Genomic DNA, 115,343 nt, shown 5'->3' on the forward strand with positions numbered 1-115,343 from the left:
GGATGGGAGTAGGCCAGAGCCAGAGTTCGGGAATTGTCAGGTTCTGCCGGAAGTTCCCATTCCCGTACCCGGCGCAAATATGAACGCAAAACACCGTTAACTAAGCCTGAAATGCCCTTGTGTCCCCGCGATTTGGCTTGTCCCACCGTTTCGTGTACAGCCGCCCGGGAGGGGATCTTATCCAGAAAACGGAGTTGATAGAGTCCCATCCGAAGGAGTTGATGGACCCAAGGGTCCAGAGAGTGACCCCCTTTGCGTACCAGGGAATCGATGATCCAATCCAGCGTATTCCGCCGCTGGATGGTCCCGTAGACCAATTCCGTCACCAATCCCCTGTCCCGGGGGTCAGTGAGGCGGCTTTTTTCCAGTGCATCATTGAGGAGCAAGTTGCTGTAGGCCCCCCGTTCATCGGCGGCAATCAAGATATCCAGCGCTATGTCTCGAGCAGTCCTTTTATTGTTCATCATCCATCCCCCAAACGTTCCCCCGGCTCCATATTGCGACCCCGCAAGAATTCTTCCACCGACATCGCCTTTTTACCTGCCGGTTGCAATTCCGTCAGAACGAGTGCTCCTTCCCCGGTAGCCACGACGATACCCGCTGAATCCACCCGGATCACCGTGCCGGGTTCGGCCATTACCGAAGCCTCTAATGGGTGTGCCCGCCAAATCTTGAGTGGCTTCCCCTTCCAGGAGGTGAAAGCGACAGGCCATGGCCGAAGTCCCCGAACCTGGTTGAAGAGTGCACGGCCACCCTTCGTCCAATCGATTTTCTCATCTTCCCGTTTGATGTTAGGAGCATAAGTTACCTGCTCCGGGTCCTGAGGGCGAGCCTGGGCCTTTCCCGACAGGATATCGGGCAGCACCTCAGTCAAGAGCTCTGCCCCGAGAACGGATAGCCTGTCGTGAAGGGTACCGACGTCGTCAGATTCGGTGACGGGGATGGCTCTCTGCAGGAGCATGTCCCCCGCATCCAAGGCTTCCACCATATACATGATCGTGACTCCGACTTCCTTCTCCCCCCGGATGAGGGCATGGTGGATAGGGGCCCCTCCCCGGTATTTGGGAAGAAGCGAAGCATGAACATTGATGCAGCCAAAGCGGGGAGCCTCCAGGAGCTCCCGGGGCAGGATCTGACCGTAGGCAGCCGTCACCACCAAGTCCGGCTCCACTGTCAGTATCTTCCCCAGAGCGGTCGACTGCCACAGTTTTTCCGGCTGAAGCACATCCATTCCCATTTCCAGAGCGGCCCGCTTCACTGGTGGAGGTGTGAGTTCCCGTTTCCGTCCACGGGGACGGTCCGGTTGCGTGACGACAGCGGCTACATCAAGCCCTGCATCGACAAGGGCCCGCAAAGAAGGCACCGCGAAATCCGGGGTGCCCATGAAGACGACTCGGGTTTTGGAAGCCATTCGTTCACTCCCCTTCTTCCGTCGGTTTAAAAACACGGTCAGCAATATCGGTAAACAGAACACCATCCAGGTGATCCACTTCATGCTGGAAGATGCGAGCGAGGTAACCTTCTGCCTCGATCTCAAAGGGGTTTCCGTTTCGATCCAGCGCTTTCACGCGGACTCTCCTCGCCCGCCTCACATCCCCCAACAGGCCGGGGATACTGAGACAACCCTCCGGTGGAGAAATCTCCTCACCCTCTCTATCAGACAGTTCCGGGTTGACGGCTTCTATCAGGCCGTTTCCATCATCTAAAACAATCACTCGCTTAGAAATACCCACTTGGGGTGCAGCCAGTCCCACACCCGGGGCGTCATACATCGTTTCCGCCATATCGTCCAGCAGCTTGTGAAGTCGTTCATTAAACTTGGTTACCTTTTTCGCTTTCTCTTTCAGGATCGGGTCTGGGACTTTCACGATCTTTCGGATCGCCACGGCGTACCCTCCTTTTCTGTCCTTCTCTGTTTAGCAAACGGTATCCGTCAAAACCCTTCTCGGTCCACGCTCACCCGGAGGTTTGGGTCAGTATGACCCGTGCGTAACCGGCGTAGGGCGTCCACCCATTCGCTCTCTTCATCTATATGGTTGTCGTATTTGATCATGATCTGAATCCGGTACCGGTCCTTGATACGAGGGATCGGCGCCGGCACGGGGCCGAGAAGCTCCGTGCCGCTAGGCAAGAGAGGCGTAATGCTCCGTGCCGTCTGGTGGGCCGCCTGCATCAGGGCTCCTCGGTCCGGGTGACTCATCAACACCTTGAACATTCCGCAGAAAGGAGGGTAACGGTGCCGTTTCCGGGTACGGCACTCTTCCCTGTAAAAAGGCTCCCCTTCGTAGGCTGCCGCCATCCGGATGCTGTAGTGCTCCGGCGTATAAGCCTGAACAACCACCTTTCCCGCCATCTCGTGGCGGCCAGCACGTCCGCTGACTTGGGTAAGGAGCTGAAAGGTGCGTTCTGCCGCCCGGTAGTCCGGCAGATGAAGCATTGTATCTGCGGCAATCACCCCGACAAGGGTGACCCGAGGGAAATCGAGTCCCTTAGCGATCATTTGCGTACCGAGCAATACATCGGCTTTCCCTTCGCCAAAGGCTGTTAGAAGCTTTTCATGGGCACCCTTTCGATTGGTGGTATCCACATCCATCCGGATCACCCTGAGGCCAGGCAGGCGCTTTGCCAATTCCTCCTCCACTCGCTGGGTACCCGTTCCGAAATAACGGATATGGATGCTCCCGCAAGTGGGACAGCTTTTCGGAACTCCCTCGGCATGCCCACAGTAGTGACAACGAAGGGTTCCGTTCGTTCGATGATACGTAAGGGAAATATCGCAGCGGGGACATTCCACCGTTCCTCCGCATTCCCGGCACATAACAAAAGTGGAATAACCACGTCGGTTGAGGAGAAGAACCGCCTGCTCCCCTCTGTTGACACAGGCGGTCAGCCCATCAGAGAGCGGCCTGCTGAAAATGGACCGGTTGCCTGCACGGAGTTCTTCCCGCATATCCACCACCTCGATCTGGGGAAAAGGCCGACCGTGAACACGCTCAGTCAGGGTGACCCATTGATACCCTCCCGTCCGGGCCCGGAAATATGTCTCTACAGAGGGTGTGGCCGTTCCCATCACCAGCACCGCCCCATGGTCGGCACACCGCCGCCGAGCTACTTCACGGGCATGATAGCGAGGGGTTTCTTCTTGTTTATAGGAGCCTTCGTGCTCCTCATCGATAATGATAAGACCGATATCCGTAAACGGAGCAAACACTGCCGAACGGGCCCCGATCGCCACTGTCGCTTCCCCAGACTGAATCCGGCGCCACTCGTCAAACCGCTCGCCGCCGGAAAGGCCGCTGTGCAGAACCGCTACCTGACTGCCGAACCGCCCCTTAAAGCGCTCCACCATCTGAGGAGTAAGAGAAATTTCCGGTACCAGTACAATCGCCTGACGCCCCATCTCCAATGTCTCGGAAATAGCTTGCAAGTAAACTTCTGTCTTGCCGCTCCCTGTCACCCCCTGAAGGAGGATGGCATGATCTTTTCGTTGCCGCAACGGAACCAAGATGGCATCAAAGGCTTGTTGCTGTTCCGACGTGAGAGGAAGGGGGCGGGATCGGTTGAAAGAGCGATCAACGTAGGGATCGCGATATTCTTCCCTTTCCTCCCGCCGAAGGAGCCCCTTCTCCGTTAGCCGATCAACAGTGGAGCGGGAGATCCCGAGTGCGGCCAGCAGATGAGATAGAAGGATGTCCTCCGGATGTTTAAGGAAAAAATTCAGCACCTCCCGCTGACGAAAAGCCTGGGAGGGGAGCTCTTCCGCCGCTTCCCGCAATACCTCGGCGTCCATTGCTGGGCCGATCCATGTACGCCTCCGGCTGGTAATGCCATCCCCGACCCGTTCCTCTACGGACAGCCGACCCTCTTCCACCAGCCTGCGGAGAAGGGGCCTAGTTACCCCTGGTAGAGCGAGGGCCTCTTCTTGAAGAAGTTCCCCTTTTTCCCGGAGCAGAGAAAAGAGGTGGGACTCCCCTTCACTGAGAAGGACACTCGTCTCCCCATCAGGAGGAATGGACAGCACCCGTTGATAGCGTCCCTTCAAGACAGCGGGAACCATGGCGTGAAGCACATGGATCACCGGGCAGAGCCAAGTGCGGGCAACCCACTCGGATAGTCTAACCAGCTCAGGGGTCAGCGGCGGCACTAGATCCATCAAACCCAGAATCGGTTTCAACCGGGGAGCTGTTGTGGACTCAGGAAAGCCCGCCACGTATCCCATCCGTTTGCGCGAGCCGAAGGAAACCTGCACCCGACTTCCTATGCGCACCTCACCAACCAGATCATCCGGTACTTCGTAATCAAAGAGCTTGTCGGTTCCTTCGGCTGCTACATCGACGTAAACAGCGGCGATTTTTCTCGTTTTAGTTCCGTTCATCGAGCTCTTTCCCGTTCAGGCGCTCCGCTAACAGCCCCACCAACCTGCGGGCCACTTCCCGTTTGGCAGTAACAGGAAGGCGAAGCACCTCCCCCGCTGCATCAAAGACCGTCACCGCGTTGGTTTCCCCATCAAAACCCGCCCCGGGCAGGGAGACGTCGTTAGCGACAATCAGATCCATTCCCTTTCGAGCGAGTTTCTCCCGGGCATTCTGTTCCACCTGTTCTGTTTCCGCGGCGAAACCGATAAAGAACCGCCCTTCCTTCCGCCTACCGATTTCCGCAGCGATATCTTTCGTTTTAACCAGGTGAAGTGTCATTGCGTCCCTACTTTTTTTCATCTTCTGCTCCGCTGTTTCCACTGGCCGGTAGTCCGCCACTGCCGCGGATTTGACGATGACATCCGCTTGGGGAAGTTCTTCCATCACGGTACGGAACATTTCCTCTGCTGTGGTTACGTCCACCCGGCGCACTCCCCACGGAACAGGAAGGGTAGTGGGACCACTTACCAGCGTCACCTCTGCTCCAGCCTCTGCCGCAACTTCTGCCACGGCGTATCCCATCTTACCCGAGGAGCGATTTGTCAGATAGCGGACTGGATCGATCGCCTCCCAAGTCGGCCCCGCTGTGACTAGGATGCGTTTTCCCGCCAGAGAAGGGAGTTCCCCCTGTTCCCGGAAAAACTTCTCCACCGCCTCCAGAATGTTTTCCGGTTCCTCCATGCGACCTTGCCCTACATACCCGCAAGCCAGTTGGCCGGAACCCGGTTCGATGAACCGGAAGCCCAACCGGGAAAGTTTATCCAAATTCTCTCTGACAATGGGGTTTTCAAACATGTGTACATTCATCGCCGGAGCAATCATGACAGGAGCCTGCGTGGCCAGCAGCGTTGTGGTTAACATATCATCCCCGATGCCGTGAGCGATTTTTCCGATTAGATTGGCTGTAGCCGGTGCAATTAAGAATAAATCGGCGTGATCGGCCAGATCGATGTGAGAGACCACGGATGGGTCTTTCTCATCAAAGGTGTCGACGGCCACATGGTTGCGGGACAAGGTCTGAAACGTAAGCGGCGTGACAAAACGAGCGGCGGACCGGGTCAAAATCACTCGGACGTCCGCATCCGTCTGAGCCAACTTACTGACGAGAGCCGCCGCTTTGAAGACGGCGATCCCCCCGCTCACCCCTACGACGATGCGTTTCCCTTTCATGGGCCTCCCTCCTCTCCGATAAAAAATAACAACCCCTTCAGGTTGTTATTTTTTCGCGTTAGATGCCGGCGGAGCCAGGATATCTGCTGCGATCTCTTCCAGTGCGACACCCACGTATTTGTTGGAGCGGGTGTGCTCGATCTCGCTCGTCGATCCATCCAGCAGCTGGCGTGCCCGCTTGGCGGCCAGAATGACCAAGGTATATTTACTATCCGCCTTGGCCATCAGTTTATCGATCGATGGGTAAAGCATCTACATTCCCTCCAACCAATCAGGTTGTTCTTGAAAAAGCCGGTCCTTCCGGCAATGTTCGGCGATCAAAATCGACCGAACACGGTCACAGGCCGCTTCGACCCGATCATTGAGAACCGCATAGTCGTAATGCTCCACTTCTCGAAGTTCCTTAGCAGCGGCTTTCAATCGATTCACCACTGCCTCTTCCGTTTCAGTTCCCCGCCCCCGAATGCGGGAGGCCAATTCGTCCAGGGAAGGCGGGAGCAGGAAGATGAAAATTCCTTCCGGAAAACGCTCCTTTACCTGCTTGGCTCCCTGAACTTCAATCTCCAGCAGAACATCTCTGCCAGCATCCAGCTGCTCCTCCACGAAACGTCGGGGAGTTCCATAGTAGTTGTTTACGTACTGGGCCCACTCCAGAAGTTCACCTTCTTCAATCATCCCTTCGAACTCTTTCTTGGATTTGAAGAAGTAGTTGACCCCATCCACTTCCCCTTCCCGGGGCTTACGGGTGGTAGCCGATACGGAGTAGACCAATTCCGGCGCATGTGTGCGAAGGGCGGAACAGACGGTTCCTTTCCCCGCCCCCGACGGGCCGGACAGTACGATTAACAGTCCTCTTCCCTTGGAATCGATGCCCATAACGCTCCCTTTCTAGTCTACCATTTCCTCCGTGTTGTCCTTACTCGCCAAACGGTGAGCCACCGTTTCCGGCTGGACAGCGGACAAGATCACGTGGTCGCTGTCGGTAATGATGACAGCGCGGGTCCGTCGACCGTACGTGGCGTCGATTAGGACACCCCGATCCCGTGCCTCTTGGATAATCCGTTTAATCGGCGCGGAGTCCGGACTGACGATAGAGATGATTCGGTTGGCCGACACGATGTTGCCAAAACCGATGTTAATCAATTTGATACTCAATCGGGAGTACCCCCTCGTTCCGCATAAGTCTGATACGATCCGCATTCATCTCATTATAACCTGTTTACTCGATGTTTTGCACTTGTTCTCTCATTTTTTCTAGTTCACTCTTGCATTCGACGACAAGAGAACCGATTTTGGCGTCATTGGCTTTTGAACCGATCGTATTCACTTCCCGGTTCATCTCCTGCAAGAGAAAATCTAGCCTCCTGCCCACTGGCTCGGTGGAATGAAGGGCTTGCAGGAACTGGCTGGCATGGCTTTCGATGCGAGTCAGTTCCTCCTGAATATCCGCCTTTTCAGCGAAAAGGGCAGCCTCCGCCAACAAACGGTCCTCCAAGTTCTCACGGGAAAACCATTCCTCCATCCGGGCCCGCAGACGCTCCCGATGCTGAGAGACCGACTCAGGAGCCTGGTGGCGAACCTCCTCCACATGCCGAAGAATCGCTTCCGTACGACCGACTAAATCCCTGGCGAGTGTCTGGCCCTCCCGGCGGCGCATGTCCGAAAGTCCCTCACATGCCTTAGCAACTGCCTCCAAAAGGGGGCGTTCCAGCGAATGGGGATCCGGTTTCGCCTCCTCCACCTTTAGCACGTCGGGAACCCGAAACAGGTCTCCGAGGGAGAGTGAATCACTGAGCCCCAACCGCCCCTTCAACTCCTCAGAGGCTTGGAAAATCGACTCCGCCAACTCCCGGTCCAGGGTGAGCTTCCGGGGGACCGTTCCCTCCCCTTCTACCATGACGTAAATATCCGCCCGCCCTCTTCTGACGACAGGGCGCACTACCTTTTTCACGGGCTCCTCCATCACCATCCACCCCTGGGGTAGACGGACGACCAATTCCTGAAAGCGATGGTTGATCGATTTGATCTCTACGATGAAGCGAACACCGTCCATAGCCGCTTCTCCACGTCCGTAGCCTGTCATGCTCTGAATGTGGTCCATTTCCATCATGACCCCATTCTAATGGAAACAAACGCCGGCCACAAGAGAAGGCTGGAAAATGCTGTTCCGAGGTGCTAACAAACCCGGCGTGGGGACGTGGAGCCGGATTTCCGACTCCGTGCGTCCCTCCTGTAGATGTCGGGTCTGTCCGCTCCGCGTCCTCCGGACACTCCGCTGAGTTGTCGGTCCAACAGACACTCCACCGGAAACCAATCCACCTTTATAGTACGGAAGGGCTAGCAGCCGATGCCGAGAGCCCTTCGGATGATTTTACCTTTGTTGCAATATAATCCCTTCAATGGTAGCATTAACGGCATCCTCCAGATTCACCATACATAGAAGGAGTCGGTGTAATCGATGTCTAAAGGCAGCTCGCTCATCAAAGGAACCCTCATCCTCAGTGGAGCCACGCTGCTCACTAAGGCACTGGGTACCCTATTCTGGCTTCCTTTCCAAAACATCGCCGGTGATGCGGCCATGGGAATTTACCGGCAGTCCTTTCCTTTTTACTCCATTCTGCTGATGATCGCAACCGCCGGCGTCCCCATCACCGTATCCAAACTGATCTCCCAACGCCTTCCCGCCGGGGATCACGCGGGTGCAAATCGGGTGATGCGAGTCTCTGCCTCTATGCTTTCCCTTACGGGGTTGGGCGGCTTTTTCCTCCTCTTTTTCGGTTCTGGGGTGATCGCTCGGTTTGTATTGGATAATCCCCGAACGGAACCCTCCCTGCGGGTCCTCTCCTTCGCTCTTCTGATCGTGCCCATCATGGCCGTTCTGCGCGGCTACTTCCAGGGACACCAGAAAATGATGCCGACTGCCCTGTCCCAAGTGATGGAGCAATCCGTCCGGGTGTTGACCATGGTAGCCGTCACATGGTGGATGGTGGATCAAGGCAACGGCCCGGAGACGGTAGCTGCCGGTGCCACACTAGGGGCCGTCACTGGAGCGGCAGGAGGGCTGTTGATCGTCCTCTTATACCGCCGGGGAGAGCGGGTCCGCCATCCCATATCGGCGGAGGCCATGTACCAGGCAACCGTAGCTGAACCCTTCACAGGGCTTTCCCGCCGTATCCTCCGCTTCGCCGTACCGATTTCCCTCGGCAGCCTAGTACTCCCGCTGATTAACATCCTGGATTCCGTCACCGTCCCCCGAATCCTGCTGAAGTCTTTCGACATGTCCATCGGACAGGCAGAGATCCTTTTCGGCGTTTACGGTCGGGGGGAACCCCTTATCAATCTCGTTGCCACCTTCTCTTCTGCACTAACGCTGGCACTTATCCCCGCCCTCTCTTTCCACCTTTCCCGGGGAGAAAATGAAGCGATCCGCCGGAAAATACCCCGGGCGTGGCTACTGACCGTGGTGGTTAGTTTTCCGTCAGCCATTGGACTGGCAATACTCGCCCAACCTCTCAATCTCATGCTTTATCATAATCGGAGCGAAGCCATTCTGACGACCGCAACCATGATCGTCACCGTACAGGCATTCTCATCTTTTTTCAGCACGCTCGCGATCACCAATTCCGGCATTCTCCAGGGGCTCGGTTACAATCGGCTACCCGTCCGCCACCTTGGGGTTGGAGCCATTGTCAAAGTAATAGGGAATATGGTATTTATCCCCTTTCTCGGCATCACGGGTTCCGCCTTGGCTATGCTGTTAGCCTATATGTTGGTTTGCACGCTCCATTTCCGATCCGTCACCCGAAACACGGGATTGCGAATCAATTACCGCAGCCTGTTTGTAAAACCGGCGTTTTGTACCGGTGTGATGGCTACATTCCTCCTAGCGGTCCTCACAGCCATCAACCATTTTGCCGGACCAGGTATGGATCGGTTGGCCAACACCTGGCTTACCCTTCTACTCTCGGGCTTTGGTTTTCTTATCTATACGACCGCCTTGTTGCTGACCGGCACCATCGGAGAGGAGGAAATCCGACTCCTCCCCATGGGAGCTCTCCTGTGCCGTCTGCTCACCCGCTACAAACTCCTTCGTCCTACCGGGGGCAGCTTTTCCTGAGAAAAAGAAAAACCGTGCCCCGCAGCAAAAAACCGTTGACCTTGTTGGTCAACGGCTTTTTTCATTTAGCTTACCTTCTGGGGCTGGGGATGGGTTCGTTCCATCTCCGCCTCCACTTTACGGCGGTGAGCTTCTTTTGTATCCGCATCCCAGCCGTAGATTTCCTCCATCCAATCAAGCACCGGAGCGAGGAGTGCCTCCGCTCGCTTCCGATGAAAATAGAGATCACCGGTACGGCGGATCAGGAAGTCGGCGGGGCTAACAGCCATCTCCTCTTCCACTGCAAAAGCCAATTGACCGCGGTCGAGGGTGGACGGACTCTCGCCAGCCCGTTTCCATACCTCTTCGATGTGACGCCCATAAAGGTGGACCAGTTCATCTGCCCGTCGGGGTTCCAACCCACCCTCGGTCAGTTTCTCCACCCACTCCTTCCTGAACCGATGGAAACCGTCGGCACCCATGTCCCCACCGCCGGTCAAGGGGAGACGGTCTGTTTTGCAGGGGGTGAAGGAGGTGATCCCCGCCTTTTCCAGGCGACGGTAGACCAAATCTACCACTCGTTCTGCCATTTTGCGAAATCCTGTCAACTTCCCTCCGGCGATGGTAATCAGGCCGGAGGAGGACTCAAAAATCTCATCTTTGCGGGAAAGTTCGGAGGGTCCTTTCCCCTCTTCGTGGATCAGGGGACGCAAACCGGCCCATCCAGACTCTACATCTTCCGGCGTCAAGTTGGCATCCGGGAATACATGGTTGACTCCTTCGAGGAGATAATCGCGATCTTCCACGGTGATATCCGGTTTATCGATGGGGCCCTGATAGTCCGTGTCCGTGGTACCGATATAGGTCGTTCTCCCTCTCGGAATGGCGAAAACCATCCGCCCGTCGGGTACGTCGAAATAGATCGGTTGGTTCAGAGGAAAACGTTCAAAGGGGACAACCAGATGGACCCCTTTGGTCAGATGGAGACGTTTTCCGGAGAGCGAGCCGTCTTTTTTGCGCAGTTCATCCACCCATGGGCCGCCGGCGTTCACTACTTCACGGGCTCTCACCTCGTACGTTTCCTTGCCCACCCGGTCATGGATGCGTGCGCCGACGATTTGTTCCCCTTCGTAAAGGAAGGATTCCGCTTCGGCATAGTTAACCGCCCGTGCGCCAAGAGAGACCGCTGATTTCATCACTTCCAGTGTAAGACGGGCATCATCGGTCCGATATTCGACATAGACTCCGGAACCCTTTAGCCCTTTCTCCGTCAACAAGGGTTCTTGCTCCATCGTCTGATCCTTGGAAAGCATCTTGCGCCGTTCGTCTTTTTTCACCCCGGCCAGCCGATCATAGACAGCCAAGCCGATGGCGGAAGCCAGCTTTCCGTAAGTCCCGCCTTCATAGATAGGGAGCATCATCGGCTTCGGCAACACCAGATGGGGTGCACGCTCGTGAAGGAGGGCCCGCTCCCGTCCCACTTCCTTCACCAGATTGATTTCAAATTGCTTCAGGTAACGCAGCCCTCCGTGAATCAACTTGGTGGAACGACTGCTGGTGCCGCTCGCAAAATCCTGCTTTTCCACTAGTCCCACATTCAGCCCCCTGGAAGCGGCGTCCCAGGCTATCCCCGCCCCGGTGATTCCTCCGCCGATCACTAAGAGATCCAGTTTTTCCCCTTGCATCTCTTCCAGAAACCGCCTTCGGTTTTTTGCAGAAAAACGCATGGTTTCAAACCTCCCCTAATTCACTTATCTCTCTCAAAATCCCACAGCTCCCGACCACTGACGGAAACCGCACTGGCTCCATTATCAAGGGCTGTCGCGACGTCTTCTCTCCTCCGGAGAAGGCCCCCGGCAACAATTGGAATCCCATTTTTCTTCCGCAAGGATTGGAAAACCCAGGAAGGAACAACACCCGGCATGACTTCGACGGCGTCCGCCTTGGACTGTTTCAACAGGTTCCGGCCCGTATCCACGGACATCCCGTCAGGAATGAAGAGGCGTTGAATTGCAAACAGTCCTTCCTCCCGAGCAAAACGAATCAGATGCGTCCGGGTGGAAAGAATTCCGTCCGGATGGATCTCTTTTTTGATGTATTGCAGTGCGGCTCGGTCATTACCCAGCCCTTGAGCAAGATCCAAATGGAGGTAAACGAGTTTGCCCATACTCCGAATCCGGTTCACCGTCCGTTTCAGGGTGTTGATCTCCCCACAAAGTAAGAAAACAACCCGTGGATGGGAGCCCTCCAACGCCTGTAATTCCTCTTCATTTCGAACGGCAGCAATCACAGGATGCTGCCGGATCCCCTGTTGAAAATCCTCCATCATCAACGGTCCCCTTCCTTGAAAAATGCAAAAAGAGTCCCCACCGACGGCGCAATAATCCACCCGGGTGAGGGACTCTCTTATTATCTCCGGTCCCAGCATCTCAGTTGCAGTTTTTCAGCATTTTGTTCTTCACATTCTATTGTATACCCTTTCCCAGTGAAAGGAAACCTTAAATTTTCACTTCCGAGCGGGACATGGTGCGGGAGACAGCATCCTTCCACCCTTGATAAAGAACATGACGCTCTTTCTCCTCCATCGTTGGTGTGAACTCGGCATCGATAGCCCAATTCTCCCGGATCTTCTCCTTAGAATCCCAGTAGCCAACAGCCAAGCCGGCCAAATAGGCGGCTCCGAGTGCCGTGGTTTCATTGACGACCGGCCGTTTCACATCCACATCCAAAATATCCGCCTGGAATTGCATCAAAAACCGGTTCATCGCCGCCCCGCCATCTACATTAAGCTGCTGTAGGTGAATGCCAGAATCCTGCTCCATCGCCGTCAGCACATCTTTTGTCTGATAGGCGAGGGACTCCAGAGCAGCGCGGGCAAAATGGTCACGACCGGTTCCCCGGGTGAGGCCAAAGATGGCGCCCCGAGCTTCCTGATCCCAGTATGGAGCACCTAAGCCGACAAAGGCGGGAACCAGATAGACGCCTTCATTGGAGGAGAGACGTTGGGCGTAGGCTTCGGAGTCGGATGCCTTCTCCAGGATCTGAAGTCCGTCCCGCAGCCATTGAATGGCCGCTCCAGCGATGAAAATACTGCCCTCCAGGGCATATTCTACCTTACCGTCCACTCCCCAGGCGATGGTGGTCAACAGACCGTGGGAGGAAGGGACAGCCCGCTCACCCGTGTTCATCAACATAAAGCAACCGGTACCGTAGGTATTTTTGGCCATCCCGGAATCGAAACAAGCCTGGCCGAAGAGAGCGGATTGCTGATCCCCCGCCGCACCGGCGATCGGGACACTCAGCCCGTAGAAGACTTCTTTCTCCGTATGCCCATACACTTTGCTGGAAGGAGCCACCTCCGGCAGCATACTCCTCGGAACATGGAGAGCTTCCAGAAGCTCCTTATCCCAGTCCAATTCGTGAATATTGTACATCAGGGTACGAGAGGCATTGGTATAATCCGTCACATGGACTTTTCCGCCTGTCAGTTTCCAGATCAGCCACGTATCGATGGTCCCAAATAGGAGGTCGCCTTTTTCCGCTTTCTCCCGCGCCCCGTTCACATGATCGAGGATCCATTTCACTTTCGTTCCAGAGAAGTAAGCATCTACGACAAGGCCGGTCTTTTGGCGGAAGGCCGACTCCAGACCCCGGCTCTTTAAATCTTCACAGATGTCCGCTGTCTGTCGGCTCTGCCAGACAATGGCGTTGTGGATGGGCTTTCCAGTATCCTTGTCCCAGACCACCGTTGTTTCCCGCTGGTTGGTGATCCCGATCCCGGCTACCTGGTCTGGTTGAATGCCGTTCTGCTTGAAAACCCCTTCTAACACATCGAGTACACTTTGCCAAATTTCTTCTGCATCGTGCTCCACCCAACCCGGTTTCGGAAACAGTTGGGTGAACTCCCGTTGGAAGACACCCTTGACCTCTCCCTTCCGGTCGAAGAGTATCGCCCGAGTGCTGGTCGTCCCCTGGTCAATCGCCAACATGAACATTTCTTTACTCATATCGGTTCCCCCTTCGTCTATCCGCTTTCTCCCTGTTCCTTCTCCGTTCACCTTAACACGGATCGGATCCTTTTTTAAACGCTTTCATTCCTGACCATCGTTTAACCGGAGATGTCACTTCCACTGCCTTTGGCCGGACCTGAAGGTACGCGCTGGGAAGCAGCCAGATAGCGACGGACCATGAGGTCGTAGATGAGGGCGCCGGCTAGGCCGCCCAGGATTGGGGCGACCACGGGTACCCAGGCGTAGCCCGCCGGCCCCGGCAGGCCGATAGAATCCCACCCTGCAACCCATGCAAACAGCTTCGGTCCGAAGTCACGTGCTGGATTAAGGGCAAATCCCGTCAGGTTACCGAATGAACCACCGATCATGGCCACTGTCAGACCGATAATGAAGGGGCCGACATTTTGCAGCGGCACGAACAATGGGTTCCGATCATCCGTCACGGCTAGAATGACGATCAACAGCAGCGCAGTAATACAAAATTCGACGAAAAAAGCATCCAGATTGGTAAGGAAAGGAGCCGGATAAGTGGAAAAGATTCCCGCTGTTTTCACGCTCTCCGCCGCACCGCGAACGATGTTCCCCGCTTGCTCGAATTGTTCAAACGCTTTCCGGTAAAGGCCGTAGACCAAAGCTGCTCCCGCAAAAGCCCCTACGACCTGAGCAAGGATGTATGGAACCACTTTTCTCGCTGGGAATCCGCGAAACACCGCCAACGTGATGGTAACTGCCGGGTTGATGTGGGTTCCGGAAACAGCGCCTGTTACAAAGATGGCCATCGTCACTGCCAGACCCCAAATGAGAGAGAGTTCCCACTGGCCCAAGTCCACCTTGTTGAGGACCAGCCCAGCCACGGTGCCACAGCCGACAAAGATCAGAATAAAAGTACCGAGAAATTCCGACAAGCATTCTCCCCGCAATTTCTTGTCCACGATTATCACTCCCTTATATTGGAATTCCATACCTGGATGCTGCCAAAGGAGACACAAAAAGGTCGCACTACACCTGACATCACAGTAAGTGGAGTCTGGGTGCAGCACGACCTCTCCTTTTCTCCGGTCGTTTGGCAGCGTTTTCTTTTTACGCTTTCATTATATTTAACCTCGAACCTTTGCACAAGTACTTAATCATTCCAGAAGTTGAGATCTCCACCATAGGTTCTCTGATGGACCCGCTTTTCTCCAAGCAGACCAAAAAGGATCTGTTCCTTTTCCTGTTCAGGGAAGGAGTGGACGATCTCTTTCCAGAAAAAGAAAAGATACCAAGACATTTCTCTCAAAACCACTCAGTAAAAATCATGAAACCGGCAACCCGGAACAGGAGGATGGCAGATGAACTCCATCTACCAACGGTGGCTCCAGTTTCAACAGTTGGACCCCGGCTTAAAAAAAGAACTCCGCTCTTTAACAACCGTGGAAATCGAAGATGCCTTCTACCGCCGGCTGGAATTTGGCACCGCAGGTATGCGTGGGCTTCTCGGCCCTGGAACGAACCGCATGAACCGCTATACGGTTCGTCGAACCACCACAGGTCTGGCGCGGAATTTAGCGTCCCTAGGGGAACAGATTCGGGAGAAAGGCGTCGTCATCGCCTATGACTCGCGGCGTTTTTCCCGGGAATTCGCCGAAGAAGCGGCTGGGGTGTTGGCCCATCATCAGATCCGAACCTATCTTTTTCCCGAGCTGCGACCCACGCCGATCCTCTCCTTCGCTGTCCGTTATCTGAAGGCTTCTGCTGGGATTATGATCACCGCCAGTCACAACCCGGCGGAATACAACGGTTACAAGCTTTACGGAGAGGACGGCGCCCAGCTGCCTCCCCATAAGGTAGAGGCCATCCTCCGGGAGATGGAAGCCATTCAGGACGAGCTGACATTGGCTACCCTTCCGCTGCATGAAGGGATTGAAACCGGCTGGATTCAAATCATCGGAGACGAAGTGGATCAAGCCTATACCCAATGTGTCCTCTCCCTTTCCCTACAGGGAAAGACGGAAGCCAACAGCGAACTGAAAATCGTCTTTACCCCCCTTCACGGGACCGGAAATCTCCCTGTCAGGAGGGTTCTAGGTGAACTGGGCTTCACTAGCCTTCACACTGTACCGGAACAAGAAGCTCCCGACCCCGGGTTTTCCACAGTCTCCTCTCCCAACCCGGAAGAACACCAAGCATTTTCCCTTGCCCTGGAACAAGCACGGAAACAGGATGCCGACCTTGTCATCGGTACGGACCCCGATGCGGATCGCCTCGGCCTGTATGCTAAAAATGCAGAAGGGGAGTTCACCACCTTTAATGGCAACCAGATCGGTGCTCTTCTACTCCATTATGTGTTGGAACAGCGAAAAGCCAAAGGAATTCTGCCGGAAAAGGGACGTGTTCTCAAATCCATCGTCACCTCGGACCTGGGGCGGGCCATTGCTACCTCCTACGGAGTGGAGACCGAAGACACCTTAACCGGGTTCAAATATATCGCCGAGAGGATCGAAGCCTTTGGACAGGAAGGTCCATCCTTCCTGTTCGGATACGAAGAGAGTTACGGTTATCTCTTAGGAGGCTTTGTTCGGGATAAAGATGCCGTCCAGGCGGCGATGATGTGCTGCGAGATGGCTGCTTTCTACAAAAGGCAAGGACAGACCCTGGATCGGGTGTTGGAGGAGCTTTTCAGCATCCACGGCGCTTATGAGGAGTCTCTTCTTTCCTTTACCTTCCAGGGGAAAGAAGGTCTTTCTCGGATGATGGCCATTATGGACGACCTCCGTCATCGCCCCTTTGATGAGATCGGCGGTCTCGCTGTTCGGGAATTGAAGGATTACAGCCAAGGCATCGACGGCCTTCCCGCCGCCAATGTACTGAAATATCGATGTAAAGACGGCAGCTGGATCGCTGTCCGTCCGTCGGGGACAGAGCCGAAGATCAAATTCTATTTCAGTACCGTTGCCGACAACCGGAAAGCTGCCCAGGATAAAATGGACCGAATGAAGAATTTCCTCCATATACGAATGAACCTCTCCCACTTACGCTAAGAAGCGGGAGTTTCTTACCATCAGAACCAAGAAGCTCTCACGCATCGAAGGGTTTGCCTCCCATACTCGATCGAAGGGATCGGAAAGCCCTCTTGGCCTCCTAAGTAAGCAACAGGTACGAATCGTACCAGGGTCGGAACAGACCATCTACTACTTCTCGCTTAGGCGATCCGTAGATACGTTTGCTTCGTAGAAACATCGAGATGCTGAATTTCTCCATGGAGCGATTTGGCTAAAATATTTCTCGCTCCATGGATATCTCGATGTTCTTGATATCCACAGGAACAGCGGTAGTTTCTAGAAGAGATTTTCTTTCTCTTCTTGCAGACAGGACATGTCTGACTGGTATAGGATTCATCGGCTTCGTGTAATCGGATGCCCATCATGGCTAATTTGTCTTGCAGGTACTGTTTCACTTTTCCAAAGGACCAGTTGGATAGCCGTTGTGCTTGTTTGCGAGTGGCCTTCTTTTTCTTTCTCGTCTTCCTCTGCACTCCTTCAGGATCGCCTATGTAGACATCGGATACAGACTGCTTCACGCACCAATCGACGAACTGCTTCGTCGTCTTATGTAGGGCATCTTGCACTTGTTTTTCTGATTGAGACAGCGCATACCGTTTCGCCCTTTGATATTTCTTCCACTGACGTGAACCCTTTTTACATTTGGATTGGAGACGCTGAATTTCTGCGATTTTCTTGTTGCGGAGGCGGTGAATCGAGCGTACTTTACGACCGGTGATGATCAACGCCTCTCCGCTTTCAGCGAAAGCGGCAAGGGTGTGGATTTCGCCCGGATCGACCCCAGCGGATCGTTTCTTCTCATAGGGTTGATTCTCTTTTCCATCATCAAAGGCGATGGATAGATAAAGTCTTTGATCGTAGCAAAGCTCTATTTCTTTGATTTTCCCTTGTGGAAGGATCTTGGTGTAGATAACAATTGGCTTTTCACGCTTTCCCTCATGGATTCCCATAGATAGCTCGATTTTCCCATTCGCATGAATTCTGAAGCCGTCTTTTGCCCACTTGGTATTGTAATGCGTCTTGTTTTTGAGGGATAGCGGGCGGTTTTGATTCCTTTTCGGATCGCTTGGTGTGCAGCATCTCTGGCAAATAGGTACTTGTGGCAAACGGCTTGAATGGATTGGCTATGGAGATGGAATCGTCCTTTGGTCGCTTTTTGTAATTCAGACTTGGTTATCCATTTCCCATGGTCGAGATAGCATTGTCTCGATAATTGCAGGCATTGGTTCCAAACCAATGCAGATTCACGGTTACAGGCAAAGAGACGATCGATCTCGGACGGGGATGCAGAGAAATCGACTTTCTTCGCTCGAAGCATGGTTTCACCTCGCTTTCTCTCCTTGTGATTCGATGTTTTTCCTGCTTTATAGGAAGCACTTTTATAGGTATTGATAAACTTCGATTATCGCGTGATTCGGACTTCCTTTGAACGATAGGAAGAATGAATGATTTCCCATCCAATTTCCTCCCATATATGCCATTTCATCACCTAATACTGATTATAGAGAAATAAAATGATATAGGCAACAACGATTATAAAAAAATGGTCAGAATTGCAAGAGGGGTAAAAAGAACCCCTCCCTCGTCTGACGTGCCATTCATCTCACCGCTTGTAGAAGCGGGAGACTTCTTGCGCAATTATGTTAAAGGAAAACACGACTTGAACTCCCCGATGCCTAAATGCAGGGGATGCTTGAGAACGTCCATCTAAAGATAAAGATATCTTCCAAGCGTAGCCCTTTTTTGCAAGTTGTTGCGGGCTCCTTTGTCAGCCACTTCAAGCCGATCAGTGATCGGTTTTTTGTATTGAAATTTTTGGGTAATCGAATCTATTCGGGAACCTATTCGAAAGCAGAAATACAAGCATACAGTATGGTGATGAAAGGAAGGGAAAGGTGATCTGATTGCTTTCCATGACCATAGGCCAATTAGCTCGGGTCACAGGTGCACAAATCTTGCGGGGTAACAAGAATGCCCGTATTCATCACGTTGTGTTCCGAAGTATTCGTGATGCAAGCCCTCACTCCGCTTTTTTTGTCATCGGCTCCCGCGGCCAACAAAACATTCTCCCCGCTTTACAAGGAATTGGGAGTGCCTGCGTAATCGTTCCGCCCTGGATGCGTCAATGGGTTCCTACCCATCATGCTTTATTGATCATCCACAATCCCAAAATCGCCTTATGGAGATTGGTACGATGGCAACGGAATCAATCCCGAGCTGTTTTCGTCGCAATTACGGGAAGTGCGGGTAAAACGACCACCAAAGAGATGATCGCATCGATCGCCCAGCAGAAGTACCCAACGCTGAAGACCTATAAAAACAATAACTTAGTGGGATCGCTCCCTGACCACGTTTTTCGGCTGAATCCAGCCACCCGGGTTGCAGTACTGGAGATGAGCCCGCCCCATATCAACTTCCATTGTGCTTATGCCCGCCCCAAGATCGGTATCGTCACGACTATCGGGGAAGCTCATATCGGAAAGCATGGTTCGCTAGCCAATTTAGTCCGGGCCAAACAACAACTGATCGACGGAATCCAACCGGGAGGGTATGTCCTACTGAATGTCGATGATCCGGGCTCCAGGCGATTGTCAACAAAAGGCTTCCGCGGCAAGGTGATCCGCTACGGATTCCATCCCTCCGCCGACTTCCGGGCGACCCGTGTACGTTTCACCGATCGCGGTATGCATTTCCATGTCCGTCATACCCCGTATTTCATCCCAACGTGGGGGCAACATAATGTCTCCAATGCCTTGGCGGCCATCGCCGCAGGCCATCTTTTAAAAATCCCAGTCCCGTTGATCCAACAGGGTTTGAGAAACTTCCAGGTTCCCTCGATGCGATTGCAACGCCTAGCGGGGATCCGAAACTACACGTTGATCAACGACGCCTACAATGCCAACCCTACAGCTGCCATCGCCGGGTTGAAGGTGTTAAAACAAATGGCCCGTAACCGTCCTTCCGTGGCCGTGATTGGCGATATGTTGGAATTGGGGAGCCACACCATTTCAGGCCACACGAGAGTGGGGGCAGCCGTGGCTAAATATAAGCTAACCCACCTAATCACCGTGGGACGAAAGGCCTCCATCGTCGCTCGGGTCGCTGCCCGGCGTGGAATGCCCTCCTCCCGCATCCATCTCTTTATGCACCCTCATTCCGTCGCTTCACACATTCCCAGACTGATCCCCCCTGGTGCCTATATTTATTTTAAAGCTTCCCGGGGAATGAAATTTGAAGGGATTGTCCGGCAATTGCGAAGCCCCAGCGGATGAAGCAAGTTCCGTAACCCCCGGCTAGAACGTCGACAACCGGTTGGAGATGAAACAGTTTTCCGCCCAGGTGTTATAGCCTGGGATTTTTACATACATCCGGATCATATCGAAACATCCCCACAAGCTCTCTCAATTGGGAAAAATGTAGCGTTGACAATCTGAGGAATCGGGGTTATGTTTGTCCTCGTTCACCCCTCTGCAAAGGCGAAGGACCTTTGGACAAAGCCCTCCTTTTTTTACGACAACACACGTGCGCTCAATAATAAAATCAATAAACCAACAGGGAATGTAAAATACTGCAATATAACGCTGTTATTATTTTCTCTTTTTCGCTTATCCATCTTGGAGGTGACCTTGATTGACTGAAAAACATATCACTCGCACATTAATCGTTCAAATTCCCTCCACCCCGGGAAACCTGGGGAAATTGGCGACCGCTATCGGTTTGGCCGGTGGGGACATCGGGGAAATCGAAACCACACAGATCGGTCCTACCTGGACGATCCGTCACATTACTATCCACTGTGACAGTGAAGAGCAGTTCGATACCGTGCAGGATGCGATTCGCCAATTGCCCGGATTCCAGCTTCAAGCAGTCTCCGATGATGTCCTTCAGGCACATGAAGGCGGTAAAATTCATATGAAAAGCCGTATTGACGTTCGCTCCCTCGGCGATCTCCGACGGGTCTATACGCCAGGCGTAGCGAATGTCTGCCGCCTCATCCAGAAGGAACCGGAAAAAGCCCGTATTTACACTGGGATATCCAATACCGTAGCCATTGTCACGGATGGGACAGCCATTCTCGGCCTGGGCGACATTGGTCCAGTGGCAGGTATGCCGGTCATGGAGGGAAAAGCCGCTCTGTTCGACCAATTTGTTGATATTAGCGGAGTCCCCATTCTGCTGGATTCCCAGGATCCCGATGAGATCGTCAGGACAGTAAAGAATATCGCCCCCGGTTTCGGTGCCATTTTGTTGGAGGATATCGGCTCCCCCCATTGCTTTGAGGTGGAGGAACGGCTGAAGGCAGAACTGGACATTCCCGTCATGCATGATGACCAACACGGAACAGCTGTGGTAACCTTGGCAGCCGTCATTTCCGCTTGTAAGAGCAGCCGTGTCGACCTGAAGGATTCTGTGGTCGGCCAAATCGGCCTCGGAGCGGCAGGGTTGGCCATATGCCGTATGTTTAAGGCTTATGGGGTCAATGAGGTGAAAGGAACAGACCTATCGCCCGAAGCCAAAGCCCGACTGCAACAATACGGTGGTACCCCTGTCGACTCTCTGGAAGAATTAATGAACACCTGCGATATCATTATCGCTACCACAGGTGTTCCTGGGTTGATCAAGCCGGAAATGGTCCGGAAAGATCAAGTCATCCTGTCCCTTTCCAACCCGAACCCGGAAATCGATCCGGAGGAGGCGATGAAGGCCGGAGCTGCCTATGCAGCCGATGGCCGCTCGGTCAACAATGTTCTCGGATTTCCCGGCATCTTCCGCGGAGCGCTCAACGCCCGTGCCAACCGGATTACCCACGAGATGTTAACCGCAGCGGCGGAAGCAATCGCCGACAGCACCAAACCGGGAGACTTGGTCCCCCATCCCCTGGACCCCCGGGTACATGAAAAGGTGATCCAGGCCGTGGAAGCGGTCGCCGTAGAGAAATAACCATGATAAAAAAGGCCCCTGTCCCCAGTTTCGGGGATAGAGGCTTTTTTAGATACCGATCAGGACTGAACCGTCTGCCTCTCACGGACACCAATCATCCTCCGCTTCTTCCTTTTTTAGCAACAGTTCATGGCAAATCTCGCAAATCGAGTTGTCGGACTCTCGGATAAACAGCTTACCACAGACCCGGCAGGTGCCCCAGATTTGTTCAATCAAGATCGCATCCTCCCCTTCAAAACCCCTGCTTTGAGCATTTATCATTCTCTACCAATCGTTTCCCGCTAGCAAAATCTTAAACCTTATTCTTGATGTAAGCTCAGAGGTATCTGATGGGACAAACGGACATTTTTGCTATGAATAGGGTATTTACCCTTTCAATTTACGACAACGAAACGTAAGATATGGTGATCACGATAATAGGAGGATGCTCATGGGACTCTTTGGTTGTGGTAACGGCGGCGGTTACGGCGTCTATGGTTGCGGCGGCGGCGGAGGTGTCGGTTACGGATTCGGACTGCGCCGTCTTCTCATCTTCCTGCTAGTCATTGCGACGATCTTCGCTCTGGTCTGCTAGAAAAACCCAGTTCCATCCACAAAAAAAGCGGGAGAACCCAATCGGTTCTCCCGCTTTTTTTAATCTTCCAGCCGCTGAAGGAGTCTGCGCTGTTCTTCCTCGAATCCGGGTTTACCCAGAAGAGCAAACATGTTTTTCTTGTAAGCTTCCACGCCGGGCTGGTCAAAGGGGTTAACCCCGTTTAAGTAACCGCTGACGGCACAGGCCTTCTCAAAGAAATAGACCAGTTCCCCGAAAGCCTCGGGGCTTGCAGAAGGCGTCGTAATAACCAGGTTGGGTACTCCCCCATCGTTATGAGCCAGAAGCGTTCCCAGGAAAGCCTTGTGATTCACCTCATCCATGGTACGTTCGGCCAGATAATTGAGTCCATCCAGGTCGTCGGTATTCTCTTTGATCGTGATGGATGCGGCAGGTTTCTCTACCAAGAGAACCGTTTCAAAGAGATCACGCCGCCCCTCTTGAATGTACTGACCCATCGAGTGAAGGTCGGTGGTGAAATTGACCGATGCCGGATAAATTCCCTTCTGATCTTTTCCTTCCGACTCCCCGAAGAGCTGTTTCCACCACTCAGAGAAGATTTGTAGGGAGGGTTCATAATTGACCAGGAGTTCGATCGTTTTCCCTTTGCGGTAGAGGATGTTCCGCACGGCAGCGTACTGGTAGGCGGCATTTTCCGTCAGGGTGGGAGCGCCAAATCGTTCACGGGCTTCAGCTGCTCCCGCCATCATCGCATCGACATCGACTCCTGCCGCTGCGATCGGCAGCAGACCGACCGCGGTCAGCACCGAATAGCGACCTCCCACATCGTCGGGAATGACAAAGGTTTCGTATCCCTCATTATCGGCAAGTTGCTTCAGTGCTCCCTTTTCCCTATCTGTGGTAGCATATATCCTTTGCCTGGCTTCTTCTTTGCCGACTTGTTTTTCCAGCCAGTCCTTGAAAACACGGAAAGCGATTGCGGGCTCTGTTGTCGTCCCCGATTTGGAGATGACGTTCAGGCTGACACGTTTCCCTTCCAGATGTTCCAATAGATGAGCGACGGCTGTAGAGCTGATATGATTCCCTGCGAAGTAAATTTCCGGCCCCTGCCGCTTGTCACTGGAGAGCAGGTTATGATAGCTGTGGGTAAGCATCTCCAGTGCCGCCCGAGCGCCCAAATAGGAGCCGCCGATCCCGATCACGACCAGGGCGTCGGAATGGGAACGGATCTTTTCCGCCGCTTTCTTGATACGGCGGAATTCTTCTTTATCGTAATCCACCGGGAGATCCAGCCAACCGAGAAAATCATTCCCGGCTCCGGTTCCCTTATGAAGCATTTCGTGTGCCGTCTGTACCGCTGGCTCCATCTGGGCTAATTCATGTTCCCCGAAGAAGTCGAGTGCACGCTTATAATCAAAGGTGAGTCGCTGGCTCATAGGTTCCCTCCGTTCAGGTATGTAGGCTTTCCCTGATTCATTGTATCCGATCCGAGAAACCGATTCAAAATTTGTAAGCGGTGTCAAGGAAACAACCTCCCCCGATTTCAAGAAATAGCCCCATTCACCCCTCTCTTCGGGTTGGTAAATCCAACGTACGGATCCACATAAAAGAAGCTACAAATAAGAAGCTTTCTTCGTTGAGTATTTTTCCTGTTTGTCTCTATGCTCATGGACATAACCAAAACGGCACTCCCGGCCCCTGGTAGTGAGTTCGTTTTGTGGAGGGCTGAAAAGAATTTACCTTTATCCCCCCAATCCGCCCGTTTTTCGCGATATAATAGCGAAAGTCCGTCCAACCCTTTCCGATCCCCATACACCATGACACACCACCCGAGAAGGAGGCGTAACATCTTTGACTACATCGACCCTGGCGGTCATCGCCGCCATGCAAGAAGAATTGGAACCTCTGTGCAATCGCCTTTCTACCAGCGGCGAAGAACAGGTCGGGGGCATCCGTCTCACCTTTGCTCGGAATGAAGAAACAGAAGTCATCCTGGCCGTCTGCGGCATCGGAAAAGCCAATGCTGCAGCCGCCATGCAATACCTTATCACCCGCTTCAATCCCGACGAAGTGATCAACATCGGCTCCGCCGGTTCCCTGACCGACCGCTTCCCCGTAGGGACGACGGTCCTTGTCACCGAATCGATCTATCATGACGTGGACTGCACGGGGGTGGGCGAAGAACCCCACACCCTCCCCCGCGTTCCCCGGATCATCCCCTCTGACAAAAAACTACTGACTGCCCTGAGGGAAGCCGCCATTCAAAGCGGCATCGTTCCGGTGGAAGGGCGCGTCGCTACCGGGGATGGCTTTGTCTCCGACGGTACGTTACGGGCTGGCATTCAACACGGCACGGAGGCGGTCTGTGTCGAGATGGAGACGGCTTCCCTGGCCCAGATCGCTTACCTGAACGATGTCCCCTTCGCCTCCATCCGTTCCATTTCCGACCGGGCGGACGGGAGCGCCGAGATTTCCTTCGAAACCTTCTTGAAGGAGATTTCCGAGCGGAATGCTGACCTGCTAGAATGCTACCTGGAAGCTCGCATTCCCGCGAGCGCCATTTCTTAAAAACCAACCCGGAAAGGAGAAAAATCCTTTGCAAACCGATCCCCGTTTCAACGTTGAATCCTTTAACCTGGATCACACCCTTGTCGCCGCTCCCTATGTGAGGACAGCCGATGTAAAGGAAGTCGGAGGCGAGCGAATCGTCAAGTTCGACCTGCGCTTCACCCAACCCAATGAGCGTTTTATCCCGACAGACGCCCTCCACTCCCTGGAACACCTGCTGGCGGAAAATATCCGCAACCATACCGACCGCGTCCTTGACCTCTCTCCCATGGGATGTCGGACAGGCTTCTACCTCATCATGCGGGGGGATGCATCTCCTGTGGAGGCGGCCCGCTTGATTCACCTCGCTCTCGGTGACGTCCTGGAAGCGACGGAAGTACCGGGGTGTTCTCCCGTCCACTGCGGCAATTACCGGGACCACGACCTCGACGGTGCCAAGCTATGGGCCCGCCGCTTCCTCTCCGTTAAGGAAGAAGACCTCGCCAAAGTCTTTCGAGACGAGTACGAAGAGGAAGAGCTGGATCGCATCCCCGGGTGGACCGGATTTTCCCGATAGCCCCAGTACAAAAACGACGGCTGATGCCGTCGTTTTTTAATTGAGTCAACCCTTTTCCACAAGAATCGTTTAAATAGCTATGTCGATTGGGAATTTCACCCCTAAGTAGGATCGTCCCTATCATTAAGAGGATCGAAAAGAAAGAGGAGGGGCACATCATGTTCGGGCTGGATGACCTAGATACCTTCACTATCGCGTTTTTCGTGGTATTGCCTCTGGTAACCTTTATTCATGAGTTGGGGCATTTGGTTTTCGCCCGGTTGTTTGGCTGCCGCAAACTTCGACTCTGCTTGGGGCACGGAAGGCTGCTCGTCCGCTTGGGTATCATTGAGCTCCGGAGTCTCTGGTTCTGGCATGGATTCTGTGATCGCGAAGATCTGCCTCAGCAGCGGAAAGTTGCCCAGATGTTCATCTACCTGGGCGGCCCGCTCTTCAATATGACATCCTTCCTCCTTCTTGACAAGCTGATCAAGGGCGGCATGGTGGAACCGAGTCCTTTTGTCTACCAGTTCAGCTACTTTTCCTTCTACCTTCTATTTTTCGCTTTGTTTCCCATGCGATTCCCCGACGGGACTACCAACGACGGACAAGCGATCCTCGACCTGATTCGGGAATGGAAGAAAATGAAAAAAGCAGGGCATTCAGCATGACGGCTCACAACACGAAAAAAGCCCCCTTCGGGAGCCGTCGAATCGCTATTAACCCGCTTTCATCTGCTTCAATTCTTTCCTTAAAAACAGGTATCGTTTCTCCAAAGACTTAAGATGATAGATGACACTATCCACTAGATCAGGATCTGTCGCATGATTCAGCTGCTCCCTCACATGTTCCATCTCATATTCCGTCTTTCGCACTTCTTCGCAAAGTTGTTCATAGTCCGACTTCTCTTTTCCCTTCCATCGAAGGATCTCGGTCACGGTATCACCCTTTCTTAGTGGCATGTTACTACCCTATGCCCGGTCTCGGAAAAAATAAAACGAGAATGTTCCCGACCGTTTTTTAAAGAGAACGCCTGTCCTGATGAGCTCGACAAGGGAGAAACAGCCCGGCGCAATCATTGGTACAGGCGCCAGCATTTATACCGTTATTTTATCGAGTCAGTGTTCCAACGTGACATAAGGAATACTTACCGGAGTGTTCTGTGTATAGTCCAGTACTATACGCTGATCCTGTCCGTCCCCGACAATCAGGTCGAGAATGTTGGGGTCACGGGTATCGGTATCTTTAGACGGCCTGCTTCCATCATACTCACCTTCCCCACCACCAAAGCGGTATTCCCGGATCCAATCCATGGCGGTCCCTTTGGTGGAGTCCCAGTACTTACGACTGTAGACAGGGCGAATGAAACCCTCCCCTTCGTCCCCCCCGGCATGAGAGAGCATAACAACCCCGTACCCCACCCTGCTGAAGTCAAGGCCACTGAAAGCTTTCTTCGGCACCGAAACGACGATTTGGCGGGAGCCAGTTACCGCTAGCAAGGTGGCGTCGGAAACATGGTTGCCGTCAGCATCCCGCACGCCCAGCTCCTCAAACCCGTCAACGGTTACAACATAATCATAGGGGGCTGCCATTTGCGCATAGGTGCCCCGAAGAGCAGGTACCGATTCATCGGATTTACTCCCCTCGGCGCGTAAATAGATATTGAGTCGCTGGACGGAGATTTCGTTGCCGCCCCATGGGTTTTTCAGTTCCCCAGCGATACTGGTGACGAAACGGACCTCTTTACCCGCATCAAAAGCTTCAAAAGAAGTCAGGTCGAAAGCTCCTTCGTCAAAAGCTGCCGAAGCGGGATAGACATACGTTCCAGGGCCTTTGTCATCCCCTGTAGGATCTAGGCGTTTCCCGATTTTCTTACCGAAGAACTCGGAAACGACCGCAACCTCCTTCATCGAGGTTCCGCCATTCTTCCCGACAGCGACTACACGGAGGGTGTTGGTACCGAGCTCCAGTGGAATCTCCAGTTCAAAGCGGCCCTCTTTCACCTTCGCTTCCTGAGCTTCCTCGGAAGCAAAAACCACCACCCGCTCTCCGTCGGTCGTCCCCTTGACCCGGATCGCCTGCTCCTTGGTCACAGATCCCAGAGTCGGTTCCGTTACCTGAAGGGAAGGACCCGCCGGCAATTGCCCCTTAGCATAGCGCTCTGCAACGATGGAAGGCCGCTCGACAGGCTCCCCTTCTTCGATGGAATGAGCCAAACGGACAAATTGGGCCATTGACCAGGCAAGGGGAGTGGCGGACCCTGTCCCTTCCCCGAAGGTCAGCTTTTTCTCTGGGTTATCCGGCTGGTCCCAAACCTGCTCCGGGATGAGCCAGCCATCATTGGCCGCCTTTGCCATAGTCGCTAAGTGGCGGTCGGCCTGACGGCCAGCGGCCAGCTCAAATTCCCCCCGTTCCCCGGTTAAAAATGGCCACAGTCGTCCGACGCCTGTCCCGTCATACGGAGAGCCGTCCTTTTTCTCTCCGTAACCGTCATGATTGTACCGATACCACATGGGGCCATTTGGCGTATCCACTTGGATTGTTTGATCCAATTCGGGAAGGGAAGCCGTGATAGAAGGATCTGCCGCCGCCTTCACCCCCAGCCGAACCAGCTCCAAGAATCCCGCATCGACAATCTCTCTCTCGTCATACGTTCCTCCCCCGTTGTTGATCTCCAACCGGCCGCCATCATCGGGTTCGCCGTTATCATCGATGCGGAGATAATATTTTCCGTCCCCATGGGGACCGGTCCGTGTAAATATCCATTTCTCCACGTTTTTCTGCCAGTGGTCCGCCACCCCTCTATACAGGTCGGCGGAGGCTGGGTCCCCATTCTTTTCCGCAATGTCCGCCACTGCTATCAATCCGGCGATTTCCGCAGCAATGGTGGAGGGCGAGTATCCCCCTTCTTCTTCCCAGCGTTCCTGGGGTGTGGACGGCCCCTTTCGTACGATCAGGTCCGCAGCCGGTTTCAATTGCTTTTCATAGGTGCTCTTGTCCGTCTCTCCCAATTGCCATGCCAGGATCAGAGGATATGCCACCTGATCCAGCTGAAGTCCCGTCCAGTACGGGGTCCCATCCATTCTGGAATTTTGCGGGAAAGAACCATCCGGCTTCTGCTGCACCTCCAAAAGATATCGGAGGGCCCGTTTAGCCGCCTTTTTATCCCCGGCAGCAATCATCGCCGTCGCCACCTGGTACAGATCCCGCGACCAAACCAGATGGTAACCTCCCACATCGGGCTTATCTGCTTGGACCGCCTCACCCCAGGGGATCGTTAGGGAGGCGATATTGGCCCCCCGATAAGTCTTGTCTTCATGGGCTTTTAGCATCATCACAGCCGCTTGATACTGTCGCTTCAGGGACGCGTCAAGTTTTTTAGGCGGTTTCAAGGAGGCCAGGTAACGATGCCAACCGGCCCGGTAGAGGGACTCCTTCCTTTTAAAAGGCTGTTTCAAAGAGTCCCGAGCCGTTTTTAACGCCCCGTTTATATCCTTACCGAAGCCGAGGGCAAGGGTAAACTCCCCCGCCCTCTTGCCCTTGTTTAAGGGGATTTCCGCCGTCTGAACCACGTTTCCATTCCGGGCGGCGGAGTAATCCCAGTCCATCTGGTGATCCTCCCTCAAGTCAGCCCAGCCGTCGCTCCTCCCTTTGAATCCGTTGGAAGTTATACTGAAACCCACTGAAGAGACGAGTGCACTGGCGATGTTCCCGTCGGAGGCAGTAAGGGCATCCCCCGATGGTAACCCGGAATCGCCGCTTCCGCTGTTGCCCAGAGATGGATCAAACATCGCGTATAACCGATAATCCCCGCCATCCAGGCTCTCGAATTTCACCTGAGTTAAAAGGGTATCCCTACTTGGATCGGTGATATAGGTTTTCGTAATGCGATACTTCCCCGACTTCGCCGTATTGACCTGTCGGTAGACGAGGGCTTTGGAGTCAGTCAGCTCCACCTTGTGACGGGTGTCTTCCCGCTCCCGATCGGTGAAGCTCTTTCCGTCCGTAATGATGAACTCCAGATCCTTTACATTGGCCACATCCACCCGAGGGTAATAGACTTCACTCAACACCCCCTCTGCGAGGGTATACCATACCTTCGACCTCATACCCGTCGATGTACCAACCCCCTGTTTGGCCCCCGTTGTCCAAACGGCGGTCTCCCCAGGCCCACCCGGAGCGTCACCACCTTGTGCAAACGCTTCCGTTCCTGTCGCTGTTCCGAAAAGAAGAGCCATCGATAACCCCCATAGCCAACCATTCCTCCCTACACGCCTCCACCTTTTGCTCAACAAACTCAGCACCTCCCATTCGTAATGGAGACAGGGATCTAGCCTTTTCTAAGGGAAATGACACAGCTCCCAGTCCCACCCTCTCCGATCACTCTTTTTTCATTCACTAATGAAAACGGTTGCACAATTATCTTACCAATATCCGGTTCCATTTTCAATAATTATGAATTCTCTGTTTCCGTGGGCTTGTTCCTTTGATCGAACCCCCTAATCCCCCTACAACGGAAAAACAGCCATCTACCTCGTACGTTCTGCGCAGCAACGCCTTGATTTTGGCGAGCAACACATCCAATCGAAACGGTTTGGTCATATAGTCGTCCCCACCGCTTTCCATTCCGTGGATTTGTTCCATATCTCCCGAGCGAGCAGACAGGAACAGGATCGGGACAGGGGAATAACGGCGCATCTCTTGACACAGGTGAAAGCCATCTTTACCAGGAAGGTTCACATCCAAGATCACCAGGTGAGGATCAAATTGCCGCCATTCGGCTTCTACTCGCCCCCAGTCCTTCACTCCCTGGGTAACATAGCCATAACCATTCAAATAATCTCGAATTGAAGCTGTAATTCGGGCATCATCTTCGACAACGAAAATTCGCGGCTCTTTCATTTCACCCATCCTCCTTTCCTTTCACCGAAAAACAGTCCTAACGGATAATTGTCAACATAGCAAACCATTTTGCTAAAACCCAATAGAACGAGCGTGGAGATAGAGATCCCCACACCCGCTCTAGAAGACCGCTTTCAACCGGCTACCTTCGGAGCTTCCGGTTCTTTGCTTTTGACAGCAAGAATCCAGGATACTAACCTCACCTGGAGCAACCCGGCCAATAACATCAATGCGGCCAACCCCCCAAATAACACCTGGCCACCGTATGAAACCAACACCACACTTCCCAAAACGGGTGCGGTCATTTTTCCTAGACTTAGACTGATGTCAAATAAGGAAAAATAGCGAGCGCGGACCTGCGGTTCCGCCATCAAGGAAACAACTTTCTTTAGGCGAGGAGCGAGAAGCATATCGCTCATGGCCCAGCAAAATTCAGCTACTAATAAAGCCCAAAAGAAGGGAGTAAATCCATAGATGAGCCCATATCCAACCAACAAGAGATACCCAACAAAAATAACATGAGTCGTTCGCCAGCGCTCACTCCACAACGTAACCGGCATCTGCAAAACAGCGGTTAACACCCCTGTCACCGTACGCAATATACCGTAAACCAACAGATAATCGACAAAGTGCTCTTTCAAATACAAGGGAAGTGTGGAGTTCATCTGCATTTCAACCATAAAGATGGGTACACTCAACAAGATCAATAGATACAAGGGCCAATGAGAAGCCACCCCCATCCATACACTTGGTTTGGTTGATGTTTTTGATCGGTCATCTACCCGAGGTAAGGTTTCGGGAATTTTCATATAGACCATCGCCACTGTAAACAGTGCAACCACTGCTTCCCCTCCAAAGATAAGGGACGGATTGAGTTGGTAAGCGGCAATCCCCAAAAGGGGTCCTAAGGACATGCCGATGTTAATCGCAATATTGTTGAGGGAATAGGCTTCGGTTCGCTTCTCTTCCGGGACCACATCTGCAATCTGTGCATGTGTTGCGGGGATGAAGAGGTTGGCACTGAGGCCGTTCAACGTAAGTAAGACATAAAAGTGCCACACTTCATAGGCCACCATCATTCCAATCAGCACTACAAATTGCATCAAGGGAGCGATCAGAAGTACAGGCCGTCGCCCGAATCGGTCCGATATGTTGCCAGCCCAAAATTTAAAGAAGAGGGCCACAAAGGAGGGAAAGCTGATCGCTCCTGCTGCAGCTACTGCGGAGGCCTGCAATTGCTCCGTCATGTAAATCACCAGATAGGGATAAAGCATAAATCCGGTGATACATCGAGACATGGTAAGCCAAAAATGAACCCAAACGACAGAATGATACCACTTGTGCACCTTTCCAACCGTACTCTGAGCGCGACCGATCACCCGATAGATAAATGAATGTTTCGATTCTTTACCCACTTAGTCGCTTCTCCTTTTATGTATATAAGATCGATTCTCTCGTCACAAATAGAGAAATCGATCATAAATTATAACACTAATTACTTCATAAGGAAACATTTAGAGAGAATTTCATCTGATTAACAGTTCGACAAAGAAAGCCCCAATTCCTATTATGGTCAAGACCCCATTTTGTAGGCACCTAGAAAAAACCGGGCTAAGCAGCGAATTGGCGCCTGTATTCCACAGGCGCCAATTTATTTAATTTCCACTGGATCCGTTGATTATTGTAAGATGGCAGAAAGGTAAAGCCATTGACCTGTGACGGAAATGGAGGAGACATCCGTCACCCATTTTTGGTTAGGAGCATCTGCTGTCCTTTTTTCGCCGTGAAAAACACCCCTTAAAAGTAGTTCCGTTCACAGGGGGTTTTTCCTGTGTCTACTTTAAGGGGTGCACATCACTAGGATCGGCTGACTTTTTTGAACTGGCTTGTTTCAGTTTCCTTGCCGCTGAGGGCCCCATAGGATGGACGGAGCAGCTCCATCAGGCAAGTATAGGTTATATTAACAATTGGAACAGGGTGGGATTTTTGTTGATCTCAATAAAAGGATACCCCTTCCGTTCCATCCGTTGGATCAAGGAGTGATAGTCCTCCCGCCGTTTTAGTTCGACACCGAGGAGGACGGGCCCCTGTTCCCGGCTGTTCTGCTTTGTATATTCAAAACGGGTAATATCGTCCTCCGGGCCCAGCACATCGGCGATGAACTCTCGCAACGCCCCTGCCCGCTGGGGAAACTGGATCGTGAAATAATGTTTCAACCCTTCGTGAATGAGGGAACGCTCCTTGATCTCCTGCATTCGGTCAATATCATTGTTTCCCCCAGACAGGATACAGGCAACGTTTTTTCCTTTAATCTGTTCCCGGTACTGGTCGAGGACGGCGATCGGCAGGGCTCCGGCGGGTTCGGCGACGATGGCGTTCTCGTTGTATAGCTCCAGGATGGTCGTGCAGACCTTTCCTTCAGGTACAGCGGCGAATTCGTCCACCAACTCGCGGCAGATCCCCAAATTGATCTCTCCCACCCGGCGAACAGCGGCACCATCTACGAATTTATCGATGGCGTCGAGAGCCATCACTTCCCCTTTCTCCACCGAACGGGCCATGGAAGGAGCTCCCGCCGGTTCCACCCCGACGATCTGCGTCCCGGGACTCAGGGCTTTCACATAAGAAGCCACTCCGGAGATCAATCCCCCGCCCCCGACACTGAGAAAGAGATAATCCAGCGGTTCCTGCATATCGTTCAGGATCTCCAGCCCTACCGTCCCCTGACCCGCGATGGTTTTCGGGTTGTCGAAGGGATGGATAAAAGCCGCCCCATGTTGTTTACTGTCCGCCAAAGCCTGAGCGAGGGAATCGTCGAAGGTGTCCCCCGTCAACACGACCTCGACGAAGGAGCCCCCAAAATGCTTCACTTGGTTCACCTTTTGTCTCGGTGTCGTGCTAGGCATGAAAATCTTCCCGTTGATCTTGAGTGCTTGGCATGAGTAAGCCACACCTTGGGCGTGATTTCCGGCACTGGCACAGACCACCCCATTTTTCAGCTTCTCCTCCGGCAGGTGGCGGATCACATTATAAGCTCCGCGAATCTTGAAGGAACGGACCACCTGAAGGTCTTCTCTTTTCAAAAGAAGGTTGCAACCATACCGTTGGGAAAGAATGGGGTTCTGTTGCAAGGGTGTATGGGTAACCACGTCCTTCAGAAGGTGGTTGGCCACGATGACATCTTCCACGGACACTTTGGAAGATGGTTGAGAATTTCGTTCTTTTACTCCGGTTTGCGTCGCTTCTTTCACTGGTCCATCCCCCGATTGTTTTACCGCTCATGATACACCTTCGACGGACTGCTTGGCAACCGTTTCGTGGAAAAACACAAGAGAGCAACGTTATCTGGGTAAGGCGCTCAGCACAACAAAGATGAGGTTTGACAGTCCATGAGCCAACATCGGCGGAACAATCGAACCCGATCTTTCGTAAAGCCAACCAAAAACCACACCGCCGATAAAAGTCAAGGGAAGAAGATGGTACAGAGGAATATGGGCCAGGGAGAAAATGGCGGCATTGATCGACAAGCCCATCAAAATACCGAACCGGGTTCGGAAAAAAGCGTAGAAAACGCCTCGGTATACGATTTCCTCATAGAGGGGGGAAATTACAGCAGCACTGATCAGCGCAACGAATATGCCGATTATGCTCCGGTTGTTTTGTATAGAATCCGCCCTGGCATTATCATAAGAAAAACCCAAAACCTCCACAGCTGTCATGATAAGAGCGGCTACCGCCACAAGAAAGATGGACCCAAGAAAAATCCATTTCCAAACACTCCGGTGAAAACGGCGAAACCCGACCGCTTTCCACGAGAGCCCGTAGGGCCTGATACATAAAACATAGACGGCCAGCGTGAATACAACCGCCATGACGGCTCCGGTTCCCGTTCCTGCATAAAGGTCATTTTTCGTAAGATTCCGCAGATAGTGAAACAACCCGATTTCGATCACAGGTGTAACGATGAAGAACGTCAATACCAGTACTGCCGTGATCGGTTTCCACGACCACGGGACACGATTGGGCCCGACGACTCTATCCGTGTTCATGTTCACTCTCCTTTTTGATAGCGTTCATAGATCAGAGAGGCCTCCTCCAAAAATTCCAACATGTTCTCGTCGATGGGGTATAGCCGCAGTTTTTCGGACTGCTCGGGGTCCTTTCTCACTTCCCAAAACCGGTTCATCATCGCTTCATCTCCCTCAAAAATGTCTCGCGTTTTTTCATCGATTCGAGCGATAACCTCTTGAACGATCGGTGAAGCCGGCCCTTGATCCCGGTGGTCAGCAAGGATACGCAACAAATGGATCCACTCCTCTGTCTCTGCTGAATGATCCTCGAGCACGGGCAATCTCCGGAGGCGAACCTGTTCCTCCTCCGTAAACCATTTCCGCAGGTGCCGGTCTCGCTCGTCATCATCCACTTCGGACAGCCGGATGAACTGATTGACAATCTTCCAGTCCCATCCTCCCTCAACCTCCACTGACCGCAAGATCGATATCAGCCCTTTCTCCATTTCCTCCAAACGATTTTTCTCCTGACGGAGAGCGCTCAATTGTTTTTTCAGCAGCTGGTCGGGATCTTTTCGATGATGATCCAAGACCGCCCGAATGTCTTTCAGGGGCAACCCCACTCTCTTTAACATCTTCACTTGGGCCAGTTTCATCAGGTCCTCCTGCGTATACAACCGATGCCCGTGTTGGTTTCTCTCTGCCGGGCCGACCAACCCGATTTCGTCATAATGATGAAGGGTTCGAACAGTTAAACCGAGCCGTTTCGCAGCTTCTCCCACGGTGATCAAAGGGTCCATCCTCCTTCTGTATCGAATCATACTCCCTCACGTTGCGTGAGGGGCAAGAGAAAAATTCCAATCCATAAAAAAACTCCGGGTTCCCGGAGTTCGTTCTTGACTACTTCCCTTTATCTGTTCCACTCTCCCTCGAATACGGTAACCGCGGGGCCCGTCATGTAGACACGGCCATCCTCTTCATTCCATTCGATGAGGAGGTCGCCCCCTTTCAGGTGAACCAAGGCCCGGCGGTCGGCACGGCCTCGAAGGACCGAAGCGACGAGGGCCGCACAGGCTCCAGTTCCACAGGCCATCGTTTGGCCAACCCCCCGTTCCCATACCCGCATGTCCATCTCGTCGCGGGAGCGGATGGTGATGAACTCCACATTGGTCTTGTTCGGGAAGTAGGGGTGGGTTTCAACCAACGGTCCCCACTGCTCCAACGGGTAACCTCTAGCATCCTCCACTTCGATGACGGCATGAGGGTTACCCATGGAAACGGCGGTGAATGTATAGGCCCGCTCCTCTCCCCTGTTGTTCACTTGAAGGGTCCGGTCCACCACGGTTTCCCCCTCAACAGCGGCGGGAATGTCTTTGCTCGCAAGTACAGGGCGGCCCATATCGACTCGAACAAGGCGGTCCATTCCGTCCCCCTCCAACCAGACACGTTGTACACCGGCCTGTGTCTCCACGGTGAGTGCCTGGCGGGCTCCGGAAATCCGTTCGTAGTAGTATAAGGCCACACAGCGGACAGCGTTGCCGCACTGCTCCGCCTCACTTCCGTCTGCGTTGAGAATCCGCATCCGGAAATCAGCGATTGCCGAAGGCAGGATATAAACCAGTCCATCAGCCCCGATCCCGGTGTGCCGGTCGCATATATTCCTCGCCAACTTACCTGCCTCTACAGGGAGTCTCGTTTCTCCAGCGATAATCACAAAGTCGTTGCCAAGACCGTGCATTTTGGTAAATTTCATGGTTGTGGCGCCTATCTTACAAGCAGGCGCCTCCCCCCTTCTCCTGGGCAGACCAAAAGCGAACCGGGGGCTTAAGCCATCGGTCCGCGGGATCTCCCGCAACGGTTTTCTTTGAGGATACCGCAGGTGGGAGAGGTTTTTCAATCGTTACCTTTTGCTTTAGTGAGAGCGAGTGACGAGCCGACGGGCGGGACGCAAGAGATCGATGCCGCCAGCGGCCAGGGTAGGCAATGCTGCTGCAACAATGACCAAGGCCCATTCCCTAAAGCTAAGAGCGACGGTATGGAAAATGGGCTGAAGAGGCGGATAGTACATCACACCTAGCATCAAAGCTGCTGAGGAGATAACAGCCAGCACCAGCAAAAGGTTGCTGAGAGGGTTGCGATGAAAGATCGTCTGCGTGCTCCGGCAATCGAAGACATAGATGAGCTGAGCCATTACCAACGTGGCAAAGGCGATCGTCTGGGAACGAACCAGATCTTCCGGCATCTCGGAGTAGGCAATCCAGAACGCCCCCAGAGTAGAAGTTCCGATCAGGAGCCCCCGCGTCAGGATCTTCCACCCCACACCACGGGCGAAAATATTTTCCCGGCTGTTCCTGGGCGGTCGGTCCATCGTATCCTCTTCCGCCGGATCGACGCCAAGGGCCATCGCCGGGAGCCCGTCGGTTACCAGGTTGACCCATAGGATCTGAATCGGGACCAAAGGCAACGGCATTCCCGCGAGCATCGCCAAAAACATAACCAAAATCTCCCCTACATTAGAGGCTAGCAGATAGCTGATGAACTTACGAATATTGTCGTAGATACTCCGCCCCTCTTCGATGGCGGAAACGATGGTAGCGAAGTTGTCGTCAGCCAGAACGAGAGAAGAAGCTTCCTTAGAGACATCAGTCCCCGTTACCCCCATGGCGATCCCGATGTCCGCCGCCTTAATCGCCGGAGCATCGTTGACTCCGTCTCCGGTCATGGCGACCACATGTCCTTCTTCCTGGAGCGCTTTGACAATTCGGAGTTTGTGTTCCGGGGAAACCCGGGCATACACCTGGATTTCCCTCGCCTTCTCCTGGAACTCTGTGGCGCTCATTCTCTGGATGTCGTTCCCGTTGACGGTGAGCCCCCCGCCCTTGAGAATTCCCAGTTGGCGGGCGATCGCGACGGCGGTGGTCTGGTGGTCGCCGGTAATCATCACCGTCTGGATCCCGGCCCGGCGGCAAGTGCGGATCGCTTCTTTTACTTCTTCCCGGGGCGGATCGATCATGCCTGCAAGACCGACAAACACAAGGTTTCGTTCAGCCGTTTGTTCCCTCTCGGGAGCGGACCCGCTCCACTCCCGGTAGGCAAAACCCAGATTGCGGAGAGCCATTGCCGCCAGCTGCTCATTGTTTTGGATTACCTTCGCCCTTATCGTCTCCGTCAGTGGGACGGGGCGCCCGTTTTGAAGGATATGGGTGCATCGGCCCAGAAGCACATCGGGGGCTCCTTTGGTGAAGAGAAATCGCTGCCCTTTCGCCCCTTCGACCCATACCGACATCATCTTCCGCTCGGAGTCAAAGGGAAACTCCTTCCGTCTGTTCCACGTCTTGGACAGCTCTTCGGCGGTCAAACCGCCCTTGGCCCCGGCGACAAGAAGTGCTCCTTCCGTCGGATCTCCGTCTACCCTCCAGGATTCCTGTTTGCGCCGTAACATCCCTTCTCGAGTGCTTTCACCGATTAGCCGTGCGTTATTGCAAAGAACCGCAATTTCCAACAGCCGTTTCAAGGATGCATTCCGCTGTGGAAGAATTTTTTCCTCGCCTTGACGGAACTCCCCTGTGGGATCGTACCCGGACCCGGAAAGTTCCAGACTCCGCCCGTCACACCATAAGTGAGTGACGGTCATTTTGTTTTGAGTAAGGGTCCCCGTCTTATCAGAACAAATCACCGAGGCACAGCCGAGGGTCTCCACGGAAGGAAGCTTCCGTACAATGGCCCGCCGCTTGATCATCCGCTGTACCCCGAGGGCAAGGGCGATCGTCACAATCGCTGGCAGCCCTTCTGGAATAGCGGCCACAGCAAGGCTGACACCGGCGAGGAACATCTTGTAGGCATCGTGGCCATGGATGATACCCGTCAGTACCACCACTGCTGTCAAGGCAAGAGCGACCACGATCAAGATTTTTCCGAGTTGTTCCAACCGGCGTTGTAAAGGGGTCTCCATCGTTTCCGTGGTCTGGATCAAATGGGCGATCTTCCCCATCTCCGTTTCCATCCCCGTATGGACAACAACGCCGACCCCAGTTCCACGGACAGCCATTGTACCCAGATAAGCCATGTTTTTTCTGTCCCCAAGGGGAATATCCCCTGCCGGAAGCTTTGCGATGTTCTTGCTGACCGGAACCGATTCCCCGGTAAGGGCGGACTCCTCGATATACAAATTCCCTGTCTGAATAAGGCGCAGGTCAGCGGGAACCCGGTCCCCACTCTCCAGAGAAACGATATCCCCCGGAACCAGCATGGACGCCTGAATACGTGTCCATGCCCCTCCGCGTTTCACCCGGGCCATAGGTGCCGACAATTCCTTTAAAGCGGTAAGGCTCTTTTCTGCCCGGAATTCCTGGACGAAACCAAGGATAGCGTTCAGGACAACGATGGCAATGATAGCGATAGCATCCGTGTATTCCCCAAGCAACCCAGAGACTAACGTAGCTGCCAACAACACTAACACCATGAAATCCTTGAATTGGTTCAACAATAAGGTAACAGGGGATATCTTTTGTCCTTCAACTAATTGGTTGGGTCCCACTTTTTCTAGTCGGTGTTGGGCCTCCGCATCATCCAGTCCCTCGGCGGGATCGACTTTTAAATAACGAGTGACCTGTTCTGCGTCCCAGTCGACGTAACGGCTGCCTTCTGACACGTTCCCTCCCCCTTTGTCCCAAAACATCTCATGTTAACCCTATTCAGACAGGCCCTCAAAAATACCAAGGCCCCTTCTAGGGGGGACAAGGAGGCATCCTCACATCGGCTCCCGTTGTCATGATGGTTTTTGGTGGATGGCGAAAGACAAGCTTGCTTTGCTCGTAACAGGGAAGAAAAAAGGCCCTAAGTAGATGGGATCCAGACAAATTCGATAATGAAACCGCTTTAATCGTGTTATATAACACAATAACCAATTTGTTCCACAAAAGAAACCCCTGTATAGTAAGGATTACAAGCAGAACCGATCACCCAGAAATCGGCATCCAAACCCCACCAAAGGGGGTGTACCCTTGCGCCTGGTACGTCACATGACCTTACGCCAACCTCTCACACAGAGAACCGTGCTCCCGCTGATTCAAAGAGCGGAATCCTTCCCCCATATTCATGTTTCCTTTTACCAAAAAAATGTTACAGTCAATGCAAAAAGCCTTCTGAGCACCAGTTGGTTTCTTACGAATCTCCAGCCCGGTGATTCCTTTTCCCTCATTGTAGAAGGAAGACGCTCTGAACACGCCTTGAACCGATTCAATCAATTGCTGTTACCTATCATCTATCCTCCCCACCTAAAAAAATCCCGCCCCCTCACGATTCAGCCAACCAGTACAAGAAAAGGACATATCATGATCGCTTCTGAAACCAACCCTTAGAAAAAATCACCCGTTTCCCTCAGGGAAACGGGTGATTTTTCATTCAACCAGCCCTATATAGAGCTGATTAGGCCGCGACGACCATTTTCCGGCAGATCTCGGCACATGCAAAACAAGCTTCGGCGCACTCCCGGCAATGAACACGGTCGTGTTTCAAACACTCTTCCCCGCAGGCCTCGCAGACTCTGGCACACAACTCACAGATTTCAACGGCGAAAGGGCTGTTGCGGGACATCGCTTGGGCGGCAAAGCTACAAATTTCGGCACACTCCCGGTCCAAGCGAATACAGTCGGCCATCATAGAAGCTTCTTCCTCGCGCAAACACGCATCAAAACAGTGATTACAGGCTTCCATACAAGCCAAGCACGCTTCGATGCACTCCTTAAACTTCTGATGGGACATAACCAAAACCCTCCTTAATTGGTATTCAACCCTCTATAGAGTCATTTGCCTCTCCTCCTCTTGACTAAACGGGGTTATTAGGAATTTTAGGGATTGTCATTGCTCCTTAATGTAATTATAATAGTTACAACAAGAAGGGGTGCCAATCATGAAAATCAGCAGTCGCTTTACCATTGCCGTGCATATCCTATCACTACTTGAGGTCGGGAAAAGTTTCCATTGCACATCGGAATGGATCGCAGGCAGTGTGAATACCAACCCGGTCATTATCCGCAGAGTGATCGGGAAACTGAAAAAAGCAGGCTTGGTCGACGTACCACCGGGTACAGGGGGTGCATATCTACTTAAAGACTTGAATGCGATCACCCTTTTAGATGTATACCGGGCCGTGGAAGTGGTCGAAGAAGGGGAGTTATTCACGTTTCACGGACACCCCAACCCCGAGTGCCCGGTCGGAGCCAACATCCAAATCGTCCTCGATGTGGTATTGAAAAACGCTCAAGCGGCCATGGAGCAAGTTCTGGCGCAAATCACCATGAAACAGTTGGTCACGGATTTGGTCCGGGAGATTGAAAGTGACCGTGCGTAAATCGGATGCCCCGTATCATTCCTTCAGCGAAGATATGGATACCGATAGAAGGGTTCCTCATCTTCACGCCGGGGCGTTGTAACCTTTTCAGTTTCATGAAATTTATTTTTAACAAGGAGGCTATCCAATCCCATGTCTAATTCTCACGAAATCGGTTCACTCATCCTCCGTCTGACCCTCGGACTCACTTTTTTCATCCATGGATGGAGCAAATTCCAAGGCGGTATCGAAAATACAGCCAACTTCTTCTCCAGTCTGGGCATTCCCGGCTTTATGGCTTATATCGTCGGTTCGATTGAACTGATCGGCGGGCTCGTTATGATAGTCGGCCTCGGCACCCGTATCTTTTCGGCTTTGTTTGCAGCCATCCTCCTCGTAGCCATTTTCACAGCGAAGCTGACAGCCGGATTTTTGCAAGGATACGAACTGGACGTGATCCTGCTCGCCGTCTCTATTCACCTTATTCTTACCGGCAGTCGTCTCTATGCCGTGGATGCCCTGATTACAAGGAAAAAATGACGATGACGACGTATCCACAGCTGCCTTCCTCCCCTACACAACGAGGGGGAAGGCGGCTGTTTTTGTAGAATCCTCCCTTTCCCAGGCTGTGGTGCCCAATCCCGCGGAAATGCTATACTGAGAGAGTTATTGAAGAGTGTACGGCTGACAGAGAGAAAGGGGAAGCATCATGTCTTTCGACGGGATCGTCGCGCGGGCTGTCGTCTATGAGCTCCGGGAAGCACTGATCGGCGGCCGTGTGGCCAAAATCTATCAACCCACCGAATCCGAACTTATTTTCCATACAAGGTCCGGAGGAGCCAATCGGCGGTTGCTCCTCTCCGCCCACCCAGCCTATCCCCGCCTCCACTTGACGGAGACCACGACGGATAACCCTCTCACCCCGCCGATGTTCTGCATGCTCCTTCGTAAACACTGCGAAGGGGGTATCATCCAGGATGTCCGGCAGATCGGGTTGGAACGAATCATTCATATCGACATCCAGGGGCGGGACGAACTTGGCTTCGAGGTTATCCGCCGATTGGTCGTCGAAATCATGGGGCGTCATAGCAATGTCATCCTTCTCGACCCCGCCTCCAACAAGATTTTGGACAGCCTCCGGCGGGTTAGCCCGGCGATGAGCCGCCACCGTCAGGTAATGCCCGGCATCTCCTATCAGTCTCCGCCGGAGCAGAACAAAAAAGACCCCCTCTCCATCGACCGGGACGGGTTTCTTCGTTGTCTGAGCTGGAACCAGGGACGCCTGGACAAACAGATCATCCAAGCCTTCTCGGGGATTGGGCCCCAGACCGCTCGGGAGATCCTCTATCGCGGCGGGCTCGGAGAGAAGGAGCGTCTGTGGGAAGCCTTCAATACGATCATGGATGCCGTCCGAGAGGGGAAATTTCACCCTTCTATCGTTTACGGGGAAAAAACCGTGTTTTCCGCCCTCCCTCTGACTCACCTACAGGGTGAACAGAGGGAATTCGAACGGATCAGCCATTGCCTGGATGCCTTTTATCACGGCAAAGCGGAGCGAGACCGAGCCCGCCAGCAGAATCACGACCTGATCCGTAACCTAAAAAACGCCATCGATAAGAACGAAAATAAACGGATCAAGCTGAAAAAAGAGCTGACCGATACCCAAAAAGCGGACACCTACCGGATCCACGGTGAATTGGTTACCGCCTCGATGCATCAGGTCAAGCGGGGAGATGAATCGCTCAGGACGATCAACTATTACGACCCGGAGGCACCAGAGATCACCATCCCTCTCGACCCCCGGCTCTCCCCTTCGGAGAACGCCCAGCGCTACTTCAAGCTATATAACAAAGCGAAAGCGGCCCGTAAATGGAACCGGGAACAAATCGATAAAACCATCAGGGAAAACGAATATCTGGAATCCGTCCTCGTCCAGCTACAAGACGCCACCCTGAAGGAGTCGGAAGAGATCCGGGAGGAACTTGAGGAACAAGGCTGGCTCAAAGCAAAACCGCGGAAAAAAACCAAGAAAAAACCGGAACGTCCTCGCCCGGTTTCCTACCGCTCCTCTGAAGGGGTCACCATTCTCGTTGGACGAAACAATAAACAGAACGATTACCTGACTCACCGCCTCGCCTCTTCTTCGGATACTTGGCTTCATACCAAGGAAATCCCCGGCTCCCATGTCGTGATCCGGGGGAAAGCCTTCGGAGAGCCCACCCTGTACGAGGCAGCGATGTTGGCCGCTTGGCACTCCAAAGGGCGTGAATCCAGCCAAGTCCCCGTCGACTTTACCTTGATCCGGCATGTGAACAAACCCTCAGGCGCTCCGCCGGGCTTTGTTACCTACGAAGAGCAAAAAACCCTGTTTGTCACTCCCGACGAACATGTGATTCGAAAGCTGGAGAAAAATGGAGAGAGGTGACCTTCAATGACAGCCTTTTACAATCATGAAAGGTCCTCTTTACACCCTCTCAATAAATTTTTAGGGACAATGTGTTACCATTAGGTCAAAAGGATGAAAGGTGATGGTCATCCTTGAACCTCTTGGAAGTGATCGTCCTCGGTTTTGTAGCCTTTAATGTACTGTATTTCGCTTGTCGTTTCGTGAAGGAACAAGCAGAGTTGCCGAAACACCGTCCGTCTGCCTCATTCAATAAGGAGAAGCAACGAGCCGAAGTCGCACAAACCGGGGCATAAGCCCTTTATTTACCGACATTTGCCCACAACTGCTTCAACTCCGCAACGGATCCTTCCGTAACCGGTTCATCGGATTACCTCTACGCATATAAAACTACAGTGCCCTCCCTGTAGCAATGGACCCAAGATCCTGAAGGCTGGAGCTGGGGTCGATCAACCTTGCTCTCTGGTTGGGTAAAGTCAAAAGCTTGTGTGTTTGCGGCCTGCGTAACGGATATGGGCCTCCCATGATTGTGATGATCCGATAAGTCCAACGCCGATCGAGAATAGTGATGATGGACAACCAGCTTGTTCATCATCCTTCCTCCTTAATAAAAAATAGTTTCATTCAACGGTGCTTCGATATACATCCATAAAACACTAATTTGAGCCCCACCCAGCCCATAAAAAAAGCCCGAACCAATCGGTTCGGGCTTTCTAGGTACGGATCGCTTCGGTCCCTTCTCAACTCATGTCGATATCAATTTCCCGGACCCGTTTGCGGTCCCGGCAATGTTCCACATGTTTACGCACAACGTCCAGCAGCTCGCCAGGACGGGGAATCGCTTCCAGGCTCAAGGTTGGTGCACTTTCGTCCGAGGTCGTCAGTACGAGGTTGCCTTTTCCGAAGACCCGGTATCGGAAGGGCTGTTCCAGACTGATGTCCCGAACTCGATACAATTCCACTTCTTCCGTTTGCTTGGACAGGATGCCGGTGGTCACCCGAATTCGCTCTGTAGTCAACCGGTAGCGTGTTGATTTCAGCTCAATCGCTTTCCAGATCGCGATAAAGATTGGGATAACCAGCCAGCAGAAGAGAAGACACAACAGATAAGTTCCCAGACGGACCACATGAGAAGACGTCCCTTCCCACACGGTTTCTTCCTGCATTCCTAGCACCCCTTTCATTTACAGTAAGTTGCCGTTTGAAAGCCCATGGTTTCAATCGTGGGATGAAAGACGGCGCTGCTCGGAGCCCCCTTCGGGGGTGGAAAGATCAACCAATCCCTCGTATAATCGAACATATGAGCGGTGCTCATCCCACTGGTAGTGGGTTGTTCCTTGAAAACGTTATGGTAGGGGGTTCCAGCGGTGAACGAATCTCTCCCGCTGGGTAAAACCATAAGAGTGAGCGATCAGGAACTAGAACGCTGGTAACAGGCGTTCCGCCCATGTGGGTACACTCTAACTGCATGGGATGGGCTGATGAGACAGCCCTGAACTTGGGAGTTGTCCGAAACAGAAATGGACTGAGGGCGCTAACTACCCAAGAATCCCATGGCTTCAGCCGTGTGGAGTCTCAAACCACTGTACCATGAATTCATCCGTTTGAGACAGGTAACAACATAAAATGAAAAGACCTCCACTCCCGTGCAGGTCTTTTTTCCTTCCTATCCCCATCCAGTTTCCTTCATATCGTGGATATACACCTCGGCCCCCGCCGACAGGAAAAGTCGTGAGTCCCGGGTCCAATAGCGGTCGAATCGGATCTCCTCCCCTTGTCCGTCAATCGGTCGTACCCGTTCCAGAGTGACCCGATTCAAAGAGGCTCGATACAGCTCCCTTCCTGGGGTGGCAAAAAGAAGCTGCCGCTGGAAACAAGCAAATCCTCCCGCCTGGACAAGGGGGGAACGCCAACTGAGAACGGCCCCCCCTTTCCAAAATTGCTTCACCCGGGAATCGATGATGCGGGCCAACAAGTGGTCGGTATAGTAATAAAGCCATGTTTCCCCGTCAGGGCAGGCATTGAGACCGTAGCAGTCCCGGACCTCCGGAAGGCCCTGCCGCTGGGCGGCATCGCGATAACTAAACAAAAGACGGCCCTCCAGGTCGAGACAGACAGCCCCATGGCCGCTGAGAGAATCCTCTCCTGCGATCCCGTCTTCCATATACCCAATCCAGATTCGGTCTTCCACCGCTTGCACATCTTCGATGCCGTCCCCGGCATGAAAGGAGGTATGGAGCCTCCCCTCGTCGTCATAAAGGAAAGCATTCGCCTCCTCTGCTTCCGAGAAAGCGGATACCAGCAACCAGCGGTTTTGGGGGAGAGCTTGGATAAAGTGGATTTCCCTCTCCGGATCTTCCATAGGGAGGCAACGCACCGATCCGTCTTCCTGGGAGGCAATGGTTAAAAGGAGCTCCTCCGCCTGGGACAACACCAACAGTCGTGAACCGGTCACTCCCACCCGGGGCAGGGGCTTTCCTCCCCTCTCAAGTTCCTTCAGTCGAAGTATATGCCTCATGATAATAGGTTCCATGTTATCCTCCTGGGCGGTTCCACACAGCCGGGCAGAAAAATGAGCCGGTTGTGTGGAACCCCGTTGGGAACATCAGTTTTCCAAACATAGTCTGCGCCCCACTTTACCAGATTCGGGCCGGATGAGCAATCCCCTATATCGATGGATTTTTTCCTGAAAGGCGGATGCCCCTGATGAACCCCATACCCCAGTCCCCACAACGACCAACGATTATCACGTTATGCGGGTCCACCCGCTTTAAACGCCAGTTTGAAGAAGCGAATGCCTCTCTCTCCTTACAAGGGTACATCGTCCTCAGCGTCGGTTTTTTCGAGCAGGCCGACGATCTTGCCCTCACAGGAAAGCAAGCGAATCAATTGACCGACCTCCATTTCCGTAAGATCGACCTCTCGGACGAACTCTTCATTATCGATGTCGACGGCTATATCGGAGAAAGTACCCAACGAGAAATCCAATATGCCAGAGCGCTGGAAAAGCCAATCCGCTTTTACAGCAAAGAAGGTCTCCCCCCGTCCCCCCTAAGTTTGAAAGGATAAAAGAGCAGAAAAAAAAGCCGGTGTTTCCACCGGCTTCTGAGACTGATGACAAAGTCCTTCCACACCACAGGCGGGCCGGTTTCCGGTGAAGCGCCTGTTGGCACCGACTACTCAGCGGAGCTCCCGGAGGCATCGACCGTTTAGCGGACAACTCGCTTTTCCCTTTTGTCCGCTGGGTGGGGCCGGAGGGAGCGGAGCGGACTTCCCCTCCTTCTGCGGGAGGAACATCTGGTGCGGAGTCGGAAATCCGGCCCTCACTCCTGCTCAGAGTTTGTCAATAATCCTAAAAGCCGGTGTTTCCACCGGCTCCTCTTCATTCTTCTTGTTTATTTTTTCACCGACTGCCGGCTTCCCGGTTTTTCTACCGGGAGGCCTTGTTTGCACAAGGGACAGTCTTTAGGGTCATAGCTCTGGATGGTGTGGGCGAGGAGGGCTTTGTAAGGGTGGCGGAAGCAATGATTACCGCCGCTGCGGTCAACAACGGACCCAATCCCGACGACTTCTCCACCCAGTTTTTCCACCAGATCAACCACTTCCTGCACCGACCCACCTGTCGTAACCACATCTTCGATAGCCAGTACTTTCTCTCCCGGCTCGATGGCAAAGCCCCGGCGCAGGGTCATGCTTCCTTCCTTTCGCTCAGCGAAGAGGCAACGAACACCAAGGGCACGGGCGGTTTCATGGGCGATGATCACCCCGCCGAGAGCCGGCCCGACCACAACGTCCACTTGTTGATCGTGGAAGAGCCTTGCCAAGGCTTGGCCAGCTCCTCCCGCTTCCTCCGGATGCTGCAGCATTTGGGCGCATTGCATGTACTGTCCACTGTGACGGCCGGAAGAAAGGACAAAGTGTCCTTCCTTCAACACACCGGTTCGCCGAATCGCTTCCGTAACCTTCCATTCTTGACTCATATCTGTTTCCTCCCTGCTCGTTCCACCCGTTCCAAAATGGTCTCATAGGCGGCCACTGGATCCTCCGCCCGGGTAATGGGTCGGCCCACGACCAGCAGATCCGAGCCGCCATCGATAGCTGCTTCTGGGGTCATGACGCGCTTTTGATCCCCGGTAGCCTCTCCTTCCAGGCGGATTCCCGGGGTGACGGTGAGAAGCTCGGTGCTGATTTTCCCTTTGATCCAAGCCGCCTCTTCACCGGAACAGACGATACCATCCATCTCCGCCTGCTTGGCCAGATGGGCCAGATTGAGCACTGAATCCCGTACCGTGCCCGGGATCGCTAGTTCTTCGTTCAACATCCGGTCGTCCGTACTGGTCAGCTGCGTCACCGCCAACAGCCGAGGACGCTCTTCTCCCGCGGCTTCCACCGCCGCCTCCCTAGCGGCTTTCATCATCTGGGAACCGCCAGCGGCATGAAGGGTGAGCAATTTCACGCCGAGTCGGGCGACGGATGCTACCCCTCCCGCGACTGTGTGGGGAATATCATGCAGCTTGAGGTCGAGGAAGACGGAATACCCGTCGTGGACAAGGCTTTTTACCCAATCGGGCCCCGCCGTGTAAAAAAGTTGCATCCCCACTTTGATATAAGGCTTTTCTCGATCTGACCAGCGACGAAGCAAGGCTTCCGCTTCCTCCCGCATCGGAAAATCGAGGGCAATTGCCACCCGGTCCCGAAGAGCGGAATGACCCGTTACCGTTTCGGCCATCAGACGGTCACCTCGACTTTCTTCGACGGAGCTTCCTTCGGCTGGCCGATCGGTTCAGCCGTCAGATAGATGGAAGCCAGTGTCGTCAAGAGCGCTTCTACCGTGTCCAGGGAAGTAAGGCAGGCGATGCCGTGTTCCACAGCCTCACGGCGAATGCGGAATCCGTCTCGTGCCGGTGTCTTGCCCCGCGTCCAGGTGTTAACGACCAAGTCGGCTTTTCCTTGCCGGATCCAATCCAGAATGTGCGGGGAACCTTCCTTCAGCTTGTTGACCCGTTTCACAGGCAGCCCTTCCCGCTCCAGGATGTTCGCTGTCCCGCTAGTGGCGACGATCTGATAACCCAGTTGATGAAAACGATGCATCAGGGCGACGGCTTCATCCTTATCCTTGTCGCTGATGGTGGCGATCACGGTACCGAATCGAGGCAGTGACACACCCGCAGCGAGCAGACCCTTGTAGACGGCGCGGGCGTAATCCCGGTCCCGTCCCATTACTTCACCCGTCGATTTCATCTCCGGGCCAAGGGTGACATCTACCCGGCGCAGTTTGGCGAAGGAGAAGACCGGCACCTTGACGGCCACATCCTCAGCCTCCGGCCACAGGCCTCCCTCATATCCCTGGGCAGCCAGGCTTTCTCCCAGCATGATCCGTGTCGCGGTCCGGGCCATAGGCACTCCAGTTACCTTGCTCAGGAAGGGAACCGTCCGTGAGGCCCGCGGGTTGACTTCTAGAACATAAATTTCGTCTTTGTGGAGGACGAACTGGATATTGATCAGCCCCTTAGCATTCAGGGCGCGCGCGATTTCTGTCGTCATGGCGACAAGGCGATCTTTCTGGGCGGGAGTAACGGATCGGGGCGGATAGACGGCGATGGAGTCCCCGGAGTGGACACCGGCTCGCTCGATATGCTCCATAATCCCCGGTACCAGTACATTCTCCCCGTCGGAGATCGCGTCCACTTCGATCTCTTTGCCCATCAGGTAGCGGTCGATGAGGACCGGGTGCTTCGGATTCACCTTGACCGCTTTCTCCATGTAGTTCAAAAGCTCTTTCTCGCTATAGACGATCTCCATCGCCCGGCCCCCTAGCACGTAGGAGGGTCGGACCAGAACCGGGAAGCCCAGTTCCCTCACCGCTTCCAGTGCTTGCTCAACAGAAGTGACTGCCGTGCCGGGCGGTTGCGGGATCCCTACTTCCCCAAGCAGGCGTTCAAATTTTTTCCGGTCTTCCGCCCGGTCAATCTCGTCCAGCGAAGTGCCGAGAATCGGGATGCCAGCCTCTTTCAGGTCCCGGGCTAGGTTCAAGGCAGTTTGTCCGCCGAATTGGACGATGACCCCGACGGGATTTTCCTTCTCGATGATGTGGAGAACATCTTCGATGTGAAGAGGATCGAAGTAGAGGCGGTCCGAGATGTTAAAGTCGGTGGACACCGTCTCCGGGTTGTTATTAATGATGACTGCCTCCAACCCGGCTTGCCGGATCGCCCGGATGGCATGGACGGTGGCATAGTCGAACTCCACCCCTTGCCCGATCCGGATCGGCCCGGAGCCGAGGACGACGACCGTCTTCTTGTCCGTCTTCACCACTTCATCTTCCGTCTCGTAGGTCGAGTAGTAGTAGGGGGTGGCCGCTTCGAATTCCGCCGCACAGGTATCGACGATCTTGTAGACCGGAATCAGGCCGTATTCCTTGCGTAGAGAGCGGATGTCCGCCTCCGTTTTACCGACGATGCGGGCGATGGCTGCATCCGTCAGGCCCATCCGTTTGGCATGGGTGAGGAGGTCGCTGTCCAGAGGGCCTTCCTTCAGTTGACGCTCCAGAGCGACAATCTTCTCCAATTTACCGAGGAAGAAGCGGTCGATCCGGGTGATCTGATGGGCCTCTTCCAGGGTTTCGCCGCGGCGGAACCACTCCGCAAGCAGGTAAAGGCGCTCATCATCCGGTTGAGCCAACCGTTTCACTAAGCTTTCCCGATCCAGCTTTTCCGAGCCGGGAAGATGGATATGGTCGAGGTCGATTTCCAGGGAGCGGACCGCTTTCAGAAGGGATTCTTCCAGAGTTCGTCCGATGGCCATCACTTCCCCTGTCGCCTTCATCTGGGTACCCAATTTCCGATTGGCATCGGTAAATTTATCGAAGGGCCAGCGTGGAATCTTGGAGACGACATAGTCCAGAGTCGGCTCGAAACAAGCGGAGGTCTGGCCCGTCACCGGGTTGGTGATCTCATCCAGCGAATAACCGACAGCGATCTTCGCAGCAATGCGGGCAATGGGATAACCCGTCGCTTTAGAAGCGAGGGCGCTCGACCGGCTTACCCGGGGGTTCACTTCAATCACATAGTATTGGAAACTGTCCGGGTCAAGGGCAAGCTGAACGTTGCATCCGCCCTGGATGTCGAGGGACCGGATGATCTTGAGCGCCGAACTCCGCAACATCTGGTGTTCTCGGTCGGATAAGGTCTGGGTTGGTGCAAAGACGATGGAGTCACCGGTATGGACACCGACCGGATCGAAGTTTTCCATGTTGCAGACAATGATGGCGTTATCCGCGGCATCTCGCATGACTTCGTATTCCACTTCCTTGAAGCCGGCGATGCTCTTCTCAATCAGGCACTGCCCGATCGGGCTGTAGCGAATGCCGTTGTCCACCGTCTCTCGGAGCTCTTCTTCCGTCTTGGCGATGCCTCCCCCGGTTCCTCCCAGCGTATAGGCAGGCCGGACAATCACCGGATAGCCGGTTCGGTCAGCAAAGGCGACGGCCTCTTCCACGGTGTGGACAATCTCGCTGTCCGGGGTGGGTTCCCCGATCTCTTTCATGAGATTCCGGAATTGATCCCGGTCTTCGGCGCAAGTGATGGCCCGTAGATCGGTTCCGAGCAGGCGCACTCCTTCCCGCTCCAGAATCCCGGCTTCCGCCAGTTCCACCGCCAAGTTGAGGCCGGTCTGCCCGCCCAGGGTAGGCAGCAAGCCGTCAGGGCGTTCTTTCCGGATCACCTGGGTGACGAATTCAGGCGTCATCGGTTCGATGTACACCTTGTCTGCAATGTCGGTGTCGGTCATAATCGTGGCCGGGTTGCTATTGATCAGGACAACCTCGATCCCTTCTTCTTTGAGGGAGGTGCAAGCCTGGGTACCGGCGTAGTCGAACTCCGCCGCCTGCCCGATAACGATGGGACCGGAGCCGATGACGAGAATTTTCTTAAGTGCTTGATCTTTAGGCATGAACGGCGTCCTCCTTTTTCTTCAGCATGTCGACAAAGCGGTCAAAGAGATACCCGGAGTCGTGGGGGCCGGGGGCTGCTTCGGGATGGTATTGAACCGAGAAGGCATCCAGCTCCTTATGAGCTAGTCCTTCGCAGGTACCATCGTTCAGTGCCACATGGGTCATCGTCAGTGGCGTTTGATCCAAAGTGTCCGCCTTGACTGCGTACCCATGATTCTGAGACGTGATGTAAGTGCGTCCCGTAGCCAATTCCTTCACCGGATGGTTAGAGCCCCGGTGGCCGAACTTCATCTTCTCCGTATCCGCACCGCAAGCGAGGGCAAAGAGTTGATGGCCGAGACAGATTCCGAAGAGGGGGTATCGGCCCAGGAGCTTCCCAACCGTGGCGATCGCCTCCGGAACATCCTTCGGGTCCCCCGGTCCGTTGGAGAGGAGAATCCCATCCGGTCGCAGGCGGTCGATCTCCTCTGCGGTGGTATTCCAGGGTACGACAACGACATCGCAGCCCCTGACGCTCAACTCCCGCTGCAGACCGTACTTAGAACCAAAGTCCATCAGGATCACCCGGGGTCCGTAACCGGGAGAGGCATGGACGTTTCGGGAGCTGACCTGCGCCACCTGATCCCGCATCAGGGAGCCTGCACCGAGACGCTCCGCCAGCTCACCCCAGGATTCCTCTTTGGTAGAAAGGATACCCTTCATCGTGCCATAAACGCGGATCTTTCGCGTCAACATCCGGGTATCGATGCCAGAGATACCGAGAATCCCGTATTCTTTCAGCCAGTAGCCAATGCTTTGCTCACTCCGCCAGTGGCTGGGAATCTCCGCATCCTCTCGCACCACAAATCCGTGGACAAAAGGACGCCGGGATTCGATATCGTGCCGATTAAGCCCGTAATTCCCGATCAGGGGGTAAGTCATCGTGACGATCTGCCCGCAGTAGGAAGGGTCTGTGAGCACCTCTTGGTAACCCGTCATTCCCGTGTTAAAGACCACTTCACCCAGTCGCTCTCCCTCTGCACCGAAGGAGCGGCCTTCCATCTTTGTTCCGTCTTCTAGCAACAGTTTTGCTCGCATGGTTTCTTCTCCCTTCCGTTGTCTGTATTTCCTTACCGTCACGCCTGCCTGCTGATCAGAACCCGAATCCTCTTTCTAGATCGATCGTTACGCCTTCGCTTCGGTTTCCTGCCAGATGATCCGCCCTTCCACCAGGGTCATGACCGGCCATCCTTTCAGTTCCCATCCGGCGAAGGGGGTGTTCTTCCCTTTAGAAGCAAATTCGGCGGGCTCCACTTTCCGCTTGGTTTCCAGGTCGATGATTGCCAGGTCGGCAGCCCGCCCTTCTTCCAATACACCCCAAGGCAGTCCAAAGCATTCTGCCGGGATGCGAGTCATCTTTTCCACCAGCTCACTCAGGGTGAGGACACCAGTTTCCACCAGCTTCGTATAGAGAAGAGGGAAAGCGGTCTCCAGGCCGACGATTCCGAAGGGAGCTTCCTTCATGCCTTTTGCCTTTTCTTCCGCCGTGTGAGGAGCGTGGTCGGTGGCGATAAAATCGATGGTCCCGTCCTTCAGCGCCTCAACCAGAACCTCCCGATCTCGCTTACGGCGCAAGGGTGGGTTCATTTTGAAGTGCGTATCCAGCCCTGGGATGTCTTCCTCGCACAGGAGAAGGTGGTGAGGTGTCACTTCGGCGGTTACCCGCTGCCCCCTGGACTTGGCCTCCCGCACCAGCCGGACCGACGCTTCAGCGCTGATATGGCACACATGATAATGCACCCCCGTATCCTCAGCCAGCAGGATGTCCCGTCCGACATGGATGGCCTCCGACTCGCCGGGGATACCCGGCAGTCCGTGCTCTTCGGCAAAGGTTCCCGCGTGGACGCAGGCGCCGGGAACCAGGAGATCCTCCTCTTCACAGTGCGCCGTTACGGTCAGGTCGAGAGAAGAAGCCAGGCGCATGGCTGCCTTCATCATCTGCGGGCTCTGTACGCCGACTCCGTCATCGGAGACAGCTGCCGCTCCCGCTTCCTTCAGAGCGGACATGTCCGTTAGTTCTCCGCCTTTCGATCCCCGGGTGATGGCGGCAATGGGTAACACTCGAACACCGCAGCCCTCCCGTTCGTTGGTTTCGATAATACGGCGGACGACTTCCGTGCTGTCTGTCACCGGCTTCGTGTTAGGCATACAAGCGACAGCGGTATACCCTCCCCGGGCTGCGGCCCGGCTGCCGGTGGCAATCGTCTCCTTCGCTTCGAAACCTGGCTCCCGCAGGTGAATGTGCAGATCGATCAGGCCTGGAATGACCAGCTTGCCGGAAAGATCAACAACGTCTTCCCCGGCTTCCCCAAGGGCCTGTCCGATCTCTGTCACTTTTCCGTCCCGAATCCGAATGTCAGCCGAGGTAACCTCTCCGTCTTTCCCGATGATGCGTCCGTTTTGCAAGAGTTTATTTTCCATCAGTTATTCCTCCCCTGTAGTGCCCTCTCCAGTATGGCCATTCGGACCCAGACTCCGTTCTCCATCTGCTCGAAGATTTTCGAACGAGGATGTTCAACCAATCCGCTCTCGATTTCTACCCCCCGGTTCACAGGTGCCGGATGCATGATGATCGCATGAGGCGGCATGATCGCCAGCCGATCCGACGTCAGACCGTGGCGGTTCAGGTAATCTTCTGCTGAAGTGAACAGTTCCCGTTCGTGGCGCTCCAGCTGAACCCGAAGCATCATCACTGCATCCGCCTGCCGAATCGCCTCGTCAAAAGGAAGATACGGCGCAAATTCCTCCATGGATGGGTCCCGCATCGAATCCGGGCCGCTCAGGATTACCCGGGCACCGAAAGCGGACAGCGCCCACAGGTTGGAACGAGCCACCCGGCTATGGAGAAGGTCCCCTGCGATGACCACCGTCAATCCCGCCAGGGTACCAAAATGGCGCCGTAGCGTGAACAGGTCCAGGAGGGCCTGAGTCGGATGGCCTCCGTTTCCTTCCCCGGCATTGATCAGGGTGACACCCGTCTCTTTCTCCGCCATCTCCGCCAAAAGCCCGGTGCCCCGGTGGCGAACCACTGCTACGTCAACCCCGATGGACGAAAGAGTTCGGCATGTATCGTAGAAGGACTCTCCCTTCACCACACTGGAAGTTTCACCATCCAGATGGAGGACCTCCATTCCCAGCTTCTTCTCTGCCACCTCGAAGGAGATTCGTGTGCGGGTGCTAGGCTCGAAAAAGAGGTTAGCGGCAAAATGTCCTGGATAAGCCCGGTGCCAGTGCTGCCGGTGAGTGCGCCAATATTCCGCCCGTCCAAACAGTTCTTCCATCTCTTCTTTGGACAAGCGATCCGTATCAATCAGGTGACCGCGGCCGATTACGGTTGGGATCATTTCTTTCCCCTCCCCTTTTGTTTTAAAAAAACTCCTTCCGGTCTGGAAGGAGTCCATGGTTACAGCGGTCCCCGACCGGGTACGTCCATCACCCTTGGGGAGGCTATCGCCGTTTCCTTCCTCGGTCTCACGGGACCGGATTTAAAGGATGCTGTATCAGATTTATGCCACTCGTGTCGAGGCTGTCGTTTTATCTTGCTTGTTTACGGCGCCGGGAAGGATCAGGTTGAGAAGGATCCCCGTCACCGTAGCCAGTGCCATTCCCTCCACTTCAAAGTGGATGTCGGCGAATTTGAGGGCCGCCCCGCCAATTCCGATTACCAGGACCACCGACGCAATCACTAGGTTGCGTTTGTCACTGAAATCGATCCGGCTTTCCACCATCATCCGAAGGCCAGCCGAAGCGATGATTCCAAACAGGAGGATGGAGACACCGCCCATCACCGCAGCGGGAATGGTGGAGATGAGGGCGGACAGCTTACCGATGAAGGAGAAGGCGATGGCCAGAACCGCCGCGCCACCGATCACCCAGACGCTGAAGATGCGGGTGATGGCCATCACACCGATATTCTCTCCGTAGGTGGTGTTGGGCGGGCCGCCCAGCATGGCACCGATTGATGTGGCTAAGCCATCACCCAGGATGGAACGATGCAAACCCGGATCTTGGGCCAAGTCCCGTTTCATAATTCCGCTCGTCACCATCAGGTGGCCGATGTGCTCCGTCAACGTGACGAGGGCAACAGGGACGATCACCAGCGCGGCGCTCCAGGAGACTTCCGGCTTCGTCCACTCCGGCAGGGCGATCCAGGCTGCTTCTTTCACAGGAGTCCAATCCACCAGCCCGATAAACAAAGCCACCAGGTAGCCGCCGATGATGCCGAGGAGAACAGGGATCAGATTGAGGAACCCTCTTAGGAACAGGCTGGCGATGATCGCGATGGCCAAGGTAGCCAGCGCTACCCCAAAGTGTTTCAGGGAGTAGACCTTCAGGGTAACGGTACCGGCTTTTTCATCCACTTGCTCCACCTTACCCGGCAGCGCTTGGTATTCCTCTACGGTATCCGGCAGCGGTTGCGTCACTTGTTGGGTGCTCGCCATATCCACCGCTGTCCCTGCTAAAGCGAGACCGATCACGATCACCACCGAGCCGATCACCACCGGAGGCAGAAGGTAGTGAAGCCAGTCCGCCCCGAATCGGGCGATCACCAGGGCGACCACACCGTAGACCACTCCCGCCATGAAGCAGCCGAACAGAGCCGCGCCTACCCCCTGAGCTTGAGAAACCGTGATGATTGGAACGATGAATGCGAAGGAGGACCCCAGATAGGCGGGGATTTTGCCCCGGGTAATCAACAGGTAGGCCAGTGTGCCCATACCGCTTGATAGGAGCGCCATCGCCGGTTGTAGCCCGGTAAGAAGCGGTACCAGGACTGTCGCCCCAAACATGGCAAACAGATGTTGCAGACTGAGAGCGGCCCATTTGGCGGCTTTCGGTTTCTCATGGACATCCAATATCATGACCGGTTTCATCATTCATCCTCCTTCCATTAAATGAGTTCATATTCCCAGGGATAAAAAAACTCCCTGCCCTGTTCGGCAGAGAGGCGCACCGCCCGCATCGTTGCGTGCGTGAAAATGTGCCCGTCCTCCCTTGCCGGTCTCACGGAACCGTCTTTAAAGGGTGAAACGATGATTATTTTTGCAGCGTCACCCGGTCGTGGGAATCGATTTCTGCGACCGTGACATGTACAATTTCGCTTTGTGAGGTAGGGACGTTTTTTCCGACGTAGTCCGGGCGAATCGGCAGTTCCCGATGTCCCCGATCCACCAGTACCGCTAGTTGGATCATCTTGGGTCGTCCCCGGTCGATCAGAGCATCCATCGCCGCGCGAACCGTGCGGCCCGTGTAAAGCACATCGTCTACCAGGATGACCGTCTTTCCGTGGATTTCCACTGGAAGGGCGGAGTCCTTGACTTCAGGCTGCTCGTGCTTCTCCGTCAGATCGTCTCGATACAGGGTGATATCCAGCTCACCGACAGGAACGGTCTGCCCCTCGATCCGGTTGATCCGTTCCGCCAACCGGCGAGCAATATAGATCCCCCGGGTGCGAATCCCCACCAAGACACACTCGGCTACACCTTTGTTCCGTTCGATGATCTCGTGGGCGATCCGGGTTAGGGCCCGGCGAATCGCGGCTTCATCTAAAATCGTTTTTCCCATTTCCACCGGTATCCCCCCTTCGGCAAAAAAATGCACTCCCCGCCCATGATTGGTAGGAAGCGCACCTGTCTTCTCTTCACGCACCTTTGCCAGTCTCACGGGACTGAATTAAAAGGTTCTTATTCAGTTCTTCTCATTATGAGGGAACTTCACCCGATTGTCAACCATGTCAAGCAAGCCCTTCCCGAAGCCGAGTTAGACATGTTTCGATATCCGTCGGCAAAGGTGTCTCAAAACGGAGCCGCTCTCCCGTCCGGGGATGGTCAAAACCAAGTACCGCCGCGTGGAGTGCCTGGCCATCGATGGGCCACCGCTTGGGGTTGGAGCTGTAGACCGGGTCACCGGCAACCGGATGACCGATCGCTTTCATATGAACGCGAATTTGGTGGGTACGCCCGGTCTCCAGACGGCAACGGACCAATGTGGCAGTTCCGAAGCGTTCCGTCACCTCAAAATGGGTGACGGCGGGCTTCCCGTTTTTCGGCTCGACAGCCATCCGTTGCCGGTTCTTCGGGTCCCGCCCGATCGGGGCATCCACGGTTCCCCGGTCATGGGGGATGTTTCCGAGCACAAGCGCTTGATATACGCGATCGACGGTATGCTCTTTCAATTGTTCAGCCAACGATTGGTGGGCGGTGTCGTGTTTCGCTGCCATGATCAGCCCGGAGGTGTCTTTATCAATGCGATGAACGATCCCTGGCCGGATTACCCCGTTAATACCGGACAGATCTCCACAGTGAGCGAGCAGTGCATTAACCAGCGTTCCCGATGGGTTCCCCGGTGCCGGATGAACAACCATCCCCCGGGGCTTGTCAATGACGATCACATCGCTGTCTTCATAGATGATAGCCAAGGGAATCGGTTCCGCCAGAACGGCGGCTTCCTCGGGAGGGGGCACAGACACTTCCACCCATTCCCCTTCGTTGAGGCGATGATTGCTTTTCACGGAACGACCGTCCACCCGGACCCGGTCATTTCGGATCCAAGATTGGACGGCCATTCGGGACCATTCTTTTTCACGGCCGGCAAGAAACTTATCCACCCGTTGGCCGGTATCCGCTTCTCCGACCTCAAAGCGGCGGAAGGTTTCTTCTTCGGTCACCGGCTATCCCCCGTTTCATTAACCACCCGGTCCGCATCGGCAGGTTGGCGCAAAGTAACCCACATCATCAGACCGACACCGATCACAATTGCCGAGTCGGCAATATTGAAGATGGGATAGTTAATCCATCGAAAGTCAAAAAAGTCGACCACTTCCGCAAACCGGAGTCGATCGATTAGGTTTCCGACAGCCCCGCCCAAAACCAGAGCCAGGGACCAGGACATGATCGGTTGACTGTTCCCAAGTCGTGCCAAGTAAACGACGATAGCGGTGACCACGGCGATGGTCACAACGATAAACAGCCACCGCTGATCCTGAAGAATTCCGAAGGCGGCTCCCCGGTTTCGATGAGATGTAATGTGGAATACATCCTTCCACACCGCTATCGTTTCGTAAAGGTCCATCTTGGTGAGGACGAGCCATTTTGTCACTTGATCCAGCAACAACACAGCAGCTGCCGTCATGTAATATTTCAAAGGTAGCCTCCCCCTCTATCCACCCAATCCACAGCTGTAACACCCGGGATTGTACCTGGTTCTTCCAAGTTTTTATTGTAGCACAGCCCCTAGGGGTTCTCAACTGATAAAGGAGGTCAACCCTTTCTTCTTTCCTCTTCTTCTTTACGTTGATAAGCGTCATTTCGGGTCGTATCGGCAGGATTGTCTTGTGGGCGACCGTCAGGCCCCGCCACAGCGATGTTCTCCACATCGTCCACATATCCACGGCGCTCGTCTTGATCCACCGTCAACTCATTGTAGTTTTTCCCTTCACGGAAAAAGTCCGGGGGGTTGGAGGTTCCGTATTGTTCCACTTCCTGCCAAGCATCTTCCCCGTCGTAATAATTGTGTTCATCCCGTTTATCGTTGAAGGTGCGTCCGTAGGGGGCACGAAGGACGTCTTCTTCCGCAGGCCTTCGGTTGGAGATATCCTTTTCCCGTTGGTGCTCAATGCAATAAGAAGCCTCCGGCACCGCTTCCAGCCGTTCATAGGGGATCTCTTTCCCGCAGACGACACACGTACCATAGTGTCCGGCCTCTATCCGCATGAGAGCCATCTCCACTTCCTCTAGTTGCTCTTCGTCCTCTTCGTTTAGGGCAAGGTCCTTGCCCCTTTCATACAATTCCGTTCCGATATCGGCAGGATGATTATCATAACCCGAGAGTTCTCCAATGGAATTGTTCATCCCTTCCTCCATCCCATAATGATGGTTGTCAGAGAGTTTTTTCACCAACCGTCTCTTTTCCTCTTCCAGTTGCCGTTTCAGCCCTTCCTTTTGTTCCTTTGTCAACATGTGCAATTTCCCCTTTCACTCTCAATATCTGACCCCATCAAGCTCTAGTTGAGCCTGGACGATGCGAACGATCTCCGCGATATAGTCTCCCACGATCGGTAAATTTAACGCCCCCAAAGCCTGTAAGATATAAATCAGAGTGGCTGTTACGAAGGTGACACCGATGGCAATTCCCACACCTCTGGAGATACCGGTAATGATATTAAGCAAGATTAGACGACGGGGCCGATTGAGGAGTCGAACGTATTGGGCGATCTCCCCCATCTCCATCTTCTGTCCCAATTCCTCCAATCTGCGATCGACCCGTTTAAACCAATCCCTTTCATCGATCTCCTTCCGTTCCTTATTCAAGCCCTTGCCTCCCCTCGCTGCAACCTTTCCGTATTCCTCTCTTTCAATGTACCCGGAAACGGCCTTTTTCTTGCGGGGGATACCAACAACACTTCCTATTCACCCGGAAGCAACGCATTCTCTTCTGAATGATAAAACCCCCCGCCGGAACACCTTCCGTGCGGGGGGTTGGTATGCATGTTTCACGGATGAATCACTCTATGCCGGTGTCTAGGTTGCTCACAATGTCGGCGCAACGGTCACACAGATCGGGGTAGGTTTCGTTTTGACCCACGGCAGGGCTGATTACCCAGCAACGCTGGCACTTTTCCCCCTCAGCTGTTTTCACTTTGACACGCAGACCTTCACCGGCAACCGCCTCTCCTTCCGGCTGATCACCAGGCTGCAAAACTTGGACCTGGGAGACAATGAAGAGTTCAGGCAGGCTTTCCACACTGTTCAGGAGCTGGAAATTCCGTTCCGATGGGTACAACTCCACAGAAGCACCCAAGGAGTTGCCGATCACCTTTGCGGCACGGGCTTCCTCCAAAGCTTTCAGTACCGTATCCCGCAGCTTGATCAGTTCGTCCCATTTCTTTTCCAGGTCTCCGTTCAATACCCCGTTATCCACCTGCGGGAAGTCTGTCAACTGTACGCTGGGTTCCTTTACGCCGGGTACGTATTGCCATACTTCTTCCGTCGTGTGGGGAAGAATCGGCTGCACCAGTTTCACCAGGGTGAGAAGTGTTTCCAACATCACCGTCTGGGAGGAACGGCGTTTAGGGTCCTCTTTCGGCAATGTATAGAGACGGTCTTTCAGCACATCCAGGTAGAACTGGCTCAAAAAGACGGTGCAGTAATGATGGATCTGGTAATAAACAGAGTGAAATTCATAAGCCTCATAATCTTTGGTTACCCGTTCCACGAGCCGTTGCAGTTTGATAAGGGCATAGCGGTCGATCGCATCCATTTCCCCGATGGCGACACCGTCCTTCGCCGGGTCAAAATCGGCCAGGTTACCCAAGAGAAAGCGGAAGGTGTTGCGGATCTTCCGGTAGACTTCAGCAATCTGTTTCAGGATGTCTTCGGAAACACGTACATCGGACTGATAATCGACAGAAGCAACCCATAACCGTAAAATATCCGCCCCGTACGTTTTCGTCACCTTGAGAGGGTCAATCGTATTCCCCAGAGATTTGGACATTTTACGCCCTTCCCCGTCCAGCGTGAACCCATGGGACAGTACCTGCCGATAAGGAGCGGTCCCTTTTGTGGCCACCGACGTCGTCAGCGAAGAATTGAACCAGCCACGATACTGGTCGGAGCCCTCCAGATAAAGATCAGCCGGCCAAGAGGTTTCTTCCCGTTGCATCAGAACAGAGGCATGGCTCGAGCCGGAGTCAAACCAGACGTCCATAATGTCCGTCTCTTTGCGGAACGTATCATGGTGGCATTCCGTACAGACAGACCCCTCAGGCAGAAGGTCTTCCACACGTTTTGCAAACCAGGCGGAAGAACCCTCCCGGGTGAACAGCTCAGCTACGTGCTCGATGGAAGCATCGGTGATATGAGGATGACCGCAAGATTTACAGTAGAAAATCGGAAGAGGAACCCCCCAGGTGCGTTGACGAGAAATACACCAATCTCCTCGCTCCTCCACCATGTTGGCCAGACGCACTTCTCCCCAGGCTGGTGTCCATTTCACTTCTTTGATCGCTGCCAACATCTGCTGGCGGAAACCGTCGATGGAGGCAAACCACTGTTCCGTCGCCCGGTAAATCACCGGTTTCTTCGTACGCCAATCGTGGGGATATTGGTGAGTGATGAAAGTCAGCTTCAACAGATTCCCCTCATCCTCCAGCTTTTGTGTGATAATCTTATTGGCATCGTCATAGAAGATTCCCTCGAAACCGGGAGCTTCCTTGGTTAACACCCCTTTTTCATCGACAGGACAGAGGACGCCGAGATCATATTTTTTCCCCAGTTCGAAGTCGTCAACGCCATGGCCAGGAGCCGTATGGACACAACCCGTGCCCGCATCCAACGTGACATGGTCTCCCAAGATGAGGGGACTTTCACGGTCATAAAAAGGATGACGGCAAATAACGCCCTCCAGTTCAGCCCCCTTGAAGGTTTCTCCTTTTTCATACGCTTCAATTCCAGCCAGTTTCATCACGTCGTCGGCCAATTCCTCGGCCAGCAACAGGCAGCGCCCCTCCGACGTCTTGACCAGCACATAAGTGAAGTCCGCCCCCAGGGCGATGCCCAGGTTGGCCGGGAGCGTCCAGGGTGTAGTCGTCCAGATGACGACAGCGGTACCTTCAGGAAGTTTCCCCTGTTCGTTCTTAACATCGAACAGGACATAAATGGAAGGAGATCGTTTATCCTGGTACTCGATCTCGGCGTCCGCCAGTGCGGACTCCGAAGACGGGGACCAATAGATGGTGCGGTAGCCTCGGTAAACATGACCTTTCTTCGCCATCTCCCCGAAGACACGAACCTGCTGGGCCTCGTATTCGGGTTTTAGCGTGATGTATGGATTTTCCCAATCCCCGCGTACACCCAGTCTTTTAAACTGTTCCTTCTGTTTTTCCACAAAGGAGAGTGCATAATCTCGGCATTTATCGCGGAAAGTGACCACGTCCGTTTTTTTGCGGTTCACTTTTTTCTTGGTGGTGAGCGCCTGCTCGATCGGCAGACCGTGGGTATCCCAACCTGGAATGTAGGGAGCGTCAAACCCCTGCAGGGACTTGTATCGGACGATAAAATCTTTAAGCACCTTATTGAGGGCGTGACCAATATGGATGTCTCCATTGGCGTATGGAGGGCCATCATGCAGGATAAATTTGGGCCGTCCCGCCCGCTTCTTGTGTACTTGACCATAAATGTCGGTCTCTTCCCACCATTTCTGCATATCAGGTTCCCGATTTGGGAGGTTGCCCCGCATCGGAAAGCCCGTCTGCGGTAAGTTGAGGGTTTTTTTATAGTCCACTCGCTTCACTCCTTCCTCATCAATAAAAAAACTCCTCTATCCCTTAGGGACGAGAAGTTACCCGCGGTACCACCCTATTGGGCCTTTACCGGAAAAGCAAAGGACCCACTTGATCATTCGTAACGGGAATGACGCGGTCCACCCTACTCCGGACCCAAAGGATCCGTTTCACGGGACGGCTCCCGGGTGATCTTCGACAGATTCATGGGCCAGGCTTCCACCTTCCCTGACTCGCTAAACCATAAATCCCTGTCTACTCTCCCGTTCTTCGCCACCTATGACGAGGCCCCGTGCAGTTACACAGGGCCCTCTGAAAACCGTTAGGCAGGCTACCTTTCAAGAAGGCCTAACCCCGATTCCCTTGCTTCAATTCGACCTTGGACATTATGTTTGTTAAATGATACCAGTCGCAAGGCCACGAGTCAACCGACCGAAGCCGCCAGTCAAAAAGCTAACGGTCCAACCATCAGGCAGTTGCTCAGAACATCGCTTTCCGCTTCATTTTACGGGATGTACGACGGAGCTCCCGGCGGGGCTCGTCCTCTTCATCCATGTAGGAATGCTCGGAATAAGAGGCTTCATCGTTCCCTAGAGGTGAACCGAAATCCTGGGTATTGTAATCCTGGGTTGAATAGTCATCGCCTTGGTTGAGGGACATGGAATCGGCGCTCGCTTCCGCCGCGTACTGTTCCAGCTGCTTGCCGGATTCATCCAACCCTTCTTCCAGATCCTCCAAGGACTCCCAATCGGAGTTATCCAGAATATCCAAGTGGGACTGGACCAAGGTGCGGAAGCGGGCACGGTAAACCGTGGCTTTCTGTTTGAGGTCCAGAAGCTCGCTGTGGATGGCCCGTGCTTTTTGAAGGGCTTCGTTGATGATCCGATCAGCATTTTTCTCGGCTTCCTGCACGATCAATTCCGCTTCTTTCTTTGCGTTCAAGCGGACTTCCTCAGCCACTTCCTGCGCCACGCGGATCGACTTATGGATGCTTTGTTCCATCGACGAAAGCGAGGAAGGAGAAGGAGACACAGGGGCCGGCGGTTCCGGAGCCTGGTAACGAGGCTGCGGCTGCGGCGGTTGAGGGGGTGCAGGCGGCTGTGGAGCGGTGTTCTGCATCGGCGTCATCGGCTGATCCATCGCTTGCTCCAGTTCCTGCTGAAGTTCCTCGACCTGTTGCTCCAACTGTTGTTTCTCACGAATGAGAAACTCAAAATCCTTGATGATTTGATCGAGGAAGTCATTTACTTCATCTACATCATAGCCGCGAAAAGAGCGTTTGAATTCTTTGTTGTGTATATCCAAAGGACTAAGCGGCATTTCGACACCTCCTCTAGAATTGGCTTCGCCATTTTCTATTCTACAATGGTAGCAGAATTCCTCCCCCATGGCCAGCACTGTTTGTCCACATAAGGAGAAAGCTCGTTCGAAAATGGGAAGCTGATGACGAAGGACGGCAAAACTTCGGTTACTCTTACATATACCTGATCAGATTTACCAGTAAACGCCCTTTCTTGGTTTGACCGAGGATCTCCCCCACTTGTACCCGCCCGAAACCTCTCAGGGAAAGGATATCTCCCTCTTGCAGCGGCGCCGCCGGATTTTCAGTTATTTTCCAGTTTATTTGGCAACGACCGTTCCGGATTAGAGGTACAACTTTCGACCTAGCGATACGAAAAGCGTCGGAGGCGACTGCGTCCAGGCGCAAGGAGGAAACGGAAATCGATTGGTCCTCTGTCTCCTGTATCGGCGGGGTCAGATCCTCCCGCCGAATCGTGCTTACCCGTACGGGGACTCTCCCTACCCGGGTAAGCTGTAACCGGATATAATCCGACATTTCTCCGGCGGCCACTACCTGGCATCCCCCCTCCACAGGTACGATATCTCCGATTTTATCTCGTTTCATCCCCAACCCCAACAACGTGCCCAACACGTCAGGATGTTTCATGTCGATATCCGATTGAGCCGGTTCAAGCATGAAAAATACCAGGCCGTACTCCTCTTCTACCACATAAGGAGGGTTTATCCGGGCCCGGCAGCGTTCAGCACCGGAAAAACCCCCGTCGAATGTGACGCTCAGATCGGGGGCTCTTCGAACAAGCATATCGGTGATGCGCTGTTCCCGTGGATTCAAAAAAGGGGTTAGGACAGACTGATACCGCTTCTCCGCCCCTATGGACCAATCCAGTACCCGCTCCACAAACATACGCTCATCGGGCCGGAAATGGTGGAAAAGGTCTTCCTTACGTGTCACAAGACTGTCCTCAGAATCAGGTTGATGATGAAGTAAACCCCTTGTTGAATCATCTGGAGAGCAAACAGAGCAACGATCGGGGAGATATCGATCATCCCGATTGGCGGAATGAAGCTGCGGAAGATTGACAGATAGGGTTCTACCAAACGCCCAATCACCATCCCGATGGGTGATTCACGGAGATTGGGAATCCAGGACATCAGGATGTAGATAAAAATCATCACGGTATAGATGGTAAACAGAGTATCGACGATATTTCCGATCGCAATTTCCATAGGGTCACCTCAAAATATCATTCGCTTCGTCCGAAAAAATATCGGATATGGTTCCCTGGATATCGACATTGGCTGGTGAGCACATAAAGATATGGGAACCTAATTTATGGATGTTTCCACCCAGGGCATAAACAGTGCCGCTCAGAAAATCGACGATACGGATCGCTTGATCTTTCGGCACCCTCTGCAGGTTGACCACGGTCGGGCGGTGATTTTTCAGGTTGTCGGCGATATCTTGAGCCTCATCATAGGTCCGTGGCTCTACGAGTACCACACGGACATTTTTCTGGGTGTGAAGGGAAACCACATTGCGACGCCCTCTCGCCGGCGACGGAATATCGGCTTCAGGGTCCGGATACTCCCGGTACTCCTCATCTTCACTAATTCCGAAGAAACCCATCATTCGATCCTTGAAACTCAAAACGGCCGCCTCCTTCACCGCCGCGTTATTTTTCCCGGCCAACCAATACGGAGCCCAGGCGTAAGTATGTTGCGCCCTCTTCGACAGCCACCTGGTAGTCCCGAGACATTCCCATGGACAGATGGGGGACCGTAAGTCGAGGGTGTTCCAATTTTTTCAATTCCTTTTGCAGGGATTTCAGTTCCCGGAAAACGGGCCGCACCTCTTCCGGGTCCTCGACGTAGGGGGCCATCGTCATCAGGCCCTCCACCCGGATTCCCGGAAGCCCCGCCACCTCTCGGGCGAATTCAGGGAGCTCCTCCGGCTTCAAACCGAACTTGGATTCCTCCCCGGACACATTAACCTGCAGGAAACAGCGGATTGTCTCCCCGGCCGCTTGGAAACGGCGGGATAGTTCCTTGGCCAGTGAAAAGCGGTCGAGAGAATGCAGATAGGAAAAACGCCCTACCACCGCTTTCACCTTGTTTCGCTGCAAATGTCCGATAAAATGCCAAGTTCCCCGTCTACCAAGTGTTTCCCACTTAGGGACGCCATCCTGGACACGGCTTTCACCGATGTGAGTCAGACCCGCATCCAGAGCTTCTTGGGTACGGTCAGAGTCGACATATTTAGTAACAGCAACCACATTCACTTTTCTAGGATCCCGCCCGGCAGTCAGGCAGGCTTGTTCAATATTTTGTCGTACATTTTCCCACCGGCTCCGGATGTCATCCACATTCCATCATCCTTTCCGCTTCCCGATAAAGGCGGCCATTCGCCCTGTCTTTCCCTGATCGCGGCGGTGGGAATGAAAGAGTTCCGGATGACAACTGGTACACCAGTGAGTAACCAAAATGTGTTCCCCGGACAAACCGCTGTCCAGAAGCAGCTGACGATTGGCTTCTTTCAGATCCAAGTTCCATTTGCCCGGACCGGCCGGTTGCAATACCTGCACATCCGCTTCCGGCAAAGCTTTGATCAACGGCTGACTCACCTTGTCGTCTACTTCGTAACAGCATGGGCCGATCGAGGGGGCAATCGCTGCGCGGATCTGCCCACGGTCTGCCCCTCGGCTGACGAATTCTTCTACCATCGCCGGGCCGATCCCCCCGACGGTCCCTCGCCAACCAGCATGAGCGACCCCCACCAAACCCCTATCCGGGCTGTAGAAAAAGAGAGGCACGCAATCCGCGTAAAAGGAAAAAAGAAAGATCTCTTCCTCCCCTGTCAACAATCCGTCGGTTCCCTCTAAGGCAGGGGATGTCTCATGACGTCCTCTCCCTTTTTCGCTGTTGGTCACTTCCCGTATCCGGGTCCCGTGAACCTGCTCCCCGTATGTCCAGGAGGCTGGCGGAATATTTAGTGCCTCGGCAAGACGTCTACGGTTACCGAGAACGCGATCGGGGTCGCTCCCCACATGGAGCGCGTAGTTGTAAAGGTTGGGATCATGAAAGGATTCGCTGTTGCGAGCGCTTATCCCTGCTGTCAAGTGAGGAAACTCCCGCTCCCAAAGGAGAAGAGAGAAATACGGGATAGCTTGTTCATTCCGGAGTTGAAACGGTTCCATATCCTTCCCTCCCTCTATCATCTTACCACAGGCCTAGATGGAGACAAAGGAGTTTGAGGATGACCCGTCGATCCGCATTTGAATCCGTTTCGCTCGCTGTTTACCGTTCCGTATCCGACGGTGGCGTTAAGAGCGGGCGGGGATCTCGAAAATCCCTCGTTTCATCCGTGAAGGATCGCTGGGAATCTAACCGTACCAGGATTACATCACTTCCGATTTTAACAATCTGGTTCCAAGGGATGACATACTCTTTCCCGCCAGTGACAAGACCAAAAAAGCGGCTTTCTCCGGGTACTACCAAGGCTTTGATCTGCCCCGCTCTCAGATCCAATTCTAAATCGTGGATCTGTCCTAACTTCCGTCCGTCACCGATATTGACGACATCTTTCTCCTGTAGTTCCGATATTTTAATCATGGAAGACCCACCCAGCTTTACAGGTTTTACTACCCAGTATATGTACGAGTCGGGGAAACTGTCCTGATGGAATCACGGGGACAGGTTTTCCAAAAAGAAAACCGCACAACATGCGCGGTCATTGGATAAACTTATTCATCTGCTGGATGGCGGCTTTTTCGAGCCGGGAGACCTGAGCCTGTGAGATGCCGATTTCGTCGGCCACTTCCATCTGGGTTTTCCCCTCGAAGAAGCGCATGGATAAGATCATTTTTTCCCTGTCGTTCAGTTTACCCATCGCTTCACGGAGAGCGATCTCCTCCACCCAGTGAAGATCCTTGTTCTGTTCATCTGAGAGTTGATCCATCACGTAGATGGGGTCACCCCCATCCTGATAGATGGGTTCGAAGAGGGAAACCGGGTCCTGGATCGCGTCCAGAGCGAACACCACTTCTTCTTTGGATACGTTGAGAGCCTCAGAAATTTCTACAATCGTGGGTTCACGGGAATGCCGATACGTCAGGGAGTCCCGCACCTGAAGCGCCTTATAGGCGATGTCCCGGAGCGAGCGGGACACCCGGATCGGATTGTTGTCCCGAAGGTATCGGCGGATTTCTCCGATGATCATCGGAACTGCGTAAGTGGAAAACTTGACGTTCTGGCTGAGGTCAAAATTGTCGATGGCCTTCATGAGCCCAATGCAGCCGACCTGAAACAGGTCGTCCACATTTTCACCGCGATTGTTAAAGCGCTGAATAACACTCAGAACCAGGCGCAAGTTCCCATTGACGAGCTTTTCCCGTGCCGAGATATCCCCTTCCTCCTGCAGGGAACGAAAGAGCATACGCATCTCTTCGTTTTTGAGCACGGGGAGCTTCGATGTGTCCACTCCGCAGATTTCCACTTTGTTTCGCGCCATGGATTCCCCTCCTACTCAAAGCTACTGTTAAGTATCTCCTCGAGAGGAAAATTTATAATCCATGTGTGCAAAAGAAACGACCTTCCCATAACGGTGGGATTCTTCCCAGGAGTATCCGGAAATAACAAAAAATAAGCCGCGCAGAGCCCATCATGACAGGATTGCGCGGTCCATCGAAGGGTCTATTTATGAACCGAACAACCCCAGCGTACCGGCAAAAAACTGGTCGCTGGGGTTTGTTATAAGGACACCGCCTCCGGAATTCACACCATTTTGTTAAATTCTTTCCGAAGCCGCTTGATAATCCGTTTTTCCAGGCGGGAGATATATGACTGAGAGATACCGAGAAGATCGGCGACATCCTTTTGAGTTTTTTCCTCTCCGCCATTAAGACCGAAGCGGAGCTCCATAATTTTTCGTTCCCTCTCGGAAAGACGCATCAATGCGGCACGAAGGACTTTCCGATCCACCTGTTCCTCGATGTTTCGGCAGATGATATCATTTTCCGTCCCCATCACGTCAGACAGAAGGAGTTCATTTCCATCCCAATCCATGTTGAGCGGTTCATCGAAGGAGACTTCGGAACGGATTTTATTATTGCGCCGGAGAAACATGAGGATTTCATTCTCGATACAACGGGAGGCATAGGTTGCCAGTTTGATCTTTTTTGAGGGATCAAAGGTGTTGACGGCCTTGATCAGCCCAATAGTGCCAATCGAAACCAGATCCTCGATATTGATGCCCGTATTCTCAAACTTTCGAGCAATATAGACAACCAGACGGAGGTTACGCTCAATCAGCATGGCTCGGACCGCTGTATCGCCACTGGGAAGCCGGTCCAGGAGGTGCTCTTCCTCTTCCCGGCTCAACGGAGGCGGTAAAGCCTCACTTCCACCGATATAATAAATCTCTTCTCCTTTCAAACCGATCTGCATAAGGATACGATACCAGAAGAGTTGCATTGCCAGTTTCCATTTGACTACCATTTTCCACATGACCTCCTCGTCAATTATATTCGGCGGTTTCTTTTACCCCGCCGCTGGCATACAGGAGGGATGCAGGATAGCCTGGTAGGTTCCGTCCGAGGAAAGGCGACCCGTATCCAGCCCGATCAACGCCTTCCCCGTTACCTGCCAGGCCCCTCCCTGAAATACTTCCATCCGATCCGGCTTCAATGCCACTAAGATGTTCCCCTCGCTAGCCGCTCCTCTGAAAGGGACCAGCCTCACACGTGTCAGCCACTCGGCTGGCATTTCTTTTCCCAATCCGTCCCAATTTCCCTTTCGCACTGCATCCACCAGGCTGACAGGAAGAATTCGCGCCCATTCCTCCAACTCAACCAGGATGACCGGAGTTCGCGTGATCGGATCCCTCAGCTGGTTACCTGTGTCGATCAATCCCGTGCATTCCAGTCCCACCTCCCCTAGCTGGATCCTTACTTTGGCTAAGGATTCATGCACGACCTGCCGGTCAGCCAGAGAGCGAAAAGAAAGTCGTGCATACAACCAGACCAAGGGAAAAGCGAGCAAAACAAATACCCAGGAAACCGGTGAACCCCACCCTGAAGACAGCGTGAAAAATGTGCTACCGGTCGCATGTACCCCGCCACTCAGAAAATAATGCAACGCAAACATACCGCCTCCAGTCACAAAAGAAATCAGATAAAACACGCCCAGATTGCGTAAGAATGCGACGGGAGAATGAAACCCCATCGCCACCCCAACCATTAGGATGGAGAAAAAAAGTTTTCCAAAAAACGTATACGAGAAAGTAAGCGGCTGCCACAGCTGAAGGACTGCATAACACGCCCCCAGAAGAGCGGCACACAAGATTCGCGGAAACGACGACCGTTGACGTCGAATGGCCGTCGTCAACCAGAGAAGCAGAAAATCGATACAGAGATTGAGTAGGAAAACCATATCGGCATAGACAACCATTTTTTGGTTCCCTTTCCCGTAAAAGGTGTCATCAGTATATCCTAATCCTATTTCAATGTCTGTCTAAACTTGCTGTTTCGAGGATACTTTTTTTGTCGAACATTCAGGCAAAAAAAGCCGCTCCAAGGCGAAAAGAAGGGGAAACCGCCTTTAAGTTTGAGTCGGCTTTTTTCGCCTTTTTTCGGATGTCCCACAAAGGGGACAAAAAAAACGACCACCGAATAATTCCGGCGGTCGCCTCGACCTGAAATATTCACTTCTTCCGCCGATGGCGAAGGAAAGTGGGAATATCCAGGCTATCTTCGTTTTCATATTTCGGACTGACGATATCGATTGCCGGACGCTTTCCGCTTCCTTCTCGGGCGGTCTCGCCCCCCAGCTGACCGAAATCGGGCTTTTTAGCGGCCTTTTCCTGCTCCTTGTGATCAAAGCCGGTGGCGATTACCGTGACGAGGATTTCGTCTTTCAACTCCTCGTTGATCACGGCTCCGAAAATCATATTGACTTCGGGATCGGAAGCGGAAGCCACGATATCTGCCGCCTCATTCACTTCATACAAAGAAAGGTTGGATCCGCCGGTGATGTTCATCAACACGCCCCGCGCACCATCGATGGAGGTCTCCAACAGCGGGCTACAGATTGCTTTCTTGGCAGCTTCCGTCGCCCGGGATTCTCCGGTAGCCATTCCAATCCCCATCAGAGCAGAGCCGCGTTCCGTCATGATTGTCTTCACATCGGCAAAGTCCAGGTTGATCAGCCCCGGGACCGCAATCAGATCAGAGATGCCCTGCACACCCTGACGTAGAACGTTGTCCGCTTCACGGAAAGCTTCCAGCATCGGGGTATTCTTATCTACAATCTCCAGTAGCCGGTCGTTTGGAATCACGATCAGCGTATCCACTTTATCCTTGAGGGCCGCAATCCCTTGATCGGCCTGAAGGGAACGTTTACGCCCCTCAAAGGTGAAAGGGCGAGTCACCACACCAACAGTAAGCGCCCCTGCCTCCCGGGCCGCCTCAGCTATCTCCGGCGCCGCCCCGGTGCCTGTACCCCCACCCATGCCAGCGGTGACAAAAACCATGTCCGACCCTTTCAGCACATTTTCGATACTCTCCCGGCTCTCCTCTGCGGCTTTCTTACCCACGTTCGGGTTTGCACCCGCACCGAGCCCCCGGGTCAGCTTTTCTCCAATCTGGAGCTTGATCGGGGCATGAGAACGATTCAATGCCTGAGCGTCTGTATTGGCGGCGATGAACTCCACACCCTGGACCCCGCTTTCTATCATACGGTTAACGGCGTTGCTGCCGCCGCCTCCGACACCGATGACCTTAATTTGAGCGATCTGTTCAACTTCCATATCGAACTCCAACATCGATTGTCCCTCCAATTTCGATAAATCTCCCTCACAACCCGCTGCTGAACCCGACCCTTTACCGGATCTATCTTAGATGAATTCGCTAAACCAATTTTTCATCCGTTCCAGCGTCGAGGGGCCCCGTCTATTTTTCTGCGGGGGTCTGCTTTGTCCCTGGGGTTCTATCAACCGGAGCATCCAACGTTTCTGAATATAATGGATCATGCCGACTCCGCTGGTGAACGACGGATCCTGAACGCCGATGTAATCGGGTGAAACAATACGAACTGCCTGTCCCAATTGTGACTGTGCCACACCTAGAATATGAGGAATCGACATGACACCTCCAGTGAGCACATAGCCACCGGCGGGCTCTGTGGAATACCCCATGGCCTCCACTTGGCTCCGGATCAGTTGGAAAATCTCCTCCACCCGGGGCTCGATGATCATAGCCAGCTCTTCCTGATCCACCGTATTCTCCCGGTTACTGCCGATGGTGGAAACGGAGAAGACAACGTCCTTAGATGCTTCCTCAACCAAGGCCACTCCGTATTTCCGTTTGAGTTTTTCCGCACTCTCCGTCTGTGTACGCAAGCCGATGGCGATATCATTGGTAATAAATTCACCACCGATCGGCAGCACCGCTGTCGATACCAAATGCCCCTGCTCGAAAACGGCGAGGGTGGTGGCTCCGCCGCCGATATCCGCCAGTACGACCCCCATGTTCTTCTCATCGGCAGAAAGACAGATTTCACTGGCGGCCAAGGGAAGTAAAATAATGCCCGCTACTGACAGAGAAGCCTTCTCCACACAGCGCAGGACATTGTGGATAATGGTCTTGGAGCCGGTAACGATGATCGCTTCCACTTCCAACCGAACCCCTATCATCCCATGGGGATCGTGGATTCCGGTGAGGCCGTCTACAATAAACTGCTTGGGAACCACCTCGATAACGGCTCTCTCAGGAGGCAGGGCTACGACCCGGGCCGCCTGCATAACACGGTCGATGTCCGGCTGCCCGATCTCACGATTTTCACTGGATACAGCGACCACTCCGTGGCTTGATTGCAGGGAAACGTGGTTGCCTGAAACACCCACGAATACTTTTTGAATTTCTATGCCAACCATCCGTTCAGCGTGGTCAATCGCTTCACGGATCGATTGCACCGCCTGGTCGATGTCTATAATAGCCCCTTTCTTCGTCCCCTTGGCGGTCGCCGATCCAACGCCTACAATTTGCGTACTTTCTTTCGTCACCTCGGCGACGATCACGCGAACCTTGGATGTCCCTATATCTAAACTGACGATAAACTCTCCACTGCTCAAATCCTGGGCACCTCCTTGCCCGAGAATCGTAACCCTGTGGTGGAAATGGTTCTCTCTCTATCATGAGGGGAGAAGCGAAGGGAAGATTCCGCTTGTAACACAGGTATTCAACATGGAGGGAGTTTTCCCCTTTTTCCCACCCAACTTTTTATCTCTACAAGTGTGGTGTTTTTCAACTTCCGCCGTCCGTTTTTTCGGGTATGAACCATGTGCTCTCCAACAGGTTGAGTGTGCCAGGAGGGCGGTCCCGAAAGACGGAATAGTATTTCATCTTCTCACCAAAATCACGAGCCCGCACCCGGACAATATGCCCTTGCCGAGTATATGCTTTTATCAGATCCGGATATGTATGATCAGAGCCGGGCCGGATCTCTGAGATTTCGACCCGGATGTTTTCCGGTAAATCGCTTAGTCCCTTTGTCAGTGCCGGCGGAAGCTTCTTGCTTTTCCAGCCCCGCAGAAGCGGACGGTCAATTTGCCCTGTCCAGGTCCTGTTTCGCAAGATGGTCCCATCCGCCAACACGGGGACCGTCTTTCCCTTTTCGTTCCAGTAGGCCGCGCGCGGTACTTCGCGCACATCGATTCGGATCCCGCCAGGAAAGGATCGGATCACTGTCACCCTATCAATCTCGATCATACGTTCCAATTCTCGCTCTGCCCGCTGTTCATCCCAACGGAAGTAGGATGTGCCCTCTTTCAGCCGGGCCCTATCCAGGACCTCCTGCTCTGGTACCATCCGGTTGCCAACCACCTCTATCTCTTGTATTTCACTAAAAGGAGACTTCAAAAACACCAGTAGAAGAATCCCCGTAAAAAAAAACACCAGAAACAGAATCGCCGCAAACGACACAGGTTTGCGGGAGCGGAAAGGGCGGTAGGGAGGCACCCCTTGGTTCATGACGGCATCTCCTCCAGGTCGATAGAAAATCAACACGGATGGAACCTTCATCTATGTTACCATAAAACACTTGGACGCACGGAGGGCATTTCGAAAAATCCCATACAAAAAAACAGCGGCACAAACCGTGCAGCTGTTTTTAACAGGATGCGATTTTCCCCGTCCAGCGCTGGATCTGGCCACCCAATTGGAGCAAGGTTCGGTCCAGCCGTTCGTATCCCCGATCAATGTGGTTAAGTCCAAGAACCCGGGTGGTTCCATGAGCGGCCAGACCGGCGATGACGAGGGCCGCACCCGCCCTGAGGTCGGTCGCTTGAACAGTCGCACCGGTGAGACGAGGCACCCCGCGGATTTCCACGGAATGGGCCCGAGGGACGAGATCAGCCCCCATTCGAGCCAACTCGTGAACATGTTTGAAACGCCCGTCAAAGACCCGTTCCGAGATGACGCTTTGTCCGTCGGTAACGGAAAGCAACGCCATCACCTGAGGCTGCATATCAGTTGGAAAGCCCGGATAGGGTTCCGTTACAACCTCACCGACTCCTCGGAGTCGAGAAGTACCCTTCACCCATAGAACATCCCCCTCATGCTTCAGCGTGGCCCCGGCACGTTCCAATAGGTTGAGGGTGGACTGCATATGTTCCCGAATCACATGGGTAAGGAGCACTTCGCCTCCAGTCATCACCGCCGCTGCCGCCAATGTCCCGGCAACGATCCGGTCCGGGATCACTTCATAAGACACCGGGGTGAGACGCTGTACCCCGCGGATGACGATCGTATCGGTCCCAGCCCCGTGCACGTCCGCCCCCATGAGATTAAGGAAACGTTCCAGATCCGAGATTTCCGGCTCCCGAGCCGCGTTTTTGATTACCGTCTCCCCTTCTGCCCGGACCGCCGCCATCATAATGTTTTCCGTCGCTCCGACGCTGGGGAGATCGAGACGAACCTCCGCTCCAGTCAATCGGCTCGCCGAGCAACGGATAAAGCCGTCCCCTTCCTCGATTTCGGCGCCCAGTAGGGAGAGCCCTTTCAAGTGTAAATCGATAGGACGAGCACCGATGGCGCACCCGCCGGGCCTGGAAATGATGACTTCCTGGAGACGGGACAAAAGAGGACCCATGAGAAAGATGGATGACCGCATTTGACGCATCAAGAACTCCGGAATACGGGCTGTCTTAATCGACGAGGTTTCCAGTTTGACGTTGTTGCCGTCCCATCTCATCTTTACGCCGAGGGCTTGCAGGATCTGACTCATCACATCGGTGTCCGATAGGTGGGGAACGTCCCGGATCTCATGGATCCCTTCGACCAGAAGTGTTGCAGCCAGGATGGGAAGAGCCGAATTCTTGGCGCCTTGAACACGAACGGTACCGTACAGAGGTTTTCCGCCTTTGATGACAAACTGCTCCAATGTTCCACCTCCGTCTACCCCTCGCCCACCACCTGAACTTCCGGCTCCAGTGTGACACCGTATTTTTCCTTAATGGTTCCGATGATGTGCTGAATCAGGGTGAGAACATCGTTGGCCGTTGCATGCCCGCGATTGATAATAAAATTGGCATGTTGCTCGGATACCTCGGCGTCGCCGATCCGGTATCCCTTCAGGCCCGCGGCTTCGATCAGCCGACCGGAGTGGTCGCCCGGCGGGTTGCGGAATACGCTCCCCGCACAAGGATACTGGAGGGGTTGAGTTTGTCTGCGCCGGTCTTTAAATCGGGCCATGGAGTCCGCCACTTGCTTGCGATCGCCCTCCTGCAGGTGGAAGACGGCTTCTGTGACAACCCCTCTTCTTTCGGCCTGGAGGATGGAGGTCCGGTATTTAAAACCGAGTTCTTCCTTAGAAAGGCGGACCCATTGCCCGTCTTCCAACAGTACCTCCGCCGACTCCAGGACACGAGAAAGTTCCGAGCCGTGGGCACCGGCATTCATAAACACGGCACCACCCACCGTACCCGGGATCCCTCCCGCAAACTCAAGACCCGTTAGTCCGTATCGAGCTGCCATCACCGACAACCGAACAAAAGAGTACCCGCCTCCGGCGATCACTCGGTCCCCTTCCACGCGCATATCGTCCAACCCTGTGCCCAATTTGATCACGGCGCCACGAATCCCGCCGTCCCGGACCAGAAGGTTGGAACCCCGGCCGATGACCCGCCAAGGGAGCCCATGCCGGTTAATTACCGACATCGCACGCTCCAGTTCATCTTTGCTGTGGGGATAAACGAGAATATCCGCCGGCCCCCCGACTTTCCAGGTGGTATGACGGGAAAGGGGTTCATCAACCCGCACTTCCTCCACGCCGGCATCTCTCATTTCCCGTGCGATCCGTTCCACAGGTGGGTCCTCCTTTCACAGACACTCCCGCCCGCCATATCCGGGCGCGGTATACGATAGTTTATGCCTCCGCCCGTTTTGTGTGACGGAAGCCCCCTCCCCGCTGCATGGGATTTAGCGGCGGTTAAAGCTAATCTTTTCCAGTTCATCGACAATCACCTCCGCGGCATCGGGGCGACCCAACTTGCGGGATTCTTCACTCATTCGTCGGTGGCGTTGGGGATCGTTCATTACTTCCACAATCGTTTCCCAGAGTCGCTCACCGCTCAAATCCCGTTCCAAGATCATCCGACCCGCGTTATGATCCTCTAATAAGCGGGCGTTGGGTTCTTGGTGATTATTGGTCACATAAGGAGAAGGGATGAGGATAGCCGGAACCCCGAGGGCAGTCAACTCAGCAAGAGTCGTCGCCCCAGCCCGGGCTACAACCAGGGAAGTGGCCGCCAGTACATCGGGCATGTTGTAGATAAAGGGTTTCACCGTTAAGTTCGGCCATTTGTCCGTTTCTATCTTAGCAGTTACGTCGTCATAATGCACCTCACCGGTTACATAGACGAAATCGAGATGGCTTGCCTCCGAGATACGAGGAAGCATCGCTTCGACCGCATCGTTGATCGGTTTGGCACCCCGGCTGCCCCCAAAAATAAGGACGATGGGCTTGTCCGACCCGGATAATCCGAGGGATTCCCTCCCCTTATCTCCGTCGGCATGGGTTACTTCTGTCCCCCTCGGATTGCCCGTATGGAGAATACGCTTCGCTTTGGTCAGGTGCTTCTCCGAACCCGTTAGGCTGATGGCCGTCACGTCAACGTAACGGGAGAGAAAGCGGGTGGTCAACCCTGGAAAGACATCCGGCTCTAGAATCAAGGTCGGCACACCCAGCTTGGCGGCCGCAAATAGAGCAGGACCACTCACATATCCCCCAGTTCCAACCATGGCATCGGGTTGAAAGCGGCGGATATATTCCTTACATTTACGGACAGCCCGAATAAATTTGGCGACCGTCTCCAGGTTATCGAGGGAAAGCTTCCGCTTGAAACCCTGGATTTCCACGTCAAAAAAAGAGATCTCCCCTGCCTTGGGGACAATCTGCGCTTCCAAACCCTTGGTTGTGCCGATATATCCGATCTCGACGGCGGGATGGCGGCGGCGGACCGCTTCCGCAATGGAAAGCGCGGGGTAGATGTGGCCGCCTGTTCCTCCGCCGGAGAGCATCACTTTTTTCATAGTATCCCCCGTTCCTTGTATACTGGATGACCATGACCGAGGAAGGGTGGATTTCCTAGCTAGGGTTACCGGCCCACCCCTTCTCTCGATAGATGGTTAAACAAAATGATTAAGAACATTCATTCTTTCATTTGACGGGACAGATTGAGGAGAATTCCCACCGCCACAAGCGTGAGGGTCAGGGAAGATCCCCCGTAACTGAGGAAAGGCAAGGTAATTCCCGTCACTGGGAAAGCACCGGAGACAACCCCGATATTGATCACTGCCTGGATAACGATCATCCCCGTCACCCCGGCTGCCACCAGGCTGTAAAACATGTCGGGAACGGTAATCGCTACCCTAAGGCCACGCCAGATCAGGATGGAGAACAACAAGATCGCGGTACCAGCCCCCAAAAACCCTAGTTCTTCCGCCAATATGGAAAAAATGAAATCCGTATGGGGTTCCGGCAGGTAAAGGTGTTTCTGTCGACTCATTCCCAGACCTAATCCCATTAAACCGCCAGGGCCGATGGCGAAGAGTGATTGAATCAACTGATATCCCGCACCTAGGGGATCCTGCCAGGGGTCTAAGAAGGCGGTGATCCGCTTGATCCGGTACGGGGCTGCCATCACGAGACCAGCAAAGCCAGCAACCCCCAACATCGAGAGGCCCAATAAATATTTGATCCGGGTGCCTGCCGCATAGATGAGCACCACCGCTGTCCCCATCATCACGGTGCCTGTTCCCAAGTCTGGCTGCATCATGATCAACGCGAAAGCGGAACCCGCGATTCCAAGGGGCATTAGCATACCCTTTTTGAAAGTGCGGGTCTCTTCCGCATTTCGAGTAAAATAACGAGATAAAAAGAGAATGACGGCCAGCTTGGTGAATTCGGATGGCTGAATACTGAAAGCACCGATCCCCAGCCAGCTGCGGGCACCGTTCCGCAGGATTCCCAAACCGGGAATAAGGACAGCGATCAGCAACAGAAAGCAAACCAACAGGGCAGGCTTGGCCCAGTGGTAAAAAAACCGGGGATCCAGTCTGGAAACAATGAACATCAGGAAAACGCCCAACCCGGCGAACAGCAGTTGCCGCTTTGCGTAAAAAAAACTGTCGCCGAACTTATGGTAGGAGTAAGCGGCACTGGCACTGTAAACCATAATGACCCCGATTGTCAGCAGTGCCAAAATCGCACCGATAATGATTGTATCAGGAGCACTCCGGGGTTTGGGCATGAACGTTTCACCTCTTCAGGCGGATTGGGGCAAGCCTTATTACAGGTTATGCACGGCTTGTTTAAAAATGCTTCCCCTCTCCTCAAAGGAGGTGTACTGATCCCAGCTGGCGCAGGCCGGTGACAGGAGAACGATATCCCCCTTTCCGGCCATGGAGGCGGCGGCTCCGACGGCCTCCTTCACATCATTCACCCGTAAACGGTGGGGGACCCCCGCTTCCTTGGCACGGGCGATCAGGATGTCGGCAGTTTGCCCATAGGTGACAATCCCTTTCAACCGGCGACCAAAGACAGGGATCAATTCTGGAAATTCAACACCTCGGTCAAGCCCCCCGGCAATCAGTATCACGGGTTCCGTGAAGGAATCCATCGCGGACACCGCTGCTTTGGCATTGGTCGCTTTGGAATCATTATACCAACGGACCCCCCGTTTTTCGGTAACGAACTCCAGGCGATGTTCCACCCCGGTGAACGCGGACAGCTCCCGCCGGACGGCCTCTGCCGGGCATCCTGCTGCCAGTGCGATAGCCGCGGCGGCCAACCCATTCTCCTGGTGAACCCCTGGCAGACGCATCTCCGATACAGGCATCAATTCCCACTCCGGTTTCCCCGGCAGGCGAGCAATCACCCGGTCTCCTTCAATGAAAACACCCTGGCTGACTCGCTCCCGTCGGCTAAACCAAAGGATGTTGGAGGAGATTTTCTCCGCCGCCGCCCGACAAGCCGAGGAATCCCGGTTGAGAACCGCGATATCCTCCGTCCTTTGATTCATAAAGAGCTTCTCTTTGGATTCCGTGTAATCAACAAGGTCTCCATGATAATCCAGGTGGGCAGGAACAATGTTGAGAAGCGCCCCGATCCTCGGACGAAAGGTGTTGACCCCTTTTAACTGAAAGCTGGAAAGCTCCGCTACCAACCACTCCTCTGCTCCCATCCCAGGCGCTACTTCTGCCAAAGCCCGACCGATGTTACCCGCCACCTGGGAGGGAACATCACCTGCTGCCAGCATACGCCCTACCAAAGTAGTCGTGGTCGTCTTCCCATTCGAACCCGTAATCCCAATAACGGGAGCCTTCGTTATCCGGTAGGCAATTTCTACTTCTGTAACCACCGGGATCCCCTTGGTGATCGCCGACTGCACCGGGGGTGCTGTATAGGGGATTCCCGGATTCTTAACCAATAGGTTCACCCTATCGTGGATCAGATCAACGGGGTGCCCCCCGCAAATCACGGGGACTCCCAATTTTTCCAATGCTTCCGCCTCAGGGCATTCTGATCGCGGTTTCCGGTCATTGACCGTCACTTTCGCTCCCAGATCGTGCAACAATTTAGCAACGGCCACCCCGCTCCGGGCGAGGCCCAGAACAACGACACGGAGGCCCTTCCAATCATCTGACGATGACATTACTGCAAAAACACCTCCAGAAAAATACCCAATCCGGCAAGGAGAAACCCGGCCATCCAAAAGGTGGTAACCACGCGCCACTCGGACCAACCGACCAGTTCGAAGTGGTGGTGGATCGGGCTCATGCGGAAGATCCGTTTCCCCCGCAGTTTGACAGAGCCCACTTGGGTGATCACCGACAACGTCTCAATCACGAACACGCCGCCGATAATGGGAAGCAGGAGCTCCGTCTTCGTGATCACCGCCAGTGCTGCTAGACCGCCTCCAAGCGCGAGGGACCCGGTGTCTCCCATGAACACTTTAGCGGGATGGGCGTTAAAAACCAGGAAGGCGAGCAGCGCGCCGACTACCGCAACGGAAAAGATGACCACATTGGGATTGCTCTGTACCATACCGATAACAGCATAGGCCCCATAAGCAATGGCAGCCGTTCCAGCAGCCAGTCCATCCAGACCGTCGGTCAGATTGACCGCGTTGGAAGCGGCAATCATGATTACCACCAACAGCGGCAGGTACATCCAATTCAATGCAATATGGATATCCGTCCCCGGAACGCCGATGGTGGAGATGGCCTTATACGTACCGCCAATCACCCGTACTTCCCACAGGACCCAAAAGAGGACAAGACCGATAAAGAGTTGGCCTAGGAGCTTTTGTTTCGCTGTGAGACCCAAGTTTCTCTTCATCACTACCTTGATATAATCGTCCAAAAACCCGAGGATCCCATACCCCAGCGTAGCAAACAGCAAAAAGAACAAATCGGACAGGCCGATGTTTCTCTTTTCCGCGAGGAGGATACTTCCCAGAGGAATAGCTGTCAGGACTGTCGCCGTCAGGAAAATGGCGCCTCCCATAGTAGGAGTCCCCGATTTTTTGCGGTGGGCTTCAGGGCCCTCATCTCGGATCGCCTGGCCGAACTTCAGCCGCCGTAAGATCGGGATGGCGAACGGCCCCAGCACCATACCCACTCCAAAAGCAGCGGTCAGCACCAATAAGACCAAGACATGGGGGCTCCAACCGATAGACGGAATCATCAGCCCAGGAACACCTCCAGATAAATCCCCAACCCAGCAAGTAGGAAGCCGAGCAGCCAAAACGTGGTGACTACGCGCCACTCCGACCAGCCGACGAGTTCAAAATGATGGTGAACTGGACTCATGAGAAATACCCGTTTTCCCCGCAATTTGAATGAAGCCACCTGAATCATCACAGACAAGGTCTCGATGACAAACACCCCACCGATGATCAACAAGAGAAGCTCGGTCTTCGTGATCACCGCCAGCGCTGCCAGACCGCCTCCTAGAGCGAGAGATCCCGTATCCCCCATGAAAACTTTGGCAGGATGGGCGTTGAAAACCAGGAAGCCGAGCAGGGCACCTACAACAGCGGTGGAGAAAATCACCACCATGTAGTTACTTTGCACCAAGCCAATAATGGCGTAAGCTCCATAGGCAATCGCAGCCGTCCCAGACACGAGGCCGTCTAAACCGTCGGTCAGATTGACCGCGTTGGAAGCGGCAATCATGATGACCACCAACAACGGTAAGTACATCCAGTTCAAGTCAAAATGAATTTCCGTCCCTGGGATACCAATAGTGGATATCGACGGGTTATCTCCCCGAACCACCCGGACTTCCCGCAGAACCCAGAAGAGGACGAGCCCGATGAAAAGTTGGCCGAGAAGCTTTTGTTTTGCCGTGAGGCCCAAGTTCCTTTTCATTACTACTTTGATATAATCGTCGAGAAATCCGAGAATCCCGTAACCCAGCGTGGCAAAAAGCAGGAAAAATAAGTCCGAGACACGATTGGAGAACATATTGCTCAGAGGAATCGCGGTCAAGACCATTGCTGTGAGAAAGATAGTTCCTCCCATCGTGGGGGTGCCTGCCTTTTTTTGGTGGGCTTTCGGTCCTTCATCTCGGATCGCCTGACCAAATTTCAACCTTCTAAGGATCGGAATGACGAAGGGTCCCAACAATACACCGAGGCCGAAAGCCACGGCAAGGGGTACCAGAAGAATACGCATATCCATTTAGACCTTTTTCTCTCCTTTTAGAAGTTGCTCCACCACGATTTCCAGCCGGGCTCCGCGGGAGGCCTTCACGAGGAGGACCGCTCCCGATCTCCCGTCGGCCCCCAGAACACTTGCGGCTTCCGCTGCATCGGCGAAATGAACTACGCTCTGCTCAGGAGCCGCCTCTTTCGCTCCTTCGGCAATCCAAGCGCCTTTCGAGCCCATCGTATAAATCCGAGAAACCCCCTTCTCAACAGCGAAGCGTCCGACTTCCCGGTGGTACTTCTTCTCATCCGGCCCGATCTCCAACATGTCACCGAGGAGCACCCACTTCTCCTCATAACCTTCCAGGGAGACAAGGAGGTCGATAGCGGCCTTCATCGCGGTCGGGCTAGCGTTGTAAGCGTCGTTAATGATCAGCATCCCATTAGGAGCGTATGTCTGCTCTAGGCGCATTCCTGTAAGACGTACCCGGGAAAGCCCTTCCTGAATCTCACCTTCGGAGAGACCGAAAGAACGACCAACCGCCACGGTCAAGAGGGCATTGACGGCATTATAGCGGCCCGGTATCGGAAGGGAAAAGCGTGTACCCACAGCCTGGGAAGTAAAAGCAATACCCTTCGCCCCCTCCGCTTTGAAATCGACAACCGTATCATCGTTACCTGCGTCCCACCCGATCCGGGTTACCTGCCGTTTCTCCTCTGTCAGCCTTTCCCGGAGCAGGGGTTCATCTCCGTCGACGATCAGGGCGCCATTTTCAGCCAAACCTTCCCGAATCTCCAATTTGGCATCGGCAATTGCCTCCCGACTACCCAAAAATTCAAGGTGGGCATCACCCACATTGGTGATCACCGCCAAATCCGGTGCTCCAATGGCAGATAACCGGGCAATTTCCCCTGTATGGTTCATTCCCATCTCTACCACGGCCACTTCTGTTTCCGGAGGCATAGCAAGCAAGGTAAGGGGCAGACCGATATGGTTGTTCAGGTTCCCTTCGGTACGGTGAACCCTGTATTTTACTGACAGAACGGAGCCGATCAATTCCTTCGTCGTCGTCTTCCCATTACTGCCGGTAACGGCCACGACTTTCACACCTAGTTCCCGGCGGTAGACGGCTGCTAATTCTTGCAAAGCAACAAGCGTATCCTTCACTCGGATAAGAGGCAGGACCGGCTCTTCCGGCAAGGGGTGGTCTTCCTGCCACAGAGCAGCAGCAGCCCCCTGGGACGCAGCGTTAACCAGGTAGTCATGGCCGTCAAAGCGTTCTCCAACTAAGGGAATATAAAGCTGGTTCACCCGGAGAGTCCGGGTATCCGTAGAAACCCCCTCAACGAGAAGGGTTCGATCAGATACCCCTCCTATGAGCTTTCCGTTGGTTATGTTGGTAATAGCTTTCAGTGTTTTTTGCATGGCTCTCCTCTGTCCTTAATGCTTGGATTCGCTTGATCGCTTCCCGGGCTTGTTCTCGGTCGTCAAAATCATAGCGAACACCATTGATTTCCTGATAGGTTTCGTGCCCTTTGCCAGCAATTAGCACCATATCACCAGGACGGGCTCTTTCAACACAGAATTGGATCGCTTCCGCCCGATCCGGGAGGGTGGTGACACGCTCGCGGGGCACCTGTTTAACCCCTTCCAGCATGTCATCGATGATCCTAAGGGGATCTTCCGTACGGGGATTGTCCGAGGTAATCACCAAGTGATCGCTGTACCGGGCCCCGATCTCAGCCATGAGGGGTCGTTTGGTACGGTCCCGGTCCCCACCGCACCCCACCACACAAAAAACGGTTCCTTGGGCAACCTCCCGGATAGTAGTCAACACATTCTCCAAGCCATCAGGGGTATGAGCATAGTCAACCAATACGGTAAAGGGCTGACCGTTATCCACCTGTTCCAGGCGTCCGTCTACTCCACGGATTCTTTCCAGGGAATCACGGATATCTTCCAGTGGCACCCCTTCTCCCAGAGCGACTGCAGCAGCTGCCAGCACATTGTAAACACTGAACTTACCCATCATCTTCATATCAACTTGGACGGAACCCTGGTAGGTAGCGAGAGTAAAGCGGGTTCCGCCAGGGTGGAAACGAATGTTTTCCGCTTTAACATCAGCTTTTTGCTCGATGCCGTATCGAAGGACTTGTGCCGGTGTGACCCTGGCAAAGTAATCCGAAGCAGGATCGTCCGCGTTCAGAACAGCCAAGGGCTGGTCCACACTCCGATCGGCATAACCATTGCCGAGCTGGCTGAACAGCAGCGCCTTGGCGTTCCGGTAATTCTCCATCGTTTCATGATAATCGAGATGGTCTTGGGTTAAATTGGTGAACACGGCCGTACGGAACCGGCACCCCCGGGTCCTACCCAAATCCAGTGCGTGAGAGGACGCTTCGATCACGGCGTGGCTGCACCCTTCATCCACCATGCGGCGGAAGCTTCGTTGCAGCTCGATCACTTCCGGAGTGGTATTTTTCACCGGGAAGACATCCTCCCCGATCTGCATATTGATAGTACCGATCAGGCCCGTTTTCTGTCCCTGGTTCTGTAGGATATGACGGATCAGATGGGCGGTTGTCGTCTTACCGTTGGTACCGGTAATCCCGATTAATTTCAGGTCCGACGTAGGACGACGGTAAAAAACGTCTGAGAAGACCGCCATCGCCCGGCGAGTGTCCGGCACCCGAATGACGGGAACGTCAGCGGTTATTTCCTCTTCGACAACGAGGGCCGCCGCCCCATTTTCCAGGGCCTCGGGAATAAAACGATGCCCATCCACCGTAAACCCGCGAAGAGCGATAAACAGATCCCCCGGCTGGACCTGACGGGAAGCAGTCTGAATGCCATGGATCTCGGTATCCCTATCTCCCGATACGGATCCCAGCACGAGTGAATTGCACAGTTTCTCCAGTCTCATATGTACCTCCCTTAAGATCGACAGGGGAATGCCTGACACCATTATATCCGAAGAAAAATACGGAAAGACACGAGAAATGCCAGGGGGTCCTCCTGGCATGTTGGATTGGATCATCCCTATTTTAATCGTCTTTCGACTATTTGTCACCCGGATAGAACCGTTGTTCATCCTCTGATCCCCCTACCTATCGGTTATGAAGGCGATATCCTTTCATTTGGTCCGAGGAATTCTATAACCCGTTTCGGCTCTAAACCAGGAAATAAAGACTATATTTGGGCACTGTTGATCACTAATCACCCAGATAAATGCGGATGGGGGTGCCCTTTTTCACCCGCTGGCCGGGCTTCGGCGTCTGGCTGACAATCTTTTCCCCCTTTCCTCGCACCTCCAGACGGGTGTCAAACAAGCTGTTCCGAATATCATCGACTTCTTGACCGATCAAGTTGGGAATCTTTACAATCGGAGTGGTCTGAGGGGTCACCTCCGGTGGAATCTGGCTTTTCCGTTTCGGCACTTTCAGGTGGCGGAGGCTGTCGTGCAGGATATTTTTCACAATAGGAGCCGCCACCACACCTCCGAACTGGATTCCCTTGGGATTGTCCACCGCCAGATATACGACCAGCTCCGGGTCGTCCGCCGGGGCAAAGCCAATGAAAGAGACAATATGGTTATTCTTTAGATATCTTCCATCAGGCCCCACTTTTTGGGCAGTTCCCGTTTTCCCCCCGACCCGGTATCCGTCGATAAAAGCCTTCCTCCCTGTTCCCCGGGCAACCACGCTTTCCAAAGCCTCGCGCACTTGTTTGGATGTCGCTTCAGAGATGACCCGACTTTTCACTTTAGGTTTGAATTCCTCCACTTTCTGCCCGGTATCCGGGTCGATCCAGGCTTTCTCCAGGTGGGGTTGCATCAGCTTGCCCCCATTGACAGCGGCTGCCACAGCAGCCACCTGTTGAAGGGGTGTGACGGAAACCCCCTGCCCGAAAGCTGTTGTCGCCAATTCAACCGGCCCCGCCCGTTCCGGTGAAAAGAGAATTCCCTTCGCCTCGCCGTTCAGGTCAATCCCCGTTTTCTTCCCGAACCCGAATTTACGGATATAGGAAAATAACGTCTCTTCCCCTAGGCGCTGGCCCAGGTTGACAAAGCCCGGGTTGCAGGAGTTTTCTACCACTTCCAGGTAAGACTGGGATCCATGCCCCCCATGCTTCCAGCAACGAAGCCGGGCACCTGCTACTTTGATAAACCCTGGATCATGGAAAAACTCCTTCAGGTTAACCTTATTCTCTTCTAAAGCTGCAGCCAACGTAATGATCTTAAAGGTAGACCCCGGTTCATAGGTGCGCCAGATTGGCAGATTCCGGTTATATATCTGGGGGTCTACATGCCGATATTCATCCGGTTTAAACGTAGGCCGACTCCCCATCCCGAGGATTTCCCCTGTCTTTGGATTCATAGCGATCGCCAGGATGTTTTCCGGTTGATACTGAGCCATCGCCTGGTCCATTTCCCGTTCGATGTAAGTCTGGATCGCTTTATCCAACGTCAGTTCCAGATCCATGCCATCTTCAGGCGGTGTGTACTTATCCTCGCCGCCAGGGAGACGCTCCCCTTTGGCATTAGCCCCGAAGGAAACATAACCCTTTGTCCCCTGTAACTGCTTGTCATAGACCAGTTCAAGTCCTGCCAACCCCTGATTGTCGATACCGGCAAATCCCAAAACGTGAGCTGCCAAGCTTCCCGTGGGGTAATGACGTTTATTATCTTCGGCGATGGCAATCCCCGGCAGTTGCAGGGAATGAATCGCCCATGCCCGCTCTTCACTGATCTTCCTCCCATAGGGAGAGATCCGGACGATCAATTGCTTTTTCGTAATCAGCCGATAGATTTTCTCCTCCGGCGCCATCAGGACCCGGGCCAATTGGCGGGCCGTCTCCGCTGGATCCTTGATCTGCGCAGGAATCGCCAGGACGGAAGGAGCGCTGATATTATAGGCCAGCGTCTTCCCGTTCCGGTCCAAGATCCGGCCCCGTTTTCCCTCAAAGGGAATATCTCGGGTCCACAACTTCTGTGCCTTGTCATTCAACCACTGCCCTCGGACCAACTGGACGTATCCCAGTCGAACCAGGAGCCCGCCAAAAAGCAGGAGTCCCACCAGCAATGTAATAAAGAGGCGCTTACGCACCAGATGGCTGGTCACCCGCAAGATACCGACCCCCTTCCATGAGACAGGTTCTCTTACAGACAACCCTATTCTTAGAAATGAGAGGGTAGAACAAAGACCGCTGGGGGACCTTCCCGTTCCTTCTCTATAAAAAAAGCTTCCCATTTGGGAAGCCCTTCTCATTGCCATTTGGGAGGCTCTAATTTCAGACTGATCCGTTTTTGGTCCATGATTCGATCTCCCGGAGTGATGGACTGGCCGATGACAAACCCCTCTCCTGTCGGATCGGAGTCCAGATCCAGGAGGCGGCAGATATCCATCGCTTCACGGAGAGTTTTCCCACGTAAATCGGGCATTTCCAGGGCTTCTGTATTCTCCGTCAACAAATAGGCTGTATCCCGTGTCAGCCGACTTCCGTCGGTCGGATATTGAGCAACCACCTTTTTACCCCCGCCTAGAACCTGCGCACGAACCCCTTTTTTCTCCAAGGAACGTTTCACTTCGTTTACGGGACGACCGACCCAGTCTTCCGCTATCATACCAGGTGTTCTATGAGCTTTGGCCGTTGCTCCTTCGCGGGCGTGGGTCGGCTTCACCCCGAGTTCCAGCAGGGAATCTTTAATGATCTCACGTGCCGCGGGGGCTGCGACAGTTCCACCATGTCCAGAGCCTTTGGGTTCATCCACGGCAACGTAGACGACCACCCGGGGATTTTTCGCCGGAGCGAAACCGACAAAGGAGACCATGTATTGACCGGGGGCGTATCCCTTTCCCCCTTGCTTCGGCTTCTGGGCGGTTCCCGTCTTACCCGCTACTTCATATCCCGGCAGCTCGGCTTCCTTCCCCGTCCCCTTCAAGACAACCCCCCGCAGCAACTCTCGAACTTTGGCGGCGGTCTCTTTGGAAACAACATCTCTGCGAACAACAAAAGGTTGGTTCTCTTTAACCACTGCATCGGTAGTAGGATCAACCACTTTTTTTACCACATGGGGGCGATAAAGGGTACCTCCGTTGGCGATGGCGGTAACCGCCATTACTTGCTGGATCGGGGTGACTGCGATCCCTTGGCCGAAAGCCGTAGTGGCCAATTCTAACTTATGAAGAGGCTTATGACCGAAGAAATACCCCCGCCCCTCCGCCTGTAGATCAATCCCTGTGGGTTGTCCCGAACGATCCGTAATTCGGCCAAATCCAAAACGGTCAATATAACGTTCCAGCCGGTCGGCTCCCAATTTTTCACCCAGGTGGACAAAGGCTACGTTACTGGAAAGGTTGACACCATCGGCATACGTGATCTTACCCCAACCTTTATTATTCCAATCCCTGATCGTTCCTCCTCCAACTTCGATGGAACCGGACTGAAACCTTTGGTCGGACTGGAAGACATTTTCCTCAATGGCAGCAGCCAAGGTGACGATTTTAAAGGTTGAACCGGGCTCAAACTGGGAACTAATCGCGATATTCGTATCATTCCATCCGGAACGCCATGTTTCCGCGTAATGGTTGGGATTAAAGTTGGGACGGTTGGCCATGGCAAGGATTTCTCCCGTCTTCGGGTCAGCGACGATCGCGGTCGCCCCCTTCGCCCGATAACGGGCCATCACCTGATCCAGTTGCCGTTCGACATCGGATTGGATTTCACGGTTGAGGGTGAGCACCAGATCTTTTCCCTGTTGAGGGGGTTGAAACTCCTCTGCGCTGTTGGGCACTTTGATCCCAAGGGCATCTTTTTTGAACCGGATCTTTCCCGGTCGTCCGCGCAGCAGTTTGTCATACTTTTGTTCCAGCCCTCCTGCCGGATCTCCCTCCACATTGACGAAACCTAGGACGTGAGCCGCCAGCTTACCTTCCAGGTAATTCCGCCCCGTCGTCTGGATAGCGTAGATCCCATCCAGACCGAGAGCCATGATTTTATCCCGCTTTTCTTGGAGCACCTTGTAGTTCCCGCCATTTTTCAATTCCACCTGGTTGATACCCTTCTTGGTCAGCTTCTGATATAGGACATCCTCCGGAATATCTAGTAGCGGGGACAGTTTCTTCGCTGTTTTTCGCGGGTCATCGATCCGTTTCAGATCCGCAGCAATGATGTAGGCTCTCACTTCTTCCACTAAATCGTTTCCCTTGCGGTCTTTGATGGAGCCACGCTTCGGCTTGATAACATCTCTTTTTTCCCAGGTCTTTCCTGCTCGCTCCCGCAGAAAAGAAGCATCCACCGTCTGAATCCAGAACAACCGAAAGATCACCGCTGTCAGGAGAAAAATGAATGTAATCCCGACGAACAGTGATCTCAGTTTACTCTGCTTGCTGGTCGGACTCACTCTCTCCACTCCCCATGCCGGTCATTCACCTGCATCCTATTTGACGGATTTTTCCGGGCGGTTCCGCTCTGCCAGGATCATACCCTTATCTTCAGCATACCGGCGAATTCGTTCCCCGCTCTTCAGCTCCTTCTGTTCCGATTCCAGTTGTTGGTTGGTATCCTGCAATTGGACGGTTTCCTGCTCCACTTTCTGCAATTTCACGTTGAGTTCTGCTACAGCTGCATAGCGGGACAACACCAGCGACGCGAGGGCGACGCAGATGATCACGCTGAACAGGTACAGGATCTTCTCTCCGGCGGGAAGCCCGCGTCGTAACGGCCGGCTCTCTCTCTGTGCCGCAACCTTCGGTTGGCTCTCCAATTGGTAGGCAACCGAAGTGTTTCCCCGGTACTCTCTCATATTCTCTTGACCCTCCTCACACTTTTTCCGCAACACGCAGCTTCGCCGACCGGGCCCGCGGGTTTTCTCCCGTCTCTCCGGGCGACGGCTGTATCGGTTTCTTCGTAATGATGCGGACAATCGGACTTCTCCCGCAAGTGCAAACGGGAAAGTCAGGCGGACAAATGCAACCGCGCGCTTTTTCCTGGAACTTCTTTTTGCAAATCCGGTCCTCCAGCGAATGGAAAGTAATTACACTCGCGCGACCTTGAGGACGCAGGCGCTCAATCGCGATTTCCAAGGCTTCTTCAAAAGCGTTCAATTCATCGTTGACTGCGATCCGGATCCCTTGAAAACTCCTACGGGCGGGGTGCGGACCCGTCCTTCGGGCCGCAGCGGGAATCGCTTCTTTGATGATCTCTGCCAGTTCCAGAGTGCTCCCGATCGGATGACGGGACCGATGTTCCTCAATCCGACGAGCGATCCGACGAGCAAATCGTTCTTCACCATAGCGGGACAGGATTCGAGCAATCTCCTCTACGGGCCATTCGTTAACCACGTCATAGGCGGTTAGATCACCCTCCGGGTCCATCCGCATATCCAAAGGAGCCTCCTGGTGGTAACTAAAGCCCCTCTCCCCCTCATCAAGCTGAGGGGAGGAAACGCCGAGGTCAAATAGAACCCCGTCCACTGCTTCCAGCCCCAAATTGTCCAGTACGCGGTCCAGTTTGCGAAAGTTGCTTTTGACGAGGCGGACTCGTGGTGCAGCTCCACTTAGCCGCTCCTCTGCTGCCGCTAGGGCTTTATCATCCTGATCGATTCCGATCAGCATTCCCTCCGGCCCCAGAGTTTCCGCAATCAAGCAGCTGTGGCCCGCGCCGCCCAGGGTACAATCTACATACACACCGGCTGGGTTCACCTGGAGCCCTTCCACCGCCTCACGCTTCAAAACCGTCTCATGACGAAACAAAGACTTCAACCTCTCTACAAGTCCAGATCCAAATCAACCAGCTTCTCCGCGATCTCGTTGAATGAGCCTTCGGAGGTTTCATAGTACGCTTCCCACGCTTCCTTACTCCAGAGTTCTACACGGTTGGAAACACCGATCACGACACAATCCTTCACAAGCCCAGCGAATTCCCTCAGGTTACCCGGAATGTTCACCCTCCCCTGCTTATCCAGTTCCGCGACGGTCGCCCCGGAAAAGAAAAAGCGGGTGAACGCCCGGGCATCGGCTTTCGTGAAGGGGAGAGCTTTCAGCTTCTGTTCCAGCCTTTCCCACTCGGGCATGGGATAAACGAACAGACAGTGGTCGAGTCCACGGGTGACAACGAAAGCATCGCCGAGACCTTCCCTGAATTTGGATGGGATAATCAGGCGTCCCTTATCGTCGACGGAGTGACGATACTCCCCCATGAACACACCCTAGCCCCCCCTTCACTCCCCCTTATTCCCCACTTCCCTCCACTTTCCACCACATTGGTAAGTATACCACAGAAAAAATAAAAATCCTGCTGGCAAGCGCAGGATTTTTTACAATATTTGTTTCCTCATGTGAATGATTTACAGCTTCCAACTGGCTAGATATTCCTCCTGGCCCTCTGTCATTTCGTCAATCGAGACACCGAGGGAGTACAGCTTGTAAATGGCCACCTGTTCGTCGATATGATACGGAACGTCTAGGACATGGGGGCCAATTTTATCGTAATTTTCACTGACATAGATCAGGGAGAGCGTTTGAAGGGCGAAGGTCATATCCATGATTTCCGCCGGATGGCCGTCTCCAGCCACCAAGTTGACGAGGCGACCGTCACAGAGGAGATGCAGACGACGACCGTCCTCCATCTCGTACTCGGTGATATGGGCACGTACCACCCGTTTTGAGACAGCCTGTGCCTCCAAAGCCAGTTTATCGATTTCCACATCGAAGTGGCCGGCATTGGCCATGATCGCGCCGTCTTTCATATAGGAGAAATGGGACTCGGCGATCACCTGCTTGTTACCTGTGACGGTAACAAAGATATCTCCCTGCCGGGCGGCTTCTGCCATAGGCATCACGGTAAATCCGTCCATATGGGCTTCGGTCGCCTTGATGGGATCCACTTCGGTAACGATAACTCTGGCTCCTAAGCCTTCAGCACGCATGGCCACTCCCCGTCCACACCAACCATAGCCGACGACAACCACCGTTTTCCCAGCGACAACCAAGTTGGTCGCTTTGTTAATCCCGTCCCAGACAGATTGTCCGGTTCCGTAGCGATTATCGAAGAGAAATTTGGAATAAGCATCGTTGACAGCAATCATAGGAAACTGCAACTCTTTGCCCTTCTCCAAGGAACGAAGCCGAAGGATTCCCGTGGTGGTTTCCTCACAGCCGCCTTTCACCTGTTCCAGAAGGTCCGGTCGCTCAGCATGGAGGATGCTGACCAGATCCCCGCCATCGTCGATAATCAGGTCCGGCCGGGTTTCAAGGGTCATCATCAGGTGCTCTTTATACTCTTCCGGCTCGGGGTCATATTTGGCAAAAACCGTCACCCCGGCCTCCGCTAGACCAGCCGCTACGTCGTCTTTGGTGGATAGGGGATTGCTACCTGTGATAACCACCTGGGCTCCCGCATCTCGCAGTAATTCCGCCAAACAGGCCGTTTTCGCTTCCAGATGAAGAGAAATAGCGACCCGTTGCCCGGCTAAAGGTTGTTCGGCGATAAACTCCTCCCGGATCCGGTTTAATACCGGCATATGCTGTCGGGCCCAATCGATTTTGAGGCGCCCCTGAGGGGCAAGGCTACGATCACGTACCACGCTTTCCAGTGTCGAGCTCATGTGCATCCTCCTTAACTTGTCGATCCGTTATCATGCTGTAGCTGCGTCGGATGGAACCAGTGGCGGGCAAGCATACCGTCAAATGAAAACCATTATAAGTATACCACCCGATGGGTTTCCTTGGAAAGGAGAGGAGTTTCCGTCAGTCGCTGGATCCATTCCTCTCCATAGGCATTCCAGTAGGGAAGGACATTGTATATACGTTCTTGCAGGGAACCCCCGGGGAAGAGGGCAGCGGCCAATTCAGCGAAACGGCGTAGATCCGCCTCTTCCCGTTCCTCCATAGCTTTAACCGTCTCCTTTTCCAACCATCCAATTTCCTGAAGAACCTTGTCCCAGTTGGCCTCCCCCAGTCGGGTCAAATCCGGTCGAAGACCCCCAATCTCTCCCAAGAGGGGGCGGTAGATCTCCTCCAATCGCCGTCGAACCTGGCCGAAGAGTTCTCCAGCGTTTACTTGGTATTGACAGGCAAGCCAAGCATTTTTCTTCGCCTCCAAACGGTGGAGGACATCATCCAGGGTGAGACGGTAGCGACGTAGGAGTTTTTCCTCCCGCTGTCCGATCAGGGTGACGCCCGTCCGGGGAAAGAGGGGGGGCATTTCCATGCCCGCATATTCAAAAGCCTCCTTCAACAGGCCCCAGTACGCTATTTCTCCATGCCCCAGCACCGTCGCCAGGGTGGGAAACAAAAATTCCTGCATCAAGGGACGAGTGATCACGTTATTGCTGAAATCCGCCGGACAACTCCGGAGTCGCTTCAGCAATTCCTCCTTGGACCAACGGCGATTTCCTTCCCGATCTCGGAAGCCTTCCCCTTCGGTATAAAGGGCGGTCCGCTCTCCGTCCTCCCTCAGAAAAAAATGAGCCTTCGTCTCTTCCATATCCACCTGAGGAACGTACCCTTCTTCCTCCATCCGGCGAGCCGCAGCCCATACCTGTTCATTGATCGTCCTCGCCTCTCGAATCAGCCATTCGAAAAAGGGAATCTCCAGATGACGAAGCGGTGAGTAGGAAGCATCGATCATTAGGAGTCCGTAACACCCGAAAAGTCGATGCATCAATCGGGCGAAATGACGGCTCAAACTCCCCGGTTCTTGTGACAACGCCCGCATTTCTTCAACCAGATCCCGCTTGCGGGAAGTGTCGGGAAGCATCGAAGCTAACCGATCCAGCCATCGCTCTAGCTTATCAGAGCCGGGGGCCACCTCTCCCGCGGCCACCCGTTTCTTCAAATCCAGAGACAGCGATAGCTTCACTGACTTCGTCTTCCGAGGAAGATGGATGTGATTGACTTCCTCTAAATCATGATCCTCTCCGGCGATCCAAAAGACCGGGATCACGGGGCGTTGGAGCCGTTTTTCTTCTCTGTTGGCCAACTGGATGAGGGTGATCGCCTTGTATAAGGTGTAAAGGGGTCCGGTGAAGAGGCCCGCCTGCTGCCCCCCGATTACCACCAAGGAATCTGCCCGCTCCAGTCGCCGCAAGTTCTCCTCCGCCTCCGGGCTGCGAAGCTCTTCCCCGTGAAAACGGCGAATTACCTCCGCCAATCGCTCTTTCGGTACCATGGGATCTTTTTTTTTCAGTCGTGCCGCGCGCAAGGAGAAAGAAGCCTCATCCCCCGGGTCATAGGAATAGTATTTAGAAGTCTTATGAAAAAATTGGAGATAATCCCGTACCAACGGGTTACTCGGTTCCAGGTATATATCTTCTATTCTCATGGGCAACCTCTTCTCTTCACACAATCTCATCGGCAGAGGATGGAGGCAGCAGGACGTTTCAATCCTCCTCTTTTGCGGAGGACGATGAAATGGGGAGGAGCAGGGCGATGATTAAGCCGATGACCGCTGCCCCTGCTGCCGTTAGCATACCCACCTGATATCCGGACTTCCACAGTTCCGGAAGCCCGGAAACGGTAGAAAATCCCCCGGTCAAAGGTATTTCCTGAAAGAAAGAGAGACCGATCACGATCAGGCCTAGCGCCCCGCCCGCCGCCCGAAACATACCGATCACCATTAGACCGTTTTTCACATGCCGATAGGATAAGACATCGAATAACAATTCATGGACAGGAGCGGTCAACGTAAACCCGAGACCAAAACCTAACACCGCTAAAATAGTCGTCAAAGCCGCTGGGTCCGTGATAAGAGCCAAGGTGAAATAGGCGGAAGCTGTCGCAAAGAATCCTAAAGCCAGGACTCCCTGATACCCCCAGTGAAGAGAGATCCGGCGGGCCAAAGGGATGGAAAACCAGGCGGAAGCCGCCACGATGGAGAGAAAGATTCCTCCCGTACCCGGCGGTCGTTGATAAATCTCCGCCATCCAGCCAGGCACCAGGACCACCGCCACCCAGGTGACCCCCGCCAGGGCCGTCACACCGTGCAAGGCGATCAACCGGCGGTCCGTGAACAATTGTAGAGAGAAAAAGGGGCGATCCGATTGTCTTTCCACCATCATCATGGGAATCCCTAACCCTGCGGCCAAGAAGGCAAAGGGGAGAAACCCGGGGTCCGTTAGCGCTTCCCAGCCCTTATTCGGGTCTAATTGGGAAATCGCGGTCATCGCCGATAACAGGATGGCCCCAAAATAAAAAATCCCGTGAATTTGGTAGGGAGGTGAACGGAGACGTCCCCCGGACCGGAAGCGAAAGCTGAAGGTGAACACCAGCAGGACGGCAGGAATGCTGATCCAAAATAGCCAACGCCAGCTGAACATCCACGTCAGGGTGGACGACAAATAGGGGGTGAGGATCAGAAGCACCGCCAGCACAGCGTGGACGGCAATCCGCCAACGCCTTTTTTCCCACTTGGTCATTCGCCCCATCTCTGCCGCCAAGACCGGAACGATCCCCCCTGCCGCTACTGCTTGAATCACTCTGCCTGCGATCAAAGACAACCAAGTATGGCTCCCCCCTGCAATCAATGAACCTACCGCAAAAAGGAGGAGTGAGACGGAAAACCACTCCCGTCTGCCGACCTTAGCCGCCCAAGCCTCCATCAAAGGAAGCGCCAGGACAAAAACCGCCAAGTGAAGGGCAATCGTCCAGAGCACACCCCGGACGGGAAAGCCCAGATCGGCAGCGATCACGGTTAATGACGGGGCCACCATCCCGATATCCAGAGCGCTGAGGAAGATAGCGATGATAAAAGCGTCGAGTGACAGGTTTTTTTTAAAAGGCATGAGGTTCTCGCCTCCCATTGTTTAACCCGTCATTCGCGGGTTGAAACCTCTGCTTCACCATGGCTCCCCTCCGCTGTCCGAACCAGGTCATACAAGAGCCCATTCATCGGGGTTTTTACTCCCGATTGCTTCCCCTGACGGACAATGAAACCATTAATGAAGGAGATTTCCGTAGGTTTCCCCCGGCTGAGGTCTTCCAACATGGAAGAACGGTTGTCTGCCGTACGGGCACATATATGGTACACTTTTTCCTTCAGTTCCTCCCGAGAAAGATGGATGCCGGTTTCCTCCGCCGTTCGAACCACTTCTTCCAGTATGGAGTCCACCCAGTACGGAAAGAAATCGAATGCCAACAAGCCCCCGTTTTTTACCCGAAACAGGGACGTTAACGGATTAATAACGCAATTGATCGCTAGTTTTTGCCACGTCAGCCTGTCAATCCCGCTGTTGAATGCAACAGGGAGCCCCTGATGAGAAATCCCGCGGATCCACCGAATCACTCGGGTTTCACCCCCGCCCTCGATGGGGCCGATGTGGGTCTCCCCCATTCCGGTATGGATGACACCGACGGTCCCTTCCCTCAGAGCCCCTTCCGTCGTGACAGCGCGATAAATATGATCTCCGGGAGCCTCGGCCTTAAGAAGATCTTCCTGGCCCATTCCATTCTGCATCAAGAGAAGGGAAGCACCCTGTCTGCACCTCTGGGCCAACAAAGGAACAAGCGGGGGGAGGGCAGTCTGTTTCACCGTTAGCAGCACCAGGTCAAAGGGAGGCATTTTCTCCCCGGCCCACACCGCCCGTACGGAAATGCAGCAGGAGGCACCCGATGGTTCCGTCAGGTTGATACCGTTCCGGTTCAGCTCATCCCTTTGCTTCCGCGTACGGGTTACCAGGAAAACATCCTCTCCCGCTAAAACCAGACGGGCCCCCCATAAGAGGCCGATCGCTCCGGCGCCCCAGACGGCGATTTTCAACCCCAATCCCCTCCGTTATAACGATTGTCTTCCCATCATAACAGATTCCCCTCACCAATGTGAGGGGAAGGAAAAATGAACCCTATGCAAAGACAGGTGCCCTAGCCTCTAGGTGGCTACAGGCGATCAGACCGGGTAAACGGGATGACGACGACGGCTGAAGACCATCTCCTTATCCGCATAGGCCTCGAGTCGGCCGATCACTTCCCGACGCAGATCATCGGGCTGGACGATTCCGTCGATGATCAACTCTGAAGCAAGGCGGTAGATATCGATATCCCGTTTATACTCCTCCCGTTTCTCCTGAACGAATGTGACTTTCTCGGCCCCATCCAATTCGGCAATCTTGTTGCTGTAGACGGCATTGACTGCTGCTTCCGGCCCCATGACGGCAATTTGAGCCGTTGGTAACGCCAAGCAGCAGTCCGGTTCAAAAGCGGGGCCAGCCATGGCATAGAGTCCCGCTCCATAAGCTTTGCGAACGATGATGGAAAGCTTGGGCACCGTCGCTTCGGACATAGCGGCGATCATCTTGGCACCATGCCGGATCATACCCGCTCTTTCCGTCCGGGTTCCGATCATAAACCCCGGAACATCAGCCAGGAAGAGAATCGGGATGCGGAAGGCATCGCACAAAGTGATGAACCGGGCCGCCTTGTCCGCCGAATCGACAAAGAGCACCCCTCCCTTTACCTTGGACTGATTGGCGATAATACCGACCGGCTGGCCATCCAGGCGAGCAAAACCAGTGATTAGCTCCCTGGCAAATAACTTCTTCATCTCGTAGAAAGAGCCTTTGTCCACCAAAGAATCGATCAGCTCCATCATGTCGAAAGGGGTATTCTGGTTATCCGGCACAATCTCCGATGGTTTCCGGGCAGCTGCCGACGGCTCTTTCCCCACGGTCCGTAGGGGGCGTTCCTCCCAGTTGGAAGGGAAATAACCCAGGTATCGGCGGGCAGAGGCGATGGCCTCTTCTTCATCCGCCGCCAGCACATCACCACAACCGCTAACACTGCAATGCATGCGGGCTCCGCCCATTTCCTCCAGCGAAACTTTCTCCCCGATCACCATCTCTGCCATTCGTGGGGAGCCCAGATACATGGAGGCGTTTTTATCTACCATGATCACCGTGTCGCAAAAAGCGGGGATGTAGGCTCCCCCCGCCGCGGATGGCCCGAAAAGGACACAAACTTGAGGAATCATTCCCGACAGTTTCACCTGATTATAAAAAATGCGGCCTGCCCCGCGTCGGCCCGGAAACATTTCGATCTGATCGGTAATACGGGCACCGGCGGAATCAACGAGATAGATCAGGGGGACCCGCATCTTCTCTGCAGTCTCCTGGATTCGGATGATCTTCTCCACGGTCCGGGCTCCCCAGGAACCTGCCTTCACCGTTGAATCGTTCGCCATTACACAAACGGTCTGCCCATTCACTCTGCCGATCCCAGTCACCACTCCGTCAGCAGGAAGGTTCTCCTCCATCACGTTGGCGAACAGGCCGTCCTCCAACTGAAAATCGTCATCAAAGAGAAGCTCCAAACGCCGACGGACAAACAACTTTTTCTGTTTCGCCAGCTTTTCATGATAACGGGGTTCCCCCCCTCTTCGAACCTTTTCTGTTCGTTCCGTCAGTTTGTTCACGGTAGTCTCTTCCATGATCTCCCTCCGATTCACTCACCCAAATAAATGGGTTTTCTTTTTTCTTTGAAGGCAAGAAGGCCCTCCAAACGATCTTTGGTCGGAATCAATGTCTCATAGGCTTTAGTCTCCAGTGCCAGCCCTGTCTCGAGATCGGTCTCGGCGCCGTAGTCAATCGCATACTTGGCCTGAGCAAGGGCCAGGGGGGCGTTTTCATTGATCGCAGACGCCAACTCCATCGCTTTCTCCACTGCCGTGCCACCGTTAACTACCTTGTTCAGCATCCCCATTTCTTCTGCTTCCCGAGCGGTAAGGCGGCGGGCCGTAAAAATCATCTCCTTCGCTTTCGCCTTTCCGACCAAACGTGAAAGCCGCTGCGTTCCCCCCGCTCCGGGAATAATTCCGAGGGAGGTCTCTGTCAGCCCTAATACCGCGTGCTCATCTGCTACGCGAAGGTCACAGGCTAGGGCCAGCTCCATGCCACCGCCGAGAGCGACGCCGTTAACCGCAGCAATAACGGGTTTGGGCAGGCGGGCGACAGCGGAAAATGTCTCCCGAATCGCCCGGATGTATTGACGCACCTGGTCATCGGTGAAGCTTCGCCGTTCCTTTAAATCTGCACCGGCACAAAATGCCTTTTCCCCAGCCCCGGTAATTACTACGACCCGGGTCGGTTTGGAATGGACCAATTCCTCCGTCACCCGGTAAAGTTCCTTCAATAGGGGAAAGTTTAGAGCGTTGTATACCTCCGGCCGGTTTAGCACAATCTTCGAGATCCCTTCTTTTCTCTCCCATTCCACCAAATTCAACGGGCTCTCTCCTCCTTTTCCGCAGCCAGACGACCGGCCAGCACCTTGGATGGTAGGGTTTTTCCGAGACTGGCACCGGCAAACCGACTCGCCTCACAAAGTTTATCCAGGTCGATGCCCGTGTTGACACCCATCCCCTCCAGCATATAGACTAAGTCCTCCGTCGCCGCATTACCGGCTGCTCCTGGGGCGTAAGGACAGCCCCCGATTCCACCGAAGGAGGTGTCAAGAACCCGTACACCCTCCTCTAAAGCGACGTAGGCGTTAACTAGGGCTGTACCCCGGGTATCATGGAAATGGCCAGCCAGTTTTCCGACTGGAATTTCCTTTGTTAGCGCTTTCAATTTTTCTTTAACATGATGCGGCGTGGCCACCCCGATCGTGTCTCCGAGGGAAATTTCATATACACCCATCTCCAGTAACCGTCGGCATATCTCCGCCGTTTTCCGTAAGGGAACGTCACCCTCGTAGGGACAGCCGAAAACTGTGGAGACATATCCTCTCACCTGCTTCCCATGGGCGAGAGCCATTTGGACCACTTCCTCCAGAACTGGATAGGTATCGCGAAGGCTTTTGTTAATGTTTTTCTGGTTATGGGTCTCAGAAGCGGATAGAAAAATAGCAAACTCCTCCACCCGAGTATCCAGCGCCCGTTCTAATCCCTTCCGGTTAGGAACCAGCGCCCTGTACCGGACACCGGGAGCCTTTGGCAGCATGGAGACAAGCTCTGCCGCGTCAGCCAGTTGGGGCACCCACCGGGGATGGACGAAGGATGTGACCTCCAGTTGCGTCACACCGGCCGCGATCAACTTCTCTGTCAACTGTTTCTTAACCGCAGTGGGCAAGATATTCTCTTCGTTCTGCAAGCCATCCCGGAGTCCTACTTCTACGATCGTCACCTCGGGCATGCTTCCGCCTCCTCACCCCAGTTCGATGAGTACATCGCCATCTCCCACAAAGGCCCCGACCTCTGCTTTGACAGCGGTGACCGTCCCATTCTCCTCCGCTTGAACCGGAACTTCCATCTTCATCGATTCCAGGATGACCACATCCTGGCCCGCTTCTACCCTGTCCCCTTCTCCCACAAGCACCTGCAGGACAGTGCCCGCCATCGAGGCTTGTACCGTTTTCATGGTTTCATCCCCTCTCCCCTTTGGTTCAGCCGCTGCAATATAGACGTATCATACCGGCCCCGGATGAAATCGGGCTCCGCCAACACTTTTTCAAACAGCGGCAAATTGCTCTTGATTCCCTCCACCCTGAAGGAAGCCAGCGCTTCCCGACTCCGCTTGAGGGCTTCCTCCCTGCTATCGCCGCCGATGATGCATTTGGCGATCATCGGATCATAGAAAGGTGTGACTTCGTTTCCCTCTTCCACGCCTGCGTCCACCCGAATCCGATCCCCGATGGGAGGTTTAAAAGCTGTCAGCTTCCCCGGAGAGGGGAAAAAGCGAACAGGATCTTCGGCGTAGATGCGGAATTCGATCGCATGTCCCTTCCTTTGAATGTTCTCTTGATCGAAGGGGAGGTCGCTGCCTTCGGCAATATCCAGTTGGAGCGCCACCAAATCGAGGCCCGTCACCATCTCAGTCACCGGATGCTCCACCTGGAGGCGGGTGTTCATCTCCAAAAAATAAAACTTCTCTTGTTCGTCGACGAGAAATTCCACCGTCCCTGCCCCGGTGTAACCAACAGCCTGGGCTGCTGTCACTGCTGCCTCCCACAGGGCTTTTCTCGTCGCCTCTTCGATGGAGGGGGAAGGGCTCTCCTCCACCACCTTCTGATTACGACGCTGGACGGAACATTCCCGTTCAAAAAGGTGGACGACTTTCCCCTTCCGGTCAGCCAGCACTTGAACCTCCACATGTCGGGGGCGGGAGATAAACTTCTCCAAAAACAGGGTATCGTCCCCAAAATAGGCTTTGGCGCGGGCCTGTATGCTTGGAAAAGCCTTGAGAAGGGACGCCTCCGACTCCAGGACCTGCATACCGATCCCGCCCCCTCCGGCACTCGCCTTCAACATCACCGGGTATCCCATGCTTTCGGCCTCACGGGCAGCCTCTTCCCCGGTACGGACTCCTTCCGGGGTTCCCGGCACGACCGGGATACCCGCCTTCTCCATCACCCGCCGGGCCGTCAATTTATCCCCCATACGTGCAATCACTTCCGGCGAAGGGCCCACGAACAATAATCCTGCCTCTTCCACTTTGGCAGCGAAATCGGCGTTTTCCGACAACAAACCATAACCTGGGTGGACGGCATCGGCTCCCATTTGAAGGGCTGCATCGATGATCACTCCCATGTCCAGGTAGCTTTGGGCCACCGGAGGGGGACCGATCCGAACCGAGTCGTCCGCCTCCTGAACAAAAGGAAGGTCGGCGTCAGCATCGGAATGGACGGCGACCGTGCGGATGCCGCGTTCCCGACATGTCCGAATGATCCGGAGAGCGATCTCTCCCCGGTTGGCGATCAACAATTTTTTCATGTCCATCGGCCTCCTAGCATCTCCCTTGTCGTCTGCCGCTCTGATGAATCCGGCTAGCGGAGGGCCGGGCATACAGAGAGGGATCTCATCCCGGATCGGAAGAAACGTGAGATCCAAGAAATCCATTCGACAATTTCTGAATCAATCCCTTCCCACCAGAAGGGAAATTTAAGCCAACAAGGGAGAAGGAACCGCATAGGCAAAGGATCCATCCATCATGTATAATAAAAGGGAAAAGCTTCACGAAGTAGGAAAGGAGCGGGATGAACGTGAGCCACTATCGCGTGGAACGGCTCAAAATCAATTACAAAACCCTGGAAGAGTTCCAAAAGTTTCGCGAATACGGATTGCAAGAGCTCTCCATGCTGGAAGATCTCCAAGCGAATATTATCGAAAATGACAGCAATTCTCCTTTTTACGGAATTTATCAGGAAGGGAAACTAGTTGCCCGCATCAGCCTTTATCGAATCGACGGCAAATACGACCGTTTTTTCGACCCGCCCCAGGATTACTATGAAGTGTGGAAATTGGAAGTCCTTCCCCAGTATCGGGAACAGGATCTCGGCTCGGCTCTGGTCCAGCACGCTAAGAGCTTCGGCCTCCCGATTAAGACCAATGCCCGTTGCCGTTCCGATGAATTCTGGCTAAAGATGGGATTCCAGCCGGCTAATTACGACCCTATCCGGGATCGGGGAGAAAACCCCTTCGTCTGGCTCCCGGCTGGCGTGAAACTTCAAGCCTAGGGGATATAAAAAGAGACCCGTCGACAGCGTGAAGGGGTCTCTCTTTTTTATTGCATCAACCTTTATCAATCCGCTCCAGATTGCCGTTAGCCTCCATACGGAATTTGGCTTTCATCGCATTCTCCTCATCCTCATCCAATAGAGCCAGCTTTCGCGCGCGGTCCATAATTTGAATCAAAGCCTTGTAATCGTCATTGACAACCCGATAGTCCGTCTGAACAGAACTGAGTCGTCCTTTCATTTCCTCGTTTTCCTCCGATATCTTCTGTAGCTCTTTTTCCTGCTCTTCCAACTCTCGCTCCAATTCCAGCTGCCGTTTCCTCATCTCCGAAACTTCCGCTTTATGCTGACGCAAATAACGGATGATGGCATCCAGCGAACCCGCCCGGTCCGGGTTGAAATTTAGCCCTTCAGAGCCCGCTCGAACCCGAGCTTGAGCATTTCGTTCCTGGTTCCTTTGCTGCCGCTGGGACTTGGCGATCTGGATCGCCGCTTCATATTTTTTCCGGACGAGGCTGTTCCACCGGAACCCACAGGCTGCCGGTGTCCGCCCCAACTTTTCAGCTACCTCTTCAAATGCGTTCAACTGGGTGCTTCCTTCCCGGATGTGCCGGAGAGTCACCTCCGCCAGCACCAAGTCATCGTCCGGGGTCCATGCATCTTGTCTCTTTACGGCCATATACGCCATAACCTCCAATCCATGTTCACACCTTCAGCATCGGCAGATGTCGGTTTGTTCTATCTGTATGCGTTTGGTATAAAACGTAGTATATGTAACTAGTATTTTTTATAACCGAAACCCCCGACGGCTATACGTGGCAGGGACGGACAAGGGCAAGAAACAGGAAGAAGGCCGGTCTTCAATCGTCCGAGGTTATTGACAAAGTGGACACCGGTGGCCTGCTCGCCGTCTCCGTCCTTCTTTTCTTCAAAAGACAAATTGTCCGCTCCCTCTCCGACATGATGATTTCCCAAGAAATTTTCGCTGAAACCGCCCTATCAAGCACTGAACGTAGGCTTATCAAAGGAGTGAGACAAACAATTGAAGCGGGGCGGGAAATACTTGCTTAAGATCCCTATTCATATGACACCCGAAAACGCGCATGATTCCAAACCTTATCGTGCTCGATTCGATTGAGCCGTCAAGGAACGTTTTGGTTTCAATTGAAAGCGTGGCCCTGGGTGCAGACAAATTGACGTGTCAAAACCACAGAGCCATGCCTCCCTGACTGCTGTATGTCAAAACCTCAAAAGATCTCCTCCCTTTCTTTTTCATTCGATGGCTACCAAAATCCAAACCCCCGTTCCCCAACCACGGTTGGAAACGGGGGTTTATCAATAACCTCAGCCTGGTTAATCCGGAATTTTGTAGTTGATGACCGGTGATCCTAGATTATTTAAGATTTCTCTGAGATTTGGCTTTTTTATTCCTACCTAATCCAACTCATGCTATACTGTTAGGTATCATTTTCCCTGAAAGGAGAGATGCTCATTGGATTTATCGAGGAAAACCATATGGATTACCCTCCTGCTTGCGCTTGCCGTGATCGTCATTGGGTTTGTTATTTTCAATTCCTTCTATACTTTCTATCGAGTCAACGGCACAAGCATGGAGCCCACATTAAAAAACGGCGAAATTTACTTAGTGGATAAAGGAAACCAATCCATCGAACGAGGCGACATCATTGTTTTTCATTCATCACCAGACAACCTTACCTTCATAAAAAGGGTGATCGGTTTACCGGGAGAAAAGGTGGCCATTCATGAAAACCGTGTTTATATCAACGGAAAAATCTTGCCTGAGCCCTACATTCGGAACCATCCAGCCATTGAAAAACATAAAAGCGTAACGGTCCCCCCTGATCATGTCTATGTTTTGGGAGATGACCGTGTAAAAAGTGTGGACAGCCGTCAAATAGGCCCAATTTTCAAAGAAAAAATCATCGGAACTTTCGATACGGGAAGGTGATCGAACATGATCGAAACCTTGAAAACAAACTGGATGCGAATTTGGAAAGAGCCTCGCCGTGTGATCTCGGATTTGGTGGACGAAACGACACCCGCTCTCACCGCTGTTCTCGTGGCCTTGTTCGGGATTACCTTGATCATTGAACACGCCTCTACGCGCAATATGTTAGATACCCTATCGGGCGGCTCCCTTTTCTTCATCTCCCTGGTGATCGGCCCCCTATTGGGGGCGCTTGGTTGGTTGCTGCTCAGCCTCTTGGCGTTTGGCACCTCTCGTCTGTTTGGGGGGGTGGCCACCTTCCGGGAAACGCTTAACGCCGTCACCTGGGCAACCATTCCTTACATATCGAAATGGGCGCTTCTCTTTCCCATGCTCTTGATCTTTCGAAGTGAGCTGTTTACCAAATCGACTCCCATCATGGATGATTCGATGTTCTTACTGCTTCTCCATGTGCTGCTTTCCGTATTGGATATCGCCATGACAGTCCTATTCTATATCATCCTGTCTCATATCATCGGGGAAATCAACGGCTTCTCTGCTTGGAAAGGCTTTTTCTCTATAGCACTCATCCCCGCGGCTGTTTTCTTCCTTCTCATCTTACGAGTGATCCTTTTTTAGGGGTGGTCTAGTTGAAATATGATCGCTGGTTTCATCGCTTACGGCACACCCTTTCCTCTAAAAAGGGATCCTCGACGCTTGAATATGTGATCATCCTCGCAGCAGGTGCACTGTTGGCGATGATTCTCTACTCCACATTATCCGGTAGCTCGGTCCAAAAAGAAATTGAAAACAAAATCATGCAGGCACTGAATGGCAACCTGACAGCCACACAAGGAGCGGAGAATCCCCCTCCAAAGGAGAAAGCAGAAGAACCACCTACAACAACCCACTCTCAACAACCCTCCCATGAAGATGAGGACCCCGGATTTTTCGAAGGGCTATGGAACTCCGGTAAAGAAGGGCTAGATGCCACCGGTCAATGGTTTACAGATATCTATGAAAAAGACATCAAGGGCATTTGGAATGAACCGGGAGATTATTTGCGTGAAACCATCGGTTGGGAAAGCATCAAAAACTCCTGGAACAAAGCTTGGGAGGACCCTGGGCAATATTTCTCGGATTCCTGGGATAATACGGTAGAAGGTTGGAACCAATTTTGGGATGATCCGTTAGAAAACTCGGCTAAACTCGTATTTGACTGGGATCAGTTCGGAGAGTCCTGGAGCGGAAAAGATGAGAACGGCAACCAAATTCCCATCCTCAATCGGATATGGGGTATGGCAGAAAGCCTACCTACCCCGGCAAAAGCGGTTAAAATCGTCAGTATCGCGGACGGCATCTTTGTTCACGATGGGTGCGCCAAAACGAAAAAAGGTAGCGGCAAATGTCCGAACGGAAACAATGCGAAGAAAGATGATGAGGACTCCGCCCAGCAAGAAGAAGCCCGCGACATCATCGCAAAGGCGGAAAATGAAGACCAACTCGTCAACGACCTGATCGATCAGGACATCGACCAATCCAACCTTTATCAATCGCTGAGCGAACGGTATGATGAAAAGACAGCCAAGGCGATCGCGCAAAATATCGAAAAAGGCAACGCCTTCAACAAGAAAATGGCATCCAACTACCCGAATAATGAAGTCTACATCGAATCTTCCAGTAAAAGCGGAAAAGTTCGCTTAGATTCGTATAACCCCAAGACGGGGGAAATCGTATCGAGAAAGTATACCCAGCTAGCAAAAATCCAACCTCAAACCGCTAAACAGTATATCAATGAGTTGAAAAATAAATACCCGGCAGGTGCCAAAATTGCCGATGTTCCCACACAGCGAAAGGGATCAGGACACCAGAATGCGGATCTAGCAGGAGGGGTATTGACCAGAAGCGGACAAATGATCTTGGAAGTTCCCGCCCAAAAGGAGAAGGTTCCAAAAGAGATCTTGGATTATGCAAAGAGCAGAAACATCCTGATCAGAGATGAAAATGGAAAGGTACTACACTAACAGGAGGATGAGAGCAAAATGAATGTGGAGTTCTACGAACATTGGGGAGCTTATTGGAAAGAGGGGATCAACAAACTATCCTATGAGCAGGCAAAACAATTTCACCAACAGGAAAAACCCTATGTGGTCATCCTTTCGGGTGGCCATAAACCTCAGTTTATTGTCGGTATAAACTTTAATTATGAAGGGTATTTTTGCGAACTACTTCACTTAAACGAAACTCTGGATGCTTATCTAGTTGAAGCTTATGAGGCTCATGGCAACCAATTATTTTTAAAAAATGTGCATGAAAAGTATTATGACGACAGGGAAATCGATATGGTCACCTACCTTTACGAAGCCGACGGGCGGTACCGGAAGAACTTCTTTATCGACGGTAAGGGAACCAATACTCCAGAATACGGGGAGTGCGATGTCTCCAGTCACTTCCGGGAGATGCTCCAATTCAACCGCTACGACTCCATCCTCCCCGACGAAGCGAAGAAAGGGTTGCAAGAAGGGTAACTCTTTAGGAGTCCGAAAAAGCCTGCACTTGCCTAGATAAGGCTGCTGACAAAGTCGGTCAGCAGCCTTTTTCTGTTGAAATCGTTGTAGCTCAACGGTTATTTCTTATTATCCACCTTATATTTAGCCCTCACGTACTCCCTCCATGTCATTCCTCTCGATTTCAAAAACCCATCCGTTAAAACCCCGGGTATGAGCCATATCAAGCAAGCAATATAGGAACCGGGTATGAGCCGAGAAGAAATTTGGTGTGTAACTTGATCAAAATTAATCATCGTATAGACTAATCCAAACAGTAACGGCGTACCCCATAGATAAATCGAATCAGCGATTTTCATTAGAACCCCCTCAATGGGTACAATTCTAAAAAAGATTTTTTCACTCCTTACCCCGAGTTCGGTGCAAAAAAGATTCCACCGCTCGGAGATGTTCCTCGGTTTCCCATAGGACTGCGCATGATTGCGCCTCCCCTGCCACAAGCTCCGCCCGTGTCTGCCCCTGCCGTGTTTGGTTTGCTAATTGAACATAGGCTTGGATCACGGGAAGCGAAGCCTGGGCCAGTGTCGTGGCAAACCGTTCCACTTCCTTCTCAAACCCGTCTGCTGGCAGTATTCGGTGAATCCATCCCCAGTCTGCCAGGAGAGAAGCGTCGACTCGCTCCCCTGACAAGAGAAGGTAGAGGGCCTGATGGCGAGGAAGCTCCTCCAGAAGGCGAGAGCCCCCTCCCCAGCCGGTGGTAATGCCCAGACTGGACTGAATAAATCCAAACCGAGCCCCTTCAGTAGCAAGACGGAAATCACAGCTGGCGACAATCTCACACCCGCCCCCGACTGCCGTTCCCTGGACAGCCGCTATGGTCGGTTTCCCCCAATCTCTCACCCGTTCCAGCAGCCTTCCCATCCGGTGCATCACCGGAAATACTTCCTCTTTGCTTTTCAGTTGGTGGAATTCCCCTAGATCCCCGCCAGAGACGAAGGTGCGCTCATCACCGACAAAGACGAGTACCTTCACGTCCTCATCCTCGGATAGAACCGTCAGTTGTTCTTCCAATTCCGCCATCATCTGAATATTGACAGCGTTCCTTACCGCAGGGCGATGAAAGCGGATCCATGCGATACCGTGCCGCTTCCATGTTTGAATCGTTTCCAAAGGACCTTCCTCCCGTAACAAGAATTCCTGACCGTTTGATGACACAAACTACAAAGGCTTGAACCCCTTTTTTTCGAGGGTTATAATGTGTTATGACAATCGCAAGCTGATGAGTAACGCACGATCCCTGCAGCCACGAGCATTGGGAACGGGCATGCACGGCTGTCATACCCTCATCGAAACGTTGATCTTGCAGGCTTAAAGGAGTTGGCTGTACATGGACCGCATGTTTCGGGTTTTGGGTTTCTGGTGTTTGGTCATGGGCCTCATGTTCATGGCGGGCCACATGAATATCCTGGCCGGTCTTTTCTACGCCCAGGCCGCCCTCTTCATCGTGCTGGGTTACATGCGTTATACGGAACGCACCTATATGTTGATGTTCGGCGGCTACATGGTTCTTGCCTTTATCGGAATCGTCTACTGGTCCTTTTTCCAAGTGGGTTGAAACCGGCTTCTCGGAAAAAAGCTCCCCCTCCGGGGAGCTTTTTTCCTATCCGGCACCTTCGATCAGAGAGATTCCTCTCCAGGAGCGAGGAAGTCCGCCGGGATCAGCTGTCCTTTGGCTTGGATTAGCACACGGAATTGCTCTCCCATCCCGCCGGGCAGGGCGAGCTGTCGCAAGGAACGGATCCGCTTCGCTTCCGGGCTGAAGGGATCCGCATCGGAAGGCGGCGTTAGCTCCTCCAGGATGCCGGCTTCCAGTAGGAAACGGGATTGACTGCCGTACCATTGAGGGAACAGTCCCGCCTCCTCCCCCCAGCGGCGGAGTGCGGTGAAACAAACATCCGCCGTGAGATCCGTCTCCCCCGGTTGAGAAAGAAGATCCGTGACCAACCGATGCTTACGGAACCCGCGGAGGGTCCCTTCCCTACGCAGAGGAGAGTCCAATTCCAGCGATGTGCCACCGTAGTCGATCGTTAGCAGGATTCCTTGCTCCAGCCAGCCGCCGATCTGTTGAATCCATTCACGGGCGGCGAGGGGCACCTCCGCTTCACCGCCCTCGACGAGGTTCCTCCCCGATTCCGCGAAATAGGCGGCCAGCTCCGGCCGGGAAAGGGGACCTTCCACCTCTTCCAGGTGCGTATCTTGAGTATTCCAGGTTACATATATCTCTCGGAGACAGCCTTCCCGCTTTCGCACCCGATGAACAGGGAAGGCATCCACCAGTTCGTTGCTAAACAGGATAGCGGGGGTACCGGCGGGGATGGTCTCCACTGAATCGATCCACTGAACCTCCCAGGGGGAGTTCTTCAGGCGCTCCCGTTGCAATCGGCGGTGGTATGAGCTGGTTTCGATCATCCAGTACACGGGAGGGTGGGACAACCCTCTTTGAGCAAGTCCTCGAATTACTTGTTCCGCCAGCCTCCCATCCCCGCCCCCCATCTCCACAACCGCCCAGGGACGATCAGTTGGAAATCTGCGGGCCAGCCTCCCAATCACTCGGCTCAAAGTGAGTCCGAAGAGCTCCCCCGCGTAGGGGCTGGTGAAAAAATCCCCCTCTCGTCCGATCTTCCGTCCTTCCCGCCGATAATATCCCCAGCGGGGGTGGTAGAGAGCCTGCTCCATGAAACGAGCGAAAGGGATTCTTTTGTTCGGGGAAGACCAGATTTCCTCCACGATCGCTCCCAACAACTTACCGGCCATTCCCTTCCCCCCTTAGGTGAACAGATCCGTGCTGAGATATCGCTCTCCCGTATCAGGGGCCATACAAACCACCCGTTTTCCAGCCCCAAGGCGCCGAGCCGTCTGTAAAGCAGCCCAAACCGAAGCACCAGAGGAAGGACCCACCAAGATTCCTTCTTCTCGAGCCATGCGACGGGCCGTTTCAGCGGCGTCCTCATCGGTGACGTGGAAGATCTCATCATAAACTTCACGGTTCAGGATCTGCGGTACAAAACCAGGGCTTGTCCCGGGAATTTTGTGAGAACCGGGCTCCCCGCCAGCCAACACTGGAGAACCTGCCGGCTCCACCACCGCAACATGAAGACCGGGAATCTTTTGTTTCAGGATCTCGCCCGTCCCGGTGATGGTGCCTCCAGTTCCTGAGGTGGCTACAAAAGCATCGAACTGTCCCTCCGTCTGCTCCAGGATCTCTGGGGCGGTCGTCCGCCTGTGTACTTCTGGGTTAGCCTGGTTTTCAAACTGGAGCGGCATAAAAGAGTTGGGAATATCGGCCATGATCTCCTTCGCTTTCCGGATCGCTCCGGGCATCCGTTCGGAACCGGGGGAGAGAGCCACTTCCGCCCCATAGGCTTTCAAAATGTTGATCCGTTCCCCGCTCATCGAGTCGGGCATGACCAAGATGGTACGATATCCCCGTGCAGCGCCGACGAGGGCCAATCCGATCCCCGTATTGCCGCTTGTAGGTTCCACAATCGTGAAGCCCGGCTTTAAAAGGCCCGCCTCTTCCGCCTGCTGGATCATGTTGAGGGCCGTCCGGTCTTTAACGCTGCCTCCGGGGTTGAAATACTCCAACTTGACGAAGACTTCCGCGTCATCCTCTCCCAGGAGACGATTCAACCGAACCAAGGGAGTCTTGCCCACCAAATCGGTAATCCGGTCTGCCGGGTACGGGAAGGGTACGGAGGCATCCCCATTTAGCTCTCGACGGGTCCCGTCCATTCCAACATCCCCCCTTTGAGATTAACCAGGCGGGTAAATCCTTTATCCGCTAAGGTGTGGGCGGCGATCACGCTCCGGCGGCCGCTCCGACAGATGAGGAGGATCTCCTTCTCCTTCATTTCGGCCAATTCCCCATGGCGTTCCTCCATCTCGTCAAAAGGAATATGCCTTGCTCCGGGAATGTGTCCTTCTCCGTATTCTGCATCGGTGCGTACATCGACCCAAACGTAGCGGTTCCGGTCACGATCGAAAGTTTGGCTTAAGTCTTTTGCTTCCACATCCGTGTATACTGAATCAGCCATCTCATCCAACGCCTCCCGTTTATTTTGCTCTATTTATTCATGATATCACGTCATTTTCGGTGTGAAAACGGAAGAGACCCGCCCCTTATCGGGACAAGGCCTCCCTCGTATACCCTTCGAGCTGCCCTTCATCCATTTGTCCATTCACCTTCCGGATCACCTTTCCGTTTTTGTCGATAAAGACGGAGAAAGGAATCGGCCCAACCCGATAGAGCTTGGTTACCCGCCGGTCCGAATCCAGGAGAATGGGAAAGTCCAATTCCAATTGGCGAGCAAAACCGGAAACGGAAACCTTGGTTTCAGCGATGTTCACCCCTACCACCTGAAAGCCCTTCTCTTTATATTTGTCAGAGACGTTTTGGATGGCGGGCATCTCTTTCCGGCACGGCTTGCACCATGTAGCCCAGAAGTTGACCAGGACGGTTTTTCCCCTTAGATCACTCAGCTTGAGCTCTTCACCCTCCAGGGTCTTCAGAGCAAAGTCCGGAGCCTGCTCTCCCACCTCTGGTCCTAATTCCTTCTCCTCGTAAAAAGCCTGGTAGAGGGCAGCACCGATCAGAACCACCATCGTTAGCATCAACGTGCGCCGCACCCAGTATCGTGTCTTTTTCTCCATTCCATTCACCTGCTTGTTGAGAAAATCCCCGATTTCAGAAGCCTTGAAAACCACCGAACAGATCCGTCAGCCAGATAGTGATTACCGTCAATTGATCAAAATACAGGAGCACTCCCATCAACACCATCAACGCTCCCCCCGCTTTCATCAGCCGATCGGAATATTTCAGGATCCAGCGGGTACGCCCGATAAAGAAAGCCATGAGAAAGAACGGAATGGCGAAACCCAGGGTGTAGGCCGTGATATAGCCGATTCCCGCGGTCGGGTTGGAGGCAGCCAGGGAAAGGACAGCCACCAGGATCGGTCCTACACAGGGAGTCCAACCGGCGGCAAAACCGATCCCAATCAACGTGGACCCGAGGTAACCCCAACGCCTGCCACCTACCTCCAACCGTTTCTGCCGCATCATAAATTGAGGTCTGAAAATCCCCAATAAAAAGAGGCCCATGGCAGCGACCAGGACACCCCCCAGCATACGGATCAGGTCCTGATAGCGGGCGAATGCTTCACCAAGCCAACTGGCGGAAAAGCCGAGAACGAAAAAAATGATCGAAAAACCGAGGATAAAAAAGAACGTGTGTAATATGGCGGCCCGTTTCAGCTGTGGGGGCCGGGTTTGGTCCTGAAGCTGACTGACGGACATGCCCGTGATATAAGACAAATAAGACGGATACAGGGGGAGACAGCAGGGGGAGATAAAAGAAAGCACCCCCGCCCCAAAGGCCACCCCGATGTTGAGGTCCGCCATCCGGCATCCTCCTTTCCCACCGCCCCGGATTCGTCAGGAGGTGATTTCTTTCATGATCCTGTCGATTTGCTTTTTAGACAAAGAACCGGAATGGTGGTAAATGATTTGGCCCTCTTTATCCACTACAAAGGTCTGGGGGATATTGATCACACCGAAGGCCTCCTGGGCTTCCCCTGTTTCATCCAGCAACACCGGGAAGGTATATTTTTCTTTTTTCAGATAGGCTTTCATTTTCTCCGGGTGATCCCGACTCGTCAGGTTCAGCATACGGAAGTCCACCTGTTTCCCGTATTGTTCGTACGCCTTTTGTAAGTAGGGCATCTCCTCCCGGCAGGGAGGGCACCAGCTGGCCCACAGATTGATGATCGCCGGTTTGTCGCTTTCCGTCAGGGAGACCGTCTTGCCGTCCAACGATGGCAGCGTTAAGTCAGGAACCGATTTTCCCCGCATGGGCCCCTCTTTTTCCTTTCCTGCAGGTCCAAAAGCAGAGGCAGGCGGCTGTTTCGTCCTCTCCTGATCCTGGGTCCCCCCCGTCTTTACGGCGTTTTCCCCCTGGTCGGAAACCGGCTTCTCTTTAGCTAGGGCATTCCAAACTGCACCACCGATCGCTACAAGGAGAACGACAGCAATCAGACCATTGCGCCAACGTGTTCCTCGGTTGCTCACGTACCTTCCCTCCCATCGTTACCTATCCCAAATGTTGGGTTCACCACCGGCGGCCCCTTCATCCCCATTCTTTCATGATCCTTCCCCATTATAAACGATCCCTTCAATCAATCTGTGAAGAAGAACGGAACATTCCCCCGTAAAGACTGGTCGGTGACCCCTCGTCCCATTATGATAGATAGAAGGAAAAACCGATTTTAGAACATGATTTTTGGAGGTTGCATGGTACAGGAAACGGTAAACTGGCTGGCAGAATGGGGGAGTTGGGCCGTCCTCATCAGCCTTGTCATCAACGTAGTAGTAAACCTGCTCGGATTTGTCCCCAGTATCTTTGTGACGGGGGCTAATGTCCTTTTATGGGGGCCCTTTTGGGGTGGAGCAATCTCCCTGATCGGGGAAGCGCTCGGATCGGGATTGGCTTTTTTGCTTTACAGAAAAGGATGGCGGCACTGGAGTTGCCGGATCAGCCCGAGCTGGCGTTGGATGGAAAATCTCAACCGTTGGCCACGCCGACTGCAGTTTAAATCCCTGCTGGCTGCACGTCTTACCCCTTTTATCCCCTCAGGGGCCATTAACCTCCTGGGAGCGCTAACGACGGTTCGATTCAGCGATTTCTTCCTGGCCACCTTCATCGGCAAGATCCCCTCCATCGCGTTGGAGGTATTGGTCAGTCACGATGTGATCCATATCCAAGAAAACGGACTCCGGCTGGCTTTCGTTCTCCTCGCTCTTCTTCTAGCTGTCACCGTGTGGCATTCCCTTCAGAAAGAAAGAAGATAACCGGTTGACGGCGATCCATCACTGGAACCTGGACCCACCAGGGGAAAAAAGAGATCCAATCACCGTCTACTATCCTGTTTTGTCGATTTTCAAACGAAAATCGTGAACGAGGCTGAAAAGGATTGATGGAATCTTCCTTTAGGTAAAAACCCGGGCAGCTCCTGTCAGCCCGGGTTTTTTCATCATCATTTTGTCACATCATAACCTTGGTCCTCAACGACCTCTTTCATGATAGGAGGAGCGGTTTTAACTTCATCGTACTCCACGGTCGCCGTCTTCTCTTCCAAGTCGACGACGGCTTTTTTAACGCCGTCCACTCGGTTGAGAGCGCCTTCCACCGCCTGTTTACAGTGATCACAGGACATGCCTTCCACTTTCAAAATCGCGGTTGCCATGTTCTTTTCTCCTCCTAATCCATCGTGTTAGTATACAAACCTCTTCATTTGACAAAGGAACGGAGCACATCGGCCAATTCCTGCATGGCTTCATCCCCTCTGCCTGATTCGACCGCTTCTTTCACACAGCTCTTGGCGTGATTTTCCAACAGAGCGAGTCCGATGCTATTGGCAGCCGACTTGACGGCGGCGAGCTGAACCAGTACATCCATGCAGTACCGATCTTCCTCCACCATCTTCTGCACCCCTCGGATCTGCCCTTCCACCCGCCTAAGCCGTCTCAGAAGGCTCTCCTTATCACCGGACACGGATATCATCTCTCCTCGCCCTTCGATTCTGATTCCAGCTTACCATACCCCAGGAGGGTATACAATATACGAAAAAGAAGCTTCGGACATTTAAACGGACAGGTTCACCAATGATTTTTTCGTTCCGAAGGTTTGAAACACACTACGTGGATGAACAGGGTAGATTTCTTTCCCAGTGATTGCATGGATAATTTTCGCATTGCGATAAGCTCCCAAGCCTAGATCCGGAGCACCGACTCCGTGTGTATGCAATTCTCCGTTTTGAACGAATATCGAATGGTTTAGAGACGGACGAAGCTTTAAGCGATAATCTTGTTCAACCTGGTATCTTCCTTTTTCATCCCACTCGATCAGGTGATGAATACTTGAAAGGAAGTTAGGAATAACCGGTTTATACCCCGTCCCTACAATAACCACTTCCGTTTGATGATCAAAGTTTTGCTCACTGTGCCATTGACGGCAGTTCAGCTCATAAGCGTCTCCCAGTTTTTCAATGCCTCGAATTTCCGTCATCGCCTGAAGATGTACCGAAGGTTTCTGGCCTCCGACCGTACGTTCATAGAGTAATTCGTAAATGTCCGAAATGGTCCCCGCACTGATCCCTTTATAAAGTAAATCCTGGGCGTTGACCGTCTCATCTTTTTTAGCCTGCGGTAATGGGTAAAAGTACGCCAGATAATCGGGAGAAAAATGTTCCAAACCCAATTTGGAATACTCCATGGGAAAAAAGCCTTTTGAACGGGTAAACCAGTCCAATGTGTAATGGTGTTGGTTTTGGGCTTGCAAAAGATCATAGAAAACCTCTGCCGCACTCTGGCCGGAACCGATCACCGTGATCGATCCAGCCTGTAAACACTGGGCTTTTTTGCTTAAGTACTCCGAAGAGTGAAAAACGGTATCCCCGAGTTTGTCCTTCAAAAATGCCGGAACCACGGGCTGCGTTCCTACCCCCAAAACCAGGTTTCTGGCATAAAACCAGTTTGCTTTCTTTTCCTTTCGGATAAAAACTTTTACTTTGTAATAGTCGTCGTATGCCTGGACGTCTATGACTTCAGCCCCAAAACAACAAGGGTCCAGTTGTTCAGCCACCC

110 protein-coding genes and 1 other annotated feature (2 of these 111 running past the window's edge) are annotated in these 115,343 nt (G+C 53.6%); of the genes, 20 read left to right on the forward strand and 90 right to left on the reverse strand.

Annotated elements, in window-relative coordinates:
• From rsmB to ACFOUO_RS06515, 9 genes are all read right to left on the reverse strand, one after another.
• On the reverse strand, positions 1-464 hold the beginning of the coding sequence (gene rsmB / locus ACFOUO_RS06475) for a 16S rRNA (cytosine(967)-C(5))-methyltransferase RsmB (protein WP_380703424.1). It extends 907 nt beyond the left edge of the window; 464 of the gene's 1,371 nt are visible here — the first part of the coding sequence; the start codon lies at positions 462-464; its stop codon lies beyond the left edge, outside the window.
• Positions 464-1,411, reverse strand: coding sequence for a methionyl-tRNA formyltransferase (fmt, locus tag ACFOUO_RS06480; protein WP_380703426.1), 948 nt, complete (start codon positions 1,409-1,411; stop codon positions 464-466). Before fmt ends, rsmB begins: the two co-directional genes overlap by 1 nt.
• 4 nt (positions 1,412-1,415) lie before the next feature.
• Positions 1,416-1,886: a peptide deformylase gene (gene def / locus ACFOUO_RS06485; protein WP_380703428.1), complete on the reverse strand. Its 471-nt coding sequence runs from the start codon at positions 1,884-1,886 to the stop codon at positions 1,416-1,418.
• A 47-nt stretch (positions 1,887-1,933) separates the two neighbouring features.
• Positions 1,934-4,375, reverse strand: coding sequence for a primosomal protein N' (gene priA, locus ACFOUO_RS06490; RefSeq protein WP_380703430.1), 2,442 nt, complete (start codon positions 4,373-4,375; stop codon positions 1,934-1,936).
• Positions 4,362-5,585, reverse strand: coding sequence for a bifunctional phosphopantothenoylcysteine decarboxylase/phosphopantothenate--cysteine ligase CoaBC (gene coaBC / locus ACFOUO_RS06495; RefSeq protein ID WP_380703432.1), 1,224 nt, complete (start codon positions 5,583-5,585; stop codon positions 4,362-4,364). The genes priA and coaBC overlap by 14 nt, the downstream gene beginning before the upstream one ends.
• A gap of 45 nt (positions 5,586-5,630) precedes the next feature.
• Complete coding sequence (gene rpoZ, locus ACFOUO_RS06500) at positions 5,631-5,837, reverse strand: DNA-directed RNA polymerase subunit omega (protein ID WP_380703434.1); 207 nt, start codon at positions 5,835-5,837, stop codon at positions 5,631-5,633.
• The gene (gene gmk / locus ACFOUO_RS06505; RefSeq protein ID WP_380703436.1) at positions 5,838-6,461 is read right to left on the reverse strand and encodes a guanylate kinase; all 624 of its coding nucleotides are present in this window, start codon (positions 6,459-6,461) and stop codon (positions 5,838-5,840) included.
• Positions 6,462-6,473: 12 nt separating this feature from the next.
• Positions 6,474-6,740, reverse strand: a complete 267-nt coding sequence (gene remA, locus ACFOUO_RS06510) for an extracellular matrix/biofilm regulator RemA (RefSeq protein WP_380703438.1) — start codon at positions 6,738-6,740, stop codon at positions 6,474-6,476.
• Between the two features lie 64 nt (positions 6,741-6,804).
• Positions 6,805-7,692 (reverse strand): YicC/YloC family endoribonuclease, encoded by an 888-nt coding sequence (locus ACFOUO_RS06515; RefSeq protein ID WP_380703440.1) that lies wholly within the window; start codon positions 7,690-7,692, stop codon positions 6,805-6,807.
• A gap of 351 nt (positions 7,693-8,043) precedes the next feature.
• On the opposite strand from ACFOUO_RS06515, the gene ACFOUO_RS06520 reads away from it, so the two are divergent.
• Positions 8,044-9,702 carry a putative polysaccharide biosynthesis protein gene (locus tag ACFOUO_RS06520; RefSeq protein ID WP_380703442.1) on the forward strand — a complete coding sequence of 553 codons (1,659 nt, stop codon included), beginning with the start codon at positions 8,044-8,046 and terminating at the stop codon, positions 9,700-9,702.
• A 65-nt stretch (positions 9,703-9,767) separates the two neighbouring features.
• Here ACFOUO_RS06520 and ACFOUO_RS06525 read toward each other — a convergent pair whose 3' ends face one another.
• The 4 genes from ACFOUO_RS06525 to ACFOUO_RS06540 all read right to left on the reverse strand — a co-directional run bounded on the left by ACFOUO_RS06525 (position 9,768) and on the right by ACFOUO_RS06540 (position 14,623).
• A complete protein-coding gene (locus ACFOUO_RS06525) occupies positions 9,768-11,408 on the reverse strand; it encodes a glycerol-3-phosphate dehydrogenase/oxidase (protein ID WP_380703444.1) in 1,641 nt (546 codons plus the stop codon).
• Positions 11,409-11,428: 20 nt separating this feature from the next.
• Positions 11,429-12,010 (reverse strand): glycerol-3-phosphate responsive antiterminator, encoded by a 582-nt coding sequence (locus ACFOUO_RS06530; RefSeq protein WP_380703446.1) that lies wholly within the window; start codon positions 12,008-12,010, stop codon positions 11,429-11,431.
• A gap of 169 nt (positions 12,011-12,179) precedes the next feature.
• Positions 12,180-13,688: a glycerol kinase GlpK gene (gene glpK / locus ACFOUO_RS06535; protein WP_380703448.1), complete on the reverse strand. Its 1,509-nt coding sequence runs from the start codon at positions 13,686-13,688 to the stop codon at positions 12,180-12,182.
• 101 nt (positions 13,689-13,789) lie between these two features.
• Positions 13,790-14,623 (reverse strand): MIP/aquaporin family protein, encoded by an 834-nt coding sequence (locus ACFOUO_RS06540; protein WP_380703450.1) that lies wholly within the window; start codon positions 14,621-14,623, stop codon positions 13,790-13,792.
• 399 nt (positions 14,624-15,022) lie between these two features.
• Here ACFOUO_RS06540 and ACFOUO_RS06545 point away from each other — a divergent pair, with 399 nt between their 5' ends.
• The gene (locus tag ACFOUO_RS06545) at positions 15,023-16,711 is read left to right on the forward strand and encodes a phospho-sugar mutase (RefSeq protein WP_380703453.1); all 1,689 of its coding nucleotides are present in this window, start codon (positions 15,023-15,025) and stop codon (positions 16,709-16,711) included.
• Between the two features lie 161 nt (positions 16,712-16,872).
• On the opposite strand, the gene ACFOUO_RS06550 is transcribed toward ACFOUO_RS06545, so the two are convergent.
• The gene (locus tag ACFOUO_RS06550; RefSeq protein WP_380703455.1) at positions 16,873-17,838 is read right to left on the reverse strand and encodes an RNA-guided endonuclease InsQ/TnpB family protein; all 966 of its coding nucleotides are present in this window, start codon (positions 17,836-17,838) and stop codon (positions 16,873-16,875) included.
• A gap of 849 nt (positions 17,839-18,687) precedes the next feature.
• Here ACFOUO_RS06550 and ACFOUO_RS06555 point away from each other — a divergent pair.
• Both ACFOUO_RS06555 and ACFOUO_RS06560 read left to right on the forward strand, forming a co-directional pair.
• Positions 18,688-20,004 carry a UDP-N-acetylmuramoyl-tripeptide--D-alanyl-D-alanine ligase gene (locus tag ACFOUO_RS06555; RefSeq protein WP_380703458.1) on the forward strand — a complete coding sequence of 439 codons (1,317 nt, stop codon included), beginning with the start codon at positions 18,688-18,690 and terminating at the stop codon, positions 20,002-20,004.
• Between the two features lie 358 nt (positions 20,005-20,362).
• Positions 20,363-21,673: an NAD-dependent malic enzyme gene (locus ACFOUO_RS06560; protein ID WP_380703460.1), complete on the forward strand. Its 1,311-nt coding sequence runs from the start codon at positions 20,363-20,365 to the stop codon at positions 21,671-21,673.
• An 81-nt stretch (positions 21,674-21,754) separates the two neighbouring features.
• On the opposite strand, the gene ACFOUO_RS06565 is transcribed toward ACFOUO_RS06560, so the two are convergent.
• Positions 21,755-21,889 (reverse strand): hypothetical protein, encoded by a 135-nt coding sequence (locus ACFOUO_RS06565; protein WP_380703462.1) that lies wholly within the window; start codon positions 21,887-21,889, stop codon positions 21,755-21,757.
• Between the two features lie 214 nt (positions 21,890-22,103).
• On the opposite strand from ACFOUO_RS06565, the gene ACFOUO_RS06570 reads away from it, so the two are divergent.
• On the forward strand, positions 22,104-22,247 hold the full coding sequence (locus ACFOUO_RS06570) for a sporulation protein YjcZ (protein WP_380703464.1): 144 nt from the start codon (positions 22,104-22,106) through the stop codon (positions 22,245-22,247).
• A gap of 59 nt (positions 22,248-22,306) precedes the next feature.
• On the opposite strand, the gene ACFOUO_RS06575 is transcribed toward ACFOUO_RS06570, so the two are convergent.
• The gene (locus tag ACFOUO_RS06575; protein ID WP_380703466.1) at positions 22,307-23,662 is read right to left on the reverse strand and encodes a glucose-6-phosphate isomerase; all 1,356 of its coding nucleotides are present in this window, start codon (positions 23,660-23,662) and stop codon (positions 22,307-22,309) included.
• A 415-nt stretch (positions 23,663-24,077) separates the two neighbouring features.
• Between ACFOUO_RS06575 and ACFOUO_RS06580 the strand changes: the two genes are divergently transcribed.
• From ACFOUO_RS06580 to ACFOUO_RS06590, 3 genes are all read left to right on the forward strand, one after another.
• Positions 24,078-24,794, forward strand: a complete 717-nt coding sequence (locus ACFOUO_RS06580) for a 5'-methylthioadenosine/adenosylhomocysteine nucleosidase (RefSeq protein ID WP_380703468.1) — start codon at positions 24,078-24,080, stop codon at positions 24,792-24,794.
• Between the two features lie 28 nt (positions 24,795-24,822).
• Entirely contained in the window at positions 24,823-25,350 is a 528-nt protein-coding gene (locus ACFOUO_RS06585) for an S-ribosylhomocysteine lyase (RefSeq protein WP_380703470.1), read from the forward strand.
• A gap of 158 nt (positions 25,351-25,508) precedes the next feature.
• Complete coding sequence (locus ACFOUO_RS06590) at positions 25,509-26,000, forward strand: site-2 protease family protein (protein ID WP_380703472.1); 492 nt, start codon at positions 25,509-25,511, stop codon at positions 25,998-26,000.
• Positions 26,001-26,048: 48 nt separating this feature from the next.
• Here the strand turns inward: ACFOUO_RS06590 and ACFOUO_RS06595 are convergent, their stop codons facing one another.
• The 11 genes from ACFOUO_RS06595 to ACFOUO_RS06645 form a co-directional block, all read right to left on the reverse strand.
• The gene (locus tag ACFOUO_RS06595; protein WP_380703474.1) at positions 26,049-26,267 is read right to left on the reverse strand and encodes a DUF2508 family protein; all 219 of its coding nucleotides are present in this window, start codon (positions 26,265-26,267) and stop codon (positions 26,049-26,051) included.
• A gap of 180 nt (positions 26,268-26,447) precedes the next feature.
• Complete coding sequence (locus tag ACFOUO_RS06600) at positions 26,448-29,567, reverse strand: glucan 1,4-alpha-glucosidase (RefSeq protein WP_380703475.1); 3,120 nt, start codon at positions 29,565-29,567, stop codon at positions 26,448-26,450.
• 208 nt (positions 29,568-29,775) lie between these two features.
• Complete coding sequence (locus tag ACFOUO_RS06605; protein ID WP_380703477.1) at positions 29,776-30,231, reverse strand: response regulator; 456 nt, start codon at positions 30,229-30,231, stop codon at positions 29,776-29,778.
• Between the two features lie 134 nt (positions 30,232-30,365).
• On the reverse strand, positions 30,366-31,646 hold the full coding sequence (locus ACFOUO_RS06610) for an MDR family MFS transporter (protein WP_380703479.1): 1,281 nt from the start codon (positions 31,644-31,646) through the stop codon (positions 30,366-30,368).
• A 196-nt stretch (positions 31,647-31,842) separates the two neighbouring features.
• Positions 31,843-31,926, reverse strand: coding sequence for an IS3 family transposase (locus ACFOUO_RS06615; RefSeq protein WP_380704766.1), 84 nt, complete (start codon positions 31,924-31,926; stop codon positions 31,843-31,845).
• Positions 31,927-32,186: 260 nt separating this feature from the next.
• Complete coding sequence (ilvA, locus tag ACFOUO_RS06620) at positions 32,187-33,482, reverse strand: threonine ammonia-lyase IlvA (RefSeq protein WP_380703481.1); 1,296 nt, start codon at positions 33,480-33,482, stop codon at positions 32,187-32,189.
• A gap of 90 nt (positions 33,483-33,572) precedes the next feature.
• On the reverse strand, positions 33,573-34,280 hold the full coding sequence (locus ACFOUO_RS06625; RefSeq protein WP_380703483.1) for a CPBP family intramembrane glutamic endopeptidase: 708 nt from the start codon (positions 34,278-34,280) through the stop codon (positions 33,573-33,575).
• Between the two features lie 2 nt (positions 34,281-34,282).
• Positions 34,283-35,023, reverse strand: a complete 741-nt coding sequence (locus tag ACFOUO_RS06630) for a MerR family transcriptional regulator (RefSeq protein WP_380704768.1) — start codon at positions 35,021-35,023, stop codon at positions 34,283-34,285.
• 128 nt (positions 35,024-35,151) lie between these two features.
• Positions 35,152-35,994: a diaminopimelate epimerase gene (gene dapF / locus ACFOUO_RS06635; protein WP_380703485.1), complete on the reverse strand. Its 843-nt coding sequence runs from the start codon at positions 35,992-35,994 to the stop codon at positions 35,152-35,154.
• 159 nt (positions 35,995-36,153) lie between these two features.
• A complete protein-coding gene (locus ACFOUO_RS06640; RefSeq protein WP_380703487.1) occupies positions 36,154-38,919 on the reverse strand; it encodes a calcium-translocating P-type ATPase, SERCA-type in 2,766 nt (921 codons plus the stop codon).
• 749 nt (positions 38,920-39,668) lie between these two features.
• Entirely contained in the window at positions 39,669-40,004 is a 336-nt protein-coding gene (locus ACFOUO_RS06645) for a four-helix bundle copper-binding protein (protein WP_380703489.1), read from the reverse strand.
• Positions 40,005-40,152: 148 nt separating this feature from the next.
• Here ACFOUO_RS06645 and ACFOUO_RS06650 point away from each other — a divergent pair, with 148 nt between their 5' ends.
• The 4 genes from ACFOUO_RS06650 to ACFOUO_RS06665 all read left to right on the forward strand — a co-directional run bounded on the left by ACFOUO_RS06650 (position 40,153) and on the right by ACFOUO_RS06665 (position 43,272).
• A complete protein-coding gene (locus tag ACFOUO_RS06650; protein ID WP_380703491.1) occupies positions 40,153-40,593 on the forward strand; it encodes an Rrf2 family transcriptional regulator in 441 nt (146 codons plus the stop codon).
• 132 nt (positions 40,594-40,725) lie between these two features.
• Positions 40,726-41,112: a DoxX family protein gene (locus ACFOUO_RS06655; protein ID WP_380703493.1), complete on the forward strand. Its 387-nt coding sequence runs from the start codon at positions 40,726-40,728 to the stop codon at positions 41,110-41,112.
• Positions 41,113-41,281: 169 nt separating this feature from the next.
• Positions 41,282-42,997 carry an Rqc2 family fibronectin-binding protein gene (locus ACFOUO_RS06660; protein ID WP_380703495.1) on the forward strand — a complete coding sequence of 572 codons (1,716 nt, stop codon included), beginning with the start codon at positions 41,282-41,284 and terminating at the stop codon, positions 42,995-42,997.
• Between the two features lie 113 nt (positions 42,998-43,110).
• On the forward strand, positions 43,111-43,272 hold the full coding sequence (locus ACFOUO_RS06665; RefSeq protein WP_380703497.1) for a hypothetical protein: 162 nt from the start codon (positions 43,111-43,113) through the stop codon (positions 43,270-43,272).
• Between the two features lie 444 nt (positions 43,273-43,716).
• Here the strand turns inward: ACFOUO_RS06665 and ACFOUO_RS06670 are convergent, their stop codons facing one another.
• Both ACFOUO_RS06670 and ACFOUO_RS06675 read right to left on the reverse strand, forming a co-directional pair.
• Positions 43,717-44,142, reverse strand: coding sequence for a PH domain-containing protein (locus ACFOUO_RS06670; RefSeq protein WP_380703499.1), 426 nt, complete (start codon positions 44,140-44,142; stop codon positions 43,717-43,719).
• A 500-nt stretch (positions 44,143-44,642) separates the two neighbouring features.
• Positions 44,643-45,509 carry a hypothetical protein gene (locus ACFOUO_RS06675; RefSeq protein ID WP_380703501.1) on the reverse strand — a complete coding sequence of 289 codons (867 nt, stop codon included), beginning with the start codon at positions 45,507-45,509 and terminating at the stop codon, positions 44,643-44,645.
• Positions 45,510-45,682: 173 nt separating this feature from the next.
• On the opposite strand from ACFOUO_RS06675, the gene ACFOUO_RS06680 reads away from it, so the two are divergent.
• A complete protein-coding gene (locus tag ACFOUO_RS06680; RefSeq protein WP_380703503.1) occupies positions 45,683-46,045 on the forward strand; it encodes a hypothetical protein in 363 nt (120 codons plus the stop codon).
• A gap of 326 nt (positions 46,046-46,371) precedes the next feature.
• On the opposite strand, the gene pyrE is transcribed toward ACFOUO_RS06680, so the two are convergent.
• From pyrE to ACFOUO_RS06925, 49 genes are all read right to left on the reverse strand, one after another.
• A complete protein-coding gene (pyrE, locus tag ACFOUO_RS06685) occupies positions 46,372-46,956 on the reverse strand; it encodes an orotate phosphoribosyltransferase (RefSeq protein ID WP_380703505.1) in 585 nt (194 codons plus the stop codon).
• Positions 46,953-47,705: an orotidine-5'-phosphate decarboxylase gene (gene pyrF, locus ACFOUO_RS06690; RefSeq protein ID WP_380703507.1), complete on the reverse strand. Its 753-nt coding sequence runs from the start codon at positions 47,703-47,705 to the stop codon at positions 46,953-46,955. Before pyrF ends, pyrE begins: the two co-directional genes overlap by 4 nt.
• Entirely contained in the window at positions 47,705-50,926 is a 3,222-nt protein-coding gene (gene carB, locus ACFOUO_RS06695; RefSeq protein ID WP_380703509.1) for a carbamoyl-phosphate synthase large subunit, read from the reverse strand. The genes pyrF and carB overlap by 1 nt, the downstream gene beginning before the upstream one ends.
• Complete coding sequence (gene carA, locus ACFOUO_RS06700; RefSeq protein ID WP_380703511.1) at positions 50,919-52,004, reverse strand: glutamine-hydrolyzing carbamoyl-phosphate synthase small subunit; 1,086 nt, start codon at positions 52,002-52,004, stop codon at positions 50,919-50,921. Before carA ends, carB begins: the two co-directional genes overlap by 8 nt.
• Before the next feature lie 87 nt (positions 52,005-52,091).
• Positions 52,092-53,387: a dihydroorotase gene (locus tag ACFOUO_RS06705; RefSeq protein ID WP_380703513.1), complete on the reverse strand. Its 1,296-nt coding sequence runs from the start codon at positions 53,385-53,387 to the stop codon at positions 52,092-52,094.
• The gene (locus tag ACFOUO_RS06710; protein WP_380703515.1) at positions 53,387-54,310 is read right to left on the reverse strand and encodes an aspartate carbamoyltransferase catalytic subunit; all 924 of its coding nucleotides are present in this window, start codon (positions 54,308-54,310) and stop codon (positions 53,387-53,389) included. The genes ACFOUO_RS06705 and ACFOUO_RS06710 overlap by 1 nt, the downstream gene beginning before the upstream one ends.
• Positions 54,311-54,472: 162 nt before the next feature.
• A complete protein-coding gene (uraA, locus tag ACFOUO_RS06715) occupies positions 54,473-55,840 on the reverse strand; it encodes a uracil permease (RefSeq protein WP_380703517.1) in 1,368 nt (455 codons plus the stop codon).
• Positions 55,841-56,003: 163 nt separating this feature from the next.
• Positions 56,004-56,531 (reverse strand): bifunctional pyr operon transcriptional regulator/uracil phosphoribosyltransferase PyrR, encoded by a 528-nt coding sequence (gene pyrR, locus ACFOUO_RS06720; protein ID WP_380704771.1) that lies wholly within the window; start codon positions 56,529-56,531, stop codon positions 56,004-56,006.
• 169 nt (positions 56,532-56,700) lie between these two features.
• Positions 56,701-57,633 carry an RluA family pseudouridine synthase gene (locus ACFOUO_RS06725; RefSeq protein WP_380703520.1) on the reverse strand — a complete coding sequence of 311 codons (933 nt, stop codon included), beginning with the start codon at positions 57,631-57,633 and terminating at the stop codon, positions 56,701-56,703.
• On the reverse strand, positions 57,630-58,109 hold the full coding sequence (gene lspA, locus ACFOUO_RS06730) for a signal peptidase II (protein WP_380703522.1): 480 nt from the start codon (positions 58,107-58,109) through the stop codon (positions 57,630-57,632). The genes ACFOUO_RS06725 and lspA overlap by 4 nt, the downstream gene beginning before the upstream one ends.
• Positions 58,110-58,225: 116 nt before the next feature.
• Entirely contained in the window at positions 58,226-58,924 is a 699-nt protein-coding gene (locus ACFOUO_RS06735) for a TraR/DksA C4-type zinc finger protein (RefSeq protein WP_380703524.1), read from the reverse strand.
• A gap of 21 nt (positions 58,925-58,945) precedes the next feature.
• Complete coding sequence (locus tag ACFOUO_RS06740) at positions 58,946-59,215, reverse strand: DUF5665 domain-containing protein (RefSeq protein WP_380704772.1); 270 nt, start codon at positions 59,213-59,215, stop codon at positions 58,946-58,948.
• A gap of 253 nt (positions 59,216-59,468) precedes the next feature.
• Entirely contained in the window at positions 59,469-62,246 is a 2,778-nt protein-coding gene (gene ileS, locus ACFOUO_RS06745) for an isoleucine--tRNA ligase (RefSeq protein ID WP_380703525.1), read from the reverse strand.
• A 42-nt stretch (positions 62,247-62,288) separates the two neighbouring features.
• Positions 62,289-62,524: a binding site (T-box leader), on the reverse strand.
• A 200-nt stretch (positions 62,525-62,724) separates the two neighbouring features.
• Entirely contained in the window at positions 62,725-63,564 is an 840-nt protein-coding gene (locus ACFOUO_RS06750; protein WP_380703527.1) for a DivIVA domain-containing protein, read from the reverse strand.
• Between the two features lie 154 nt (positions 63,565-63,718).
• Positions 63,719-64,498 (reverse strand): YlmH family RNA-binding protein, encoded by a 780-nt coding sequence (locus tag ACFOUO_RS06755; protein ID WP_380703529.1) that lies wholly within the window; start codon positions 64,496-64,498, stop codon positions 63,719-63,721.
• Positions 64,495-64,773, reverse strand: a complete 279-nt coding sequence (locus ACFOUO_RS06760) for a YggT family protein (protein ID WP_380703531.1) — start codon at positions 64,771-64,773, stop codon at positions 64,495-64,497. The genes ACFOUO_RS06755 and ACFOUO_RS06760 overlap by 4 nt, the downstream gene beginning before the upstream one ends.
• A gap of 4 nt (positions 64,774-64,777) precedes the next feature.
• The gene (locus ACFOUO_RS06765; RefSeq protein WP_380703533.1) at positions 64,778-65,194 is read right to left on the reverse strand and encodes a cell division protein SepF; all 417 of its coding nucleotides are present in this window, start codon (positions 65,192-65,194) and stop codon (positions 64,778-64,780) included.
• A 25-nt stretch (positions 65,195-65,219) separates the two neighbouring features.
• Positions 65,220-65,909 (reverse strand): YggS family pyridoxal phosphate-dependent enzyme, encoded by a 690-nt coding sequence (locus ACFOUO_RS06770; RefSeq protein WP_380703535.1) that lies wholly within the window; start codon positions 65,907-65,909, stop codon positions 65,220-65,222.
• A 6-nt stretch (positions 65,910-65,915) separates the two neighbouring features.
• Positions 65,916-66,740, reverse strand: a complete 825-nt coding sequence (pgeF, locus tag ACFOUO_RS06775; RefSeq protein WP_380703537.1) for a peptidoglycan editing factor PgeF — start codon at positions 66,738-66,740, stop codon at positions 65,916-65,918.
• A 100-nt stretch (positions 66,741-66,840) separates the two neighbouring features.
• Positions 66,841-67,155 (reverse strand): YlmC/YmxH family sporulation protein, encoded by a 315-nt coding sequence (locus ACFOUO_RS06780; protein WP_380703539.1) that lies wholly within the window; start codon positions 67,153-67,155, stop codon positions 66,841-66,843.
• A 118-nt stretch (positions 67,156-67,273) separates the two neighbouring features.
• Positions 67,274-68,053, reverse strand: coding sequence for an RNA polymerase sporulation sigma factor SigG (gene sigG / locus ACFOUO_RS06785; RefSeq protein WP_380703541.1), 780 nt, complete (start codon positions 68,051-68,053; stop codon positions 67,274-67,276).
• A 263-nt stretch (positions 68,054-68,316) separates the two neighbouring features.
• Positions 68,317-69,039, reverse strand: coding sequence for an RNA polymerase sporulation sigma factor SigE (sigE, locus tag ACFOUO_RS06790; protein ID WP_380703543.1), 723 nt, complete (start codon positions 69,037-69,039; stop codon positions 68,317-68,319).
• A gap of 42 nt (positions 69,040-69,081) precedes the next feature.
• Positions 69,082-69,990, reverse strand: a complete 909-nt coding sequence (gene spoIIGA / locus ACFOUO_RS06795; protein ID WP_380703545.1) for a sigma-E processing peptidase SpoIIGA — start codon at positions 69,988-69,990, stop codon at positions 69,082-69,084.
• 253 nt (positions 69,991-70,243) lie between these two features.
• Positions 70,244-71,362 carry a cell division protein FtsZ gene (gene ftsZ / locus ACFOUO_RS06800; RefSeq protein WP_380703547.1) on the reverse strand — a complete coding sequence of 373 codons (1,119 nt, stop codon included), beginning with the start codon at positions 71,360-71,362 and terminating at the stop codon, positions 70,244-70,246.
• Between the two features lie 72 nt (positions 71,363-71,434).
• A complete protein-coding gene (ftsA, locus tag ACFOUO_RS06805; RefSeq protein WP_380703549.1) occupies positions 71,435-72,670 on the reverse strand; it encodes a cell division protein FtsA in 1,236 nt (411 codons plus the stop codon).
• 172 nt (positions 72,671-72,842) lie between these two features.
• Positions 72,843-73,568 (reverse strand): cell division protein FtsQ/DivIB, encoded by a 726-nt coding sequence (locus ACFOUO_RS06810; RefSeq protein WP_380703550.1) that lies wholly within the window; start codon positions 73,566-73,568, stop codon positions 72,843-72,845.
• Positions 73,569-73,707: 139 nt separating this feature from the next.
• Positions 73,708-74,979 (reverse strand): UDP-N-acetylglucosamine 1-carboxyvinyltransferase, encoded by a 1,272-nt coding sequence (murA, locus tag ACFOUO_RS06815; protein ID WP_380703552.1) that lies wholly within the window; start codon positions 74,977-74,979, stop codon positions 73,708-73,710.
• Between the two features lie 14 nt (positions 74,980-74,993).
• On the reverse strand, positions 74,994-75,902 hold the full coding sequence (gene murB / locus ACFOUO_RS06820; RefSeq protein WP_380703554.1) for a UDP-N-acetylmuramate dehydrogenase: 909 nt from the start codon (positions 75,900-75,902) through the stop codon (positions 74,994-74,996).
• Positions 75,903-76,016: 114 nt separating this feature from the next.
• Positions 76,017-77,129 (reverse strand): undecaprenyldiphospho-muramoylpentapeptide beta-N-acetylglucosaminyltransferase, encoded by a 1,113-nt coding sequence (gene murG / locus ACFOUO_RS06825; RefSeq protein WP_380703556.1) that lies wholly within the window; start codon positions 77,127-77,129, stop codon positions 76,017-76,019.
• Positions 77,130-77,248: 119 nt separating this feature from the next.
• The gene (gene spoVE / locus ACFOUO_RS06830; protein WP_380703558.1) at positions 77,249-78,349 is read right to left on the reverse strand and encodes a stage V sporulation protein E; all 1,101 of its coding nucleotides are present in this window, start codon (positions 78,347-78,349) and stop codon (positions 77,249-77,251) included.
• A gap of 39 nt (positions 78,350-78,388) precedes the next feature.
• Positions 78,389-79,753 (reverse strand): UDP-N-acetylmuramoyl-L-alanine--D-glutamate ligase, encoded by a 1,365-nt coding sequence (gene murD, locus ACFOUO_RS06835; protein WP_380703560.1) that lies wholly within the window; start codon positions 79,751-79,753, stop codon positions 78,389-78,391.
• Complete coding sequence (gene mraY / locus ACFOUO_RS06840; RefSeq protein ID WP_380704774.1) at positions 79,753-80,715, reverse strand: phospho-N-acetylmuramoyl-pentapeptide-transferase; 963 nt, start codon at positions 80,713-80,715, stop codon at positions 79,753-79,755. Before mraY (ACFOUO_RS06840) ends, murD begins: the two co-directional genes overlap by 1 nt.
• A gap of 71 nt (positions 80,716-80,786) precedes the next feature.
• A complete protein-coding gene (gene mraY / locus ACFOUO_RS06845) occupies positions 80,787-81,785 on the reverse strand; it encodes a phospho-N-acetylmuramoyl-pentapeptide-transferase (protein WP_380703562.1) in 999 nt (332 codons plus the stop codon).
• On the reverse strand, positions 81,786-83,177 hold the full coding sequence (locus tag ACFOUO_RS06850) for a UDP-N-acetylmuramoyl-tripeptide--D-alanyl-D-alanine ligase (protein ID WP_380703563.1): 1,392 nt from the start codon (positions 83,175-83,177) through the stop codon (positions 81,786-81,788). It lies immediately after the preceding gene.
• Positions 83,113-84,675 (reverse strand): UDP-N-acetylmuramoyl-L-alanyl-D-glutamate--2,6-diaminopimelate ligase, encoded by a 1,563-nt coding sequence (locus ACFOUO_RS06855; protein WP_380703565.1) that lies wholly within the window; start codon positions 84,673-84,675, stop codon positions 83,113-83,115. The genes ACFOUO_RS06850 and ACFOUO_RS06855 overlap by 65 nt, the downstream gene beginning before the upstream one ends.
• Before the next feature lie 289 nt (positions 84,676-84,964).
• The gene (locus ACFOUO_RS06860; protein ID WP_380703567.1) at positions 84,965-86,878 is read right to left on the reverse strand and encodes a stage V sporulation protein D; all 1,914 of its coding nucleotides are present in this window, start codon (positions 86,876-86,878) and stop codon (positions 84,965-84,967) included.
• 137 nt (positions 86,879-87,015) lie between these two features.
• Positions 87,016-89,154, reverse strand: coding sequence for a penicillin-binding transpeptidase domain-containing protein (locus tag ACFOUO_RS06865; protein ID WP_380703569.1), 2,139 nt, complete (start codon positions 89,152-89,154; stop codon positions 87,016-87,018).
• A 36-nt stretch (positions 89,155-89,190) separates the two neighbouring features.
• Positions 89,191-89,556, reverse strand: a complete 366-nt coding sequence (gene ftsL / locus ACFOUO_RS06870) for a cell division protein FtsL (RefSeq protein WP_380703572.1) — start codon at positions 89,554-89,556, stop codon at positions 89,191-89,193.
• A 16-nt stretch (positions 89,557-89,572) separates the two neighbouring features.
• The gene (gene rsmH / locus ACFOUO_RS06875) at positions 89,573-90,505 is read right to left on the reverse strand and encodes a 16S rRNA (cytosine(1402)-N(4))-methyltransferase RsmH (RefSeq protein WP_380703574.1); all 933 of its coding nucleotides are present in this window, start codon (positions 90,503-90,505) and stop codon (positions 89,573-89,575) included.
• 14 nt (positions 90,506-90,519) lie between these two features.
• Positions 90,520-90,957: a division/cell wall cluster transcriptional repressor MraZ gene (mraZ, locus tag ACFOUO_RS06880; protein WP_380703576.1), complete on the reverse strand. Its 438-nt coding sequence runs from the start codon at positions 90,955-90,957 to the stop codon at positions 90,520-90,522.
• Positions 90,958-91,098: 141 nt separating this feature from the next.
• Complete coding sequence (locus tag ACFOUO_RS06885) at positions 91,099-92,358, reverse strand: adenosylhomocysteinase (RefSeq protein ID WP_380703578.1); 1,260 nt, start codon at positions 92,356-92,358, stop codon at positions 91,099-91,101.
• Between the two features lie 92 nt (positions 92,359-92,450).
• Positions 92,451-94,076 (reverse strand): bacillithiol biosynthesis cysteine-adding enzyme BshC, encoded by a 1,626-nt coding sequence (bshC, locus tag ACFOUO_RS06890; protein WP_380703580.1) that lies wholly within the window; start codon positions 94,074-94,076, stop codon positions 92,451-92,453.
• A gap of 58 nt (positions 94,077-94,134) precedes the next feature.
• Positions 94,135-95,535, reverse strand: a complete 1,401-nt coding sequence (locus ACFOUO_RS06895) for an MFS transporter (protein ID WP_380703581.1) — start codon at positions 95,533-95,535, stop codon at positions 94,135-94,137.
• Positions 95,536-95,564: 29 nt separating this feature from the next.
• Positions 95,565-96,509, reverse strand: coding sequence for a ketopantoate reductase family protein (locus ACFOUO_RS06900; RefSeq protein WP_380703583.1), 945 nt, complete (start codon positions 96,507-96,509; stop codon positions 95,565-95,567).
• 126 nt (positions 96,510-96,635) lie between these two features.
• Complete coding sequence (locus ACFOUO_RS06905) at positions 96,636-98,171, reverse strand: acyl-CoA carboxylase subunit beta (protein ID WP_380703585.1); 1,536 nt, start codon at positions 98,169-98,171, stop codon at positions 96,636-96,638.
• A gap of 14 nt (positions 98,172-98,185) precedes the next feature.
• Complete coding sequence (locus ACFOUO_RS06910) at positions 98,186-98,962, reverse strand: enoyl-CoA hydratase-related protein (protein WP_380703587.1); 777 nt, start codon at positions 98,960-98,962, stop codon at positions 98,186-98,188.
• Entirely contained in the window at positions 98,959-99,870 is a 912-nt protein-coding gene (locus tag ACFOUO_RS06915; protein ID WP_380703589.1) for a hydroxymethylglutaryl-CoA lyase, read from the reverse strand. Before ACFOUO_RS06915 ends, ACFOUO_RS06910 begins: the two co-directional genes overlap by 4 nt.
• 12 nt (positions 99,871-99,882) lie before the next feature.
• Positions 99,883-100,095, reverse strand: a complete 213-nt coding sequence (locus tag ACFOUO_RS06920; protein WP_380703591.1) for an acetyl-CoA carboxylase biotin carboxyl carrier protein subunit — start codon at positions 100,093-100,095, stop codon at positions 99,883-99,885.
• Positions 100,092-101,447 (reverse strand): acetyl-CoA carboxylase biotin carboxylase subunit, encoded by a 1,356-nt coding sequence (locus ACFOUO_RS06925; RefSeq protein WP_380703593.1) that lies wholly within the window; start codon positions 101,445-101,447, stop codon positions 100,092-100,094. The genes ACFOUO_RS06920 and ACFOUO_RS06925 overlap by 4 nt, the downstream gene beginning before the upstream one ends.
• 269 nt (positions 101,448-101,716) lie before the next feature.
• Here ACFOUO_RS06925 and ACFOUO_RS06930 point away from each other — a divergent pair, with 269 nt between their 5' ends.
• On the forward strand, positions 101,717-102,190 hold the full coding sequence (locus ACFOUO_RS06930; protein WP_380703595.1) for an N-acetyltransferase: 474 nt from the start codon (positions 101,717-101,719) through the stop codon (positions 102,188-102,190).
• A gap of 55 nt (positions 102,191-102,245) precedes the next feature.
• On the opposite strand, the gene ACFOUO_RS06935 is transcribed toward ACFOUO_RS06930, so the two are convergent.
• Positions 102,246-102,869, reverse strand: a complete 624-nt coding sequence (locus tag ACFOUO_RS06935) for an RsfA family transcriptional regulator (RefSeq protein WP_380703597.1) — start codon at positions 102,867-102,869, stop codon at positions 102,246-102,248.
• Positions 102,870-102,967: 98 nt separating this feature from the next.
• Positions 102,968-103,129, reverse strand: coding sequence for a hypothetical protein (locus ACFOUO_RS06940; protein WP_380703599.1), 162 nt, complete (start codon positions 103,127-103,129; stop codon positions 102,968-102,970).
• Between the two features lie 553 nt (positions 103,130-103,682).
• On the opposite strand from ACFOUO_RS06940, the gene lepB reads away from it, so the two are divergent.
• Genes lepB through ACFOUO_RS06960 form a run of 4 tightly spaced genes read left to right on the forward strand, consistent with a single transcriptional unit; the run spans position 103,683 to position 106,666 of the window.
• Entirely contained in the window at positions 103,683-104,159 is a 477-nt protein-coding gene (lepB, locus tag ACFOUO_RS06945; RefSeq protein WP_380703601.1) for a signal peptidase I, read from the forward strand.
• A 6-nt stretch (positions 104,160-104,165) separates the two neighbouring features.
• Entirely contained in the window at positions 104,166-104,777 is a 612-nt protein-coding gene (locus ACFOUO_RS06950) for a YIP1 family protein (RefSeq protein WP_380703603.1), read from the forward strand.
• 11 nt (positions 104,778-104,788) lie between these two features.
• Positions 104,789-106,162: a DUF4244 domain-containing protein gene (locus ACFOUO_RS06955; RefSeq protein WP_380703605.1), complete on the forward strand. Its 1,374-nt coding sequence runs from the start codon at positions 104,789-104,791 to the stop codon at positions 106,160-106,162.
• Between the two features lie 18 nt (positions 106,163-106,180).
• Entirely contained in the window at positions 106,181-106,666 is a 486-nt protein-coding gene (locus tag ACFOUO_RS06960) for a hypothetical protein (protein WP_380703607.1), read from the forward strand.
• Between the two features lie 378 nt (positions 106,667-107,044).
• Here ACFOUO_RS06960 and ACFOUO_RS06965 read toward each other — a convergent pair whose 3' ends face one another.
• Positions 107,045-107,815: an enoyl-CoA hydratase/isomerase family protein gene (locus ACFOUO_RS06965; RefSeq protein ID WP_380703609.1), complete on the reverse strand. Its 771-nt coding sequence runs from the start codon at positions 107,813-107,815 to the stop codon at positions 107,045-107,047.
• Positions 107,816-108,032: 217 nt separating this feature from the next.
• On the opposite strand from ACFOUO_RS06965, the gene ACFOUO_RS06970 reads away from it, so the two are divergent.
• Positions 108,033-108,260 (forward strand): DUF2626 family protein, encoded by a 228-nt coding sequence (locus ACFOUO_RS06970; RefSeq protein WP_380703611.1) that lies wholly within the window; start codon positions 108,033-108,035, stop codon positions 108,258-108,260.
• A gap of 62 nt (positions 108,261-108,322) precedes the next feature.
• Here ACFOUO_RS06970 and ACFOUO_RS06975 read toward each other — a convergent pair whose 3' ends face one another.
• The 6 genes from ACFOUO_RS06975 to ACFOUO_RS07000 all read right to left on the reverse strand — a co-directional run bounded on the left by ACFOUO_RS06975 (position 108,323) and on the right by ACFOUO_RS07000 (position 112,769).
• Positions 108,323-109,459 (reverse strand): class I SAM-dependent methyltransferase, encoded by a 1,137-nt coding sequence (locus ACFOUO_RS06975; protein WP_380703613.1) that lies wholly within the window; start codon positions 109,457-109,459, stop codon positions 108,323-108,325.
• Between the two features lie 12 nt (positions 109,460-109,471).
• Entirely contained in the window at positions 109,472-110,437 is a 966-nt protein-coding gene (cysK, locus tag ACFOUO_RS06980; RefSeq protein WP_380703615.1) for a cysteine synthase A, read from the reverse strand.
• Entirely contained in the window at positions 110,413-110,739 is a 327-nt protein-coding gene (locus ACFOUO_RS06985; protein WP_380703617.1) for a rhodanese-like domain-containing protein, read from the reverse strand. The genes cysK and ACFOUO_RS06985 overlap by 25 nt, the downstream gene beginning before the upstream one ends.
• A gap of 85 nt (positions 110,740-110,824) precedes the next feature.
• Positions 110,825-111,355, reverse strand: a complete 531-nt coding sequence (resA, locus tag ACFOUO_RS06990; RefSeq protein ID WP_380703619.1) for a thiol-disulfide oxidoreductase ResA — start codon at positions 111,353-111,355, stop codon at positions 110,825-110,827.
• A gap of 34 nt (positions 111,356-111,389) precedes the next feature.
• The gene (locus ACFOUO_RS06995; RefSeq protein WP_380703621.1) at positions 111,390-112,103 is read right to left on the reverse strand and encodes a cytochrome c biogenesis CcdA family protein; all 714 of its coding nucleotides are present in this window, start codon (positions 112,101-112,103) and stop codon (positions 111,390-111,392) included.
• A 33-nt stretch (positions 112,104-112,136) separates the two neighbouring features.
• A complete protein-coding gene (locus ACFOUO_RS07000) occupies positions 112,137-112,769 on the reverse strand; it encodes a TlpA family protein disulfide reductase (RefSeq protein WP_380703623.1) in 633 nt (210 codons plus the stop codon).
• 222 nt (positions 112,770-112,991) lie between these two features.
• Between ACFOUO_RS07000 and ACFOUO_RS07005 the strand changes: the two genes are divergently transcribed.
• Entirely contained in the window at positions 112,992-113,549 is a 558-nt protein-coding gene (locus tag ACFOUO_RS07005; protein WP_380703625.1) for a TVP38/TMEM64 family protein, read from the forward strand.
• 185 nt (positions 113,550-113,734) lie between these two features.
• Here ACFOUO_RS07005 and copZ read toward each other — a convergent pair whose 3' ends face one another.
• The 3 genes from copZ to ACFOUO_RS07020 all read right to left on the reverse strand — a co-directional run.
• Complete coding sequence (gene copZ / locus ACFOUO_RS07010; protein ID WP_380703627.1) at positions 113,735-113,944, reverse strand: copper chaperone CopZ; 210 nt, start codon at positions 113,942-113,944, stop codon at positions 113,735-113,737.
• A gap of 44 nt (positions 113,945-113,988) precedes the next feature.
• Positions 113,989-114,261, reverse strand: a complete 273-nt coding sequence (locus ACFOUO_RS07015) for a metal-sensitive transcriptional regulator (protein WP_380703629.1) — start codon at positions 114,259-114,261, stop codon at positions 113,989-113,991.
• Positions 114,262-114,342: 81 nt separating this feature from the next.
• Positions 114,343-115,343: the 3' portion of a lysine N(6)-hydroxylase/L-ornithine N(5)-oxygenase family protein gene (locus ACFOUO_RS07020; RefSeq protein ID WP_380704776.1), read on the reverse strand. The gene runs 328 nt beyond the window's last position; only the last 1,001 of its 1,329 coding nucleotides appear in the window; the start codon falls outside the window, past its right edge; it ends in the stop codon at positions 114,343-114,345.

This window comes from Salinithrix halophila (genome assembly GCF_042650125.1).
Lineage (GTDB): Bacteria > Bacillota > Bacilli > Thermoactinomycetales > DSM-45169 > Salinithrix > Salinithrix halophila.

Coding starts and splice junctions, on each gene's coding strand:
- ACFOUO_RS06780 (WP_380703539.1), bottom strand. CDS start 67,155: ATGATTAAAATATCGGAACTACAGGAGAAAGATGTCGTCAATATCGGT.
- murG (WP_380703556.1), bottom strand. CDS start 77,129: ATGAAAAAAGTGATGCTCTCCGGCGGAGGAACAGGCGGCCACATCTAC.
- ACFOUO_RS06670 (WP_380703499.1), bottom strand. CDS start 44,142: ATGCAGGAAGAAACCGTGTGGGAAGGGACGTCTTCTCATGTGGTCCGT.
- copZ (WP_380703627.1), bottom strand. CDS start 113,944: ATGGCAACCGCGATTTTGAAAGTGGAAGGCATGTCCTGTGATCACTGT.
- ACFOUO_RS06905 (WP_380703585.1), bottom strand. CDS start 98,171: ATGGAAGAGACTACCGTGAACAAACTGACGGAACGAACAGAAAAGGTT.
- sigG (WP_380703541.1), bottom strand. CDS start 68,053: ATGGCGCGAAACAAAGTGGAAATCTGCGGAGTGGACACATCGAAGCTC.
- ACFOUO_RS06515 (WP_380703440.1), bottom strand. CDS start 7,692: ATGGAAATGGACCACATTCAGAGCATGACAGGCTACGGACGTGGAGAA.
- cysK (WP_380703615.1), bottom strand. CDS start 110,437: ATGGACGGGACCCGTCGAGAGCTAAATGGGGATGCCTCCGTACCCTTC.
- ACFOUO_RS06525 (WP_380703444.1), bottom strand. CDS start 11,408: ATGCGTTTTTCTGCAAAAAACCGAAGGCGGTTTCTGGAAGAGATGCAA.
- ACFOUO_RS06545 (WP_380703453.1), top strand. CDS start 15,023: ATGAACTCCATCTACCAACGGTGGCTCCAGTTTCAACAGTTGGACCCC.
- ACFOUO_RS06680 (WP_380703503.1), top strand. CDS start 45,683: ATGAACCCCATACCCCAGTCCCCACAACGACCAACGATTATCACGTTA.
- gmk (WP_380703436.1), bottom strand. CDS start 6,461: ATGGGCATCGATTCCAAGGGAAGAGGACTGTTAATCGTACTGTCCGGC.
- dapF (WP_380703485.1), bottom strand. CDS start 35,994: ATGAAATTTACCAAAATGCACGGTCTTGGCAACGACTTTGTGATTATC.
- ACFOUO_RS06600 (WP_380703475.1), bottom strand. CDS start 29,567: ATGGCTCTTCTTTTCGGAACAGCGACAGGAACGGAAGCGTTTGCACAA.
- ACFOUO_RS06920 (WP_380703591.1), bottom strand. CDS start 100,095: ATGAAAACGGTACAAGCCTCGATGGCGGGCACTGTCCTGCAGGTGCTT.
- ACFOUO_RS06850 (WP_380703563.1), bottom strand. CDS start 83,177: ATGCAAAAAACACTGAAAGCTATTACCAACATAACCAACGGAAAGCTC.
- ACFOUO_RS06655 (WP_380703493.1), top strand. CDS start 40,726: ATGTCTAATTCTCACGAAATCGGTTCACTCATCCTCCGTCTGACCCTC.
- ACFOUO_RS06530 (WP_380703446.1), bottom strand. CDS start 12,010: ATGATGGAGGATTTTCAACAGGGGATCCGGCAGCATCCTGTGATTGCT.
- resA (WP_380703619.1), bottom strand. CDS start 111,355: ATGGAGAAAAAGACACGATACTGGGTGCGGCGCACGTTGATGCTAACG.
- mraY (WP_380703562.1), bottom strand. CDS start 81,785: ATGGATATGCGTATTCTTCTGGTACCCCTTGCCGTGGCTTTCGGCCTC.
- ACFOUO_RS06675 (WP_380703501.1), bottom strand. CDS start 45,509: ATGGAACCTATTATCATGAGGCATATACTTCGACTGAAGGAACTTGAG.
- pyrE (WP_380703505.1), bottom strand. CDS start 46,956: ATGAGTCAAGAATGGAAGGTTACGGAAGCGATTCGGCGAACCGGTGTG.
- carA (WP_380703511.1), bottom strand. CDS start 52,004: ATGCGAGCAAAACTGTTGCTAGAAGACGGAACAAAGATGGAAGGCCGC.
- ACFOUO_RS06760 (WP_380703531.1), bottom strand. CDS start 64,773: ATGGAAATTGCGATCGGAAATATCGTCGATACTCTGTTTACCATCTAT.
- bshC (WP_380703580.1), bottom strand. CDS start 94,076: ATGAGAATAGAAGATATATACCTGGAACCGAGTAACCCGTTGGTACGG.
- fmt (WP_380703426.1), bottom strand. CDS start 1,411: ATGGCTTCCAAAACCCGAGTCGTCTTCATGGGCACCCCGGATTTCGCG.
- ACFOUO_RS06660 (WP_380703495.1), top strand. CDS start 41,282: ATGTCTTTCGACGGGATCGTCGCGCGGGCTGTCGTCTATGAGCTCCGG.
- murD (WP_380703560.1), bottom strand. CDS start 79,753: ATGTCATCGTCAGATGATTGGAAGGGCCTCCGTGTCGTTGTTCTGGGC.
- coaBC (WP_380703432.1), bottom strand. CDS start 5,585: ATGAAAGGGAAACGCATCGTCGTAGGGGTGAGCGGGGGGATCGCCGTC.
- ACFOUO_RS06885 (WP_380703578.1), bottom strand. CDS start 92,358: ATGAGCTCGACACTGGAAAGCGTGGTACGTGATCGTAGCCTTGCCCCT.
- ACFOUO_RS06925 (WP_380703593.1), bottom strand. CDS start 101,447: ATGAAAAAATTGTTGATCGCCAACCGGGGAGAGATCGCTCTCCGGATC.
- ACFOUO_RS06750 (WP_380703527.1), bottom strand. CDS start 63,564: ATGCCGCTTAGTCCTTTGGATATACACAACAAAGAATTCAAACGCTCT.
- mraY (WP_380704774.1), bottom strand. CDS start 80,715: ATGGTGCTGGGGCCGTTCGCCATCCCGATCTTACGGCGGCTGAAGTTC.
- ACFOUO_RS06915 (WP_380703589.1), bottom strand. CDS start 99,870: ATGCCCGAGGTGACGATCGTAGAAGTAGGACTCCGGGATGGCTTGCAG.
- pyrR (WP_380704771.1), bottom strand. CDS start 56,531: ATGGGAAAAACGATTTTAGATGAAGCCGCGATTCGCCGGGCCCTAACC.
- ACFOUO_RS06575 (WP_380703466.1), bottom strand. CDS start 23,662: ATGAGCCAGCGACTCACCTTTGATTATAAGCGTGCACTCGACTTCTTC.
- ACFOUO_RS06640 (WP_380703487.1), bottom strand. CDS start 38,919: ATGTTTTGGGACAAAGGGGGAGGGAACGTGTCAGAAGGCAGCCGTTAC.
- spoIIGA (WP_380703545.1), bottom strand. CDS start 69,990: ATGGTTGTCTATGCCGATATGGTTTTCCTACTCAATCTCTGTATCGAT.
- ACFOUO_RS06995 (WP_380703621.1), bottom strand. CDS start 112,103: ATGGCGGACCTCAACATCGGGGTGGCCTTTGGGGCGGGGGTGCTTTCT.
- pyrF (WP_380703507.1), bottom strand. CDS start 47,705: ATGGCCGAAACGGTAACGGGTCATTCCGCTCTTCGGGACCGGGTGGCA.
- uraA (WP_380703517.1), bottom strand. CDS start 55,840: ATGAAACCGGTCATGATATTGGATGTCCATGAGAAACCGAAAGCCGCC.
- ACFOUO_RS06520 (WP_380703442.1), top strand. CDS start 8,044: ATGTCTAAAGGCAGCTCGCTCATCAAAGGAACCCTCATCCTCAGTGGA.
- ACFOUO_RS06735 (WP_380703524.1), bottom strand. CDS start 58,924: ATGTTGACAAAGGAACAAAAGGAAGGGCTGAAACGGCAACTGGAAGAG.
- ACFOUO_RS06950 (WP_380703603.1), top strand. CDS start 104,166: ATGATCGAAACCTTGAAAACAAACTGGATGCGAATTTGGAAAGAGCCT.
- ACFOUO_RS06705 (WP_380703513.1), bottom strand. CDS start 53,387: ATGGAAAATAAACTCTTGCAAAACGGACGCATCATCGGGAAAGACGGA.
- ftsL (WP_380703572.1), bottom strand. CDS start 89,556: ATGAGAGAGTACCGGGGAAACACTTCGGTTGCCTACCAATTGGAGAGC.
- ACFOUO_RS06650 (WP_380703491.1), top strand. CDS start 40,153: ATGAAAATCAGCAGTCGCTTTACCATTGCCGTGCATATCCTATCACTA.
- carB (WP_380703509.1), bottom strand. CDS start 50,926: ATGCCTAAAGATCAAGCACTTAAGAAAATTCTCGTCATCGGCTCCGGT.
- ACFOUO_RS06605 (WP_380703477.1), bottom strand. CDS start 30,231: ATGAAAGAGCCGCGAATTTTCGTTGTCGAAGATGATGCCCGAATTACA.
- ACFOUO_RS06895 (WP_380703581.1), bottom strand. CDS start 95,535: ATGCCTTTTAAAAAAAACCTGTCACTCGACGCTTTTATCATCGCTATC.
- ACFOUO_RS06645 (WP_380703489.1), bottom strand. CDS start 40,004: ATGTCCCATCAGAAGTTTAAGGAGTGCATCGAAGCGTGCTTGGCTTGT.
- ACFOUO_RS06970 (WP_380703611.1), top strand. CDS start 108,033: ATGGACCGCATGTTTCGGGTTTTGGGTTTCTGGTGTTTGGTCATGGGC.
- ACFOUO_RS06960 (WP_380703607.1), top strand. CDS start 106,181: ATGAATGTGGAGTTCTACGAACATTGGGGAGCTTATTGGAAAGAGGGG.
- ftsZ (WP_380703547.1), bottom strand. CDS start 71,362: ATGTTGGAGTTCGATATGGAAGTTGAACAGATCGCTCAAATTAAGGTC.
- ACFOUO_RS06710 (WP_380703515.1), bottom strand. CDS start 54,310: ATGATCCCAACCGTAATCGGCCGCGGTCACCTGATTGATACGGATCGC.
- ACFOUO_RS06985 (WP_380703617.1), bottom strand. CDS start 110,739: ATGGCTGATTCAGTATACACGGATGTGGAAGCAAAAGACTTAAGCCAA.
- ACFOUO_RS07015 (WP_380703629.1), bottom strand. CDS start 114,261: ATGATATCCGTGTCCGGTGATAAGGAGAGCCTTCTGAGACGGCTTAGG.
- sigE (WP_380703543.1), bottom strand. CDS start 69,039: ATGGTAGTCAAATGGAAACTGGCAATGCAACTCTTCTGGTATCGTATC.
- priA (WP_380703430.1), bottom strand. CDS start 4,375: ATGAACGGAACTAAAACGAGAAAAATCGCCGCTGTTTACGTCGATGTA.
- ACFOUO_RS06975 (WP_380703613.1), bottom strand. CDS start 109,459: ATGGCCGGTAAGTTGTTGGGAGCGATCGTGGAGGAAATCTGGTCTTCC.
- ACFOUO_RS06570 (WP_380703464.1), top strand. CDS start 22,104: ATGGGACTCTTTGGTTGTGGTAACGGCGGCGGTTACGGCGTCTATGGT.
- rpoZ (WP_380703434.1), bottom strand. CDS start 5,837: ATGCTTTACCCATCGATCGATAAACTGATGGCCAAGGCGGATAGTAAA.
- ACFOUO_RS06855 (WP_380703565.1), bottom strand. CDS start 84,675: ATGAGACTGGAGAAACTGTGCAATTCACTCGTGCTGGGATCCGTATCG.
- pgeF (WP_380703537.1), bottom strand. CDS start 66,740: ATGGAACCGTTTCAACTCCGGAATGAACAAGCTATCCCGTATTTCTCT.
- ACFOUO_RS06810 (WP_380703550.1), bottom strand. CDS start 73,568: ATGAACCAAGGGGTGCCTCCCTACCGCCCTTTCCGCTCCCGCAAACCT.
- ACFOUO_RS06590 (WP_380703472.1), top strand. CDS start 25,509: ATGTTCGGGCTGGATGACCTAGATACCTTCACTATCGCGTTTTTCGTG.
- ACFOUO_RS07005 (WP_380703625.1), top strand. CDS start 112,992: ATGGTACAGGAAACGGTAAACTGGCTGGCAGAATGGGGGAGTTGGGCC.
- spoVE (WP_380703558.1), bottom strand. CDS start 78,349: ATGCCCAAACCCCGGAGTGCTCCTGATACAATCATTATCGGTGCGATT.
- ACFOUO_RS06625 (WP_380703483.1), bottom strand. CDS start 34,280: ATGAACACGGATAGAGTCGTCGGGCCCAATCGTGTCCCGTGGTCGTGG.
- ACFOUO_RS06935 (WP_380703597.1), bottom strand. CDS start 102,869: ATGGCCGTAAAGAGACAAGATGCATGGACCCCGGACGATGACTTGGTG.
- glpK (WP_380703448.1), bottom strand. CDS start 13,688: ATGAGTAAAGAAATGTTCATGTTGGCGATTGACCAGGGGACGACCAGC.